Origin of the sequence: Brachybacterium tyrofermentans (assembly GCF_039526165.1) — a bacterium.
In the GTDB taxonomy this organism is placed as follows: Bacteria; Actinomycetota; Actinomycetes; order Actinomycetales; family Dermabacteraceae; genus Brachybacterium; species Brachybacterium tyrofermentans.
In genome coordinates, this window is sequence record NZ_BAAAIR010000043.1 from 1 (window position 1) to 115343 (window position 115343).

At 70.4% G+C, this 115343-nt stretch carries 91 protein-coding genes and 1 pseudogene (1 of these 92 running past the window's edge); 30 read left to right on the plus strand and 62 right to left on the minus strand.

All coding sequences use genetic code 11. The annotated features are described in order from the left end of the window. Positions 1-146: 146 nt before the first annotated feature. The 6 genes from ABD093_RS12090 to chvE form a co-directional block, all read right to left on the minus strand. Complete coding sequence (locus ABD093_RS12090; protein ID WP_193117008.1) at positions 147-1064, minus strand: carbohydrate ABC transporter permease; 918 nt, start codon at positions 1062-1064, stop codon at positions 147-149. Further along, positions 1061-2011, minus strand: coding sequence for a carbohydrate ABC transporter permease (locus tag ABD093_RS12095; protein ID WP_193117007.1), 951 nt, complete (start codon positions 2009-2011; stop codon positions 1061-1063). The genes ABD093_RS12090 and ABD093_RS12095 overlap by 4 nt, the downstream gene beginning before the upstream one ends. 139 nt (positions 2012-2150) lie before the next feature. Further along, on the minus strand, positions 2151-3434 hold the full coding sequence (locus ABD093_RS12100; protein ID WP_193117006.1) for an extracellular solute-binding protein: 1284 nt from the start codon (positions 3432-3434) through the stop codon (positions 2151-2153). 545 nt (positions 3435-3979) lie between these two features. Beyond that, complete coding sequence (mmsB, locus tag ABD093_RS12105; protein ID WP_343924734.1) at positions 3980-5161, minus strand: multiple monosaccharide ABC transporter permease; 1182 nt, start codon at positions 5159-5161, stop codon at positions 3980-3982. A gap of 9 nt (positions 5162-5170) precedes the next feature. Then, positions 5171-6712 carry a multiple monosaccharide ABC transporter ATP-binding protein gene (mmsA, locus tag ABD093_RS12110; protein WP_343924736.1) on the minus strand — a complete coding sequence of 514 codons (1542 nt, stop codon included), beginning with the start codon at positions 6710-6712 and terminating at the stop codon, positions 5171-5173. A gap of 85 nt (positions 6713-6797) precedes the next feature. Continuing rightward, positions 6798-7949, minus strand: coding sequence for a multiple monosaccharide ABC transporter substrate-binding protein (chvE, locus tag ABD093_RS12115; RefSeq protein WP_343924738.1), 1152 nt, complete (start codon positions 7947-7949; stop codon positions 6798-6800). A 468-nt stretch (positions 7950-8417) separates the two neighbouring features. On the opposite strand from chvE, the gene ABD093_RS12120 reads away from it, so the two are divergent. The 6 genes from ABD093_RS12120 (at position 8418) to ABD093_RS12145 (ending at position 16861) form a co-directional block, all read left to right on the plus strand. Further along, a complete protein-coding gene (locus ABD093_RS12120) occupies positions 8418-9440 on the plus strand; it encodes a LacI family DNA-binding transcriptional regulator (protein ID WP_193117002.1) in 1023 nt (340 codons plus the stop codon). A gap of 87 nt (positions 9441-9527) precedes the next feature. Then, positions 9528-11168 carry a xylulokinase gene (locus ABD093_RS12125; RefSeq protein WP_193117001.1) on the plus strand — a complete coding sequence of 547 codons (1641 nt, stop codon included), beginning with the start codon at positions 9528-9530 and terminating at the stop codon, positions 11166-11168. Positions 11169-11342: 174 nt separating this feature from the next. Next, positions 11343-12062 (plus strand): L-ribulose-5-phosphate 4-epimerase, encoded by a 720-nt coding sequence (locus ABD093_RS12130; protein ID WP_343924741.1) that lies wholly within the window; start codon positions 11343-11345, stop codon positions 12060-12062. Positions 12063-12134: 72 nt separating this feature from the next. Beyond that, positions 12135-13643 (plus strand): L-arabinose isomerase, encoded by a 1509-nt coding sequence (gene araA / locus ABD093_RS12135; protein WP_343924743.1) that lies wholly within the window; start codon positions 12135-12137, stop codon positions 13641-13643. A gap of 520 nt (positions 13644-14163) precedes the next feature. Continuing rightward, positions 14164-15471 carry a D-arabinono-1,4-lactone oxidase gene (locus ABD093_RS12140; protein ID WP_193116998.1) on the plus strand — a complete coding sequence of 436 codons (1308 nt, stop codon included), beginning with the start codon at positions 14164-14166 and terminating at the stop codon, positions 15469-15471. A gap of 4 nt (positions 15472-15475) precedes the next feature. Continuing rightward, complete coding sequence (locus ABD093_RS12145; RefSeq protein ID WP_417281577.1) at positions 15476-16861, plus strand: alpha-galactosidase; 1386 nt, start codon at positions 15476-15478, stop codon at positions 16859-16861. Positions 16862-16902: 41 nt separating this feature from the next. Here ABD093_RS12145 and ABD093_RS12150 read toward each other — a convergent pair whose 3' ends face one another. Next, the gene (locus tag ABD093_RS12150; RefSeq protein ID WP_343924746.1) at positions 16903-17823 is read right to left on the minus strand and encodes a DUF1206 domain-containing protein; all 921 of its coding nucleotides are present in this window, start codon (positions 17821-17823) and stop codon (positions 16903-16905) included. Positions 17824-18322: 499 nt separating this feature from the next. Between ABD093_RS12150 and ABD093_RS12155 the strand changes: the two genes are divergently transcribed. Genes ABD093_RS12155 through ABD093_RS12170 form a run of 4 tightly spaced genes read left to right on the plus strand, consistent with a single transcriptional unit; the run spans position 18323 to position 22238 of the window. Beyond that, positions 18323-19615 carry an extracellular solute-binding protein gene (locus tag ABD093_RS12155; protein WP_343924748.1) on the plus strand — a complete coding sequence of 431 codons (1293 nt, stop codon included), beginning with the start codon at positions 18323-18325 and terminating at the stop codon, positions 19613-19615. A gap of 4 nt (positions 19616-19619) precedes the next feature. Beyond that, the gene (locus tag ABD093_RS12160) at positions 19620-20555 is read left to right on the plus strand and encodes a carbohydrate ABC transporter permease (protein ID WP_343924750.1); all 936 of its coding nucleotides are present in this window, start codon (positions 19620-19622) and stop codon (positions 20553-20555) included. Then, positions 20545-21513: a carbohydrate ABC transporter permease gene (locus ABD093_RS12165; RefSeq protein WP_343924752.1), complete on the plus strand. Its 969-nt coding sequence runs from the start codon at positions 20545-20547 to the stop codon at positions 21511-21513. Before ABD093_RS12160 ends, ABD093_RS12165 begins: the two co-directional genes overlap by 11 nt. After that, the gene (locus ABD093_RS12170) at positions 21510-22238 is read left to right on the plus strand and encodes a hypothetical protein (RefSeq protein ID WP_343924754.1); all 729 of its coding nucleotides are present in this window, start codon (positions 21510-21512) and stop codon (positions 22236-22238) included. The genes ABD093_RS12165 and ABD093_RS12170 overlap by 4 nt, the downstream gene beginning before the upstream one ends. A gap of 417 nt (positions 22239-22655) precedes the next feature. Here the strand turns inward: ABD093_RS12170 and ABD093_RS12175 are convergent, their stop codons facing one another. The 4 genes from ABD093_RS12175 to ABD093_RS12190 all read right to left on the minus strand — a co-directional run bounded on the left by ABD093_RS12175 (position 22656) and on the right by ABD093_RS12190 (position 26285). After that, positions 22656-23444, minus strand: a complete 789-nt coding sequence (locus ABD093_RS12175; protein ID WP_343924756.1) for a sugar phosphate isomerase/epimerase family protein — start codon at positions 23442-23444, stop codon at positions 22656-22658. 70 nt (positions 23445-23514) lie between these two features. Further along, positions 23515-24567, minus strand: a complete 1053-nt coding sequence (locus tag ABD093_RS12180) for an alpha/beta hydrolase (protein WP_343924758.1) — start codon at positions 24565-24567, stop codon at positions 23515-23517. A 34-nt stretch (positions 24568-24601) separates the two neighbouring features. Beyond that, on the minus strand, positions 24602-25957 hold the full coding sequence (locus tag ABD093_RS12185) for a BNR-4 repeat-containing protein (protein WP_343924760.1): 1356 nt from the start codon (positions 25955-25957) through the stop codon (positions 24602-24604). 46 nt (positions 25958-26003) lie between these two features. After that, positions 26004-26285, minus strand: a complete 282-nt coding sequence (locus tag ABD093_RS12190) for an L-rhamnose mutarotase (RefSeq protein WP_343924762.1) — start codon at positions 26283-26285, stop codon at positions 26004-26006. Positions 26286-26420: 135 nt separating this feature from the next. On the opposite strand from ABD093_RS12190, the gene rhaI reads away from it, so the two are divergent. From rhaI to ABD093_RS12205, 3 genes are read left to right on the plus strand one after another with little or no spacing between them, the layout of a single operon-like run. Further along, positions 26421-27599: an L-rhamnose isomerase gene (gene rhaI / locus ABD093_RS12195; RefSeq protein WP_343924764.1), complete on the plus strand. Its 1179-nt coding sequence runs from the start codon at positions 26421-26423 to the stop codon at positions 27597-27599. Between the two features lie 2 nt (positions 27600-27601). Further along, positions 27602-29665, plus strand: coding sequence for a bifunctional aldolase/short-chain dehydrogenase (locus tag ABD093_RS12200; RefSeq protein ID WP_343924766.1), 2064 nt, complete (start codon positions 27602-27604; stop codon positions 29663-29665). Continuing rightward, positions 29662-31206 (plus strand): rhamnulokinase, encoded by a 1545-nt coding sequence (locus tag ABD093_RS12205; protein ID WP_343924768.1) that lies wholly within the window; start codon positions 29662-29664, stop codon positions 31204-31206. The genes ABD093_RS12200 and ABD093_RS12205 overlap by 4 nt, the downstream gene beginning before the upstream one ends. Here the strand turns inward: ABD093_RS12205 and ABD093_RS12210 are convergent. The 4 genes from ABD093_RS12210 to ABD093_RS12225 all read right to left on the minus strand — a co-directional run bounded on the left by ABD093_RS12210 (position 31166) and on the right by ABD093_RS12225 (position 35438). Continuing rightward, positions 31166-32155, minus strand: a complete 990-nt coding sequence (locus tag ABD093_RS12210) for a LacI family DNA-binding transcriptional regulator (protein ID WP_343924996.1) — start codon at positions 32153-32155, stop codon at positions 31166-31168. The genes ABD093_RS12205 and ABD093_RS12210 overlap by 41 nt on opposite strands. A gap of 123 nt (positions 32156-32278) precedes the next feature. Further along, on the minus strand, positions 32279-33109 hold the full coding sequence (locus ABD093_RS12215; RefSeq protein WP_343924998.1) for a carbohydrate ABC transporter permease: 831 nt from the start codon (positions 33107-33109) through the stop codon (positions 32279-32281). Between the two features lie 83 nt (positions 33110-33192). Continuing rightward, the gene (locus ABD093_RS12220; RefSeq protein ID WP_377802411.1) at positions 33193-34131 is read right to left on the minus strand and encodes a carbohydrate ABC transporter permease; all 939 of its coding nucleotides are present in this window, start codon (positions 34129-34131) and stop codon (positions 33193-33195) included. A gap of 5 nt (positions 34132-34136) precedes the next feature. Beyond that, positions 34137-35438: an ABC transporter substrate-binding protein gene (locus tag ABD093_RS12225; RefSeq protein ID WP_343924772.1), complete on the minus strand. Its 1302-nt coding sequence runs from the start codon at positions 35436-35438 to the stop codon at positions 34137-34139. Between the two features lie 532 nt (positions 35439-35970). On the opposite strand from ABD093_RS12225, the gene ABD093_RS12230 reads away from it, so the two are divergent. Continuing rightward, a complete protein-coding gene (locus tag ABD093_RS12230) occupies positions 35971-38277 on the plus strand; it encodes a family 78 glycoside hydrolase catalytic domain (protein ID WP_343924774.1) in 2307 nt (768 codons plus the stop codon). Between the two features lie 183 nt (positions 38278-38460). Beyond that, positions 38461-39759 (plus strand): ABC transporter substrate-binding protein, encoded by a 1299-nt coding sequence (locus ABD093_RS12235; protein ID WP_343924776.1) that lies wholly within the window; start codon positions 38461-38463, stop codon positions 39757-39759. A gap of 135 nt (positions 39760-39894) precedes the next feature. Here the strand turns inward: ABD093_RS12235 and ABD093_RS12240 are convergent, their stop codons facing one another. From ABD093_RS12240 to ABD093_RS12270, 7 genes are all read right to left on the minus strand, one after another. Then, positions 39895-41715, minus strand: coding sequence for an ABC transporter substrate-binding protein (locus ABD093_RS12240; protein ID WP_343924778.1), 1821 nt, complete (start codon positions 41713-41715; stop codon positions 39895-39897). After that, positions 41712-41963 (minus strand): hypothetical protein, encoded by a 252-nt coding sequence (locus ABD093_RS12245; RefSeq protein ID WP_343924780.1) that lies wholly within the window; start codon positions 41961-41963, stop codon positions 41712-41714. Before ABD093_RS12245 ends, ABD093_RS12240 begins: the two co-directional genes overlap by 4 nt. Beyond that, entirely contained in the window at positions 41960-43087 is a 1128-nt protein-coding gene (locus ABD093_RS12250) for an ABC transporter ATP-binding protein (protein WP_343924782.1), read from the minus strand. Before ABD093_RS12250 ends, ABD093_RS12245 begins: the two co-directional genes overlap by 4 nt. Then, positions 43080-44249, minus strand: a complete 1170-nt coding sequence (locus ABD093_RS12255; protein WP_343924784.1) for an ABC transporter ATP-binding protein — start codon at positions 44247-44249, stop codon at positions 43080-43082. The genes ABD093_RS12250 and ABD093_RS12255 overlap by 8 nt, the downstream gene beginning before the upstream one ends. Beyond that, complete coding sequence (locus ABD093_RS12260) at positions 44249-45166, minus strand: ABC transporter permease (RefSeq protein WP_343924786.1); 918 nt, start codon at positions 45164-45166, stop codon at positions 44249-44251. Before ABD093_RS12260 ends, ABD093_RS12255 begins: the two co-directional genes overlap by 1 nt. After that, positions 45163-46263: an ABC transporter permease gene (locus tag ABD093_RS12265; protein WP_343924788.1), complete on the minus strand. Its 1101-nt coding sequence runs from the start codon at positions 46261-46263 to the stop codon at positions 45163-45165. The genes ABD093_RS12260 and ABD093_RS12265 overlap by 4 nt, the downstream gene beginning before the upstream one ends. Positions 46264-46466: 203 nt before the next feature. Next, positions 46467-49133, minus strand: a complete 2667-nt coding sequence (locus ABD093_RS12270) for a glycosyl hydrolase (protein WP_343924790.1) — start codon at positions 49131-49133, stop codon at positions 46467-46469. Between the two features lie 151 nt (positions 49134-49284). Between ABD093_RS12270 and ABD093_RS12275 the strand changes: the two genes are divergently transcribed. Continuing rightward, on the plus strand, positions 49285-50304 hold the full coding sequence (locus ABD093_RS12275; protein ID WP_343924792.1) for a hypothetical protein: 1020 nt from the start codon (positions 49285-49287) through the stop codon (positions 50302-50304). On the opposite strand, the gene ABD093_RS12280 is transcribed toward ABD093_RS12275, so the two are convergent. From ABD093_RS12280 to ABD093_RS12300, 5 genes and pseudogenes are all read right to left on the minus strand, one after another. Next, entirely contained in the window at positions 50237-51436 is a 1200-nt protein-coding gene (locus tag ABD093_RS12280; protein WP_343924793.1) for a Gfo/Idh/MocA family protein, read from the minus strand. The genes ABD093_RS12275 and ABD093_RS12280 overlap by 68 nt on opposite strands. Then, the gene (locus tag ABD093_RS12285) at positions 51433-52782 is read right to left on the minus strand and encodes a Gfo/Idh/MocA family protein (RefSeq protein WP_343924795.1); all 1350 of its coding nucleotides are present in this window, start codon (positions 52780-52782) and stop codon (positions 51433-51435) included. Before ABD093_RS12285 ends, ABD093_RS12280 begins: the two co-directional genes overlap by 4 nt. A gap of 64 nt (positions 52783-52846) precedes the next feature. Further along, positions 52847-53754 (minus strand): annotated as a pseudogene (locus ABD093_RS12290) (carbohydrate ABC transporter permease). Further along, entirely contained in the window at positions 53747-54685 is a 939-nt protein-coding gene (locus ABD093_RS12295; protein ID WP_193116971.1) for a carbohydrate ABC transporter permease, read from the minus strand. Before ABD093_RS12295 ends, ABD093_RS12290 begins: the two are co-directional and overlap by 8 nt. Positions 54686-54847: 162 nt before the next feature. Beyond that, positions 54848-56152, minus strand: a complete 1305-nt coding sequence (locus ABD093_RS12300) for an ABC transporter substrate-binding protein (protein WP_343924797.1) — start codon at positions 56150-56152, stop codon at positions 54848-54850. A gap of 631 nt (positions 56153-56783) precedes the next feature. Here ABD093_RS12300 and ABD093_RS12305 point away from each other — a divergent pair. The 4 genes from ABD093_RS12305 (at position 56784) to ABD093_RS12320 (ending at position 62052) form a co-directional block, all read left to right on the plus strand. Continuing rightward, complete coding sequence (locus ABD093_RS12305; RefSeq protein WP_343924799.1) at positions 56784-58106, plus strand: ABC transporter substrate-binding protein; 1323 nt, start codon at positions 56784-56786, stop codon at positions 58104-58106. A gap of 248 nt (positions 58107-58354) precedes the next feature. Then, the gene (locus tag ABD093_RS12310; RefSeq protein ID WP_193116968.1) at positions 58355-60055 is read left to right on the plus strand and encodes an HNH endonuclease; all 1701 of its coding nucleotides are present in this window, start codon (positions 58355-58357) and stop codon (positions 60053-60055) included. Between the two features lie 120 nt (positions 60056-60175). Then, a complete protein-coding gene (locus ABD093_RS12315) occupies positions 60176-60823 on the plus strand; it encodes a DedA family protein (RefSeq protein ID WP_193116967.1) in 648 nt (215 codons plus the stop codon). After that, complete coding sequence (locus ABD093_RS12320) at positions 60820-62052, plus strand: NAD-dependent protein deacetylase (RefSeq protein ID WP_226849878.1); 1233 nt, start codon at positions 60820-60822, stop codon at positions 62050-62052. Before ABD093_RS12315 ends, ABD093_RS12320 begins: the two co-directional genes overlap by 4 nt. A gap of 67 nt (positions 62053-62119) precedes the next feature. On the opposite strand, the gene ABD093_RS12325 is transcribed toward ABD093_RS12320, so the two are convergent. Then, on the minus strand, positions 62120-63031 hold the full coding sequence (locus ABD093_RS12325; RefSeq protein ID WP_193116966.1) for a hypothetical protein: 912 nt from the start codon (positions 63029-63031) through the stop codon (positions 62120-62122). Positions 63032-63221: 190 nt separating this feature from the next. On the opposite strand from ABD093_RS12325, the gene ABD093_RS12330 reads away from it, so the two are divergent. From ABD093_RS12330 to ABD093_RS12345, 4 genes are all read left to right on the plus strand, one after another. Further along, on the plus strand, positions 63222-63992 hold the full coding sequence (locus tag ABD093_RS12330; protein ID WP_193116965.1) for a LamB/YcsF family protein: 771 nt from the start codon (positions 63222-63224) through the stop codon (positions 63990-63992). Next, positions 63989-66010 carry a 5-oxoprolinase subunit B/C family protein gene (locus tag ABD093_RS12335; protein ID WP_343924805.1) on the plus strand — a complete coding sequence of 674 codons (2022 nt, stop codon included), beginning with the start codon at positions 63989-63991 and terminating at the stop codon, positions 66008-66010. Before ABD093_RS12330 ends, ABD093_RS12335 begins: the two co-directional genes overlap by 4 nt. 46 nt (positions 66011-66056) lie before the next feature. Then, the gene (locus ABD093_RS12340; RefSeq protein WP_193116964.1) at positions 66057-66548 is read left to right on the plus strand and encodes an NUDIX domain-containing protein; all 492 of its coding nucleotides are present in this window, start codon (positions 66057-66059) and stop codon (positions 66546-66548) included. A 222-nt stretch (positions 66549-66770) separates the two neighbouring features. Beyond that, positions 66771-68261 (plus strand): MFS transporter, encoded by a 1491-nt coding sequence (locus ABD093_RS12345; RefSeq protein ID WP_343924807.1) that lies wholly within the window; start codon positions 66771-66773, stop codon positions 68259-68261. 245 nt (positions 68262-68506) lie between these two features. Here ABD093_RS12345 and ABD093_RS12350 read toward each other — a convergent pair whose 3' ends face one another. From ABD093_RS12350 to ABD093_RS12390, 9 genes are all read right to left on the minus strand, one after another. Continuing rightward, positions 68507-68977 (minus strand): ribose-5-phosphate isomerase, encoded by a 471-nt coding sequence (locus ABD093_RS12350; RefSeq protein WP_343924809.1) that lies wholly within the window; start codon positions 68975-68977, stop codon positions 68507-68509. A 145-nt stretch (positions 68978-69122) separates the two neighbouring features. Then, entirely contained in the window at positions 69123-70826 is a 1704-nt protein-coding gene (locus ABD093_RS12355; protein WP_343924811.1) for a dihydroxyacetone kinase family protein, read from the minus strand. A gap of 79 nt (positions 70827-70905) precedes the next feature. Then, positions 70906-72285, minus strand: a complete 1380-nt coding sequence (locus tag ABD093_RS12360) for an RbtT/DalT/CsbX family MFS transporter (protein ID WP_343924813.1) — start codon at positions 72283-72285, stop codon at positions 70906-70908. Between the two features lie 211 nt (positions 72286-72496). After that, positions 72497-73516 carry a D-ribose ABC transporter substrate-binding protein gene (locus ABD093_RS12365; protein ID WP_193116959.1) on the minus strand — a complete coding sequence of 340 codons (1020 nt, stop codon included), beginning with the start codon at positions 73514-73516 and terminating at the stop codon, positions 72497-72499. Positions 73517-73698: 182 nt separating this feature from the next. Next, positions 73699-75018, minus strand: coding sequence for an ABC transporter permease subunit (locus ABD093_RS12370; protein ID WP_343924816.1), 1320 nt, complete (start codon positions 75016-75018; stop codon positions 73699-73701). A gap of 26 nt (positions 75019-75044) precedes the next feature. Next, the gene (locus tag ABD093_RS12375; RefSeq protein WP_193116958.1) at positions 75045-76598 is read right to left on the minus strand and encodes a sugar ABC transporter ATP-binding protein; all 1554 of its coding nucleotides are present in this window, start codon (positions 76596-76598) and stop codon (positions 75045-75047) included. Beyond that, positions 76595-77326: a DUF2291 family protein gene (locus tag ABD093_RS12380; protein WP_425546258.1), complete on the minus strand. Its 732-nt coding sequence runs from the start codon at positions 77324-77326 to the stop codon at positions 76595-76597. Before ABD093_RS12380 ends, ABD093_RS12375 begins: the two co-directional genes overlap by 4 nt. Positions 77327-77637: 311 nt before the next feature. Next, a complete protein-coding gene (locus ABD093_RS12385) occupies positions 77638-78726 on the minus strand; it encodes a zinc-binding dehydrogenase (protein ID WP_193116956.1) in 1089 nt (362 codons plus the stop codon). Positions 78727-79062: 336 nt separating this feature from the next. After that, positions 79063-80013: a sugar-binding transcriptional regulator gene (locus ABD093_RS12390; protein ID WP_343924820.1), complete on the minus strand. Its 951-nt coding sequence runs from the start codon at positions 80011-80013 to the stop codon at positions 79063-79065. 318 nt (positions 80014-80331) lie between these two features. On the opposite strand from ABD093_RS12390, the gene ABD093_RS12395 reads away from it, so the two are divergent. The 3 genes from ABD093_RS12395 to ABD093_RS12405 all read left to right on the plus strand — a co-directional run bounded on the left by ABD093_RS12395 (position 80332) and on the right by ABD093_RS12405 (position 85007). Continuing rightward, the gene (locus tag ABD093_RS12395; RefSeq protein ID WP_343924822.1) at positions 80332-81822 is read left to right on the plus strand and encodes an FGGY-family carbohydrate kinase; all 1491 of its coding nucleotides are present in this window, start codon (positions 80332-80334) and stop codon (positions 81820-81822) included. A 36-nt stretch (positions 81823-81858) separates the two neighbouring features. Beyond that, a complete protein-coding gene (locus ABD093_RS12400) occupies positions 81859-84036 on the plus strand; it encodes a glycogen debranching N-terminal domain-containing protein (protein ID WP_226849874.1) in 2178 nt (725 codons plus the stop codon). Between the two features lie 119 nt (positions 84037-84155). Then, a complete protein-coding gene (locus tag ABD093_RS12405) occupies positions 84156-85007 on the plus strand; it encodes an SMP-30/gluconolactonase/LRE family protein (protein WP_193116953.1) in 852 nt (283 codons plus the stop codon). A gap of 99 nt (positions 85008-85106) precedes the next feature. Here the strand turns inward: ABD093_RS12405 and putP are convergent, their stop codons facing one another. The 4 genes from putP to ABD093_RS12425 form a co-directional block, all read right to left on the minus strand. Next, positions 85107-86681, minus strand: coding sequence for a sodium/proline symporter PutP (gene putP / locus ABD093_RS12410; RefSeq protein ID WP_193116952.1), 1575 nt, complete (start codon positions 86679-86681; stop codon positions 85107-85109). A 431-nt stretch (positions 86682-87112) separates the two neighbouring features. Then, a complete protein-coding gene (glpK, locus tag ABD093_RS12415) occupies positions 87113-88657 on the minus strand; it encodes a glycerol kinase GlpK (protein WP_193116951.1) in 1545 nt (514 codons plus the stop codon). Positions 88658-88757: 100 nt separating this feature from the next. Next, positions 88758-89480 carry an MIP/aquaporin family protein gene (locus ABD093_RS12420; RefSeq protein WP_193117016.1) on the minus strand — a complete coding sequence of 241 codons (723 nt, stop codon included), beginning with the start codon at positions 89478-89480 and terminating at the stop codon, positions 88758-88760. A 263-nt stretch (positions 89481-89743) separates the two neighbouring features. Then, positions 89744-91486 (minus strand): glycerol-3-phosphate dehydrogenase/oxidase, encoded by a 1743-nt coding sequence (locus tag ABD093_RS12425; protein ID WP_319021538.1) that lies wholly within the window; start codon positions 91484-91486, stop codon positions 89744-89746. Positions 91487-91716: 230 nt separating this feature from the next. Between ABD093_RS12425 and ABD093_RS12430 the strand changes: the two genes are divergently transcribed. Next, on the plus strand, positions 91717-92676 hold the full coding sequence (locus ABD093_RS12430) for a sugar-binding transcriptional regulator (RefSeq protein WP_343924826.1): 960 nt from the start codon (positions 91717-91719) through the stop codon (positions 92674-92676). Positions 92677-93025: 349 nt separating this feature from the next. On the opposite strand, the gene ABD093_RS12435 is transcribed toward ABD093_RS12430, so the two are convergent. The 18 genes from ABD093_RS12435 to ABD093_RS12520 form a co-directional block, all read right to left on the minus strand. Next, positions 93026-93493, minus strand: a complete 468-nt coding sequence (locus ABD093_RS12435) for an ASCH domain-containing protein (RefSeq protein WP_193116950.1) — start codon at positions 93491-93493, stop codon at positions 93026-93028. Positions 93494-93718: 225 nt separating this feature from the next. Next, complete coding sequence (gene fdhD, locus ABD093_RS12440; RefSeq protein WP_343924828.1) at positions 93719-94591, minus strand: formate dehydrogenase accessory sulfurtransferase FdhD; 873 nt, start codon at positions 94589-94591, stop codon at positions 93719-93721. 18 nt (positions 94592-94609) lie between these two features. Further along, a complete protein-coding gene (locus ABD093_RS12445) occupies positions 94610-95038 on the minus strand; it encodes an ArsR/SmtB family transcription factor (protein WP_343924830.1) in 429 nt (142 codons plus the stop codon). After that, entirely contained in the window at positions 95035-95529 is a 495-nt protein-coding gene (locus tag ABD093_RS12450) for an SRPBCC family protein (RefSeq protein WP_343924832.1), read from the minus strand. The genes ABD093_RS12445 and ABD093_RS12450 overlap by 4 nt, the downstream gene beginning before the upstream one ends. 130 nt (positions 95530-95659) lie before the next feature. Continuing rightward, a complete protein-coding gene (locus tag ABD093_RS12455) occupies positions 95660-96160 on the minus strand; it encodes an SRPBCC family protein (RefSeq protein ID WP_343924834.1) in 501 nt (166 codons plus the stop codon). Between the two features lie 142 nt (positions 96161-96302). Continuing rightward, positions 96303-96791: an SRPBCC family protein gene (locus tag ABD093_RS12460; protein ID WP_193116945.1), complete on the minus strand. Its 489-nt coding sequence runs from the start codon at positions 96789-96791 to the stop codon at positions 96303-96305. Between the two features lie 87 nt (positions 96792-96878). After that, positions 96879-97724, minus strand: coding sequence for an SDR family oxidoreductase (locus ABD093_RS12465; RefSeq protein ID WP_193116944.1), 846 nt, complete (start codon positions 97722-97724; stop codon positions 96879-96881). Beyond that, positions 97724-98671, minus strand: coding sequence for an ABC transporter substrate-binding protein (locus ABD093_RS12470; RefSeq protein ID WP_343924837.1), 948 nt, complete (start codon positions 98669-98671; stop codon positions 97724-97726). The genes ABD093_RS12465 and ABD093_RS12470 overlap by 1 nt, the downstream gene beginning before the upstream one ends. Before the next feature lie 84 nt (positions 98672-98755). Next, positions 98756-99427, minus strand: coding sequence for an ABC transporter permease (locus tag ABD093_RS12475; RefSeq protein ID WP_193116942.1), 672 nt, complete (start codon positions 99425-99427; stop codon positions 98756-98758). Further along, complete coding sequence (locus ABD093_RS12480; RefSeq protein ID WP_343924839.1) at positions 99424-100176, minus strand: ABC transporter permease; 753 nt, start codon at positions 100174-100176, stop codon at positions 99424-99426. Before ABD093_RS12480 ends, ABD093_RS12475 begins: the two co-directional genes overlap by 4 nt. Further along, a complete protein-coding gene (locus tag ABD093_RS12485) occupies positions 100173-101087 on the minus strand; it encodes an ABC transporter ATP-binding protein (protein ID WP_343924841.1) in 915 nt (304 codons plus the stop codon). Before ABD093_RS12485 ends, ABD093_RS12480 begins: the two co-directional genes overlap by 4 nt. Positions 101088-101254: 167 nt before the next feature. Then, positions 101255-102889 carry an OmpA family protein gene (locus tag ABD093_RS12490; protein WP_343924843.1) on the minus strand — a complete coding sequence of 545 codons (1635 nt, stop codon included), beginning with the start codon at positions 102887-102889 and terminating at the stop codon, positions 101255-101257. A gap of 128 nt (positions 102890-103017) precedes the next feature. Continuing rightward, complete coding sequence (locus ABD093_RS12495; protein WP_343924845.1) at positions 103018-103842, minus strand: class II glutamine amidotransferase; 825 nt, start codon at positions 103840-103842, stop codon at positions 103018-103020. Positions 103843-103932: 90 nt separating this feature from the next. Next, positions 103933-104751: an amino acid ABC transporter permease gene (locus ABD093_RS12500; protein ID WP_343924847.1), complete on the minus strand. Its 819-nt coding sequence runs from the start codon at positions 104749-104751 to the stop codon at positions 103933-103935. Further along, on the minus strand, positions 104748-105449 hold the full coding sequence (locus ABD093_RS12505; protein ID WP_343924849.1) for an amino acid ABC transporter permease: 702 nt from the start codon (positions 105447-105449) through the stop codon (positions 104748-104750). The genes ABD093_RS12500 and ABD093_RS12505 overlap by 4 nt, the downstream gene beginning before the upstream one ends. Positions 105450-105586: 137 nt before the next feature. Beyond that, positions 105587-106567 (minus strand): glutamate ABC transporter substrate-binding protein, encoded by a 981-nt coding sequence (locus tag ABD093_RS12510; protein ID WP_343924851.1) that lies wholly within the window; start codon positions 106565-106567, stop codon positions 105587-105589. Positions 106568-106610: 43 nt separating this feature from the next. Next, on the minus strand, positions 106611-107555 hold the full coding sequence (locus ABD093_RS12515; RefSeq protein WP_343924853.1) for an amino acid ABC transporter ATP-binding protein: 945 nt from the start codon (positions 107553-107555) through the stop codon (positions 106611-106613). 276 nt (positions 107556-107831) lie between these two features. Continuing rightward, a complete protein-coding gene (locus ABD093_RS12520) occupies positions 107832-108632 on the minus strand; it encodes a hydroxymethylpyrimidine/phosphomethylpyrimidine kinase (protein WP_343924855.1) in 801 nt (266 codons plus the stop codon). 277 nt (positions 108633-108909) lie between these two features. On the opposite strand from ABD093_RS12520, the gene ABD093_RS12525 reads away from it, so the two are divergent. Both ABD093_RS12525 and ABD093_RS12530 read left to right on the plus strand, forming a co-directional pair. Then, positions 108910-109722: a GtrA family protein gene (locus tag ABD093_RS12525; protein ID WP_343924857.1), complete on the plus strand. Its 813-nt coding sequence runs from the start codon at positions 108910-108912 to the stop codon at positions 109720-109722. A 109-nt stretch (positions 109723-109831) separates the two neighbouring features. Beyond that, positions 109832-111055 (plus strand): aminotransferase class I/II-fold pyridoxal phosphate-dependent enzyme, encoded by a 1224-nt coding sequence (locus tag ABD093_RS12530; protein WP_193116935.1) that lies wholly within the window; start codon positions 109832-109834, stop codon positions 111053-111055. A 113-nt stretch (positions 111056-111168) separates the two neighbouring features. On the opposite strand, the gene ABD093_RS12535 is transcribed toward ABD093_RS12530, so the two are convergent. The 3 genes from ABD093_RS12535 to ABD093_RS12545 all read right to left on the minus strand — a co-directional run. Continuing rightward, positions 111169-112236: a hypothetical protein gene (locus ABD093_RS12535; RefSeq protein WP_193116934.1), complete on the minus strand. Its 1068-nt coding sequence runs from the start codon at positions 112234-112236 to the stop codon at positions 111169-111171. A 159-nt stretch (positions 112237-112395) separates the two neighbouring features. Then, positions 112396-114624: a 3-hydroxyacyl-CoA dehydrogenase NAD-binding domain-containing protein gene (locus ABD093_RS12540; RefSeq protein ID WP_343924860.1), complete on the minus strand. Its 2229-nt coding sequence runs from the start codon at positions 114622-114624 to the stop codon at positions 112396-112398. Between the two features lie 132 nt (positions 114625-114756). Beyond that, a protein-coding gene (locus tag ABD093_RS12545) for a hypothetical protein (RefSeq protein WP_343924862.1) crosses the window boundary here: on the minus strand, positions 114757-115343 show its 3' portion. The gene runs 106 nt beyond the window's last position; 587 of the gene's 693 nt are visible here — the last part of the coding sequence; its start codon lies off the right edge, out of view — the gene reads right to left on this strand; it ends in the stop codon at positions 114757-114759.

The window sequence follows — 115343 nt, forward strand, 5'->3', positions numbered from 1 at the left end:
GGAGACCTACCATCACAACCACCCCGCACCGGCACCCGCCGACGCGGCACTTGCGAGCCTCTAACAAACCCGGGGCGATTCAGAAGTTCGCAGGTCGCATCGTGACGCTCGATGCTGGATCGACTGGGTCGGCCAGGCCAGCCCGTTCAGGTGCCAGCGATGCCTGTGGTGGCGACTCCCTTGATGATCTGGCGCTGGAAGAACATGAACACCACGATCAGCGGCAGCGCGGCGAGCACAGCCTGGGCCATGTTCTGCGCGTACTGGATGCCGTAGGCGCTGATCACGGTCTGCAGACCGGTGGGCAGCGTCATCAGACTGGCGTCGTTGACCACGATGAACGGCCACAGGAAGTTGTTCCATGCGCCGATGAATACGAAGATCGCGACGGCACCCAGGATCGGGCGGGACAGCGGCAGCACGATGGACCAGAAGATCCGCAGTCTGCTCGCCCCATCCATCAGAGCAGCCTCCTCGAGCTCAAAGGGGATCTGGTCGAAGAACTTCTTGAGGATGAACACCATAGGTGCCGCGACCACCTGCGGCAGGATGATGCCCCAGTAGGTGTCCACCAGGTTCAGTGACAGCATCAGGTTGAACAACGGCACGATGAGGATCTGGCCGGGGATCATGATCGAGGCGACGATCAGGGTGATGATCATCTGCCGACCGGCGAACTTCAGCCGCGACAGCGCATACCCGGCGAGCGCCGAGATCGCCACGGTGATCACCGTGACCAGCGTCGAGGTGAGCAGGCTGTTCCACGCCCACCGCGGCACCAGACCCTCGGTGAGCACATTGAGGTAGGCCTTCAGAGTGAACCCGCTGTCGGGGATGATCGAGACCGGCATCGCGGCCGCCTCGGCCTCCGTCTTGAAGGAGGTCAGCACCGCCCAGAGCACCGGGATGAGCCAGGCCAGAGCGAGAACGGCGAGGATCACGAAGGCGACGATCCGGGCGGGGGTGGTCTTGCGTCGACGACGCCCGGCCGTGCTGAGGGCTGGGGACTTCACACTCGGGACCGCCGGGCTCAGGGTGGTGGCTGTGGGGGTCGCGGCGCTCATGCCTTCACGCTCCGTCGGGAAGAGATCACCATGTAGGCGATCGAGACGATGATGATGAGGAAGAAGAAGATATAGGAGATCGCCGAGGCGTAGCCCAGGCGGTATCCGGTGAAGCCGACCTCGTAGATGTACAGCAGCACCGGACGGGTCTCCCCGCCGGGTCCGCCGCCGGTCATCTGGTAGATCTGGTCGAAGACCTTCAGCGAGGCCAGCATCTGCAGCACGAGCACCAGCACGGTCGTGGGCAGCAGCTGCGGCAGGGTGATCGCGCGGAACTTCCGCCAGCTGCCGGCACCGTCGAGCGAGGCGGCCTCATAGAGCTGGTCGGGGATGTTCTGGAGCGCGGCGAGGTAGAGCAGGAAGTTGAAGCCGATGGTCCACCACACGGTGGTGACGACCACGGCGATCATGGCCGTGCTCGGGTCCTGCAGCCAGGCCGGGCCGGTAATGCCGAACCAGCCCAGGAAGGTGTTGATCAGCCCCAGCTGCGGGTTGTACATCCAGTTCCAGAACTGCGAGACCACAGTCGAGGCGAGCAGGAACGGCATGAAGAAGGAGAGCCGCCAGAACCACTGTCCCGGCAGGCCGATGTTGACCAGCACGGCGAGGACCATCGCGACCACCACCAACGGGATCGTCGACAGGACGGTGAACCAGGCGGTGTTGGCCAGCGAAGTCCATACCTGCGGATCCCCCAGGGCCTCCCTCCAGTTCGCCAGGCCCACGAACTCCGTGTTCGTGCCGGCGAGACTCGTCCCGGTGAAGCTCATCCAGAGGCCGTAGATGGTGGGCCAGATGAGGAATATCCCGAAGGCGAGGAGGAACGGGGCACAGTACAGCCAGCCACGAAGGTTGTCGGAGCGGCGGCGACGGGCCCGGCCGAGGGCGAGGCTGTCGCCCTGCTGAGCACCCCGGGGTGGGGCGGCGAGGGCATCGGCGGTGGTCATCGGTCGTCTCCTTCGACGGACGGACAGGTCAGCACTGCTGGGATCGGACGCGAACGGCGCACCGGGAACGGCGAGGGCGCGGGGACCGCCGGGGGCGCGAGGTGCCCGGCGAGCGAGGTCTCGAAAAGTCGCACGGCGATCACATCGGGGTGGGCTTGAGCAACAGGGCGTTGATCCGCGCGACGAACGCGTTCCAACCCTCGAGCGGTTCGGTGCGACGCGCCCAGACGTTCTGCATGTCGTTGCCGAAATAGGTGTGGAAGTCGCTGCCGGATCCGCTGAACCAGGCCGGCGGGTCATAGACGAGGTGGTCGACCGCATCGGCATAGTGCGACTGCGGAACGAGGTCTGCGTAGGCCGGATCCTCGATCACCGGGGAATAAGCCGGGATGTGGCCAGCCCCTGCCCATGTGATCGAGTTCTTCAGGAGGTAGGCGACGACCTCGTGCACGTTGCGACGCCGCTCCGGATCCGGATCCATCTGATGGGGCAGCACGAAGGAGTGCGAGTCGGCGTAGGCGACAGGCTCTCCGAAGACGCCCGGGATCATCGTCATGTCGAAGGGGACGCCCTGGTTGCGGTAGTTCCCCGATTCCCAGACACCGCCGTAGAAGGCGCCGGAGCCGCCGGTGGCGAACTCGGAGATCGCGGTACCCCCGTCGTGCCCGGGGTTACCGACCTCGTCATCGATGAGCGAGAGGATCCACTCGGCGGCCTCGATGACCAGCTCCTCCTGGTACACCATCTTCTTGCCCACGGGCAGCTCGATCGTGCCGCCGAGCTGGGTGTAGTAGGTGGAGAACATGCGCCACTGGTTGGAGCCGTCCCCCAGATACCCGAAGGAGAGCCCGTAGCCGCTGGGAGCCTTGGCCCCGAGCTCGAGCGCCATCGCCCGGAAGTCCTCGGGGTTGTCGGTGGGCATCAGCAGCCCATCACTGCCCAGCACACCTGCCGCCTCGGCGATCTCGGTGTTGTAGTAGAGGACGAATGGGTGGGAGTCCAGCGCGATGTCGGTGAGCTTCCCGTCCACAACCATCTTGTCCCAGATCAGTTCCGGGAAGTCCTCCTGGAGGATGCCGAACTCCCCGAGCAGGTCGATGTCCCATTCGTCGAGCAGGCCGCCGGGCGCGTAGCCGGGAACGCGCGCCGCGTGCATCACGGCGAGGTCGGGGGCACGACCTCCGGCGGACGCCATCGCGAGCTTCGTGTAGTACGGGGCGCCCCAGGCGAGCACGGTCTGCTTGACGGAGGCCGCCCCCTCGGTGGCCATGTAGCCATCGAGCATCTCGCCCATTGTCACGCCGTCCGGCCCGGAGAGCAGGTGCCAGAAGGCGATGTCATCGGCCGCCCGCGCCGCGGTGCCGGCGCAGCCGGACAGCGCACCCAGCCCGCCGAGAGCGCCCAGGGCGCCGGCACCTTGCATCAGGGCGCGACGGCCGACGGCGGGGCCGCTGTCGCGAGCACGCCCGGGAAGACCTCCGGGGGAAGTCGGCCGGGGCCCTGCGGCGCCGGCGCGAGAAGAACCAAGCATCATTCCATCCACCTCTTCGTGGTGGGGCGCGGCCGCCGCGGCAGATGCCGTGCGCGGCCGTCAACCCGACAGTCTTCGTACGCTGGTTTCGAATTTACATCGTTGCAATGCGGCCGTCAACACTCCGCGCAGAAGTGCTTCTTGTGGGGCCCACCGGCCGATTCGCTCCATCCGGGCAGGTCAGCGCTTATCACGAAAGGGTCGGACTTCAGAAGCACAGTTCGTCATCGCTCGAGGCGGACAGAACGGCGCCCCGTCATCGCCCGCATCGCGGGCGCCAGGACGCCGTCGGACCTCTCTCGGCCCTTCAGACCCGAACCGGTCACCCCTTCATCGACTCGGCGCACGGAACCCCGCCGCCGTCCTCGACCATGGGGATCGAGGATGGCGGCGGGGTTCCGGTCGCAGGCGACAGAGCCAGGCCCTGTCGTCGCCTCTCAGGCTCCGCTGGTGGAGCGCTTCTTGTTCCAGACGTCGAAGGCCACGGCCACCAGCAGCACCACGCCGCGGACGACGGACTGGGTGGACTGGTCGATGCCCATGATCTGCATGCCGTTGGACATGACCGCCATGATGAGACCGCCGATGATCGCGCCGTGGACCTTGCCCACGCCGCCGGTGACCGCCGCGCCGCCGATGAAGGCGGCCGCGATGGCGTCCAGCTCGAACATGTTGCCGGCGCCCGGCTGGGCGCTGTTCGAGCGCGCGGAGTAGACGATGCCGGCGACCGCGGAGAGCAGGCCCATGTTGACGAACAGGAGCATGTTCACGCGGCGGGTCTTCACGCCCGAGAGCTGCGCGGCCTGGAGGTTTCCGCCCATGGCGTAGATGTGGCGACCGAAGATCGTGTTCTGGCTGATGAAGCCGTAGACGAGCACGAGGGCGGCCAGCAGGATCAGCACCACCGGCAGGCCGCGAGAGTGCGCGAGCTGCCAGGCGAAGGCCATGACGACCACGGCGATCGCGGCGGTCTTCAGCCAGAACAGCGGCTGGGCCTCGACCTGCTGCTTGTACTTCAGCTTCGCCAGGTGCCCGCGGTACTGCTGGACTGCGAAGACCACGATCAGCGCAGCGGCGAGGAACAGCGTGAAGGCGTCGTAGCCGTTGCCGCCGAAGATCCCGTTGAGGAACCCGCCAGAGATGTACTGGTACTCCTTGGGGAACGGCGAGAGCGAGACGTTGCCCAGGACCTGCATGGTCAGCCCACGGAAGATGAGCATGCCCGCCAGGGTGACGATGAAGGCCGGGATGCCCACATAGGCCACCCAGAATCCCTGCCACAGACCCACCAGCACACCGGTGCCCAGCGCCGCGAGGACGCCGAGCCACCAGGGCATGCCGTGGCCGATCACCACGACGGCCGCGACGCCGCCGGTCAGCGCGACCACCGAGCCGACGGACAGATCGATGTGCCCGGCCACGATGATCAGCACCATGCCGATCGCGAGGATCAGGATGTAGGAGTACTGGAGCACCAGGTTGGTCAGGTTGCCCGGGCTGAGCAGTGCTCCGCCGGTGAGGATCGTGAACAGCACGATGATGAACACGAACGCGATGTAGATGCCGCTCTGACGCAGATTTCGCGTCAGGAGCTGCTTGATGTCAGAAGTTCCCGCCATGAGGCGCGCTCACTCCCTTTCCCTGGTCATGAGCTCCATGAGGCGCTCCTGCGTGGCGTCCTGGGCGGCGACCTCGCCGGTGATGCGGCCCGTGGACAATGTGTAGATGCGGTCGGAGAGGCCCATGACCTCGGGCAGCTCCGAGGAGATGACGATGATCGCCTTGCCGGCCTCGGCGAGCTCGTTGATGATCGAGTAGATCTCGAACTTCGCGCCGACGTCGACGCCGCGGGTGGGCTCGTCGAGGATCAGCAGCTCGGGTTCGGTGTACAGCCACTTGCTGAGCACGACCTTCTGCTGGTTGCCGCCGGAGAGCTTGCCGACGGGCGCCATCACGGTCGGGGTCTTGATGTTCAGCGAGGAGCGGTAGCGCTCGGCGACCGAGATCTCCTCGTTGCCGTTGATCCACCCTCCGGTGGTGATCTTCTTCAGGCCTGCCGAGGTGACGTTCGTGCGGATGTCCTGGATCAGGTTCAGCCCGTACTGCTTGCGGTCCTCGGAGACGTAGGCGATCCCGGCGTCGATGGCGTCGGAGACCGAGTGCAGCCGCACCGGCCTGCCGTGCATGTAGGCGGTGCCGGAGATGTCGCGCCCGTACGAGCGCCCGAAGACGCTCATCGCGAGCTCGGTGCGACCGGCACCCATGAGCCCGGCGATGCCGACGACCTCGCCGGCGCGCACGGTCAGCGACGCGCCGTCGACGACGACGCGGCCCTGCTGGGTGGGGTGGCCGACATGCCAGTCCTCGACCCGGAAGATCTCCTCGCCGATCTCGGCGTTGCGCTCCGGGTAGAGGTTGTCGATGTCGCGCCCGACCATGCCCTTGATGATGCGGGGGATGAGGGTGCGCTTCTGGTCCGCGGGGACGCCCATATCGATGGTCTCGATGGTGGAGCCGTCGCGGATGATCGTCGTGGCGTCGGCGACGGCGGCGATCTCCCCGAGCTTGTGGCTGATGATGATGCTGGTGACGCCCTCGTCGCGCAGGCCGCGGATGAGGGTGAGCAGGTGCTCGGAGTCGTCGTCGTTCAGCGCCGCGGTGGGCTCGTCGAGGATCAGCAGGCTCACGTTCTTGGTGAGCGCCTTGGCGATCTCCACCAGCTGCTGCTTGCCCACGCCGAGCTGCCCGACGGGGGTCACGGGCTTCTCGCGCAGTCCGACGCGCTCGAGCAGCTCGGCGGCCCGGGCGTTGGTCTCGTGCCAGCTGATCACGCCGCCCTTGGTCTGCTCGTTCCCCAGGAAGATGTTCTCGGCTATCGACAGGTGGGGCACCAGGGCGAGCTCCTGGTGGATGATCACGATGCCCTCGGCCTCGGAGTCGTTGATGGTGGCGAAGCTGACGGGGCGGCCGCGGTAATGGATCTCGCCCTCGTAGCTGCCGGCCGGCTCGACGCCGGAGAGCACCTTCATGAGCGTGGACTTGCCGGCGCCGTTCTCGCCGCAGATCGCGTGGATCTCGCCCTCGTCGACGGTCAGGGACACGTCCTTGAGGGCGACGACGCCGGGGTATCTCTTGGTGATGGACCGCATCTCGAGGATGTGTTCGGTCAAGGGGCCCTCCTTCGGGCAGGAGGGTCCCAGCGCCGCGATCTCGCGGGCGCCGGGACCCCACCGGATTACTGCTGCAGAGGCAGGCTCAGAGCTGGCCGGACTCGACCTGCTCAGGCGTGTAATACCCGGAATCGACCATGATCTCCTGGTAGTTGCTCTCCAGGACCATCTGGATCGGGAGCAGGTACGACGGCACGACCTTCACGCCGTTGTCGTACGTCTCGGTGTCGTTCGCCTCGGGCTCTTCGCCCTTGAGGATGGACTCCGCGCTCAGGATGGCCTGGTCGGCCAGGGTGCGGGTGTCCTTGAAGATGGTCGAGGACTGCACGCCGTCCGCGATCAGCTTGATCGAGGCGATCTCGGCGTCCTGACCGGTGACGACCGGCAGGCCCTCCTCGATCGTCGGCCCGAGGCCGGCGTTCTGCAGGGCGTTGATGATGCCGCGCGACAGCGGATCGGCCGGAGACAGCACGCCGGCCAGCTCCTCCCCACCGTTGTAGTGCGTGGTCAGCAGGTTCTCCATGCGCTTCTGGGCAGTCTCCTGCTCCCAGCGCTGGGTGGCGGCCTGCTCGATGTCGATCTGCTTGGACAGCACCACGAGGGTGCCGTCGTCGAAGTACGGCTGGAGGGTGTCGATGGCGCCCTGCCAGAACAGGTGGGCGTTGTTGTCGTCCAGGGAGCCGGCGAAGAGCTCGACGTTCAGCGGGCCCTTCGGGGCATCGCCGGCGGGCTTGAACTCCTCGTCCAGCAGGCCCAGGCCGAACATCAGCGCGTTCGCCTGGTTCACGCCCACCTTGTAGTTGTCGAAGGTGACGTAGAAGTCGACGTTCTCGTTGTCGGTGAGCAGGCGGTCGTACGCGATCACGGGGATGTTCGCCGCGGCGGCCGCATCGAGCTGCGAGGAGAGCGAGGCGCCGTCGATCGAGGCGATCAGCAGCACGCTCACGCCCGAGTTGACCATCTGATCGATCTGCTGCTGCTGCGTCGGGATGTCATCCTCGGCGTACTGCATGTCGACCTTGAAGCCCTTGTCCTCCAGGCCCTTCTTGATGTTGTTGCCGTCCGCGACCCACCGCTCGTAGGTCTGGGTGGGCATCGCGACGCCGACGGTCTGCTCGCTGGGTGCGGCGTCCGTGTCGGGGCCACCGGATCCTGCGCCTTCGCCGCCACAGGCGGCCAGTCCGAGCGCGGCCGCCGTGGCCGTCGCTCCCAGCATGAAGATTCTCCGGTTGTACATGGGTATTTCCTCCTCGAAATCGCCGACTGCTCCCTGCAGCAGGGGACGTCCCGCGTGGGCTCTGTGCGCGTGCGGTGCCGGGCTGCTTCGCCCATCACCGTGTCAACATCGCCTCGGCGGTCACTGCTGGACCCTGGGGCGGGTCCGTGTCCATGGTTCGCACGCCATCGATGGCGAGGAACGCCCCGAATGGTAACGTTCACATTGAAGCAGATGTCAAGAAGAGTCGACCCCCTGGGGGTCACGAATCAGCAACGACTTACCACTGGTAAGTTCCGTGTAACGCGGTGACCTGCTGTAAAGCGTTTTCACGCGTTGATGCAGGTCACGGACGACGCAGCGGCTCCCTCACCGGAGACCGGCGCGGAATCCTCGGATCGGGCACGTGAGCCGATCGCCCATCTCGACCACCTGCACCGACCACCTGCACCGACCACCCGGATCGACAGCCCCCTCAGGAAGGAGCCCATGGACCCCGCACCCCGCCGCCCCTCCATGGCCGACGTCGCCTCCCGCGCCGGCGTCTCCTACCAGACCGTCTCCCGCGTGCTCAACGAGCCCGGGATCGTGCGGCCCGACACCCGTACCCGCGTGCAGCAGGCGATCACCGAGCTCGGCTACACCCGCAACCGGGCCGCCCGCGCCCTGAAGACCACTCGGTCCTCGCTGATCGGCATGCTCACCGACGGCTCCGCGCTGTTCGGACCGGCGGAGACCACCACCGCCATCGAGTCCGCCGCCCGCGAGGCCGGCTACTCGGTGCTCCTGACCACCGTCGGCGCGCACGACGACTGCGAGCGCGAGATCGGTGCCGAGCTCCTGGGCTCCGGGGCCGACGGCGTCCTCGTGGTCGCCGCCCACGAGGGCATGGTGCCCGCCGTCGCCGCGGTCGCCCGCTCCACCCCGGTCGTCGCGGTCTCCGCACAGGCCCCCCGAGCACCCGGGGTCGAGGTGGTCGGCGTGGACCAGCAGCTCGGAGCACTGCAGGTCATCGAGCACCTGGCGCGCACCGGCGCCCGCTCCGTGGTCCACGCCGCCGGCCCCCAGGACTGGTTCGACGCCCGCGCCCGCCTCGAGGGCTTCGAGCACGCCGTCGAGCTGCACGGCCTCGACGGAACCGTCGTGGGCCCGGGCGACTGGACCCCCCGAGCCGGCTACGACCTCGCGAACGACCTGGTCCGCGAGGGCCTGCCCGATGCAATCTTCGCCGCGAACGACATGATGGCGATCGGTGTGCTCCACGCCCTGCACGAGCACCGGCTGCGCATCCCCGAGGACGTCGCCGTGGTCGGTTTCGACAACACGCTCGGCGCCGAGTTCCAGGTCCCCTCCCTGACCACCGTCTCGCAGCCCTTCGCGGACCTGGGTCGACTGGCCCTGCAGCGCCTGCTGTGCCTGCTCGAGGGGCACGAGCTCCCACCCGGGACCCCCAGCACGCTGCCGCCGCGCCTGGTGGTGCGCCGCTCCACGCGCCCCGAGCGCACGCACTGACCACGAGCTGCCAGGTGCCACCGCCCAGACTCCGAGACAAAAATGTGAACGTTGACATTCGGCGGTGCCACCTGGTGGGATGACCCCATGACGCACGACGCCGTGTCCTCGCCGGACCTCTCCCGCCCCGATGCCGCCGCCCTCCTCGAGGCCGGCAGCGCCCACCTCGGCCTCGAGCTGGGCTCGACCCGGATCAAGGCCGCGCTGGTCGACGACTCCGGCCTCGTGCTCGGCACCGGGTCCCACGCCTGGGAGAACGAGTTCGCCGACGACAGCTGGACCTACTCGCTCGACGACGCCTGGTCAGGGATCCAGTCCTGCTACGCCGACCTCGTGCGCGATGTGCGCGAGCGCCACGGGGTCGAGCTCACCCAGCTCGCGAGCATCGGCATCTCCGCGATGATGCACGGCTACCTCGCCCTGGACCACGACGGGGAGCAGCTGGTCCCCTTCCGCACCTGGCGCAACACCTACACGGCCGACGCCGCCTCGCTGCTCAGCAGCACCTTCGACCTCAACATCCCTCTGCGCTGGAGCGTCTCGCATCTGCTGCATGCGATCCTCGGCGACGAGGAGCACGTGCCGCGCCTGGGCCAGCTCACCACCCTGGCCGGGTACGTGCACTCGAAGCTCACCGGGCGCTCCGTGCTCGGCGTGGGGGACGCCAGCGGCGTGTTCCCGATCGCCGTCTCGGGCGATGCCTTCGATCCCGAGCTGCTCGAGCGCTTCGCGGGCCTGGACGCCGTCACCGACCTCCCCTGGTCCCTGCCGGAGATCCTCCCCGAGGTGCTCGTGGCCGGGCAGGACGCCGGCACGCTGACCTCCGGAGGCGCCGCTCTGCTGGATCCGACGGGCGCCCTGCAGCCCGGCGCCGTGGCCGCTCCCCCGGAGGGTGACGCCGGCACCGGCATGGTCGCCACCCAGGCCGTGGACCCCCGCACCGGCAACGTCTCCGCGGGCACCAGCGCCTTCGCGATGGTGGTCCTGGAGAAGCCGCTGTCCGGGCCCCGCGAGGAGATCGACCTGGTCACCACGCCGTCCGGCGATCCCGTCGCGATGATCCACACCAACAACTGCGCGGGCGACCTCGACGCCTGGCTGGGCCTCTTCGGCCGCTTCGCCGAGCTGCTGGGACACCCCGTGGGCCCCGAGGAGCTGTACTCCACGCTCTTCGGCGCGGGTGCCGAGGGCGACGCCGACGCCGGCGGGGTGCTGAGCTACAACTACATCTCCGGCGAGCACCAGACGGCCGTGCCCTCTGGCCGACCCCTGCTGGTGCGCGAGCAGGAGGCCCGCTTCACGCTCGAGAACTTCATGCGCTCCCAGCTCTACGGCGCCTTCGGGGCGCTCGCGGTGGGCATGGAGGCGCTGCTGAAGGATGAGGGTGTGCACCTCGACGTCATGTACGCCCACGGCGGGATCTTCCGCACGAAGGGCATCGCCCAGCAGATCCTGGCCGACGCCCTCGCCACCCCGGTCGCCCTGGGCGAATCCGCCGGGGAGGGCGGAGCCTGGGGCATGGCGCTGCTGGCCGCGTACACCGCGTCGACCCGCCACGGATCGGCCGCCACCTCGCTCAGTAGCTTCCTGGCCGAGCAGATCTTCGCCTCCCAGGAGCTCTCCACCGTGCAGACCGACGAGGCCGGGATGGCCGGGCACGCGTCCTGGCTGGCCGGCTACCGCACCGGCCTCGAGGTCGAGCGGAGGGCCGGCGAGGTGCTCGCCTGAGCCTCTGACCGCTTCCTGTGATCGCCACCTGACGGCATCCCTCGCGCGGCACCGCGCACGTGCACCGGCCAGGCTCTGCCCCGCAGCACGTCCGACCTTCCGACCTCCGCCCCGTCGTCCTTCCGCCCGTCGACCGCCCAGCCCCAGCCCCAGCCCCGATCCAGGAGCCGCCCCATGACCCTCGTCCTCACCGACCTCCCCCAGGCCACCCAGGAGGCCGTCGCCGCGACCCGCGAGCGCGTCGCCGCCCTGCACGCCGAGCTCCCCCGCAACGGCCTCGTCGTCTGGACCGCCGGCAACGTCTCCGAGCGTGTGCCCGCCACCGATCCCGAGGTGCCCGGCCTGCTGGTCATCAAGCCCTCCGGCGTCTCCTACGACGAGCTCACCGCGGAGTCCATGGTGGTGTGCACCCTGGACGGCACGAAGATCGTGGACGGAACCCCCGATTCCCTCACCCCCTCCTCGGACACCGCGGCGCACGCCTACGTCTACGAGCACATGGACGAGGTGGGCGGCGTGGTCCACACCCACTCGACCTATGCGACAGCCTGGGCCGCCCGCGGCCAGGAGATCCCCTGCGTGCTGACGATGATGGGCGACGAGTTCGGCGGCCCGGTCCCCGTCGGCCCCTTCGCGATCATCGGCGACGACTCCATCGGCCGCGGCATCGTGGAGACCCTCGCCGGGCATCGCAGCCCGGCCGTGCTCATGCAGAACCACGGCCCGTTCACGATCGGCACGGACGCCCGCGCCGCCGTGAAGGCCGCCGTGATGGTCGAGGAGGTCGCGCGCACCGTGCACATCTCCCGCCAGCTCGGCGAGCCGCTGCCCATCGCGCAGGAGCACATCGACTCGCTCTACGACCGCTACCAGAACGTCTACGGCCAGCACTGACGCTGGTCACTGCCGCCCCGTCGGCCCCCTCGGCCCCGTCGACTCACTACCCCTGAACACTGGAGAACCCCCATGCAGAACCCCTTCGAAGCCCGCGAGATCTGGTTCCTGACCGGCAGCCAGGGCCTGTACGGCCCCGAGACGCTCGACCAGGTCGCCGAGCAGTCCCGCGTGATCGCCGAGACCCTCGACGACGGCAGCTCGATCCCCGTGAAGATCGTCTGGAAGCCCGTGCTCACCGACCGCGACGCGATCCGCGAGACCGCCCTGGCCGCGAACGCCGACCCCGCCTGCGTGGGCGTCATCGCCTGGATGCACACCTTCTCACCGGCGAAGATGTGGATCCAGGGCCTCGACGCCCTGCGCACCCCGCTGCTGCACCTGCACACTCAGGCCAACGTCGAGCTGCCCTGGTCCACGATCGACATGGACTTCATGAACCTCAACCAGGCCGCGCACGGCGACCGCGAGTTCGGCTACATCGCCACCCGCCTCGGCGTGAACCGCAAGACCGTCGTGGGCCACGCGAGCGATGCCGGCGTGCAGGAGAAGGTGGGCCGCTGGGCCCGCGCCGCCACCGGCTGGGCCGAGATGCACTCCCTGAAGCTGGCCCGCTTCGGCGACAACATGCGCGGCGTCGCCGTCACCGAGGGCGACAAGACCGAGGCCGAGCTGCGCCTGGGCGTCTCCGTGAACACCTGGGGCGTGAACGACCTGGTCGCGGTCGTCGACGCCGTGGAGGACAGCGCGATCGATGCGCTGGTCGCCGAGTACGAGGCGCAGTACGAGGTGGTCCCCGAGCTGCGGAAGGGCGGGGAGCGCCACGAGGCGCTGCGCTACGGCGCCCGCCAGGAGCTGGGCCTGCGCACCTTCCTCGAAGAGGGCGGCTTCGGCGCGTTCACCACGAACTTCGAGGACCTCGGCGGCCTGCGTCAGCTGCCGGGCCTGGCCGTGCAGCGGCTGATGGCGGACGGCTACGGCTTCGGCGCCGAGGGCGATTGGAAGACCGCGATCCTGGTGCGGGTCGCCGCGGTGATGGGCCACGGCCTGCCCGGCGGCGCCTCCCTCATGGAGGACTACACCTACGAGCTCACCCCCGGCAGCGAGAAGATCCTGGGCGCGCACATGCTCGAGGTCTCCCCCTCGCTGACCACCGCGAAGCCGTCGCTGGAGATCCACCCGCTGGGGATCGGCGACCGGGAGGACCCGGTGCGCCTGAAGTTCACGGCCGACGCCGGCCCCGCTGTCGTGGTCGCCCTCTCGGACATGCGCGAGCGCTTCCGCCTGGTCGCCAACGTGGTCGAGGTCGTCGAGCCCGAGCACGATCTGCCGAAGCTGCCGGTGGCCTGCGCCGTCTGGGAGCCCGCCCCCGATTTCGCGACCTCCGCCGAGTGCTGGCTGACCGCCGGCGCCGCTCACCACACGGTGATGAGCAACGCCCTGGATCTCGAGGTGTGGCGGGATCTCGCCCAGATCGGCGATATCGAGCTCGCCGTGATCGACGAGGACACCACGGTGCGCTCCTTCGCCCAGGAGCTGCGCACCAACCAGGTGTTCTACCGCCTCGGCCAGGGTTTCTGAGCCAGGCCCGGCTCGCCGCAGCCCGCTCCAGGGTCGCTCAGCCCGCTCAGCTCGCCGCAGCCCGTTCCAGGGTCGCTCAGTGAGGCAAAGGTGGGGGAATGAGAGCAGCATTCCCCCACCTTTGCCTCGCTGAGGGCGCCGATCCCCGCTGAGGGTGCCGATCTGCGGCGAGGGCGACGACCCGCGGCGAGGCAGCGGAGCCCCGGACACCGTGACCTTCCCGCCCTGTCCGGGTGAGTTCTGCGGCGTCACGACCGATAGTGGGCGCGGCATCGGTCCTGGGGCGACAATTCTGGTGCGGTGCACTCGGCGGGCGTGCCCGGTCTGCGCACCCGGCGGACGTGCCCGGCCTGCGCACTCGGCGCGCGTGCCCGGTCTGCGCACCCGGCCGACGTGCCCGGCTGACGTCGCCGATCAGCGCACCCGGCCACGCCGAACCCACGCCCGCGCCCACGCCGGCTTCACACCGCACTCCGACCACGACCACGACCACGACCACGACCACGACGAGGTGGACCGCATGACCTCCCAGAACGCGACGTCCGCCGGCAGCGCCTCCGGCCCGGAGCTCGCCCGGCCCGGCCTCAGCTGGTCCGGCACCGTCGACTACGGCCCCGGGCCTCTGCACGCCCCCACGTCCGTGGACCAGCTGCGCGCGCTCGTCGGCCGCAGCGGCCGGATCCGTGCGCTCGGCACGCGCCACTCGTTCTCCGCGGTCGCGGCGAGCGACGCGGACCTGGTCACCCTCGCGATGATGCCGTCGGACCTCGAGTTCGACACCGCCGCGCGCACCGTACGGGTCGCGGCCGGGGTGCGCTACGGCGAGCTCGCGGTCGCGGCCGCCGAGGTCGGTCTGGCGCTGGCGAACACCGGCTCGCTCCCCCACATCTCGGTGGGCGGGGCGAGCGCGACCGGCACCCATGGCTCGGGCGACGCCAACCGCTCGCTCGCCTCCGCCGTGCGCGCGGTCGAGCTGGTCACGGCGGGCGGGGACCTGCTGACGCTCTCCCGCGAGGGGGATCCCGAGATCTTCGACGGGGTGGTGCTCTCCCTCGGCATGCTCGGCGTGGTCACCCACCTGACACTCGACCTCGTGCCCGCCTTCTCGATGCGCCAGAGCGTGCATCTGGACCTGTCGCCGCAGGCCATGACCCAGGAGGCGCTCTCGGACCAGCTCGGTGCGGGCTACAGCGTGAGCCTGTTCCACCGCTGGGACGGCCGCATCGCGCAGGCCTGGGTGAAGCAGGTGGTGGACGTCGACGCGCCCCTGCCCGACCAGTGGCACGGCGGGCACCGCGCCACCCATCCCGTGCACCCCCTGCCCGACCTGCCCGCGGATCCCTGCACCGACCAGTCCGGGCAGCCGGGGCCGTCGCACGAGCGCCTGCCGCACTTCCGCCTCGAGTTCACCCCGAGCAATGGCGAGGAGATCCAGTCGGAGTACTTCGTGACCCGAGAGCAGGTGGCCGACGCGCTGGCCGCGGTGACGGACCTCGGCGAGCGGATCCGTCCGCTGCTGCACGCCTCCGAGGTGCGCACCGTTGCGGCCGACGACCTCTGGCTCTCCCCCGCCCACCAGCGCGACAGCGCCTGCGTGCACTTCACGTGGAAGCAGCTGCCGGCCGAAGTGGAGGCCCTGCTGCCGGAGATCGAGGAACGGCTGGCACCCTTCGCCCCGCGCCCCCACTGGGGCAAGGTCTTCACCACCGATCCGGAGACGGTGCGCGCACAGTACGCCCGCCTCGAAGACTTCCAGGCTCTGCGCAACCGGATGGACCCGGACCGGGTGTTCCGCAACGCCTACGTCGACCGCCTGCTCGGAGAGTGATCTGATGAAGAACCCCCGCTCGACCTCGACACCAGAACCAGCCTCTGCACGAGCACCAGCACCAGCACCAGCACCAGCCGACCCCTCCCGCCCGCCGATGGGCTGGAACAGCTGGGACTGCTACGGCACCACCGTCACCGAGGAGGAGGTGCTGGCCAACGCCAGCTTCCTCGCCGAGCACCTCGCCCCGTACGGCTGGGACACGGTGGTGATCGACATCGACTGGTCGGACCCGTCGGCCCGTTCCCACGGCTACAACGCGGACGCCCCGCTGGTCATGGACGAGCAGGGACGGCTGCTGCCGGACCCCGGACGCTTCCCGAGCTCCGCGGACGGGGCCGGCTTCGGGCCGCTCGCCGCGCAGCTCCACGGCCTGGGCCTGCGCCTGGGCATCCACGTGATGCGCGGGGTCCCCCGCCGCGCCGTGGCCGCGAACACCCCGATCGTGGGCAGCACGCTGCGCGCCTCGGACATCGCAGATCCCACCAACTCCTGCGAGTGGAACCCGGACATGGTGGGCATCGACCACACCGTGCCGGGCGCGCACGCCTACTACGACTCGGTGCTCGCGCTCTATGCCTCCTGGGGCGTGGACTTCCTCAAGGTCGACGACATGCTGTGGCCCTACCAGGCCGCCGAGATCGAGGCGTTCTCCGCCGCGATCGAGGGCTGCGGCCGGCCGATGCAGCTGAGCCTGTCACCGGGCCGCGACCTGTCGCTGACCCGCCTGCCGCATCTGCGCGAGCACGCGACCATGTGGCGGATCTGCGATGACCTCTGGGATCGCTGGGAGGACGTCGAGGCGAACTTCGCGCGCTTCGCCCGCTGGGCCCCGTACTCGGGCCCGGACGGCTGGGCCGACGGAGACATGCTCCCGCTGGGGCGCATCGGGATCCGCGCCGAACGGGGCGAGCCGCGCCATGATCGGCTCACCCCCGAGGAACGTCGCACCCTGATGACGCTGTGGGTGATCGCCCGCTCCCCGCTGATGATCGGCGGCGACCTGCAGAGCTCCGACCCGGAGACCGTCGCTCTGCTGCGCAACGATGCCGTGCTCGAGGTGCTCCGCGCCTCCTCCGGCAACCGCGAGGTGTTCCGTGAAGGGCCGCTGGTCCTGTGGACGGCCGACGGGGACGGCGACACCCGCTACGTCGCCGCCTTCAACCTCGGCGCGGACGAGCTTCCCGTCGCGCTCGACAGCCAGGACGTGGACCTGCCCTCGCACCTCGAGGGCCAGGTCACCGAGCTGTGGAGCGGCGGCGAGGTGCCCACCCGTCCGGTCACCGAGCAGTCGGACGCCGCCCGGGGCGTCGCCCCCGGCTCCACGGCGCTCGACGTGGTGATCGCCCCGCATGGAGCACTGCTGCTGAGGTACGCCCCGGCACGCTGAGGCGACGAGGCTCCGGGCTCTCGCTCACACCTCCAGCCCGCTCACATCTCCTGGTAGCGGGACCGCAGCGCGCAGTAGACGCCGAAGAGGATCAAGCCCACCCCGACGAGCAGCAGCATTGCCACTCCCGCCGGCAGCCCCGCCATGGTTTTCAGCGCCCCGTCGAGCCCGGTCGCCTTCTCCGGGTCTGCGGAGATTGCGGCCCACCCCAGCAGTGCTCCGACCGCCGCCAGCGCGAGCCCCTTCGCGACATAGCCGACGATCCCGGTGATCCGCAGCGCGGCTCCGACGCTCCGGGCTCCGCCGCGCTCCAGCTGCCGGAGGAAGCGACGGGTGACCCCGAGGACCACGAAGCCGATCCCGATACCGATTACGACCGCGCCGGCGAGGAGCACCAGCGCCCGCCCCGGCCCCGAGCCCAGCAGGCCTGCCGTGGCGGACTGCGTCTGCGCCTCCGAGGACGACCCGCCGCCTGCGGCGAACCGCAGGACCATCACCGACAGGGCCGCGTAGACCACCGCAGGCCCCAGCCAACGCAGCGCGTCGACCACCGTGGCCCTCAACCCCTGGGCGCTGCGCGCGGCGAACCAGGTGCGCAGCAGGAGCCACAGCGCCAGGATGCCCATGACCAGCCCGCCGGCCCACAGCAGGATCTGCCCGCCGGGCGCCTGCGCGATCATCGCCATCGCCCCGCTCTGATCCGCACTGCCCCCGGAGTCCCCGAGCGCGAGCCGCACGGCGATCCATCCGATGAGCACGTGCACCAGCCCGCCCATGAGGAAACCGCCCCGGGCGACGGCCTGGAACGCCGGCTGCTCCTCGACGGTCTCCGCAGCGTCCTCGACGGTTTCCGCCGCGTCGCCGACGGACTCCGCGGCGTCACCGACCGCCCCGGTTGCCGCTGATTCCTCGGAAGCTGCTGCGTGTTCGTCACCGCGCTCGGCGCTCTCGTGCGATCCCATGGCTGAACTGTAGGAGCCCGTGCGTCGGCGCTCGAACAGGCTCGGAGCGGATGTCGTCAGATGGGCCCCGGCGAGACCCGTGCGAGCGCCGTCCCGACGTCGGTGGCGGATGTCCTCACCGGGCCCCGTTCCCCGTGCGCGCCCGCCCTCGAGCGCCGCCCAACATTCCATTCGGGTAACGGCACTCGGGGCGGGAGCAACGTTTGCACATCGTTTCGCAACGTTGCACCGAGCCACTACCTGGAAGTACGTCCGGCGAGCTCTCGCCGCCACCGCCGGAAAGCGCGTGCCGACAACACGCGGCAACTTCCCGACAGAACGTGCAGAACAGCGGACATTCGTGTCTCACCAGTGCGCGACCCAGGTCACATCGAGCGGATGCTCCGGTCCACCTCGTTCGTCGTGCTGGCGCAGGGACGCCGCCGGCCGATGAGGTCCGATGCGCATCCGCCGAACTGCCCAGAGCCCGTCACTCCCCCTCCCCGAAGGGACCGCAAAGATGCTGTCACGACGTTCCATGATCTCCGCCGCCGGTGCCACGGGCATCGGTCTCACCGCCGCCGCCTGCGGATCCACCGAGGACACCAGCACGGACGGCCCGGTGAACATCGACGCCGAGGCCACCGACCTGTCCGGCGACGTCACCCTGCTCACCCCGGACTTCACGGGGGATGCGGCCGCCGAGCTCAAGGACATGATCAAGGCCTTCACGGACGAGAACTCCGGAGTGAAGGTCAAGGTCGATCAGGTCGCCTGGGACAAGCTCAACGAGAAGCTCTCGACCTCGATCGCGGGCGGCCTGGTGGCCGATGTGATCATGTCCGGCGTGGGCTGGACCCCGCCGTTCGCGCACAAGGAGATCTTCGCGGAGCTGCCCTCCGACTACGTCGACGGGCTCGGTCTCGACGAGGCGCTGCTCGGCTCGTGCCGCTACGAGGACAAGTACTACTCGCTGCCGATCGGCATGGACCTCCGCTTCGTGGTCTACAACAAGGAGATGTTCGCGGCGAAGGGCATCACCGAGGCGCCCACGACGATGGATGAGCTCGCCGAGGTCGCGAACGAGCTGACCGGCGACGGCGTGGTCGGCTTCGACCTGCTCACCAAGAACATCCGTCAGGCTTGGATCCATCTGCTCTACGCCTTCGGGGGCACTCTCTTCAGCGAGGACGGGCTCACGCCCACGCTCCAGGAGGAGCCCGGCGCGAAGGCCACCCAGTGGATCCTCGACCTGATGGACAAGGGGGCGGTCGACTACGACCTGCAGGCAGCCGAGGGGCAGCCCACCCCGTTCATGCAGGGGGCCGCGGCGATGCAGCTGGTCAGCACGGCGGACTGGATCACCTGGGCTGACATGACCCCCGAGCTCGCGAAGAAGGACGCCGTGGGGATGTTCCTCCTCCCCGGCGCGGACGGCAACGACCCGGTGATGTTCCAGGGCGGCACGATGATCTCCGTCGGCCAGCGCTCGAAGAACCAGGACGCCGCGGCCGCACTGGTCAAGCACCTCATGACCCCGGAGATGCTCGCCGCCGGCAACGCCGCCACCGGCAAGGTGCCGCCGACCCCGGACATCCCCGACACCCCGGAGATCACCGAGAACTACCTGACCACGTTCGCCCTCGAGCACCTGGACAAGGCCGGCGCGGCCGAAGGCGGCTCCGCGGCGTGGATGGAGATCCGCGGCAACCTCCAGCCTCTCATCGAGGCGTGCCTGACCGGGCAGTCGGACGTCCAGAAGATGCTGGACGATATGAAGGCCCTGTGCGACGACGCGATCTCCCGGCTCTGAGCCGATGACAGCGACCGCCACCCGGGCCACCCCACGAGCAGCGTCGGCTCCTCGCCGCCGACGCGGTGGCCCGCGCGCCGCAGAATCGCGCTGGGGACTGATCCTCGCCGCGCCCGCCGCACTGCACACCCTGATCTGGATCGGTATCCCGATCATCGTCGCGTTCATCCTCAGCATGACGGCGTACGACGTGGTCACCCGACCCGAGTTCAACGGATTCGCGAACTACGCGACCATCTTCCAGGACGTGATCTTCTGGAAGGCCGTCCTCAACAACGTCATCATCGCCGGCGTCGGGATCCCGATCTCGATGTTCCTGGCGCTCGTGTTCGCGACGATGCTGAACCGGGCGATCCCCGGCCGTGGCATCTTCCGCGTCATGGTGTTCCTGCCGCACATCACCGCGACCGTCGCCGTGGCGATGATCTGGCTGTGGATCTACTCGCCGTCCACGAGCGGCCTGATGAACACCGCCCTCGGCGTGGTCGGTATCGGGCCGCTCCCCTACCTGACCAGCCCGAAGCTCGCGCTGGCCTCCGTCATCCTGGTGACGATCTGGCAGGGCATCGGCCTGAAGATGCTCATCTACCTGGCCGCCCTCCAGGGAGTCGATGAGCAGCTGTACGAGGCCTCGTCGATCGACGGGGCGAATTTCATCCAGAAGTTCCGCCACATCACCATCCCGATGCTCCGGCCGGCGACCTTCTTCATCCTTGTCACGTCGCTCATCGCCAACTTCCAGACCTTCGACCTGATCTACATCCTCACCGAAGGCGGGCCCGCGAACGCCACCAACGTGGTCACCTACCGGATCTACCAGACCGCGTTCCAGGAGTTCCGGTTCGGCCTGGCCAGCGCCCAATCGGTGATCCTGCTGCTGATGCTGATCGTGCTGACCTTCTTCTCCCGTCGCATCGTCGGAGGCACTGATGGTGACTGAATCCTCGACCCTCGCCCCCGACGCCCCGGGAGCCCCCACGGACCGGACCGGGAAGGACGCCGGATCACCCCGTCGGACGCGTCAGCACAGCCTGAAGCGGCAGAAGCTGGTCGGCAACACCGCGATGATGGTGTTCCTCGTGGTCGCCTCGCTGATCATGGCCGCCCCGTTCCTGTGGATGGCACTGTCGGCGATGCGCGATCCCACCGAGATGGCCGAGGTGCCGATGCCGCTGATCCCCCAGAACTGGCGGCTGGAGAACTTCTCCGAGACCCTCGAGCGGGCGCCCTTCGGCATCTACGCGCGCAACAGCCTGATCCTGGCCAGCGCCTCTGCGATCCTCAACGTCGTGTTCGCGTCGGCGTGCGGGTATTCGCTCGCGAAGCTGCGCTTCCGGGGATCCAAGGTCGTGTTCGGCTGGATCGTCGCCTGCATCATGATCCCGTTCTACGCGACCGTGATCCCGGTGTTCCTCATGGTGCGGCACATGCCGCTGTTCGGCGGGAACTCGATCCTCGGCCAGGGCGGCATCGGCTGGATCGACTCCTGGTGGGCGCTGATCGTGCCCGGGGCGGTCTCCCCGTTCATGGTGTTCCTGTTCCGGCAGTTCTACGTGGGCACGCCCACCGAGCTGATCGAGGCGGCGCGGCTGGACGGGGTGAGCGAGTTCGGGATCTACTCGCGGATCATCACCCCGCTGGTGAAGCCCGGGCTGCTGACCGTGGCACTGCTCAGCTTCGAGGCGGGCTGGAACAACTTCCTGTGGCCGCTGCTGGTGACGACCTCGGAGAACCTCCGGGTGATCCAGGTCGGGATCTCGTCGTTCCGTCAGGAGGCGACCACGGATTGGCACCTGCTCATGGCAGGCACCACGATGGCCGCGGTCCCGATGATCGTCCTGTTCCTGATCTTCCAGCGCTACTTCGTGCAGGGCTTCGCGGCCTCGGGGATCAAGTGACCCCGCGCGCTCCTGCCGCCCCCGCGGGTCCGTCGGTGCTGCCGACGGACCCGCGGGGCCCTGGCGTCCTCGAGCTCACGGCGCCGCAGGACGTCGACGACCTCTCCCGTTTCGAGCGCGGCATCGGCCGACGCGATCCGCTGGAGGCACGCGGGCTGGTCCGCTTCCTCACCAAGCCGGCCGCGTTCCTCGGGGCGAACTGGGCGGCGCTGCTGGGGATCCTCACGGTGATCGGCATCGTCCCGGCGCTGGCCGGGGCCACCCGCACCACCTCCGACCTCGAGCAGTACGAGGACGCGGCCTTCACGACCACGCTCGGCCACGTGCGCCGCACGCTGCGCAGGGACGCTCCGATGTCGATCCTGCTGCTGCTCGTGCTCGGCGGGATCGGGGCGAACGCCCTGGTGCTGCCCAGCATGGCCCCGTCGACCCGCGTCTTCGCGGTCGGGCTGATGCTGCCCGTGGTCTGGGTGATGGTCGCGCTGTTGAGCGCCTATGTGGTCGCCGCGGCGCGGGACCAGCTCGCGGACCGTCCGACGGTCGTGCTGCGGGCGCTCGCACTGGTGGCACGTCGGCCGCTGTCCGCGCTGCTAACCCCCGCGCTCGTCGTGGTGCTCTCGCCCGTGTGGCTGCTCGCGCCCCTCACGATCGCCTGCGGGTTCAGCGTGCCGCCGTGGGTGGTGGGCCGAGTGTGGGGAGACTCGTCAGCGGGCAGCTCGGTCTGACTCCATCCGACTGCGCGCCTCCCGGCCCCGTGCGCTGACCTCCCCCGCCCAGCGCGGCGGGCTGTGCAGCGGGTTGCGCAGTGGTGCACAGCGAACTTGCGCAGCGGGTTGCGCAGTGATGCACAGCGGACTTGCGCAGTGGTGCACAGCGGACTTGCGCAGAGCGGGTTGCGCAGCATCCACTGGCGCCTCACGTGCAGGTTGCGCCCTATACGCGCAGCCTGCTCACCACGCGCCAGTGGATGCTCCGCCCCGGGGCAGTCGGTCGCAGCCCGGGCCAGCCATGCCCAGCCCAGGTCGGAGGAGCCCAGCCCGGGTCAGGCGGTCGTAGCTCGGGTCAGGCTGTCGCAGCCCGGGTCAGGCGGTCGCAGAACGGGGCAGGCGGTCGCAGCCCGGGTCAGCCGTGCCCAGCCCGGGTCAGGCGGTCGCGGCCACCGTGGCGGGGTCTGCAGCACGGAGGGCCGCGAGCGCCGGGCCGGCCTCGGCGGCGAGGTCGGCCCAGGTGCACTCGATCGAGACGCGGCCTCGGTAGCCGCCGTCGCGCAGCGCCCGCAGGAACTCCGCGAGGGGCCAGTCGCCCTGGCCGGGCGGGATGCGGCCGGAATCGGCGATGTGGGCATGGGCCACCCGCCCGGCCAGCTCGCGGACCACGTCGAAGGACTCGTGCTCGAGCATGATGTGGAACAGGTCCGCCACGACGCGGACCTCCCCCATCCCGAACTCGTCGAGGAACTCGACCGCCTCGACCAGGGAGTTGATCTGGTCGGTCTCGCCGCGATGCAGTGGCTCGAGGATCACCTCGAGGTCGTGGACCGCGGCGATCTCCCGGGCGATCGCCACCGATCGCGCGAACTGACGGCGCGCGTCGTCGCGGGACACACCCTCCGGGATCCGTCGGGCGGCGCCGCTGCCGAGCACCACGAAGGCGCCGGGTGCCGCGACCTCCGCGATCGCCGCGAAGGCGACCCGCAGGTAGGCGTGGGTCTGCTCGAGCGGGAACGCCGGGTCGGACAGTCGGTGGTCGGCCGGGCAGAGCACCGCGAACGAGGGCGCGGGCTCGCGCCGCCGCAGCGCCGGATCCGCATGCCAGGTGCCGTCCTCACGCTGCACCAGAAGGTTCCCGACGACGGTCGGCTCGAGATAGTCGGCCCCGGCGGCGAGCGCGGCCTCCGCGTCCCGATCAGGGGTGATGATTCCGTGCTGCATGGATCCTCCTCGATCCGGGCCGGTGCACGCTGCGCCGGCGACAATGCTGGTCATACCCAGCCGGGGCTGCTCACAGATCGCGGACGAGCTGCCCCATCCGGTCCATCGACTGCTGCGCCTCGGCCAGACCCACGCGGTTGAGGTGGCCGTGGCACACGCCGCGGCGAACCGTGTAGTCCACGTCGACCCCGGCCTCCCGCAGCTGCTCCGCATAGCGGCGGCCGCTGACCCGCAGGTCGTCGTACTCGTCGGTCTCGATATAGGTGCGCGGCAGCCCTGCCAGCTGCTCCGGCGCGGCCAGCCCCGGGAAGTCGTAGGGCGTCGCCTCCTCGAGCGGGCGGCCGATGTAGTTGCCCGACATGGCGCGCATCGTCTCGAGGGAGAAGCGCAGCATCGGCGGGGTCCCGGCGAGCGCCTCCGCCTCCTCGGCGTCGGGCTCGCGGCGCAGCGGGTGCGCGACGAGGTACATCAGCAGCGAGGCGGCGAGCGGCGTCCCCTCATCGGCCAGGCGCAGGGAGGCGGCCGCGGCGAGGTTGCCGCCGGCGCTCGCCCCACCGATCGCGACCCGTGCGGGGTCGATGCCGAGGGCCTGCGCGCTGTCCCGGGTCCAGGCCACGGCGGCGCACACATCGTCCAACGGGATCGGGGCCGTGACGTGCTCGGGCCCGCCCGGGAACGTGCGGCCCGGGGAGCCGTCGATCTCGTCGCACAGCCGGTAGTCGACGGAGACCACGACGGCGTCGGCGCGGCCGGCGACACCCCGGGCCACGTGGTCGCCCTCGGGCATGTCGAGGTCGCCGTGCATGAAGCCGCCGCCGTGCAGCCACACCAGGCAGGGGCGGGGCCCGTCGGGCGCTGTCTGCGGGGTGTAGATCCGCACGGGGACGGGGCCGTGGGGGCCGGGGATCTCGCGGTCCTCGATCACCAGCTCCCATTCCTCGGGCGGACCATAGAGCGCATCCCAGGCGCGATGAGCCTCGGGGGCGACATCTTCCCAGGTGCCGGCACCGGCGAGGAGGCTCAGCCGGCGTTCCATCTCGAGCGGGGCGGTGGGCTCGGCGCTCGCCTCGGCCGCGGGGTCGCGCGGGGCGGGGGTGAGGTCCGGGGCGGTCTGCTCGGTCATCGGGCGGTCCTGTCTGGAGGTGGGGAGGAGCGGGTCAGCGAGGGCTGCTGAGCAGCACGATCTCGCAGTCGTAGTCCTGCGAAGAGCGCATCTCGCCGCGGAACCAGAGCAGGTGGGTGGTGGCCGGGTCGCCCGGGGCGACGATCGGGCGGAGGTTGTCGACCGCAGAATCCTCGGTGATCGCGGTCCAGTCCCAGCCTCGCCCCTCGTCGACGGTGTGTCCACGGTAGATCTCATGGTGAGCATGCCGGGTGCCGTCGCGCGGGTCGATCGGCGAGGAGACGTACACCGTGTCGATGTCGTACGGGTCGATCGCGGCGAGGCCCGAGTAGTCCTGCTCATGGGGTAGCAGGCCGGGCCCGGCCTGCGCGAGCTGCGTGAGCGTCCACTGCCCGTCGGCCCCGAGCCGCCCGTAGACCAGGCGCAGGTCGGGGACGGGCACGTTCGTCCCGAGGTCGGAGCCGTCGGGCTCTGCGGCGTGGTCGGCGCGGGCCGTCATCACCGCGGCGAGCCGACCGCCGGCCTCGCGGATGTCTGTGGTCCAGGCGTGGCTGAGCTGCACGCCGTCGACCCCCGCCCCACCGCCGAGCCCCGACCCGCCGTCGAGCCCCACCCCGCTGTCGAGCACGGTGCCCGCAGCGAGGACCGTGGTCAGCTCGGCCTGGTCCGGGGCGGGTTCGGAGAACAGCTCGGACGCCAGGGCCCGGCCGGCGCTGTCGTGCAGGCGACCGGCGGAGATCCTGCCGTGATAGATCGAGTTGTCGTAGTCGCGCGGGTGGTGGTCGGTGACCAGCACGTGCAGTCCGTCGGCCCCGTCGGCGTAGCGGGAGTAGCCGTTGACGTACCCGATCTTGGGGCGGCCGAACAGCCGGCCCGCGTAGGTCCAGGTGTCGCCGTGGTCGTCCGAGACCAGCGCGCAGGGATCGTCGTTCACGGCGCGGGCGAAGCAGTACAGCCGCCCGCCGATCTCGTGGAGGTTGGAGTAGGTGACGCCGCGGCCGCCCGTGTGCTCGGACCAGTCGTAGCTGTGCTCCTCGCCCCAGCGGGTCGGGTCGCCGGGCTCGCTGATCCGCCAGTGGGTGAGGTCGTCGGTCTTGTGTCGGGCGTAGACCGCGAGCCAGCGCCCGTCCGGCCGACGCCACAGCGCGGGGACGTCATGATCGTCGGCCTCGAACCCGGGATGGAGGGTCAGGACCTTCGCGGTGCCGCTGGCGAGATCGACGACAGTGAGGTCGAGATCGCCCGTGCGCTGCGCACCGTCGGTCCCGCCGCCGGAGGCGATCGAACCGACGACGAGCACCCCGGCCTCGGGATCGACGAGGGCGCGCTCGTCCTGGAACCAGCACCAGGCACCGTTGACGTTGATGACCTGTGGTGTCGTCGCGCTCATCGGGTTCTTCCGCTCGGGGTGGGGGTCGCCTCGGGAGTGGGCACGTTCAGGGGAGATGGAAGTACTGCGGCAACACCTGCTTGTCGCCGCCGCCGGGGGCGAAGTACTCCGCCATCGCCGCCTCCCAGCGCGGGCTCACCGCAGCATGCGACATCGCGTCCTGCGCGGCGTCGACGTCGTCGGCCTCGAAATAGCCGACGACCATGCCGTCCTCAGCCTGCAGGAACAAAGAGTAGTTCCTCCACCCTGCGGCGGCAAGCGCTTCCCACATCTCTCCCCAGACGTGCTGGTGCGCCGCGACATCGTCGACCAGCTTCTCGGGCCGCACCAGCTCCTCCTCCGCGGCGCATGCTACGCTTCTATTGAGTCGTTTCAACACTGCGTTCGCAGCGCGGCCCGCGACCGATGTCCGTCCGCCGGGCACCGCCAACCACCAGGCACCGCCGCCGAAGGAGCACCCCTCATGACCACCCCCACCACACTCCCCGCCGACGTCGCCCGCGACCTCGCCGAGTTCTCCATCGAGGTCCCCAGCTGGGGCTACGGCAACTCCGGCACCCGCTTCAAGGTGTTCGGCACGCCCGGCACCCCGCGCGACCCCTTCGAGAAGATCGCCGACGCCGCGCAGACCCATGCCTTCACCGGGTCCGCGCCGCGCGTCTCGCTGCACTACCCCTGGGACAAGGTCGAGGACTTCGGCGCGCTGCGGGAGTACGCCGCCGAACAGGGCATGACGCTGGGCATGATCAACTCCAACACCTTCCAGGACGACGAGTACAAGTTCGGCTCCCTCACCCACGGCGACAAGTCCGTGCGGCGTCGGGCGATCGACCACCATCTCGAGTGCATCGACGTCATGCGCGCCACCGGCTCGAAGGAGATGAAGATCTGGCTGGCCGACGGCACGAACTACGCCGGTCAGGACTCGATCCGGGCCCGTCAGGACCGCCTGGCGGAGTCCCTCCAGGAGATCTACCTGGGCCTCGGGGACGACGAGCGCCTGGTGCTGGAGTACAAGTTCTTCGAGCCGGCGTTCTATCACACCGATGTTCCGGACTGGGGCACGAGCCTGCTGCACTGCCTGGCCCTCGGCGAGAAGGCCCAGGTGGTGCTCGACACCGGCCATCACGCCCCCGGCACCAACATCGAGTTCATCGTCGCCCAGCTGCTGCGCCAGAACCGGCTGGGCGCCTTCGACTTCAACTCCCGCAACTACGCGGACGACGACCTCATCGTGGGCGCCGCGGACCCGTTCCAGCTGTTCCGGATTCTCTTCGAGATCGTGCAGCAGGATGCGCACCGCCCGGCCTCGGGTGTGAACTTCATGCTCGATCAGTGCCACAACCTGGAGTCGAAGATCCAGGGTCAGATCCGCTCCGTGCTCAACGTCCAGGAGACCCTCGCCAAGGCTCTGCTCGTGGACCGCGAGGCCCTGGCCGCTGCGCAGACCAGCAACGACGTGCTGCTCGCGAACGACATCCTCATGGATGCCTTCTGGACCGACGTGCGCCCGGCGCTGGCCGCCTTCCGCGAGGAGCGCGGGCTGCCCGCGAATCCCTTCGAGGCGTTCCGCGCGAGCGGCTACGAGGAGAAGGTCGCCGCGAAGCGCGTGGGCGGGAACCAGATGGGATGGGGAGCCTGAGCATGACCAGCACGAACACCGACACCGCAGCGACCGATCCCACCGTCGCCGCGCTCCTGGCGCGCTCGAACGCGCTCGGCGCCGACCCGCACAACACCAACTACGCCGGCGGCAACACCTCCGCCAAGGGCACCGCCACCGACCCCGTCACCGGCGAGGAGACGGAGCTGCTGTGGGTCAAGGGTTCCGGCGGCGACCTGGGCACGCTCACGGAGAAGGGCCTCGCCGTGCTGCGGCTGGACCGAGTGCGCGCGCTGCGCGAGGTGTACCCGGGCGTGGAGCGCGAGGACGAGATGGTCGCCGCCTTCGACCACTGCCTGCACGGCACGGGCGGCGCGGCACCGAGCATCGACACCGCCATGCACGCCCTGGTGGACGCCCCGCATGTGGACCACCTGCACCCCGACGCCGGGATCGCGCTCGCGACCGCGGCCGACGGGGAGCGCCTGACCCGTGAGTGTTTCGGCGACGCCGTGGTGTGGGTGCCGTGGCGCCGGCCCGGCTTCCAGCTGGGCCTGGACATCGCCGCGATCAAGGAGGAGAACCCTGACGCGATCGGCTGCATCCTCGGCGGGCACGGCATCACCGCCTGGGGAGAGACCTCCGACGAGGCGCAGGGGAACTCCCTGCGGATCATCGCCGAGGCGACCGCGTTCCTCGAGCGCACCGGAGCGGCCGAGCCCTTCGGGGCGCACAAGGCGAACCGCGAGGCCCTGCCCGAGGCCGAGCGTCGGGCGAAGGCATCGGCCCTGTTCCCGGTGATCCGCGGACTCGCCTCGACCGATGCCCCGATGATCGGGCACTGGACGGACACCGAAGCGGTCCACGAGTTCCTCGCCTCCGAGAAGCTCGCACCGCTCGCCGAGCTCGGCACGTCGTGCCCGGACCACTTCCTGCGCACCAAGGTGAAGCCCCTGGTGCTGGATCTTCCGTCGGGCGCTTCCGTCGAGGAGTCGATCGCGCGGCTCACAGAGCTGCACGAGGCCTACCGGGCGGACTACTCCGCCTACTACGAGCGCCACGCCGACGCGGACTCCCCCGCGATGCGTGGCGCGGATCCGGCGATCGTGCTGGTCCCGGGCGTGGGCATGTTCAGCTTCGGGGCCGACGCGCAGACTGCGCGCGTGGCCGGCGAGTTCTACGTCAACGCGATCGCCGTGATGCGTGGCGCCGAATCGGTCTCGACCTATGCCCCCATCGAGGAGTCCGAGAAGTTCCGCATCGAGTACTGGGCCCTGGAGGAGGCGAAGCTGCAGCGCAAGCCGGCACCCAAGCCGCTCGCGACCCGGGTGGCGCTCGTGACCGGTGGCGGCTCCGGCATCGGCAAGGCCACCGCGACCCGCCTGGTCGCCGAGGGTGCCTGTGTGGTCATCGCCGATCTGAATCTCGAGAATGCTCAGGCTGTCGCCGAGGACCTCGGCGGGCCGGACAAGGCCGTGGCGCTGAGGGCCGACGTCTCCGACGAGCAGGCCGTGGTGCAGGCCGTGGCGGACGCCGTCCTCGCCTTCGGCGGGCTCGACCTCATCGTCAACAACGCCGGGCTCTCGCTGTCCAAGCCGCTGCTGGAGACCACCGCGAAGGACTGGGACCTGCAGCACGACGTCATGGCGCGCGGCAGCTTCCTGGTCTCCCGGGAGACGGCGCGGGTGATGATCGCCCAGGCCATGGGCGGGGACATCATCTACATCTCCTCGAAGAACTCCGTCTTCGCCGGCCCCAACAACATCGCCTATTCCGCCACCAAGGCGGATCAGGCGCATCAGGTGCGGCTGCTCGCGGCGGAGCTCGGCGGGCACCAGATCCGCGTCAACGGGATCAATCCTGACGGGGTGGTGCGCGGCTCGGGCATCTTCGCCGGCGGCTGGGGTGCCTCGCGTGCCAAGGTGTACGGCGTGCAGGAGGAGGATCTCGGGGAGTTCTACGCCCAGCGCACCCTGCTCAAGCGCGAGGTGCTGCCGGAGAACGTGGCCAATGCCGTGTTCGCGCTGACCGCCGGGGACCTCTCGCACACCACCGGGCTGCACGTCCCGGTCGACGCCGGCGTCGCGGCCGCCTTCCTGCGATGAGCGCGCGCCACCCCGGCCCCGCAACCGCCCCAGCCGCGCTCGCGGTGGCGGCGGTCGACCTGGGCGCCACGTCGGGCCGCGTGATGCTCGGAGTGATCGAGGGGGGCCGGATCGAGCTGGTCCCGGCGCACCGCTTCGAGAACCACCTCCGCGACGTGGATGGCCACCTGAGCTGGGACATCGATGCCCTCTGGGCCGAGGTGCAGCAAGGGCTGCGGGCCGCGCATGCGGGCGCGGTGGAACGTGGCCTCGCCGGCCTGTCCTCGATCGGCATCGACTCCTGGGCCGTGGACTACGGCGTCGTGGGGCCCGATGCTCCCGGGGAGAGCGACTCCCCCGAACCCGGCAGCGGCGAGATCCTGGGCGAGGTGATCGCCTACCGCGACCACCGCACCGACGGGGTCGCCGACTCCTTCGCCGAGCAGCTCTCCCGGGAGCGGCAGTACGAGCTCACCGGCATCGCCCAGCAGCCCTTCAACACGCTCTACCAGCTGCTGGCCGACGACCGCACGCCCAGCCTCCCCGTCGGTTCGACCCTGCTGATGGTCCCTGACCTGCTCGGGTACCTGCTCACGGGGCAGCGTCGCACCGAGGTCACCAACGCCTCCAGCACCGGGATGCTCTCGGTGGCCGAGCATGACTGGTCCGAGGAGATCCTGACCGCCGCCGGGGTGGACCGGAACCTCCTGGCACCGCTGATCGAGCCCGGCGAGCGCCTGGGGACGGTGCGTCCGCAGCTGGCCCGTGAGCTCGGGATCGGCGAGGTCCCGGTGGTGGCCGTCGGCTCCCATGACACGGCGTCGGCGGTGCTCGCGGTGCCGGCCCCGCAGGATGCCTTCCCGATCGCCTACATCTCCTCGGGGACCTGGTCCCTCATCGGCCTCGAGCTGCCGTCGGCGGTCCCCTCGTCGGCCGCCCTCGAGGCGGGCTTCACCAGTGAGGGGGGCATCGACGGAACGTTCCGGTTCCTCAAGAACGTGGCCGGGATGTGGCTGGTCAGCGAGTCGATCCGGCAGTGGGAGGAGGGCGGCGCGCGCGTCGACCTCGGTGATCTGCTGGCCGCCGCGGCGCTCATGCCCGCGAACCGCTTCCGGATCGACCCGACCGATCCGGCCTTCCTCGCCCCCGGCCGGATGGCGGACCGGGTGACGCTCGCGGCCCGTCCGCTGGAAGGAGAGGACGAACGCCCCCGCACCCCGGCCCAGCTCGTGCGGTGCATCCTGGAGTCCCTCGCCGAGACCTACCGCGACGAGCTCCACACCGCCTGCCGTCTCGCCCGGCTCCCCCTGCCCGAGCGCCTGCACGTGGTGGGCGGCGGCAGCCAGAACGCCCTGCTCAACCAGCTCACCGCGGACGCGCTCGGCCTCGAGGTCGTGGCCGGGCCGGTGGAGGCGACCGCACTGGGGAACGTGGCGCTGCAGGCGCGGTCGCTGGGCGCCGCCCCGCCGCAGGAGGGGTCCCTGCGCGACCTCGTGCGCACGAGCGTGCAGCTCGAGACGTTCAGCCCGTCGTCGACTCCCGCTCCACCAGCGTCGGCGTGAAGCTCACGTGCCGGGGCGCGGCGTCCGGGGTGGCGATCTCCTCCTCGAGCAGGGCGAGGGCGGTGCGGCCCATGAGGTCCGCCGGCTGGGCCACAGAGGTCAGCGGCACCACGGTGGAGCTCGCGAACGCGATGTCGTCGTAGCCGACCAGGGCGATCTCCTCGGGCACGGCGATCTGGTGGCGGAACGCGAAGGCCTGCAGGACGCCGACGGCGAGCAGGTCGTTGACGCAGAACACGGCATCCGGCCGCTCCGTCGCCGTCCGCTCCACGATCCGCATCCCGGCGGCGCGACCGGCGAGCACGGTGAGGTCCTCCGCCTCGAGCACCTCGAGCTCGATGCCGGCGGCCTGCGCAGCGCGACGGGCGCCCGTCAACCGATCCGCGACCTGCCGGAGGTCCTGCCGGGCCGCGACCACGCCGATGCGGCGTCGGCCCAGCTCGGCGAGATGACGCACGGCGATCTCCCCGCCGGCGATGTCGTCGACCCCCACGGAGGATCCGCCGACGTTCTCGCGGCCGCTCTCCACGAGCACGACGGGGGTTCCCCGACGCCGGATCCCGTCGACCAGCTCCTGGGCGCCGCCGGTCGAGGCGAGCAGGATGCCGCGCACCCGCTGCTCCTCGAACAGCGAGAGGTACAGCCGCTCGCGCTGCTCCCGGTTGCCCGTGCTGCCGGCGATGACCGCGAGGGACGAGTCCTCGGCGGCCGCCTCGATGCCGCCGACGAGCTGGCCGTAGAAGGGGTTCCCGGAGTCCAGCACGATGGCGCCGACGGTGCGGGACTGGCCGAGCTTGAGCTGCCGCGCGGCGTCGTTGCGCACGTACCCGAGCTCGGCGATGGCCGCCTCGACCCGCTCCCGACGATCCGTGGAGACGATGTCCGGACGGTTCAGGACGTTGGAGACGGTGCCCACCGAGACGGCCGCGTGCCGCGCGACGTCCTTCATGCTCACCAGATGGGCTCCCGCCACTCCCCCACGCTCCTCAGATCGAACTTGCCGGTCCCGGAGCCGAGGGCTCCGGGACCGTGATTCCGTGACTGTATCGCGGCGGGAACGACCCGGTGTCGCTCAGCCCTTCACTGCGCCCGACGTCATTCCCGCGACGATCTGCCGGTTGAAGAACAGGAACACGATCAGCGGCGGGATGGTGATGAGCAGGATGTTCATGAACAGCAGGTTCCACTGCGTGGAGTACTGGCTCATGAAGTTGTACAGCGTGAGCTGGACGGTCGCGTTCTCGTCCCCGGGCAGGAAGTAGAGCGGGGAGACGAAGTCGTTGAACACCGCGACGGACTGGACCACGATCACGGTGACGACGGTGGGTTTGAGCAGCGGCAGGATGACCCTGAAGAACAGTCGAAGGGGTCCGCAGCCATCGATGATCGCGGCTTCGTCGAGCTCCTTGGGAACGGTCGCCATGAAGGCTCGGAACAGCAGCACGCAGAATGCCAGGCCATACGTGATCTCCACCAGGATCAGGCCGGGGAGCGTCTTGAAGAGGCCCGTGGACTGCAGCACCCAGATCGTGGGGACCACGGCCGGCGGCACGATGAGGCCCATCAGCACCATGGCGTTGACCAGCGGATTGATCCGGCTGCGCCGCCGTTGCAGCACGAATCCCACCATGGCGGCGACGACGACCATCACCGTCACCGAGACCACTGTGAGCACCGTGCTGTTGATCATCGCCGTGACCAGCATGTAGTCGCGAGCCGCGAAGACCTCCTGGAGGTTCTCCAGCAGGTGGAACGAGGTGGGCAGCGCCAGGTCGAGCTTCGCGGACTCCTGCCTGTCCTTCACGGCGTTGAGGACCACGAGGACGAAGGGCACGACGAACACCACGAGGAACAGCACCAGCGTGATCGCGCTGACCACGTTGATGCGGATCCGGCGGGCCAGCGGCACTGTGCGCTGGTGAGGTCGCGTGCTCCCGACGGGTGCTGTGTCTTCCGCATCCGGAGCATGGTGAACGGTCTGACTGCTCATCGGTCCACCTCCGCCTTGCTCATGAAGTAGTTCAGCGGGACCACGATCACCATGACCACGAGGAAGAGGATGACGTTGCCCGCGGTCGAGAGTCCGTAGAACCCTGCCTGGTACTGCTTGTAGATGACCGACGCGATGACGTCGGAGGCGAATCCTGGACCGCCCTTCGTCATCGCCCATATCAGATCGAAGGACCGCAGCCCGCCGATCAGCGACAGGGTGATCACGGTGAAGGTCGCCGGCCGCGCGAGGGGCATGGTGATGTGTCGGAAGGAGTTCCAGGAGCTCGAACCGTCGACCTTCGCCGCTTCGTAGTACTCCACCGGGATCGCGGTGATGCCGCCCATGTAGATGACTGTCGCGATCCCGACGCCCTTCCAGACGTCGACGAGTGCGACGGAGAGGAGGGCGAGGTGCGGGTTGGCGAGCCATTTGGGTCCTTCGATACCGACGATCGCCAGCGCACCGTTGAGCAGCCCGTCCGTCGGATGCATCATCGTGGTGAACATGATCCCGACCCCGATCGTGGAGACGAGCACGGGGAAGAACACCAGCGAGCGCAGCAGGCCGCGCGCGCGGATCTGTGAGGTAAGGAGCAGTCCCAGCCCCATGCCGAGAACGACCTTGGCACCGCTGGTCAGCGCGGCATAGACCACGGTGTTGGAGAGCGATCCGATCAACTGCGGCTCTGCGAAGAACTGCCGGTAGTTCGCGAAGCCGATGAACTCCCAGTCGAACAGGGTCCATCGCGTGAGGCTGAAGAAGAACGACGCGAAGGTGGGAACGACGAAGAAGACCAGGAACAGCACTGCGGCCGGGATGTAGTACCAGAGCGGGTAGGTGCGGGCCATGTAGTTCGAGCGTCGCGGCCCGGGCGTGCGGTCGCCCCTGGTCCCCGCACGCCCTGCCGGCGCCTCGAGGGTGGTGGCGACCATTCCGCTCACCACCCTTCGAGGCCGAGCTGCTGCGCCTGCTTCTCGACGTCCTGGTCGTAGCGCTCCGCGGCAGTCTTCGCATCGATCGCGCCGGTGCCCAGCTCGATGAGGATGTTCTCGAGGTTCGGGCCCTTGATCGGTGAGGAGAACTCCAGAGCAGGCGTCGTGCGCCCCTCCTCGTCGAAGTAGATCTGCAGGTCCTGTACAGCGGCGGGCACGTCCTCCGGCAGCGGGATGCCCTTGACCATCGACGGTCCGGTGGGCGGGGCGAGCGAGTTCAGCGCGTCGAGGCCCTCGGCGGAGACCGCGAAGGCGAGGAACGCCTTGGCGGCGTCCGTGTTCTCGGCGTAGGTGGGGATGTACAGACCGCTCGGCAGCCAGACGGTCAGTCCGTTCGTGGCGGCGTCGTCGCCGGGGAGGGCGAAGTAGCCGACATCGTCGACCTGATCCGGATAGGTCGCGACGATCTCGGCGAGCGAGCCGCTCAGGCAGGGGTAGTGCGCTCCCTCTCCGGTCGCCACGTATTCCACGCCCTGCTGGTAGGTGGTCGAGACGTAGTCCTCGTTGACGAGGCCGTCCACGACGATCTGCTCGGTCTTCTCGAAACCTCGAAGCGCCGCCGGATCGTCGGCGAAGCCGATCTCGTGGGCGGTGTACTTGTCGGCGAAGTCGGGCGTCGCCGCTGCGACGTTGTGGAAGTCCGCGAGCATGATGATCTGGGAGGTGGAGGTCTCCCCGTAGCTCTGGATCACCGGGGCAGCTTTGCCCTCGGTCTTGATCGCCTGGCAGTTCTTGATGAATTCGTCCCAGGTCAGCGGCACCTCGAGACCGAGCCGCTCATAGATGGGCTTGTGATACATGATTCCGCCGCCGCCTGCTGCGCCGATCGGAGCACCGTAGACCGCCCCGTCGACGGTGACGCCGGGCAGGAAGCTCTCGACGATGCTGTCGACCCACGGCTCCTCGGACAGGTCCGTGAGGAACTGTGCCGGCCGAATGGCCTGGAACAGGGATCCCGAGTTGTAGAGGAAGACGTCCGGCATGTCCTGGGTGCCGAGGCGGGTCTTGACCAGGTTGTCGCCTTCAGTGCCGCCGGGACGCGAGTCCACCGAGAAGGTCGGCCCGTCGGACCGGGAGGCGTTGAAGGCCTTCACCAGTGCCTCCGCATTCGCCACACCCTGCGGATTGTTGTCGACGAGGAACTTCACCTCGTCGCCGCTGCCCGAGCCCGAGCCGCAGCCGGTCATGCCGAGCACGGAAGCCGCAGCAGCAGAGGTCGCCAAAAAGTCGCGTCGTGAAAGAGCCATGGGAGTCATACCTACTTCGTCGTATGGGATGAGTCGGGCCGACGTCCTCGACGACCCCAAATATTGAAACGCTCCAACCAGTGGTGAGAGTAGGCGTCACCCAGGAGCCTGTCAACCGCTCAGCACGAGAAGAACCTGCACGTCAGAACAGGAATGCGCTTGCCGCGGACCTCTGTGCGCTTCCGGCTTTGGAAGGTTTCATTCCCTGACCTGGGAGTCCCCTTCCAGCGCGATGTCCGTGACATTCCGTCGATCCGATGTCGCCCGGAATGGCGAATCGCCGCCGCATGCCGGCAACCCGTCGCGAATTCGCCGATCACCCTTGTGAGTCGTTTCAAGAAGTGTTAGCTTTCCCGGTGCCCATCGCCTGACGTCGACTCGAGGTTCAGAGGTGAGCACTCGCCCGGCACTGCGACTTCGGGCGCCCCGCACCGTTCGACGGCGAACCCACGCCTCGCACTCGGCGACGGGAACCGCCCTCGAAGGACGAACCCTTCTCCCTCACCATCCGCACCCTTCCCAGAGGTGACCCATGACCAGCACCCACGCCCCCACCCCGGGCCCCGCCCCCGCCCGCGCCCCGCTGACGCTCCTCGCCGACGCGCTCCCGATCACCGCCGACCCGACCGACGGCCGTGCCCCGATCCTGTCCACCCGGGCGGAGCTCACGCAGCCCGCCTCGGCGGTCACGAGCGCCGAGCTCCTCGCCACCGCGCACGGCATCTACGAGCCGACCCTGAACGGCTCCCCCGCCACCGACACGGTGCTCAACCCGGGGTGGACCGTCTACGAGTCCCGCCTCCAGGTGCAGCGTTTCGATGTCACCGAGCAGGTGCGCGCCGGCGACGGGGCGCTCGAGGTCTCCGTTCCCCTTGGCCGTGGCTGGTGGAACGGCGATTTCGGCTTCGGCGACGCCGCGTCGAACTACGGGGACGAGAACGCCTTCCTCGCCGCCCTGGTCATCACCTACGCCGACGGCTCCACACAGCAGGTCCTCACCGATGAGAGCTGGACCGCAACCGACTCCCCGATCACCTTCGCGACGATCTACGACGGCCAGCACGAGGACCGTCGGCTGCCCGCCGGCGATCCCCGCCCGGTGCGCGCCGCCGAGATCGACCGCGGAACCCTCATCGAGCAGTCCTCGCCGCTGATCACCCGCCACGAGAGCCGCCGGCCGGAGGCGATCTGGACCTCCCCGTCGGGGAAGACGCTGCTGGACTTCGGGCAGAACCTCGTGGGCTGGCTGCGGTTCACCGTCGCCGGTCCCGAGGGCACCGAGATCACCCTGCGCCACGCCGAGGTGCTCGAGCACGAGGAGCTGGGCACCCGCCCGCTGCGCTCGGCGAAGGCCACCGACCATCTGGTGCTGTCCGGGGATCCCGCGGGCGACGCCTTCGAGCCCACCTTCACCTTCCATGGTTTCCGCTATGCGGAGGTCGTCGGCTGGCCGGGCGAGCTCACGGCCGACGACATCGAGGCGGTCGTCGTCCACTCCGACATCCGTCGCACCGGCTGGTTCGAGTCCTCGCACGACGGGGTGAACCAGCTGATCAGCAACTCGGTCTGGAGCCAGCGCGGCAACTTCCTCGCCGTGCCCACCGACTGCCCGCAGCGTGATGAGCGACTGGGCTGGACGGGGGACATCGCCGCCTTCGCCGCGACCGCCGCCTACCAGTTCGACGTCTCCGACTTCCTCCACAACTGGCTGCTCGACGTGCGGGCCGAGGCGAGCCTGCCCCCGCTGAGCTTCGTCCCCTTCGTCGTGCCCGACAGCCTCAAGCTCCGCTCGCAGGGCAGCGACCCGATCGCCGATCGCCCGGAGGAGACCCCGACCGCCATCTGGGGCGACGCCGCGGTGTGGGTCGCCGAGGCCCTCTGGACCGCCTACGGCGACCTCGACCGCCTGCGCGCGGAGTACCCGGGGATGGTGATCCACCTCGAATCCGTCGAGCGGGCCCTCTCCCCCAGCGGCCTGTGGGACACCGGCTTCCAGTTCGGTGACTGGCTGGATCCCGACGCCCCGCCGGAGGATGCGGCCGCCGCGAAGGCCGACAAGGGCGTGGTCGCGACCGCCTGCCTGGTCCGCTCGGCCCGCTTCGCCGCCGAGACCGCAGCCCTGCTCGGCGAGGAGGCCGACGCGCAGCGCTGGCAGGACCTGGCCGACCGCACGCTCGCGGCCTTCACCGAGGCCTACGTGCAGGCCGACGGGCGGATCCTCTCGGACTGCGGCACCGTCTACGCGCTCGCGATCGCCTTCGACCTGCTCGACGAGGCCACCCGGCCGAAGTCTGCCGAGCGCCTGGCCGAGCTCGTGCGCGAGGCCGGCTATCAGGTCTCCACCGGCTTCGCCGGCACCCCGTTCATCACCTGGGCGCTCTCGGAGACGGGCCACATCGAGGATGCCTACAGGCTGCTGCTCGAGGACTCGAACCCCTCGTGGCTCTACCCCGTCTCGATGGGCGCGACCACGATCTGGGAGCGCTGGGACTCGATGCTGCCGGACGGCTCCATCAACCCCGGCGAGATGACGAGCTTCAACCACTATGCCCTCGGCGCGGTGGCGGACTGGATCTACCAGGTCGTGCTCGGCATCCGCGCCGCCGAGCCCGGCTACCGTCGGATCCTGATCCAGCCCACGCCCGGCCCGGGCATCGACTGGGCGAAGGGCGCGTACGACTCCGCGGCCGGTCGCATCGAGGTCGAGTGGTCCGTCCCGGCCGACGGCGGCTTCACGCTCGCGGCGACGATCCCCGCGGGCGTCGACGCCCTGGTGGTCCTGCCCGACGGCACGCAGCAGGAGGTCACCGGCACCGGGGAGCAGATCACCCTCGCCTGAGACGGACCGCCACCGGATGGTAAGCGCTTGACGCGCGAGGTCGGCGCCGGGGAGACTGATCCCCCGGCGCCGATCCGGCTGCAGTTCTCCAGGCTGATTTTCCCGTCTACAGTTCCCACGTGAGCAGCGATGCTCGCCGCCGTCGGCCCGCCTGCCACCATCTCTCTCCCTGCAGGAGTTCGCATGCTCTCTCGTCGCCACGCCCTCACGCTCCTGGCCGCCGCCGGTGCGGCCCCCGCGCTCGCCTCCTGCGGCCCCAACTCGGCCTCCTCCGACGACGGGCTGCGCGTGTACTGGTGGGGCGGTGACCTGCGCGCGGGCATCACCCAGGAGGTCCTGGACATGTACGCCGCGGACCATGGGGACCTCACGATCAAGCCGGAGTACAGCGAGTGGTCGGGCTACTGGGACAAGCTCGCCACCCAGACCGCGGGCGGCGCCAGCCCGGACGTGATCCAGATGGACGAGGCCTATATCGACTCGTACGGCTCCAAGGGCTCGCTGCTCGACCTCGAGTCCGTCTCGGACTCCCTGGACCTCTCGGCGATGGACGAGGCGATCCTCGAGACCGGCCGGCTCTCCGACGGCACCCTCGTGGGCGCTCCGAACGGCTTCAACCTCTACGCCACCGGCATGAACCCCACCGTGCTCGAGGCCGCCGGGATCGAGCTGCCCGACGACACCACCTGGACCTGGGAGGACTTCCAGGCCCTGTGCCAGGAGCTCTCCGAGTGGGGGAAGTCCTCCGGGGAGGGCGTGTTCGGGACCAGCGGCTTCGGCCTCGGCTCCGGGGACCTGGCCGCCTGGGCGCGACAGACGAACAACGAGCAGCTCTTCCCCCGGGAGGACGAGGAGCTGGTCTCCAAGGACACGATCGTGTCGCTGCTGGAGTACAGCCTCGGGCTCAGCACCTCCGGAGCGGCTCTCGAGTCGGGAGCACAGATCGAGAACTCCTCGGCCAGCCTCGAGCAGAGCCTGTTCGCGACCGGCAAGTGCGCCTTCCAGCAGGTCCCGAGCTCGCAGATCCTCACCTTCCAGGACTCCTCCGGCGATCCCCTGCAGCTGCTGCGCATGCCCGCACGCACCAGCGGCGAGGCGAACATGGTGAACAAGGCGTCGATGTACTGGTCGATCGGGGCCAAGGCCGCCGATTCGGCCGCCGCGGCGGATCTCACGAGCTTCCTGCTCACGGACAAGGGCGCGGCCGAGGTGCTGAAGATCGAGCGCGGCATCCCCGCCTTCCCCGAGATCCAGGAGGCCGTGCGTCCTCTGCTCAGCGAGAACGAGCTGGTCTCGCTGGACTTCGCGCAGATGATGCAGGAGGAGGTCGTGAAGCCGCCCGTGGTCACCCCGGCCAGCGGCGTCGGCTTCGGCGACGAGTACACCCGGCTCGCCGAAGAGGCGCTGTTTCAGAAGCGCTCCGCCTCCGACGTGGCCGACGAGATGCTCGAGATCCTCACCGGCATGCAGCCCGAGAGCTGAGCGTCAGCGACCGGTGCCGGTCATCCCGCCCCGAGCAGACCCGCCGGCCCTCGCCGCTCACCCCTCGCGGGAGAGCACCGCGGAACAGAGAGGCGGGGCGCCGACCGGTCCGGTCGACGCCCCGCCTCCAGAGGATCAGCCCTCGACGGGGGTGATCTCGCCGCGGAACATCTTCAGCACCACGAAGTTGTCCGCGTACGGGGCGTTCTCCAGGATCGGGTCGTCCTCCGCCGGGAAGCCCTGCACCCGCACACCCTCGAGCGCGGGGTTGTTCCCGTAGCGCTCGAAGATCGGGATGATCGGCAGCAGCTCGTTGAACGCCAGCGCCGCCACGGACACGTTCTTCTTCTGCTCCTCGATGTCGAGACCCTCGCCGGATTCGGCGACGATCTTCTCGAGGTCGACCGTGCCCGCGGAGGTCTTCACATCCTGCAGCGGGAAACCGTAGCCCTTGCCACCCTGGTTCTTCGCGATCGGGATGTTGTGCACGAACAGGTCCTGCACGAAGGAGAAGTGCGGGTGCGGATGGGTGGACGAGCCCCAGGCCTGCATCGCCATCTCGAAGTCGCCCTTGTCGATATCGATCGGGGCCTGCTTGTCATCCAGACCGCGCGCCGTCACCGAGATGCCGAAGGCCACGAACTGCTCGGCGAGGTTCTTGCCCGAGGCCGACCAGTCGGCAAAGGTCTGCGGGAACTGGATCTCGTACTCCGCGACCTTCCCCTCGGGGGTCTTCCAGGCGTCGCCGTCCTTCGTCCAGCCCGCCTCCTCGAGGAGCGAGGTGGCCTTGTCGAGATCCTGCTCGTAGGTGTCGATCTTGCCCTTGACGTCATCGGTCAGCCACTCGTCGACGAAGTTATCCGAGAAGCCGACCATGTTGACCACGGCCTTGCCGGACTCCGCGAGCGAGATCTGCCCGTTGGTGGCCCGGTCGATCATGTACGCGAAGGCCTTGCGCGTGCGCACATCGGCGAACTCCGGGAACTTGTCCTGGTTGAGGTACAGGGCAGGGCCCGAATACACCGGCGGGCGTAGGATCGTGTAGCCGGCCGACTCGAAGGGCTTCTCCGAGGCGGGGGCGAAGCCATGCGTCGCATAGTCGACGTCCGCGGACTGCACGAGCGAGGTGACCTCGGTGGTCTCACCGTTGTACATGACGAGGTTGTCGAAGGTGACCTTGTCCGCTCCGTAGCCGGTCTTGTTGCGCACCAGCGTGAGCTGCGTGTTGGTGATCGTGTCGTAGTCGAAGTCGTACGGGCCGGAGACCACCACGTTCTCCGGCTTGAAGGCCTGGAAGTCGGTGCCGAGCGTCGCGCCGTCCCCCTCGTCCATCGTGCCGCCGGCGTCGACGATCGCCTTGGCACGGTCGGCGAACTCGCCGTACTGGGCGGTGGAGAGGATGTTGCTCTTGAGCACGTAGCGCTCGAGCACCGCGGGCGGGTTCTCGAAGCTCACCACGACGGTCGAGTCGTCCGGAGCCTCCAGTCCGGTGATGAAGTCCCACGAGGTCGCACGCTGGATGAACTGCAGGTAGAAGGAGGTGAGGTAGTCCTGGGAGGTCAGGGCGGAGCCGTCGCTCCAGGTCAGGTCGGGCTTGACCTTCAGGGTGAGGGTGCCTGCATCGGCATCGAGCTCGTGGGACTCCGCGATGAGGTACTCCCACTTCTTGTCCGCCCACAGCCACAGGGCCGACGGCGGGAGCAGCAGGTCGCGGTACGGGCCATCGCCGAGGATGACGGTCGGCACCCCGGCATAGGGCTGCGCGGCGAAGTTGAAGTGACCCTCCGGCGGCGCGAGGTAGGGCCAGGCGCCATGGAACGCCGTGGCAGCTCCGCCCTCGCCTCCACCTCCGCCGCCCTCGGGTTCCGCGGGGGCGCAGGCGACCATGCCCGCGCCGGCCACGCTGGTCAGTCCGACCGCCTTGAGCAGGTCGCGTCGACTCCAGTTCATGCTCATGAGTTCTCCTTGGTTGTGACGACAACGTCGTCGTTGAGGTCGGACATCGCTTCGTCGCGATGCCGTCGTCGGTCTGTGAGGAGTCGTGCGGCCACGGAGCCCACGACGATGCCGAGGCCGAGCACGAGCGCGAGGAGGCTGACGACTCTCTCGCCGGTGCCCGGGGCGGTCAGAGGGATCATGAGGGCCGAGCCGACCCCCACGAAGCAGCCGAGGGACAGCAGGGCGCGGGTCGCCGTATCGATCACGGGACGCCACCCCCTCCGGTCGCGCTCCCCGCTGCGCTCCCGCTCGCCGCTGCATTCCCGCTCGTCGGCGCGTTCCCGCTCGCCGCCCCGGCCGGGGACTCCGGCCGGGGGTCCGTCACCACCATGCAGGCGACGTCCTGGACGGTCGCCCCGGGGACGGGCTCCAGCACGGGGACGTTCTCGCGGCAGCGATCCTGGGCGAGGGGGCAGCGCGGATGGAAGGTGCATCCGCTGGGCAGGTCGGACAGGCTCGGGATCTCCGCGCTGACCAGGCCGCCACCGGATTTCTTCTGCGCCGCCAGCTCCGGATCGGGCTCCGGGACCGCCTCGAGCAGCGCCTTGGTGTACGGGTGCTGCGGGTTGTTGATGACCTGCTGGGTGGGGCCCACCTCGACGATCTTGCCCAGGTACATCACCGCGGTCCGGCCTTCCCATGCGAAGTACTTCGCGAGCGCCAGGTCGTGGGTGATATAGATGAAGCCGACGCCCTCCTCCTTGCGGAGCTTGGTGAGCATGTTCAGCAGGCTCACGCGGATCGAGACGTCGAGCATCGAGGTGGACTCGTCCGCGATCAGCAGCCGCGGCGAGAGGGTCAGCCCTCGGGCGACGGCCACGCGCTGGCGCTGCCCGCCGGACATCTGGTGGGGGAACTTCGCGCTGTAGCTGTCCGGCGGGGTGAGGTCCACGGTGGTCAGCAGCTCGTCCACCCGCTCATCGATCTCGGCGGCGCCGCGGGCCAGACCGTGCCGCTTCAGCGGGATCGCCAGGGTGCTGCGCACGGACCGGATCGGGTTCAACGAGGCGTAGGGGTCCTGGTGGATGTACTGCACGGCACGGCGGTACTCGCGGCGCTCCGCCCGGGTCATCGCCGAGAGGTCCTTCCCCTCGTAACGGACCGTCCCGGAAGTCGGGGACGCCAGACCCGCGGCGAGCCGCGCCGTGGTCGTCTTCCCGCTGCCGGACTCGCCGACCAGGCACAGCACCTCGCCCGGGCCGACACTCAGGGACACGTCGGAGACGGCGGGCAGATCCCTGCCCTTGACGTGGAACACCTGCGAGGCACCGTCGAGCTCGATGAGCGGGACAGCAGGCTGGGCCGAGGAATCGGGGGTGGTCTCAGGCACGCGCGATCACCTTCCGTTCGTGGTGGACCTGGTCGTGGTGGATGCAGGCCGCGGCGTGGGTCATGTCCTGCGGCCGCTCGGTCAGGGTGATCAGCTCGGGCTCCACGGCCCGGCACTCGTCGGTCGCGAGCTCGCACCGCGGGGCGAAGGCGCAGCCGGGAGGCAGGGTCGCGAGCGACGGCGGGGAGCCGGGGATGGAGGCCAGCTCCGGCAGGTCGCCGGTCACGGGCGGCACCGCGTTGATCAGCTTGGACGTGTACGGATGCTTGGGCGCGGTGAAGATGTCCTGCGTGGAGCCGGTCTCGATGACCTTCCCGGCGTACATCGTCACCACCCGGTCGGCGAGCTCGGCGGCGAGCGCGAGGTCGTGCGAGATGAAGATCATCGCGAACTTGAACTCCTCGCGCAGCTCCGCGAGCAGGTCGATCACGGTGCGCTGGGTGAGGATGTCCAGCGCCGTGGTCGGCTCGTCCAGCACCAGCAGGCGCGGGTGCAGGAGCAGCCCGGTGGCGATCAGCGCGCGCTGCTTCATGCCGCCGGAGAGCTCGTGCGGGTAGCTGCCCAGCACGCGTCGGGGTTCGAGCCGCACGGAGCGGAGGGCCTCGGCAGATCGCTCGAGGATCTCCCGTCGGCCGATCCGCCCGGGGGCGTGGTCCCTGAGCGTGTCCGCCATCTGCTGGCCGATGGTGAGCACCGGGTTGAAGGCGTTCTGCGCGCCCTGGAACACCATGGCCGCCTCGGACCAGCGCCACTTCCGCAGCTGCGCGGCGCTCATCGCGGTGACATCCCGCTGCCGGCCGTCCTCGCCGGTGAACCGGACGGATCCGCTGGTGATCTCGCCCAGGGTGGGCAGCAGGCGCAGCAGGGCGAGGCCGAGCGTGGTCTTCCCGGAGCCGGATTCGCCCACCAGGGCGAGGGAGCTCTCGGGGTACAGGTCGAAGCTGACCCCGCGCAGGGCCCGCACCCGGCTGGTCTTGCCGGTGCGATAGGCGACCTCGAGGTCGCGCACCGCGAGCACGGGCTCCGGGGCGACGGCCGCGGGCGCGGTTGCCCGGGACGCATCGGAACGAGAATCAGCGGGCTGGGTGTTCGCGGGCTGCGAGCCCGCGGGCTGAATGTTTGCGGCATGGGAGCCGGTCGGGGGCGTCGTGGAGTCGGTCATCAGCGGTCCCTCAGTCGGGGGTTGAGGATCTCTTCGAGGGTGCGGGTCAGGAGGATCAGGCCCAGCTGGAGCAGCACGATCATCGTCACCGGGGCGATGATGTACGGCATCGCGTCGGGGTTGAACATCGCGCCCTTGGTCCACGCGTCGTTGATCATGATTCCCCAGTTGCTGCCCTTCTGCGGGGCCAGACCCAGCAGGTAGAGGCCCACCATCGCGTAGATCGCGTTGGTGACCGCGATGATGAAGTTGATGAGGATGTAGCTGGCCATGTTGGGGACGATCTCCCCGAACACGATGCGCACCCAGCCCACGTCGAGCAGCTGCGCGGCCTCGACGAACTCGCGCTCCTTGAGCGAGAGCACCTGGGCACGGATCGAGCGCATCAGCACCGGCCAGCTCAGGATGCCGATGATCACGGCGAGCAGCGCGGGCGAATCGAGCTTGTAGAACGCGCCGACCACGGCCAGCAGCACGATCTGCGGCACGGTCATCACGACGTCGGTCAGCTGGAGCATCAGGGCGTCGAAGCGACCGCCGAAGTAGCCGGCCAGCGAGCCGACCGCCACCGCGATCACGGTGGTGATCGTCGCCGCGAGGAAGCCGACCATCAGCACGGTGGTGCCACCGGTGACGAGCAGGTGGAGGGTGTCCTTGCCGCTGCCCTCGAGGCCCAGCCAGTGGCTGCCGCTCGGGGCCTCCCAGGCGCGGAGCGGATCGCCCGTGATCTGGGTGCCGACGATCAGCGGACCCACCAGGGAGACCAGCAGGATCGCGACGACCAGGCACAGTCCGATGAAGCCGGACGTGCTTCGGGTGAGCTCGTTGAACAGGCGGCGCAGGGGGCTGACCCCGGCGGCCTTGCCGGGGACCGGAACCCCCGGCTCGGTGGTGACGGGTGGTGCCGAGGCGCTCATGCCGCACCTCCTTCGCCGAGTCGGATCCGCGGGTCGAGCGCGGCGTTGATGAGGTCCGCGGCGAGGTTCGCTAGCACGACGGTGATGGTCACGACCAGCAGCACCCCCTGGATGGTCGGGTAGTCACGGGTGTTGATCGACTCGAACAGCAGCAGGCCGACGCCCCGGTAGGAGAACGTCTGCTCGACGAAGATCGCGCCGCCGACGATGAAGCCGGCCTGGGTGGCGATCTGGGCGATCAGCGGCAGGAGGGCGTTGCGGCCGACGTAGTTGGTCTGGATGCGGGACTCCTTCAGACCGCGCGCCTTCGCGACGGTCACGTAGTCCTCCCCCAGCACCTGGGTGGTCGAGGCCTTCATGATCAGCGCCCAGGTCCCCACCGTGGTGAGGATGTACGTGATCATCGGCAGCGTCGCGTGATAGCCGATGTCGGACAGGAACCGGAAGGAGAGCTCCGGGTCCACACCCGGGGAGACGTTGCCGCGCATCCGCGTGTAGTCGATGACTCCGAGCTGGACCGCGCCCACCACCACGATGAGGATCGCGAGGAGGTAGTTGGGGATCGCGTGGAAGCCGCTGCCGATGATGGAGACGGCGTGGTCGATGATGCCGCCGCGGCGGTACGCCATGATCATGCCGAGGACCAGACCGACCGTGATGGAGATCAGCAGGGCCAGGCCCACGCTGTAGAGGGTCCACGGGAGGTACTGGGCGATCTTCTCGGTGACTGTGATCCCGGGGGTCGAGATCGACGTGCCCATGTCGCCCTGCAGCAGGCCGCCCAGATAGTCGAGGTACTGGCGCCACAGCGGGGTCGCCGGGTCGAAGCGGAAGTAGTTCTGCGCCTCGGCCGCGGCCTGCTCGTAGCTCTTGCCGTACAGGGCGATCTGCTGGTTGACATAGACGTCCACGGGGTTGCCCGGGAGCAGACGCACCATGAGGAACACCCCGGAGGCGACCACCCAGATCACGAAGACCGAGCGCACCAGGCGGCGCAGCACGAACGAGTGATAGATCCGGTGCGCCAGCGGTGCTTTGGGACGACCTGCGGGACGGAGCCCCGGCGGGGCCCCCGGCGTCGATACGTCAGCGGTCATTGCTCTCCTCGGTCAAGCGACTGTGCTCAATGCGAAACTCTAACCACATTGTGACTGCTCCCACAGGGGGACACGGTCACAATCTGGTATTTCTGCAGGGGGCATTCATAATTCCGCCGCGCAGCCCCTCCTGGGCTCGGCGAGGCGGCTGTGCGCACCCGAGCTCAGCCCGGTCGGTCAGCCCAGTTGCTCAGCCTGGCGGGTCAGCGACGCGCACCGCGCGGCAGACGATGCAGCACGGGAACCGCGTGCAGCCCCGGATCGACCTGGTCCAGCACGCGGTCGAGATCCTGCTGGTCGAACCGCCTGCCGTACACGCGGCGGCTCTCGGCGACGATCCCCGCGGCCTGCGGATCGACGGCCACGCACGGCGCGGCCGTGCCGTGCACCTCCAGCCGCAGGATGTTCTCCCCGGCGTGCAGGACGTCGGTGAGGTCGAGCCGATGGGGAGCATCCCAGATGACCCCGACCTCCCTCCCGTCGACCGAGACCACCGCGATCTCGCGCACGGGCGGGGCCAGGAGCACGCGATAGCTCGCCGCCTGCCGGGTCGAGTCCTCCAGGATCCGGCTCGGTCCGAGGTCGAGCACCAGCCGGGACCCATCCCCGTGCCAGTCAGGCGCGACACTCACCGTGGTCTCGTACGTCCCGGACACCAGGGGCGGCTCGGTTCCCCAGTGGTGCGGGAGCCGGACCTCGATGGACCCGCCGTCGGCACCGTCCTCCCGGCGGACGCCCGTCTCCCGGCCGACGCCCGCCGTGAACCGCCAGGGCCCGTCGAGGCGGAGGGCGTCCGGGCGAGCACCCTCGCGCCCCGCATCCGACGAGCCGCAGTCGGCCTCCGACGCCACAGCCTCGGAGCTCACCGCGTCGGAGACAGCCGCCCGTGACCCCGCCGCCCCGGACGCCGCCGCCTCGGAGACAACTGCCCCGTAGGTCACGAGCACGGTCGCCTCATACGGATGCAGCGTCACCGTGAGCAACTCTCCCTCGAGCATCGCGGGCCGGGCCCCGGGCTCCCGGGGGTCCCACTGCTCACAGCGGGCCCGGCGGGTGCGCGGGGTCAGGCGGACCGTGCGCACCTGCGGCCCGGTGTTGGCCACGAAGTAGACGTCCCCGTCGGCCAGTCGCCGGTGGACGACCCCGATCTCGCCTCCGTCGCCCTCCAGGGCCACGTCGGGGGCCAGACTCCTCGCGAGCACGTCGGGGAGGCTCGCTGCGTCGGCGGTGATCCCGTCGGGGTAGGCGGGCGAGTCGACGGCGATGACGGTGCCCCCGGACTCGCGGACGGCGTCGAGCCACGCGCGTGCGGGCTGCGGGAGCCGCGTGACGCGCGGCAGCACGACGACAGGGGCGCTGCGCGCCTCGAGCACGTCGAGTGCCTGGTCGTCGACCAGATCGAGGTCGTAGCCGGCACGTCGGATCGCGGCCGGGATCTCCGGTCCGATGTGGTCGCGGCAGGCTCGCCAGAGGTCGAAGCCCTCGCCGTGGGCGGCGTACAGCTCGCTCGCGGGCAGGTAGACCTTCACGTCGGCCACCGGCTCCCCCTGCCGCAGGAGCCAGGAGAGGCGGGTCAGATAGCGGGTCAGCTCGGGCATCGCGGGCCACCAGGGGTTGCGGTCGTCCAGCGCCCCGGCGGCGTAGAACATCCAACCCATCCCGGGCGCCTCGGGCGGGGAGTACGGCCAGCCGTGGCCCACGAACTGGTTGATGCCCAGCAGGAGGTGCTCATGCGCCTCGCCCTTGAGATCCAGGGGTGTCGCGCGGAACGAGGGGGAATGCACCCAGGTCCAGATCTCGCTGGAGACCACGCCGTGACCATGCAGATGCGCGGCCGAGGACGCCCAGCGGGACTGCGGCAGGCCGGTCCATCCCCAGCCCTCGCCCTCGGGAAGATCGACGTAGCGGTACGAGCTGAGCGTCACGGGCGGCTCGCCGTAGGCCTGGATCCGCAGCGGCAGCCCGTGACCGCGCGCCCAGTCCAGGCACACGGCCAGGAAGTTCTCCTCGACGAGCTCGGTCAGGGTGAGCCCCATGTCGATCCGGAACTCGGCGGAGCCCGGTTCGTCGATCTGCAGACGGTGCAGCAGCGGGAGCGGGTCGTAGCCGCGGCGGCGCGTGAACTCCTCGGGGAGCCGCGGGGTCCAGCCCGCCTGGTACACCTCAAGGCTGTCGCAGAACACGGAGCCGAGCAGCTCGGCAGGGACCGCCGCGAGCAGCGCCTCTCCCACCACGGCCAGATGGTGCCGGGTGGCGTCGGCCGACAGATGATCCAGCACCGGTCCCTCGGCGCCGGCGGCGGAGCGTTTGACCTGCTGGCCGGTGACCTGCGACCAGGCCAGCAGCACGGTGCGAGGGCCCCTGCCCGCGGGGACCCGCAGCACGCCGTCGGCTAGTGGCAGCGGCTCCCACGACTCCGGTGGGACGCCGTCACCGAGGAACGCGGCCACCAGCTCGTCCCCCGGCCAGGGCGTGACCAGCGGGACGTCGAACGGGGCGGGCGAGATGTCCCGGCGCTCCCAGCGCAGGGACCGGGAGGCATGCTCGGGGCCGATGTGCGGACCGCCGTAGGACCAGCCGCTGCCCAGGGTCACGTCCAGTCGGAGCCCCAGGTCGCGGGCGGTCTCGGCCGCGTGGCGCAGGTGGCTGAGAGCGGCCTCGGAGAGGTAGGTGTCCGACCCCTCGCGCAGCGGGTAGACGACGCTGACCTCCGCCCCGCCCAGGCCTGCATCGGCCATCGCGCACAGCTCCCGATCGATCTCCGCCGCCTCGACGTCGGGGCCGAACCACCACCAGCGCATCATGGGGCGCGCCGCCGGATCAGGGGCCACGAACCCCGCCCTGACCTCGTCGACTGTCTCTCCGGTCATCGGGGTCCTCCAGGGTGGGATGGTGCTGGGTGGGAGCGCGCGGGATGAGGGCATGCCCGGTCGCCGCCTATAGTCACGGCAGGAACCGCATCGGCGCGACCGGGCTCGCGCGGGCCAGGGTCCGCGCGGACGACGACACCAGGAGGTCACCGTGAGCCCCGACCCACAACCGTTCGACGACACCGCAGGTGCCCCTCGGGATCACCCCGCCGGCCCGCAGGTGGGCGCCGGGCCCGCACGGGCCGGTTCGAGCTTCGCCACCAGGCTCCTCACGACCCTGTACGCGCTGGCCATCACGCCGCTCGCGACGGGCCTGCTCGCCTACGGCGGCTCCGGATGGCTGCGGATCTACTCCACCCGCGGGTACCTCGGCGACTCGACGACGGATCTGCTGCTCGGGCCGGCGGGGCTGCAGATCCTCGGCGGCGCGGGCCTGGGGATCCTGCTGCTCGCGAGCGTCGTGGCGACGGGCATCGTGAGCTCCGCCGGTCTGCTCGTGGCCGGGGCGCTGGGCCTGCTCAGCCTGGTGCTCTCCGCCGTACCCAGCCTGTTGATCGCGGTCTACCAGGGTCTGCCCTCGTTCGTCCCCCTGGAGTCCGTCGACGGCTTCGCCTACGGGCTCCCGCTGGTGCTCCATACCCTCATGGGCGGCCTCGGGGCTGCTCTCGTGATCACCCGTCGCCGACCGGACCCGCACCTGGCCGCCTCCCTCGTCGGCCTGCTCGTCGTCCCCGCCCTCCTGCTCCTGGGCGCGAGCCTGCAGCTCGGCGGGATCGGGAACGGCGTGCTCCGCGCCATGCGGACCTTCGACACCCGGATCTCGGTCGTGACCATCGCGCTGATCGCCGGCGGCTGTCTGCTGCTGTGGCTGGGAGCGGCTGCATCCCGCTGGTCGCCGTACGCCCTGCTGGTCCCCGCTCTCGTGCTCCTCGCGGCGGTCGTGCCGTTCCTCGTCCCCGCTGCGCCGCTGCCGCCGGGGATCTGGTCCAGTCCCACAGCGGCGAGCGCGGCCTCGTTCCTGCTCATCGGTGGCGGGGTCGCCGCAGCAGTGATCCTGCTGGTCCAGACGGCGGTCCAAGCCGTGGTGCGGCGACGGGCGCGGCTCAGCGGGTCGGCGGCTTCCAGACATGCACGGCGTCCTCCCGCGCCCAGGGCGCCCCGAGCTCGCTGAAGGGACGTCCCTCGGTGAGCGCGGCGTGCAGCGTCTGCTCGATGTCCTCGACCACCGGGTGCGCGGCATCGCCCTCGCCCTGCCAGTCGACCGAGTCGGCGGCGATCGGAGTGGGATCCGGGGCGGACTGGATCGCTTCGAGCACAGCGCTGAACGCACCGGTCGAGCTGAGCGGCGAGATCAGCTCGACGCTGCGCTCGCGGACGTGCGCGATGAGGTTCTCCAGCAGGTCGAGGCGCTGGTGGGAGAGCTCCTCGCCAGGGGTGCGCACGGAGGTGTCATCGGTGTACCGCAGCCGATGGCTGCCCTCGGTCCCGACGATCTCGACCCACGGCGCGCTCTGGCCGGGAGCCGTGGTGGTCAGGGCGCAGAGCACCGAGGGGCCGTCTCCCGTGGGGTCGATGCGCAGGAAGGTCGTGTCGTCGGCCTCGATGTCGTGGGCCCGGCGCAGCTCGGTCGTCACCCGCGCGATGTCGGAGACCTCCTGGATCCCGGCGATGACCAGGGCCGCGTGCACGGCGTGGGCGAGCGGGTTCGTCGCGACCCCGTCGGCCACCCGTCGGCCGTTCAGGCGGCGCCTGCCGGCCCAGGCCGAGCGGTTGTAGTACGCGCGATCGCGCTGCCAGGCCCCGTACGCCCGCACGGTGTCCACGTGCCCGAGGGCGCCGGTCGCGACCTCCTCGCGCAGCACGTCCACGCCCGCGCCGCCGCGGGCCTGGAAGCCCACCTGCACGGAGCGCCCGGCCGAGTCCGCCGCGGCGAGAAGGGCCCAGTGGTCCTCGAGCGCGGGCGCCGGGGGCTTCTCCAGATAGACGTCCAGCCCGACGGCGAGCGCCTCGGTCGCGAACGGCACGTGGGTGTCGATCGGGGTGGCGATGATGGCGATCTCGGGCTGGTCCTCCGCGCTCACGGCGTCCAGCAGCTCGGCGAGGGAGCGGTGGTGGATCGCGCGCAGCTCCTCGGGCGGCTCGGCCACATCGACGACGCCCACCAGGCGGGCGGTCCCTGCCGCCTCGAGCCGGGCGAGGGCGCGCAGGTGCACGGCGCCGAAGCCGCGGGTGCCGATCAGCGCGATCCGGGCCGGGTCGGAAGGAGCTGCGGGGCTCGTGGGACCTGTGGGGCTCGTGGTCATCGGGCGGCCTCCATCGCATCGCTGCGCGAGAGGTCCAGACCCAGGAACTCCGCGACGTCGATCGGCAGCCCGGTGGCGAGGGACTCGTTGCCGCAGATGCCCACGCTGATCGCGCGCAGGCCGTCACGGTGGTCGGAGGGCCGGCCCAGCTCGTCCTGCGCGGGGCCCACGAAGACGTCGCGCAGCAGCAGGGCGTCGCCGCCGCCGTGGCCGCCCACACCCTCGGGGATCTCGACCTCTCGGGCGGGCTCGAAGTGCTTCTGCACCACGAGGCGCTCCCCGCGCTCGCGCACTCCGGCATCGGGCGCGGTCACCGCGACGGCACTGGGGTCGACGTGGGCATGACCGTCCTCCCCCTTCGCGATCACCTCGGCGCGCTCGATGACCTCGAGCTCGGCGCGGCCGGCGGTGCCGTTGATCGACACCCGGTACCCCTCCCACGGGCTGTGGGCGTTCAGGGCGTAGGTGAGCACAGGACCACCGGCAAAGTCGACGATCGCGGTGAGGTTGTCCTCGGCGGTGATCCCGGCGTCGAACACGGAGCGGTCGCGCTGGTACCCGTCGTGCTTCTCGGCCTCCAGGTAGAGGGCCTCGAGGCGCTCGTCGGAGCGCAGGTCCAGCTCGAAGGGGTCGTGCGCGCCGTCATGGGTGCCGCGCTCGGGCAGAGGTGCCTGACCGCGGGCGGCGGCGTTGTCCTGCCCGTAGAAGCGCAGGCCGCCGCGGGCGTAGACCCGCGCCGGGGTGTCGGCGATCCACCAGTTCACGAGGTCGAAGTGGTGCGCGGCCTTGTGGATGAACAGGCCGCCGCTGTTGGTCTTGTCGCGGTGCCAGCGGCGGAAGTAGTCCGCGCCGTGCTGGGTGTCCAGCACCCACTCGAAGTTCACCGAGACCACCTCGCCGATCTCCCCGGAGGCGATGACCTGCTTGAGCGCGGTGTTGCGGGGGCTGTAGCGGTAGTTGAAGGTCACCACCACGCTGCGCCCGGTGCGGTCGATCGCGTCCTGGATGGCGCGGGCCGACGGGGCGTCGATCGTCAGGGGCTTCTCGACGATCACGTCGGCCCCCGCCTCGAGAGAGCGCACCACGTGCTCGGCGTGGAGGCGGTCCACGCTGGTGACGATCACGCGGTCCACCTTCTGCTCGCGGATGACGTCCTCGAGCTGCTCGGGCCCGGCGAGGACCACATCGGCGAAGGCCGGAACCCGGTCGCGGTGGAACTCGCGACGGGCCGGGTTCACATCCAGCAGGGCCACGAGCTCGGCGACGTCGGCATGGGGGCCGGCGATCGCGTCGAGGTACATCTGGGCGCGGTGTCCGGAACCGATCAGGGCATAGCGGGTGGGCATGACTCTCCTGGCTGGGGGTGGTCGAGCGGATGGAGCGGGGTGCGGGTGGAGCAGGGTGCGGTGCCTACTTGATGCCGGTGGTCGCGAAGCCCTTGACGAGGAATCGCTGACCGAACAGGAATACGAGGAACAGCGGGATCAGGGAGACGACCGACATGGCGAACATGGCGCCCCAGTCGGAGGACCCCTGGGTGTCCAGAACGACTTGAGCGCGAGCGGCACGGTGAAGTTGTCCGGCGTGGTCAGGTAGATGAGGGAGCCGAAGAAGTCGTTCCACATCCACATGAAGGTGAAGATCGTCGTGGTCGCGAGCGCCGGCAGCATGAGCGGCAGGATCACCTGGAAGAAGATCCGGAAGTGGCCGCAGCCGTCGATGCGAGCGGCCTCGTCGAGCTCCCGGGGGATGCCGCGGATGAACTGGACCATGAGGAACACGAAGAAGGCGTCGGTGGCCAGGAACTTCGGCAGGATCAACGGGAGCATCGTGTTCACCCAGCCCGTCTGGCTGAACATGATGTACTGCGGCACGATCACCACGTGGATCGGCAGCATCAGCGTCATGAGCATGACCGCGAAGGCGATGTTGCGGCCCCAGAACTTCAGCCGCGCGAACGCATAGGCCGTCAGCGAGCAGGCGATGAGGTTGCCGATCACGCAGCCCAGCACCAGCAGCGTCGAGTTGATCAGGTAGTGCGAGAACGGCTGTGCGAGGGATTCCCAGCCGCGCACGTAGTTCGAGAAGTCCAGACTGATCGGGAAGATGCCGGGGTTGCGGAAGATCTCGTCGTTGGGTCGCAACGAGGAGACCACCATCCACAGCAGCGGATAGATCATCACGATCGACGCGACGATCATGATCGCGTGGCGCACCCCGCGGCGCACGAGGTGATTGCGGCGGGGGCGGGGCGTCGGCGCCGCGGTGTCGGTGCCCGGGGCCTCGGCGGAGGTCGGTCGGCTCTGCAGATCAGTCATCGTAGAACACCCAGAACTTGGAGACGAAGAAGTTGATGGCGGTGAAGATCGCGACGATGATCAGCAGCAGCCACGCCATCGCGGAGGCGTAACCCATGTCGAACTGGGTGAAGCCCTTCTGATAGAGGTACAGCGTGTAGAACATCGTGGAGTCCGACGGCCCGCCGGTGCCGCCCGAGACCACGAATGCCTGCGTGAACGACTGGAACGCGTTGATGACCTGCAGCACCACGTTGAAGAAGATGATCGGCGTGAGCAGCGGGATCGTGATCTTGAAGAACTGCGCGACCTTCGAGGCACCGTCCACGGACGCCGCCTCGTAGTACATCTCGGGGATCTGTCGCAGACCCGCGAGGAAGATGATCATCGGCGAGCCGAAGGTCCACACGTGCAGGAGGATGATCGTGCCCAGCGCAGTGTCGGGGTTCGAGACCCAGCCCGGCAGGTCCGTGAGACCGAACATCCCGGCGACCTGGTTGATCAGGCCGTTGGCGCCGAACATCTGGCGCCACAGGATGGCGATGGCCACCGAGCCGCCCAGCAGCGAGGGCAGGTAGAAGATCGAGCGGTAGAACGCCAGGCCCTTGATGCCCTGGTTCAGCACCACCGCGAGCAGCAGCGCCATGACCAGCTGCAGCGGGGTCCCCACGAACACATAGATGAAGGTGACCACCAGCGAGTTGTGCAGGCGGGTGTCGCCGATCATCTCCTTGATGTTCGCCAGGCCGACGAACTCCGGCGGAGCCAGCAGGCTGTAGTCGGTGAACGCGAGCACGAACGACGCGACCATCGGGATCAGCGTGATGCCCAGCAGCCCCACCAGCCAGGGCAGCATGAACACCAGCGCCGGTTTGTTGTCGGGATGCTTCTCCTTCGCACCCCCCTTCTTGCGGTTGGACACCATCTGTGTCAGTTCGCCGACAGCGCTCATCGGTCACGTCCCTTCATCGTTCCGCCGGAGGTTCCTGCCAGGAGGGGACTGTTCCCCTCCTGGCAGGGCGCTGCGGCACGGGTTGTCTCAGCGTCGGGTGTCTCTGCGTCGGGAGTCTCTGCGCCGGCTGTTCCTGCGCCGGGCTTCTCTGCGCCGGGCGCCTCAGCCAAGAGCGGAGGTGAGGTCGTCGAGCAGACGCTGGCCTGCCTCTTCGGGCGTCAGGTTGCCGAAGAGCATGTCCTCTCCGGCACGGGTGAGGATGTCCTCGAACTGCCCGCCGCCCTGCGGGGTGATCTCCGGGGCATCGCCGAGCTCGCTCTCGATGGACTCCAGGAAGTCCACGGCCTTCTTGTTGGCCTCGTCGAGGTCGGGCACGATCGCCTCGCGCACCGTCATGTTGCCCGGCACGCCGCGCTCGACGGAGAGGATCGTGCCGGCGTCCGGCGAGTTCACGAGGAAGTCCACGAAAGCGACCGCGGCCTCAGGGTCCGACGCCTTCGCGGAGACGGCCCAGTACATAGACGCCTTGTACCAGAGCTGGGCCGCGGAGGCGGAGCCCTCCATGGACGGCGGGCGCAGCACGAGCACGCCCTCGGGGACGAGTCCGTCATGCGCGACGACCTGGTTGGACCAGGCGACCGTCATGGCGACCTTGCCGGTGGCGAACAGCGACTGGTCCATCGCCTGCGCCGCGTCCTCGACCGAGACGCTGGCGTCGGGCCCGGCGCCGCTGTCCTGGATCTTCTTGGACCACTCGAACCAGCTCGTGGCGGTCTTCGCGTCGAAGCCGGCGGCACCGTCCTTGTACTGGTCCTGCCCGGCCTGCCGCACGTACACCTGGAACAGGCCCTGGATGGAGCCCATCTGGGTCATGCCGTAGGTGCCCTTGTCGGTGTTCTCGGAGATCTTCACCGCGGTGTCGATGAGGTCATCCCAGGTCCACGTGGTGTCGTCGGGGATGTCGACCCCGGCCTCCTCGAAGAGGATCGGGTTGATGAGGAACGCGAAGGCGTTCAGCCCGGCGTTGATCGCCGCGAGGCCGACGTCGGGCAGCTCGCCCACCTCGACCGAACCGGGCACGAAGTCGTCGGTGTTCAGGCCGGCGCCGGCCAGATCGAGCAGCGCGCCGCGCCCTCCGTACTCGGCCAGGTACTTCTCGTCCATCTGGACGATGTCGGGGAAGTCGCCGCCGGCGGTCTGGGTGGCGAGCTTGTCCCAGTAGCCGCTCCACTCGCCCGGCTCGAGTTTGAGGGTGACGGCGTCGTCGACCTGCTTGTAGGCCTCGACCACCTTCTGCGTGTTCTCGTCACGGGTGGGGTTGCCCCACCAGGCGAGGCGGAGCGTCGAGGCGCCGTCCTCGCCGCCGCCTCCGCCGGAGCCGCCGGAGGAGTTGGGGCCGCAGGCCGCGAGGCCCGCGAGGCCGGGGACGGCGAGGCCGAGGGCAAGTGCAGAACGTCGAGTGACCATGAGATCTCCTGTGATCTTCGAATGCGCATCCAGGGCGCCGTAGCGAGGTCCTCGGGTCGACCACCATGGTCGGCCCGGATCGGGGGCGAAGCTCGGGCGGGCCCCGTCGGCCCGAGACCCGGACCGCTGGAATCCTGCCCACTGCGACCCAGCACGCACGACGGCGCGCACCAGGGCACTGCGGCGGTGAAAGGTTTCATCCCTTCCTCCTGGCCACCTGCTCTCCGCCGTCCCGCTCAGGGGGCGGCGGCCGCCAGGCGGCTCACCTCAGGAAAGCGCTTGACGACCCGTCTTGTCAACCCGTCGGCGTTACGGCTGAGTCACGGCCCGCTCGCGACCCTCTCGCTGCCGCCGCGTGGACCGGTCGCCATCCTGGCGCAGAATCTACAACGTTGCATGTCGTCACCGGCGAACTCGCCCGGCGACCCATCCGGTGACCCGCCCGGGAACCACGATGCCGGCCCGGCGCCACCGTGAACACCCTCCGTGCCGCCTCCGGTGCGGAACCCCTTGTCCGCGCTGCGAACGGCCGGTTACTGTGACCGCACAGCTCGCCCTGAAACGACTCAGCGGGTCGAGGTCCCCCATGGACGTGGGCCCGACCGCCGGAGCCCTGCCGGAAGGATCGACGATGATCACCCGCCGACGCACCCTCGGACTGCTCGCCGCCGGAACCCTGCCCGTCCTCGCCGCCTGCGGCCCCAACGCCGCCGGCGGCTCAGGAGGCTCCGGCGGTTCGGGCGGGGACGGCAGCGCCGTCCGGATCTACTGGTGGGGAGGCGATCTGCGCAACGGGCTCACCCGCGACGCCCTGGACCTGTTCACGCAGGCCCACGCCGACATCTCCGTCAGCCCGGAGTACAGCGAGTGGACGGGGTACTGGGACAAGCTCGCCACCCAGTTCGCCGGCGGCGACGCCCCGGACGTGCTGCAGATGGACGAGGCCTACATCGACTCCTACGGCACCCGGGACTCGCTGCTCGACCTCGAGGCCGTCTCCGATCTGCTGGACCTCAGCGCGATGGACGAGGCCGTGCTGGACACCGGGCGCCTGGCCGACGGCACGCTCGTCGGCGCACCGCTGGGCGTCGGGATCTTCTCTGTCGGCGTGAACCCGGAGATCCTCGAGCAGGCCGGCCTCGACATGCCGGACGACACCTCATGGACCTGGGACGACTTCGCCGAGATCACCGGCGCGGTCAGCGACTGGGCGAAGGAGGCCGACGAGGACATCATCGGCTTCGACTTCTTCGGCACCAGCGCCGCCGAGCTCGGCGCCTGGGCGCGCCAGAGCGGCGAGCAGCTGTTCCCCCGTGAGGACGAGACGCTGGTCAGCAAGGACACCATCGTCGCCTACCTCGAGTACGCCCTGGCTCTCGTCGAGTCCGGGGCTGTCGTCGGCCCCTCGGAGCAGATCGAGGACTTCGCCGCCGGTGTGGAGCAGGGCCGGTTCGGGACCAGCCGTGCCGCCTTCCACCTCCAGTTCCACACCCAGGTGCAGACCTTCCAGAAGTCCACCGGAGCGCCCCTGCAGCTGCTGCGCCTGCCCGCCCGCACCAGCGGTGATCCGCAGATGGTCAACAAGGCCTCGATGTACTGGTCGATCGCCGCGGGCTCGAAGGCCGTGGACTCCGCCGCCACGCTCGTGAACTTCCTGCTGCGCGATCCGGAGGCCGCGAAGATCCTCAAGATCGAACGCGGCGTGACCTCGTTCCCCGAGCTGCAGGACGAGATCGCGACGGTTCTCGACGACGACGAGATGGTCTCGCTCGACTTCGCACGCGATATGCAGGCCGAGGTGGTGCGGCCGCCGCTGGTCACCCCCGCTTCCGGCGTCGGATTCGGCGACGAGCTCTCCCGGCTCGGCGAGGAGTCCCTGTTCGGGAACCGGCCCCCGGCCGATGTCGCCGGCGAGATCCTGAGCGTCCTGGAGGGCATGCAGCCCGAGGGTTGAGCACACGTGCCCCGCGCTTCGACGGAGGTCGCGACATGAGTGCGGTCGAGACGTGAGTCGTGCCGCCACGTGGGTGCGGCGACCGCGCCGTGAGTCGTGCCGCCACGCTGGTGCGACCGCGCCGTGAACGAGGTGCAGGCCTGCTGCCGGGCTCGGCTCCATGCCGACCTTTCCTCCACAGCGGGTGGTTTTCCACCATCGTGACTCGCCGGTTCCCTCGGCCGCGGGTCCCGCGAATCATGGTGGGCATGAACGATTACGCGGAGAACACCGAGGCAGCGGAGGGCGATCCCGCCCAGCAGCTGCTCGATGCGCTTCGCGCGGAGGGGCCGACGGCGCTCGCCGAGCTCCTGGGGGACCAAGGATTCCTCCTGGTCGAGCTGGCCACCGAGCCCGGTGGCCTCTTCTCGCCGGCGCCCGGCTCCTCGGGGCAGTACTCCGCCGTGATCCGACGCCTGCAGGAGCAGCGCTCCGCGATGGACGCCCTGGAGACGCGGTGCATGGTCGCCCTGGCGGATGCGCTGCGGGACGAGGACCGTGCCGCCGCGCAGGCCGATGCCGCGTACGAGCTGGAGGCCGTCGAGCCGGAGGAGGACACGGACCGGCGTGCGGACCGCGCTGCAGCGCGCGACGTCTCGATGAGCACCCGTCGCTCCCCGGACCTGGCCAGCAGGACGCTCGCCTCTGCGCGACGCCTCGTGGAGTCGATGCCGACGATGCTTCGAGCCCTGGCCACGGGCCTGCTCAGCGAGAGCGCCGTCCGGGCCATGGCCGCCTCGGTCGCGCCGCTGGCACCTGCCCAGCGCGAACAGGTCGATGCCCTGCTCGGGACCCGCCTCGCCGCACTCGACGGGTGCGGAACCGAGGAGTGGAAGGGCGCGGTGGCTGCAGCGATCGCAGCGTCCGATGCGGAGGGCGAAAGCCGTCGGCACGAGCATGCCCGGGGAACTCGCAGCGTGACCGTGCGCCGTGGCGAGCACGGGATGGCGGTGGTCTCGGCGCGCCTGCCCGCCCTGGACGCGATGAAGATCCGCAAGCGCCTCTCCCTGGAGGCCGAGCGGCTCCGGGCGAGCGGCGACCGGCGCGGCCATCAGCAGATCCAGGCGGATTCGTTCATCGCGTCCCTCCTCGGCGCAGAGGACGGCATGGACCGCACCGACCTCGATATCGGCGTGATCATCACGGACCGGGCGCTGCTGCATCCGGGACAGGGCGAGCTCGCCCACGTCGAGGGGTACGGCCCCGTGCCCGTCGAAGCACTGCGTCACGAGCTCTCCGGGCCCTTGCGCGAGCTCGCTCAGGATCGTGCGCCGGCCGTCCCGACCGGCGGCCCGGGAACGCAGAATGCTGCCGCGGGACCCACCGACCTCGACCCTGTAGCGGTGGAGACCCGCGGGCTGGACGACGCGTTCGGGGCCGACGCCCCCGCGGTCAGGCTCGCCCTCCGCAGGCTCTACACGCATCCCACCACCGGTGAGCTCGTCGCGGTCGACTCCGTGGCGCGTGAGTTCCCCCGCGCGTTGGCCAGATTCATCCGCTGGCGCGACGTGACGTGCCGGGGCCCGTTCTGCAACGCCCCGATCCGGCACAGCGACCACATCCGGCCCTACGCGGCCGGCGGCCACACCTGCTTGGACAACGGGCAGGGGCTCTGCGCCTTCTGCAACGACAAGGAACAGCAGACCACCTCCGTCGAGCTCTCCACCGAGAGCCCCGGCCATCAGGTGACCTGGACCAGCCGGGGAGGCACCGTGAGGACTACCGGGCCCACAGCCCTCACGGGGCCTCGGATCGAGCCACCACCTGAGCTCACGAGTTCATCGGACACACCACCTCCGCAGGAGGAGCAGGCTCAGCGTGACGTCGAAGGGAACCTCGGCGAGGGAAGCGGGCCGAGCAGCACCGACGGCACCGATTACACCGACGGCACCGTCGACCGTCCCGACTGATCTCGCGCTGTCCAGCTGCCCGCGCAGCACCCACCTCATGCGACCCATCGCCATGCACTGTTCACCATCCCGCCATTCCTGGCGGTTAGCGTCGCGCTCATCCGGCGGAAGGAGGCGGCCGTGGACATCACCGCGTGGGCCATCGGCCTCATGGAGCTCCTCGGCGGGCCGGGCACGGCACTGGTCATCGCCGCCGAGGCCATCTTCCCGCCGATCCCCGGGGAGATCCTGCTGCCCTTCGCCGGAGTCGCCGCGGCGTCGGACGGACAGAACGTGCTGGTCCCGCTGACGTGGACGACCGCCGGGTCGGTGATCGGTGGCCTCGGGGTGTATGCCGTCGGCCGAGGACTCGGACTTCGCCGCACCAGGGCGGTCATCGCCCGCCTCCCGCTGCTGGAGCAGGGCGACGTCGACGCGGCTCTGCGATTCTTCGACCGCTGGGGATTCCCTGCCGTCGTGATCGCCCGCTTCGTGCCGATGGTGCGCACCTTCATCTCGATCCCAGCGGGCATCGAGAGGATGCACGTCGGCCTGTTCGCCCTGGCCACAGGGCTCGGGTCGGGAATCTGGAATGCCGTCTTCGTGATCGCCGGATATGCCTTCGGCCAGGCCGGCGGGGACACCCTGGAAAGCTTCGTGCGGGTCTACTCCGTCGCCGTTGCCGGGGCAGGACTGCTTGCTGCGGTAGGCCTCATCGCCCGCCGACGCCGGGCCCGACGCGGGTCTCCCGACACGGACCCCCACCCAGCACCTACGCTCGAGGGATGAACAGCGATTCGGTCACCGGGGAACCGCCGGGCCGGTCCGATCACGGTGAGCCGACGGGAACATCCGGTACCCGGGGCCCGACCGACCCTGCACGTGCGCTGGGCACCCGAGGCCGCACCGGCCGGGCGGCAGACACCGGCCCGACGGCAGAGATCGACCCGGCGGAGGACGCCGGTGCAGCTGCGGACGCCGGTGTAGCTGCGGACATCGGCCCAGCGGCGGACGTCGGCCGCTGGTTCTCGACCGCAGCCCCTGTCGCGGGATCCACCGGTCGGCGACGAGGACCGCGCCTGCCCGCCTGGGGTCCCATGGAGAGCAGCGAATACGGCCTGCAGAGCCCGTCCGACGAGGTCGACGCCGCCCGCGACCTGCTGCGCGGACGCCCGGTCGCGGTGCTGACCGGCGCGGGGATGTCCACCGGCTCCGGGCTGCCCGACTACCGAGGCCGCGACGCCGTGCCCCGCTCCCCCATGACCTACCAGGAATTCATGGGGCATGACCTGGCCAGACGCCGCTATTGGGCACGCTCCACCGTCGGCTGGGAGCAGTTCAACCGTGCCCGCCCGGGCCACGCCCATCTGCTGCTCGCCCGACTCGGCCACACCCTGTTCTCCACCCCCGCGGTGATCACCCAGAACGTCGACGGACTGCACCAGGCCGCCGGCTCCTCCCCGGTGCTCGACCTCCACGGTCGACTGGACCGGGTGCGCTGTCAGAGCTGCGACGCCCTCTCCTCCCGCGCGGCGCTGCACTCGCGGATGCTCTCGATGAACCCTGAGCTCGCGGCACGGCTGCCCGATCTCGCGGCCGACGCCGCCCAGGCGCCCGACGGGGACGCCGAGGTGGATCGCACCAGCTCTTTCCGCTATCCGCCGTGCCCGCTGTGCGGAGGGATCCTCAAACCCGACGTGGTGTTCTTCGGGGAATCGGCACGCCCCGAAGTGGTGGCCGCCGCTTTCACCGCTCTCGACCAGGCGGAGGCGCTGCTGGTGCTCGGCTCGAGCCTCACCGTGCAGTCCGGACTGCGGTTCGTGCGCGCCGCCGGCAAGCAGGGCACACCGGTCGTGATCCTCAACGACGGACCCACGCGCGCCGACCCCGACGCGACCATGCGCCTGCACGGCCGGCTCGAGGACGTGCTCGAACGCTGGAATGCTGGAACGCCCAGCGCCGAACGACCCCGCACGAACGTCCCGGGCAGGCGGCGGCATGCAAGATATCCCGACTGACCTGCACTGGTCCGCTGCGCTGCGCTGACGTGCACTGCTCCGCTGCACTCCACTGGTCCGCCGAGCGTCAGCCCGCGGCACCCACCAGCACGGTGGCCAGCGCGTGCAGCTCCGCGGAGTCGACGCTGCGGAACTCCAGCACAGGATCGTCCGCTCCCGGATCGAGGGCCTCCATGACGAGCACCTCGTCGCCGGTCGCATACACGCTCGCCTGGCTCACTCCGCCGTCCGCCGTGGTGACGATCGTGAACACGGTCAGCGCGCGCGTGGCGGCGAGCCGCTGCGCGAGCGGGCTCGCCGCGAGCTCGGAGGCACGAACCTGGATCGGCTCCCCGCCGTCGGCGGCGACCCCGGCAGGGTCCACGACAGCCAGCAGACGGGCATTGACCTGCGCTGCACGCAAGGACGTGAAGCGGTGGATGCCGAGCGGGGTGACCTCCTCCTCGAGCACTCCACCCTGATGCACGTAATAGTGGAGCCGCTGCACCTCGGGACCCTGCGCGGTCTGCACGGTGCGCTCGGCGGTGGTGAACAGGGTCGCGGTGCGCCGCAGCACCAGACAGCCGGCGATCATCGGCTCCGCTGTCCACTGCTGGCGTCCGATGCTCGGCTCGATCCCCCCGCTCACCTGACCGGCGGCGATCAGCGACCGCAGCCCCACCCCGGCGGCGAATCGGCGCTGATCAGCGTGCTCGTCGAGCCACGGGGTCGCCGTGAACTGCGCTCGCGCGTAGCCGTCCAGCGCCGCGAGCTGCTCATCGCTCAGGGCGACCAGCATCTCCGGATCGCTCTCTCCCGCACGGTCCAGCACGTCCGCGGCAGCGGCGGCGTCGGCCGCGGAATAGGCGATGGGGGCCTCGGGGTCGCTCGAGCCGAGGCCGGCAGGGAGGTCAGGGACCGCCCCGGGCCCCGCGGGATCGGATGCTCCCGACGGGCCTGCTCGGGAAGGTTCGGGCTGGTCGGCGGGGGTCTGGCTCATACCTCGACACTATCGGCCAGGCACCCGCTTCCGGTGTGGGCCGAGGGACCGCACGACCTGGCGGACTGACGTCGGCTGTCGCCCCGCGGCCGCAGGGCCGACAATGGAAGGGCCGACAATGGAAAGGCCAGCCAGAGAGAGGCCGGCAAGGGAAGTGCACCTCCGCCCCGTGTGAAGGAGACGATCACCGATGACCGCTGACCCCGTGCTGCTCGACCTCAACGCCGATCTCGGGGAGGGCTTCGGTGACTGGTCGATGGGGGATGACGCCGCCATGCTCGACGTCGTGACCACGGCGAACATCGCCTGCGGCGGGCATGCCGGGGACCCCGGCACGATGCGTTCGGCCCTGCGCGGCGCGGCCGCCCGGGGCGTCGCGGTCACGGCGCACGTCGCCTATCCGGACCTGCAGGGCTTCGGCCGACGCTTCCTCGACATCTCCCCGACCGAGCTCACGGATCTCGTGATCGTGCAGGTGGGCGGCTTGCAGGCGATGGCGCGGGCCGAGGGGACCACGGTGCGCGGGGTGAAGCCGCACGGGGCGCTGTACAACGCCCTGGCCCACCACGACGCGCAGGCCGCCGCCGTGGTGCAGGCCCTGCGGGAGCTCGGCGGGGAGCTGTCGCTGCTCGCCGCTCCCGGGGCGGCCGTCCTCGCGCCGGCACGCACGGCCGGGATCAACGTGGTGCTCGAAGGATTCGCCGACCGGGCGTACCTCTCCGACGGGACGCTCCTGCCGCGCAGTCGCCCGGGCTCCGTGCTCACCGACACGAACGCCGTCGTCGACCAGGCGCTGGAGATCGCGACCGGGCGCCGCGTGCGCGCTGACGACGGGACGTGGGTCGATCTCCCCGTCCGCTCCCTGTGTCTGCACGGGGACACCCCCGGCGCGGTGACGCTCGCCCGCGCGGTCCGCGACCGTCTCGAGGACGTCGGCGTGCGGCTCGAGGCGGCTCTGTGACCAGGGATTCTGTGGGCAGAGATTCTGTGGGCAGCGGTTCTGTGGGCAGCGGTTCTGACGGAGCCGGAGCGCCTGAGCTGCTGGGGCCGCCCTCGGCGGTGCACCAGGCCGGGGAGGTCTCGATCCTGGCCGAGTATCCGGACACGGGCGCCGTGCTCGCCGCGGCCGCCGCTCTGCGAGCTCTTGCCCCCTCGCATCTGGTGGACCTCGTCCCCGCGGAACGCACGCTGCTGCTGGTCGGTGCGGCGCCGCGCGATCGCCACGAGCTCGCCGACCTGCTGAGCACCCTGCCCGCAGCGGCCGAGGAGCAGGCCGACGCTGCGGAGCACACCCTTGCCGTGGTCTACGACGGGGCGGACCTCGCCGAGGTGGCAGACCTGCTCTCGATGAGCACCGATGCCCTGATCGCCGCGCACACCGGAGCACTGTGGACCGTGGCGTTCGGCGGATTCGCCCCGGGGTTCCCGTACCTGGTCGCCGAGGAGCCGAGAACCGCGGAGCCGGTCGCTGAAGAGTCGGGCGCCGACGGACGCCCTGCCGGCGGCCCGCCCTGGGACGTTCCGCGCCGAGGAGAGCCGCGCACCTCCGTTCCCGCGGGCGCCGTCGGCCTGGCTGCCCGGTACTGCGGCATCTATCCCCGGCCCTCCCCGGGCGGGTGGCAGCTGATCGGGCGTACCGACGCCGAGCTGTTCGACCCGGAACGCACGCCGCCCGCGCTGCTCCTCCCCGGATCACGGGTGCGCTTCGTCGCCCGTCGACCGTCCGTGCGGGCCGCCGCCACGGCTCCCACACCAACCACGTCCTCTACGACGTCCACGTCCTCCACGTCCTCCACGACGACCAGAGCATCTGTCCTGGCCAGGGCGAGGTCAGGGGTCGCAGCGGCACCTCGTCGGCTGGGCCGTCGTCGTGATGCCGCAGCGACGCTCCCGCCGCCCGGCGACCCGGCGCTCGAGGTGCTCTCTCCCGGACCGCAGCTGCTGCTGCAGGATGCCGGACGGCCCGGCCACGGGGCGATCGGGGTGAGCCCGTCGGGGGCTTTCGATCGGGGAGCGCTGGCCCGGGCCGACGCCGCGGTCGGCAATCGGACCCATGCGACCGCCCTGGAGGCGCTGCTGGGGCCGGTGCGGCTGCGCGCCCTCGCCCCGACCGTCCTGGCGGTCGCCGGCGGAGCGGGAGAGATCACCGTGCGCCGGGCGGATCCCGAGGGCACAGCGCTCGAGCTCGACGCCGGCCAGGGTCTGGATCGGGCGATCGCCCTGGATCCCGGCGACGTCCTGACGCTGGGCGTTCCGCTGCAGGGTCTGCGCCGCCTGGTCGCGGTGCGCGGAGGGATCTGCGGCGTGAAACGGGCGTCCGACGCGGCGGTGCACCCTGCCGGAACTGATCACGCTGCCGGAACCGCCGACCACGAGCAGCAGACCTCGGACTCCCTGTTCCTCGGCTCCCTCTCGCACGACACGCTCTCGGGGCTCGGACCGGCGCCGCTGCGCACGGGCGACGTGCTGACCGTCGGCCGCGAGCAGGGGCTCGATGCCGTACCGGATGCCGTTCCCCGGACCGATGAGGACGGCCCGGTCGACGATGCAGCCGACGCTGCGGCCGACGACGCGACCACCCGTGCGGACGATGGCGGGGCAGGATCTCCCAGCCGCCACCTGCTCGAGATCCCGATGCACACCGGACCTCGCGACGATCTCCTGGGCCGCGGCGTGCTCGACGCCCTGCTCCGAGCTGAGTGGACGGTGCGCTCGGACTCGGACCGGGTGGGCGTGCGGTTGGACGGTCCGCCGCTGCCGGTCCCCGAGGGAACGGGGTCGCTGCCCAGCGAGGCGATGGTGCCCGGCGCGATCCAGGTCCCCCCGTCGGGCCTGCCGGTCGTGTTCGGCCCGGACCACCCCACCACGGGCGGGTATCCCGTGGTCGCCGTCGTGACCCGTGCGGGGTTGGACCGACTGGCCCAGGCGGCACCCGGCACCTCGGTGCGCTTCACGCCGGCAGCAGGATCCGCCCGCTGACGGACTGCCCCTGCCCCGAAGGCGCCGATGGTGCCACGATGGGGTCATGCCCCGACTGCTCCCGGACCCCGCCTACTTCGCCTCCCTGCCCACGGTGATCAGCTCCGGCGCGGTGATCCTGCGCGACGAGGACGGCCGCTTCGTGGTCGAGAAGCCGAACTACCGCGACCACTGGCTGCTGCCCGGCGGCGGCGTCGACCCCGGCGAAGATCCCCGACTCTGCGCGCAGCGCGAGGTCGCCGAGGAGCTCGGCCTGGACGTCGAGGTGGGCCGTGTGCTCGCGATCGACTGGATGCCCTCGAGCGCCGTGCGGAGCGCCCCGATGGGCGTGCACTTCGTGTTCGACGCCGGAATGATCCCGCGCGCCCAGCTCGAAGCGACGGTGATCCCGCAGGTCGAGGAGCTCGACGACTGGGCCCTGATCGACGAGGCCGACGCGGACATCCTCTCCCCCTGGGGCGGCGCCCGTGCCCGACGCGCGCTCGCCGTGCTGCGCGGCGAGGCGCTGCCCGACCTCACCGCGCACGCCCACCGCTGACGCCCCGCCGGGAGCACCCGGCACCGACTCCGGCCAGGCTCCTGCGCCTGCTGCGGCTTCGGCTTCGGCTTCGGCTTCGGCTTCGGCTTCGGCTTCGGCTTCGGCTTCGGCTTCGGCTTCGGCTTCGGCGCAGACTCGCATTTGCGTCCGGCCCGGCCCCCGTCGGGCGCGACCGTGCGTCATGATGTCCCCCGGACCTTCCTGCCCCTCCCGGAGATGACGATGACCCCTGCCCCCGCTTCACCCGACGAGTCCCCCTCGGACCAGGGCAGCACTCTGACCAGGTCGCAGCGCCTGGATCGGCTGCCCTTCACCCGCAAGCACGGGAAGCTGCTGGGCGCCTCCGGCATCGGCTGGGCGCTGGACGCGATGGACGTCGGCCTGATCTCCTTCGTGATCGCCGCGCTCAGCGTCCACTGGGGGATCTCCAAGGGCGACGGCTCCCTGATCGCCTCGGCAGGCTTCGCCGGTATGGCGATCGGCGCGAGCGTGGGCGGTCTGCTCGCCGACCGGATCGGCCGACGCAGCGTCTTCGCCCTCACCCTGCTGGTCTACGGCCTGGCCACGGGCGCCTCGGCGCTCGCCATGGGCGTCGGAGCCCTCATCGCGCTGCGCTTCGTGGTGGGCCTGGGGCTCGGCGCGGAGCTGCCGGTCGCCTCGACCCTGATGAGCGAGTTCGCCCCCGCCCGGATCCGCGGCCGCGTGATCGTGTGGCTCGAGGCGTTCTGGGCGCTGGGCTGGATCCTCGCCGCCGTGATCGGCACCTTCGTGGCCGCTTCGGGGCCGACGGGATGGCGCTGGGCACTCGCCGTGGGTCTCGTCCCCGCGGCGTATTCCCTGGTGGTGCGGTGGGGCATGCCCGAGTCGGTGCGATTCCTGGAGCAGAAGGGGCGTCACGACGAGGCCGAGAGCGTGGTGCGCAGCTTCGAGGAGTCGGCCGGGCTGGATGCCGGGGCAGCGTCCGCCGACAGCTCGGCGCACACTGCCTGCGAGTCAGCGCACGCGGCCGGCGGGTCGGGGCACGCGGCCGGAGGGTCGGAGGCTCCCGCGGCCCGCGCAGCCGCCACGGTCAGCGCTGCTGCGCCGTCCGCCGTGGGCGAGGTCCCGGCGGCGGACACGGTGCGCACCGGAGGAATCTGGTCGACGGCTCTGCGTGCCCGCACCGCCGGGCTGTGGGCGGTGTGGTTCTGCATCAACCTGGCGTACTACGGCGCCTTCATCTGGATCCCGACGCTGCTCGTGGAGCGCGGATTCTCCCTCACCCAGTCGTTCACCTTCACGCTGATCATCACGCTGGCCCAGATCCCCGGCTATGCGATGGCCGCGTGGCTGATCGAGGTGCTCGGCAGGCGATGGACGCTCACCGTGTTCCTCGCCGGCTCCGCCGTGGCCGCTACCTGCTACGGCCTGGCCGATTCGGAGGCGACGATCATCGCCGCCGGCTGCGCGCTGAGCTTCTTCAACCTCGGAGCCTGGGGTGCGTTGTACGCGATCGGGCCGGAGCTGTACCCGACGGCGGTGCGCGGCACCGGTACCGGCGCGGCGGCGGCCTTCGGCCGGATCGCCTCGATGCTCGCGCCTTTCCTGGTGCCTGTGCTGGTCGTGGCCGGCGGGCAGGTGCTGGCCTTCGTCGCCTTCGCGATCGCCTTCGCCCTCGCCGCGGCGGCCGCGTTCACCCTGCCCGAGCAGCGCGGACGCGCCCTCGCGGAGTAGCGAAACAGCGGAACAGCGGAACAGCGGAACAGCGGAACAGCGGAACAGCGTGACCTAACCCCGCCCGGGACGTGCCGAGGAGCGCGCCCCGCAGAGCGACAGAGCGTCGTGTCGAGAAAGGTGCCAGTCGGCTGGCACCTTTCTCGACGTGACGTCGGCGGGCCGTCGGCGCCGGGCCGTCGGCGCCGGGCCGTCGGCGCTGGGCCGGCGGCGCGGGGCCGGCGGACCCGCCGCTACGACGCCGGTCAGGCCGGGTCGAGGGACCCGTCGTAGGCGCAGATCGCGTCGACCTTCGCGGCGGAGGAGGACTCCGGGTCGAACTCGAGGTCCAGCCACACCTTGACCAGCTCCTTCGCGAGCTCCAGCCCGATCACGCGCTCGCCCATGCACAGCACCTGCGCATTGTTCGAGAGCACCGAGCGCTGGACCGAGTACAGATCGTGCGCGGTCACGGCGCGGACGCCCGAGACCTTGTTGGCCGCGATCGCGACGCCGAGGCCCGTGCCGCAGATCAGCAGGGCGCGGTCGGCCACGCCGGCGGCGACCTTCTCCGCGGCCTCGACGGCGACATTCGGGTAGTAGGTGCCGTCCTCACGACCGGTGACGCCGACGTCGAGGACCGAGTCGACACGGGGGTCGCTCTCCAGCAGCTCCTTCAGCGCGCTCTTGTGGCCGTACCCGGCGTTGTCGGATCCGGTGATGATCTTCCAGCCCATGACTGCTCCTTCGTGGTGGTCGTGGTCGTGTGGTCGTGAGGTCGTCTGGATGTGCAGCCGACTGCCCGTATTAGCGCGGCGGGGTCTGTGCTGGCGGTCAGCTGCTCAGCTGCTCAGCTCTTCAGCTCTTCAGCTCTTCAACTGCTCAGCTGCTCAACTGCTCCCCGAGGAGGGTCACGATCTTCGAGAAGGAGATCGCGCCCGGGTCCGGGGTGCCCACCGACTTGTCGCCGTGGTTGCGGGCCCGGCCCATGGTGGCGGCGATGTCCGCCGTGGCCTCGGCGGCGGCGGTGGCCTTCGCGGCCGCCGCGACGACCGCGTCGGCCGCGGATCCCGAGGCGTCGGCGAGGGCTTCCCGGAAGGGCACCGCGGCGTCGACCATCGTCTTGTCGCCGGGCTTCGCACGGCCCAGCCGCTCGACGGCCTCGACGGCCTGCACGAGACCGGTGAGGAGCTGCTCGTCGCTCACGGGCTCCTCGTCGGCGAAGGCGCTGCCGAGGCTGGTCAGGGCCGCGCCCCACAGCGCACCGGACGTGCCGCCGGCCTCGGCGGACCAGGACGCCCCGGCCTGCACGAGCACGGTGCGTGCCCCGGCGCCGGACTCGGTGACGCGCTGCGCGGTGGCCTGCGCGGCGCGGATGCCGAGCACCATGCCCTGGCCGTGGTCGCCATCGCCGGCGACCGCGTCCATCCGGCCCAGCTCCGGCTCGAGCTCACCCAGCAGGGCCTCGACCTCGCCGAGGATCGCGGTGATCCGCTCGGCGCTGCCGCGGGACCCCTCGGAGGCCTCGGGGATCGGGTCCTCGCCGGGGGTGTACAGCTCCCCGCGCTCCTCCCCCAGGTCGCCGCCCACCGTGCCGCCGCGACGGAAGGCGGGGGTGTCGGCCGGGGCCAGCCAGTGCTGCTCGAGCTCCTCGTCCAGGCGCATCACGGTGAGCGAGAGCCCGGCCATGTCGAGGCTGGTCACGTGCTCGCCGACTTCCGGTCGCACCAGCGTGAGGCCGGCGTCGGCGAGGAGCGCCGAGGCATGCTTCCACACCACGAACATCTCCTCGTACTTCACGGTGCCCAAGCCGTTGAGGACCACGGCGACACGGTCGGAGTCCAACTCGGGGGTCTCCTTCAGCACGCCGTCCACGAGCACCTTCGCGAGCTCCGCGGCCGACGGCATGTCCACCTCGTCGATCCCGGGCTCGCCGTGGATGCCCAGGCCGATGGCCATCTTCCCCTCGGGGACGTGGAACAGCGCATCGTCGGCGCCGGGCAGCGTACAGCCGTCGAACGCGACCCCGAGGGACCGCGTGGCGTCGTTCGCCTTCCAGGCCAGGCGCTCGGCCTCCTCGAGGTCCGCGCCGCCCTGGATCGCGGCGCCGGCGATCTTGAACACGGTGAGGTCTCCGGCGATGCCACGGCGATCGCGATGGTTCCCCTTCGCCCCGGAGGCCACGTCATCGCTGACCGCGACGATGCGCACGTCGATGCCCTCGGCGCGCAGCTTCTCCGCGGCGACGCCGAAATGGAGCACGTCGCCCGCGTAGTGGCCGAAGCCGAGGATCACGCCGCCGCCGTTCTCGGCGTTCTTGGCGACGGAGTAGACCTGGTCGGAGGACGGCGAGGAGAAGATGTTGCCGCACGGTGCGCCGTGGGCGAAGCCCGGGCCCACCCAGCCGGCGAAGGCCGGGTAGTGGCCGGAGCCGCCGCCGACCACGAGCGCCGGCTGGCCCTGCGGGGTGGCGTTCTTGCGGACCACGCCGCCGTGGACCTGCAGCAGCTCCTCGGGATGGGCGGCCACGAGGCCCTCGACGGCGTCGGCGGGGAAGGACTTCGGATCATCGAAGAGGTAGGTCATCGGTGTCTCTTTCGGTGGGGTGCGGGACGGACCGGACGGGGGTCCGTGCGGGACAGGGTCCGTGCGGGACAGGGTCCGTTCAGGACGCCGCGGTGCTCGCGTCGGCCTCGTCCTCGACGATGGCCGGTCCGTGCAGGCGGGGCTGATGGACCTTGAAGAAGAAGGTCATCGTGAAGGCGCAGGCGTACAGCAGGATGAAGGCCCAGACCACGCCGACGTTCCCGGCGAGCGGGCGCACGATCGCCACCACGGCGGACCCGAGGAAGGTCGCGCCGCCCGCGGCGGTCGTGTACATGGCCATCGCGGCGCCGGTGTGCTTCGGGGCGATCGCGGGCATGATCGCGCCCAGCGGCACGAAGCCGGCGAGCAGGATGCCGAAGACGGTGCCCGCGGCGACGGAGACCACGAAGCCCCAGTCGGAGCCGGCCGGGACCATGTGCGGCACGTACCACCACAGCAGCAGGCCGATGGCGGAGCCGACGATGCCGAACCAGCGCACCGTCTTCGTCCAGCCCCACTTGTCGCCTAGCGTGCCGAAGGCGGCATTGAACAGGATGTTCCCGGCGTAGACGATCGCGGTCATGACCAGCCACTGCGACTGGCTCCACCCCAGGCCGCCGTCGTCGATCGACCCGGCGATGACGTTGGGCAGGATGATGAACATGCCGAACTCGGGGGCGGTGTTGATCAGGCGGGTCAGGAAGCCCATCGCGATGCGCTTGTTCGTGAAGGTCAGGCGCAGACCGGAGAGGATCACGGCTCCGGAGGACTCGCCCTCGGGGGCCAGACGCATGGTGCCGTGCCTCTCGCGCACCCCGAACCAGGCGATGAGGAAGCCGGCCACGACCACTGCCGTGGAGGCAGCCATCGCCCCGGTCTGCCCGGTGTGGCCGCCGCCGAAGCCGCCGATCAGGAAGACGGCGACGATCGAGCCCAGGGTTGGGAAGCCGCCGGTGAACATGACGTAGAACCAGCCGACGCCGGCGCCGTTGCGCTCCTTGTCGATCACGGCGTTGATCCATACCAGGAACGCGAAGGCGAACAGGGGGAACCCGAAGCCGCGCAGGAAGTAGGAGATCGCGATGAGCGGCACCGACTCGAGCTGGAGGGAGCCGAGGAAGGCGAGCTGGAACACGACCCACACAGCCACGCCCAGGGCCATCACGCGGCGCGGGCCGATGAGGTCGGAGAGGGCCCCGGCGAGGTAGGAGCCGATGAGCACTGCGAGGCTGTAGGCGGTGATGATCTTCGCCGCGAGGTCGATCTTGTCGTCGCCGCCGCCGAAGGCCTGCGCGATGTGCGGGGAGACGAAGTTCGACTCGATGCCGTTGCCGGTCATGAACACGAGCACGCCGAGGAAGCCCCAGCGCAGCACGTGGGGGATGCCGAGGCGGTCCAGGAAGGTCTCCCGACCGCCTGTTCCACCGATCGGACCGGCTGCCTGCGTCGCCGAACTCATACAGGACACTCCTTCGTGTGGGCGCGGCCGGATCCCCGACCTTCGAACGCGACCCCGGGCTCGGCGAAGCGGGCCGAGGATCGGCACGACCATAGGCCGAATCCAGAACATACGTCAAGCACAAATGTGCCACTGGGAACCGACGTGCATCATCGGTGGGGCGATGACGATCAGGCGCCGCACGCGCCTCGCGGCGCGGCGGCGCCCGGCCTCACTCGGTGTAGGTGAACGGCGCGGTCATCTTGTCCACGTTGTCCTCGGTCACGAGGATGCAGTCCAGCGCCTGCTTCTCGGTCTCCGGCTCGGTGCCGTTGCGCAGCAGGTCATCGGCCATCTCGATGACCAGCTCCGCGAACGTCGCGACCGGCTGCAGCACCGTGTAGGCGAGCTCGCCGTTCTTGATCGCCTCGATGGCGTCCGGCGAGCCGTCGAAGCCGCCGACGATGATCCCCTCGAGCGCCCCGGCCTCCTTGAAGGCCGCGATCGCTCCCAGCGCCATCTCGTCGTTGCCCGAGATCAGGCCGGTGATATCGGGGTTGGCCTGGAGCAGCGACTGGGCCTTGTCATGCCCCTTGGTGCGGTCCCAGTCCGCAACCTCCTCGCCGACCTTCTCCAGATCCGGGTACTGGCTGATCGTGGTGGTGAAGCCGTTGGAACGGGTCTGGGCGTTGTTGTCCGAGGGCAGTCCGAACAGCTCGACGTACTGACCCTTCTCCCCCATCTGCTTCACCCACTCCTGGGCGCCGAGGGCGGCACCCTGGGCGTTGTTGGAGACCAGCTGCGCCTTGACGAGGCCGGCCTCGTTGATCTCCGCGTTGATGAGGAAGACGGGGATCTCGGCCTGGATGGCCTTCTTGATGGTGCCGATCGAGCCGTCGGCGTTCGCGGGGTCCATGATCAGGGCCACGGACTTGTTGGAGATCGCGGTGTCGACCAGGGTGTTCTCGGTGTTGGTGTCGCCCTTGTGGGCGCCGATGGTGGTCGTGTAGCCGAGCTCCTCGGCCTTCGCCGCGGCGACGTCGCCCTCGATCTTCCAGTACGGGTTCGAGGGGTCGTTGACGATGATCGTGATCAGACCGCCGTCCGTGCCCCCGCCGCCTCCATCGCTGCCGCCGTCGGACGACCCGCCGCCGGAGCCTCCTCCGGCGTCGTCAGAGCTTCCGGAGCACGCTGCGAGACCGGCCGCTGCGGCCCCGATGCCGAGTGCGGAGAGGAAATGCCTGCGTTCCATGATGTGTTCCTTTCAGGGCGACGTCTCCCGATCGGGAGGCGTCGGAGCTCGTGCGCGAGATGCGGCGAGCCGGATGGATGGAGAGGAGTGAGCGGGTGGAGAGAAGCGAGCGGGTGGAGAGGACTGAGTGGATGGAGAAGACTGGGTGGATGGAGAGCTGGGTCGAGGGGTCGGAGGTTGGATCAGTCGGTCGGTGGTGACCCCCGGCGCGGAGGCTCGGTCGACGAGGGTTCGGTCGACGAGGGTTCGGTCGACGGGGTTTCAGTCGACGAGGGCTCAGCCAGCGGGGGATCGGACGGGGAGCGCTGGGGCGAGGAGTTCTGCGCCGACGGGGATTCCGGCGAGGCGCCCGTGTCCGTCCCGGGCTTCCGTCGGGCCCTGCGCTTCGAGCCGCCGGGGCGGCCGTACTGCAGGGTGTTCAGCAGCACCGCGACCACGATGACCGCACCCACGAAGACCGTCTGCCAGTAGGCGGAGACGCCGATCAGCACGAGCCCGTCGGAGAGGAAGCCGATCACGAAGGCGCCGAGCAGGGTGCCGCGCACCGTGCCGCGGCCGCCCGAGAGCGCGGCGCCGCCGATCACCACGCCGGCGATCGCGGTCAGCTCGTAGGTGTTGCCGGCGGTGGGGCTCGCGCTGGTCAGGGTCGAGGCGAGGATGATGCCCGCGACCGCCGAGCACAGCCCGGAGATGACGTACACCCACACGGTCACCGTGCGCACGGGCACCCCGGACAGCTGCGCGGCGCGCTCGTTGCCGCCGGTCGCGTACAACCACCGACCGAAGGTGGTGCGACCCAGCACCACCGCGATGACCAGGGCGATCACCGCCATGATGAGCACGCCGGCAGGGATGCCGAGGATGCGGTTGAACCCGAGCCATTCGAAGCCCGTGTTGCCCAGCGCCTCCTCGCCCGAGAGGTCGTTGATCGTGCGTCCGTTGGTCATCAGCAGGGCGAAGCCGCGCACCACGTAGAGCATGCCCAGGGTCGCCACGAAGGGCGCGACCTTGAACTTCGCCACGAGCACGCCGTTGATCAGACCCAGCGCCCCGCCGAGCACGATCGCGATGAGCACGGCCGCCGGGACGCTGGGGTACAGCGTCACCCCGAACATGCTGATCGGTACGCCGCGCAGCAGGAAGCCGCCGATCACGGCGGTGAACCCGAGGATCGAGCCGACGGACAGGTCGATGCCGCCGGTGAGCACCACGAGCAGCTGCCCCAGGGAGAGCAGCGCGAAGATCGCCACGTGCGAGGACATGATCAGCAGGTTGTTGACCGTGAGGAAGTTCGGGGACAGCAGCGAGAAGATGACGATGATCAGCGCGAGGGCCAGGAAGGCCCGGCTCTCGATGAGGACCTTGGAGATGTCGAGCGAGGAGCGCTCCCGCGTCGAGGAGCCAGATGTCGACGAGCCCCGCTTCGAGCTGTCGGGCGTCGGACTGTCGGGGGTCGGGCTGTCGGGCATCCGGGGCGCGTCGCCTGCGGCGGTGGAGGTCATGAGGCGTATCCGTTCAGGGAGCAGGGTCAGGAGGAGACGACTTCGCCGGAGGCGGCCATGACGTCGGCCTTCTCGGCGTCGGGCCCGAACTCGGCGGAGATGCGGCCGCGGTGCAGCACGACGATGCGATGGGCGATGCCGAAGCACTCCTCGATCTCGGAGGTGGAGAACACGACGGCCAGCCCTTCGCGGGCACGGTCCGCGAGCAGGCCGAAGACTTCGGACTTGGCGCCGATGTCGATGCCGCGGCTGGGCTCGTCCAGCAGCATCACGCCGGGCCGGGTCGCGAGGATCTTGCCGATGACGACCTTCTGCTGGTTGCCGCCGGAGAGCGACCCGATGCTGACGTCGGGCCCGGGCGCCTTCACGGTGACGTCGTGGATCAACCCTGTGGCCAGGGACGTCTCCGCACGACGCGAGGTCAAGCCGCGACGCAGGAACTGCGTGATGCTCGCCAGGGTGAGGTTCTGGCCGACGGTCATCGTCGGCACCAATCCGTCGCGCTGACGGTCCTCGGGGACCAGGCCGATGCCCATCGCGAGGCGATCGCGGATCGATTCGGTGCCGAGCTCCTCGCCGCGGAACAGGATCCGGCCCCCGGCGATCTCCCCGCGACCGGCGACGGCCTCGAGCAGCTCCGTGCGACCGGCCCCCATGAGGCCGTAGACGCAGACGATCTCACCCTCGCGGACCTCGAGGGACAGCTGATCCACGACCGCGCGCTCAGGATTCTCGGGGTCCAGCACCGTGAGCTCCTGGATCTCCAGCACCGGTTCCCCGAAGTCGTAGCCCTGCGGGGCGGTGCCGAGGTCGAAGTTCTCGCCGACCATGTGCCGCACGATCCAGTCCAGGTCGATCTCCTCGCGTCGGCCGCGGGCGGTCATGGAGCCGTCCCGCAGCACCACCGCATGGTCGGTGACCCGCAGAGCCTCTTCGAGGTGGTGCGAGATGTAGACCAGGGAGACGCCACGGGAGGTGAGGTCCTCGATGATCTCGAACAGGATCTCGACCTCGCGGGCGGCGAGGGCCGACGTCGGCTCGTCCATGATGAGGATGCGGGCGTCGATCGACAGGGCGCGCGCGATCTCGATGATCTGCTGCTGGCCCACCCGCAGGTCCCCGACCATCGTGGAGGGGTCCACGTCCAGGTGCATCTCCGCCAGGAGCGCGGCGGTCTGCCGGGTCTCCTCGGCGAAGTCCACTCCCCCGTTTCTGGTGATCTCGCGGCCCAGGAAGATGTTGTCGCGCACCGAGAGGTTCGGGGCGAGGCTCAGCTCCTGATGGATGATCGCGATGCCGTGGTCGCGCGCGTCGTTCGTGGTGGCGAAGGTGACCGGCTCGCCCTCGAGGACGATCTGCCCCGAGGTGGGCTGCTCCACGCCGGAGAGGATCTTCATGAGCGTCGATTTCCCGGCGCCGTTCTCCCCGAACAAGGTGGTGACCTCGCCGCGATGGATCTCGAAGTTCACGCCCTTCAGCGCCCGGGTGCCGCCGTAGGTCTTCACGATGTCACGGGCCTCCAGCACCCTGTCGCCACGGGTACTGTCCTCCGGTGCGACGGACCCGGTCGCGGTGCTCATGCCACCTCCAGGGAGACGGGGGTGACGAGCCAGCCCTCGGGGTTGATGGCGGTGAAGGCACCGGTCACGGTGACCGTCTTCCCGCTCAGCGTGCTCGGATCGACCGGATCCAGGACCTGCTTCTTCATCTCCTCGTTGAGGGCGGCGCCGGCGTCCTGGAACTCGATCTGGTTCGTGAACTGGCCGAAGCCGTAGTTCCCGGTGGCGTCGCGGAGCTCGGTGCCGTTGATGGCCGGGCCGGTCTGGATCCGCACGGTGACGTTCTTCGGCATGCCCTCGATGGCGACGTCGTAGATACCGGCCTGCCCCTCCCCGACCGTGCCGGTGAAGGTGGTGCTGTACACGGTGTTGCCGGCCGCCTCGACGCCATGGTCCGCGGCGGCAGCCTTCGGGTCCGCGGCGATCGCCGCGGCCAGCTCCGTCGNTCCGAAGGTGGCCTTGTCGAACGCGGCGGGCCCGGCGACCTCCTCCTGCCCGTCGGGCACCACCTTGGTGCCCAGGACCACGACGAGAAGGGCGAGCACCGTGAGCGCGGCGGCGATCCACCGGCCCAGGTGCCTCTTCGGCGGGCGCGCCGGGCGGGGGCGGCTCCCGTGCTCGGCGACTGCTGCTGTGCTCATGGAGAGCCTTCCTCTGGAGGGGCCCGGCGGGCCGTCTGCTGCGGGCGGCGACGGGACCGGGGGCAGACCACGCGGTGGCCTGGATGGGAGGCGCGGGCCCGCCCTCATCGGCGGGCCGTGTGCGGCGGGATGGCGAGCTCGGCGTCGAGCTCACCGGACGTCCGTGGTGCTGATCGACAGCTGGTGATCCGGAGCGGCTGCGGTCCGGAACGCCCAGCGGGGTGAAGTGATCCGGAACGGCTGCGATCCGGAACGACTAGGCGTGAGGTGGTCCGGAACGACTGCGATCCGGAAGGCTCGTAGGTGGGGTGGGCAACGGCTGGTGGCCGGGACCCCGTGGCCGGAGCGTCAGGCGGGACGCTCCGACCACGACGTCGGCGTCGGCGGCCGCGGAGCCGTCGGCACCGCGGCCGGACGGGTCAGGTTCCGGGGAGGATCGAGACCTTGATCGAGGCGCCGGCGGAGTCGGCGACGGTGTCGAGGGCCTTCTGGACGTCCTTCAGGCCGAACTGGTGGGTGCAGATCTCGTCGAGCGGCAGCACGCCGGACTCGATGATCTTGATGGCGGCGGGCCAGCAGTGCGGGCCGAGGTGGGCGCCGAGCACGTCGAGCTCCTTGTCGTCGGAGATGATCGACCAGTCCACCGACACGTTCTCCTTGAACACCGAGTACTCGACGTAGCGGCCCAGCTTGCGCAGCAGGTTCAGTCCCTGCGAGACCGCACTGGGGTGGCCGGTGCACTCGATGTACACGTCCGCCCCATAACCGCCGGTCAGGGCGCGGATTTCCTCGTAGACATCGACCTTCGAGGGGTTCAGGGTGAGGTCCGCTCCGCACTTCTTCGCGAGCTCGAGCTTGTGCTCGTCGAAGTCGAGGGCGATGACCATCTTGGGGGTCTTGTGCGAGGCCCCGATGATCGCGCCGAGGCCGATCGGGCCGGCGCCGGCGACGACCACGACGTCGTCGAAGGTGAGCTGAGCGCGCTCGACGGCGTGCAGCGAGCAGCTCAGGGGCTCGGCGAACGCGGCGTGGTGCGGCGGGATCTCGGGGGAGATCGTGTGGGCGCGGGCGAGCGAGGGCACGATCATGTACTCGGCCATGCCGCCGTCGTAGTGCTTGAAGCCGAACATGTCGTGCGGGCCGCACATCCAGTACCAGCCGCGCTTGCAGTACATGCACTCCTCGCAGGGCACGATCTGCTCGACGACGATCCTGTCCCCGAGCTTCACGCCATGCAGCGCGAGCGCCTCGTCGGACCCGGTGACGACCAGGCCGGTGATCTCGTGGCCGGGGGTGATGCCGGGCTCGACCCAGCGCTCACGGTTCTCGTCGCCCCAGAACTTGGCGGCACCGGCGTATGCCTTCAGGTCGCTCGCGCAGACGCCGACGGCCTCGACCCGGATCAGCAGCTCATCGGCGGCGGGGGTGGGCACGTCCTTGTCCTCGAGGCGGTAGTCCTCGGGCGCGTGCATCACCACGGCCTGCATGGTCTTCGGGACATCGGTCATCTCGACACTTCTCCTTCACTACGTTCAGGCTCACTGCGCGGCACCGGCGGCCGCCGTCCACGGATCCGCTCGGAGGGCCTGGCCACCCCGGGCCGCAGAAGCCGGTCACCTGTGAGCCTAGGCACAGGACGCACATTCGTCAAGCACAAATGTTCGACCGTGATGTCGGCACGTGGCGTGCGCAGAGGCGGGGGCAGAGGCAGAGGCAGAGGCAGGCACTGTGGCAGGCATAGGAGCGGACACCAGGACAGACCCAAGGGCGGGCGACGATCCGCCCAGACCTGCTCAGTCCCGTTCCGTCCTACTCAGCCCCCGTTCCGTCCCGCCCTGTCCCGATCAGCCCTGTTCGGACTCCGTGTCGGCGAGAACGGCTTCTGCCGTCGGCGCGTCCGTGATCAGCGTGGTGAACAGCGCGGCCTTCGCCCCGGCCCGGATCGACAGGGCCTTGCCGCGCCCGGCGGCGAGCGCGATCGAGGTGGGGATGGCGCGCAGGACCTCCGCCGAGGGGCGCACCAGACGGTCCGAGCCGGGGTAGACCAGGGTGTTCCCGTCGGCGTCGTAGAAGTGCAGGCACACGTCCCCGACCGCGTCGCGCAGGGACGGGTCATCGCGCGGGACCACGGACGTCAGGGACTCACGGCTCGAATACGGCGCGCCGATGCCGGAGACCAGCACGGAGGCCCGAGCCCACAGGTCGGTGATCCCCACGAAGCTCGGATCGGCCTGCAACGAGCGCCACAGACTGGGACTGGGCAGGGCCGGGGCGAAGATGAAACGCGGGTCGCCGCCGGTGCGGTCGGCGAGGTTCCGCACGATCTCGTTGGTCTGGAAGACCGGATCGGACTCCTGCTGGCCGCCGACGGTGGGAGCGATGATCACGCCGCGCAGCTCGGGCATGCCGGGCATCCGGCTCACGGCGCGCGTGGTCGTCCCCGAGGAGATGAGCAGCACGTCACCGCGGCGCAGCTCGAGCCGGCGCAGCTCCTCCCCCAGCAGGTCGCCGATGCCGCGGAACTCCCGCTCGCGCTGGTCACCGGGGGCGATGCGCACCCGATCGATGCCCAGCAGGTCTCGCAGCCGCTGCTCCAGATCGGTGACATCGGGGCCGGAGACGTCGAGGACCTCGAAGCGCACCATCCCGATGCGTCGGGCCTCGGTGAGCAGCTTGCTGACCGTGGGACGGGAGACTCCGAGCCGATCGGCGACCTCCGCCTGGCGCAGATTGTCGAGGTAGTACGCGGACGCCGCGCGGTGCAGGAGCTGCGGGTCCATGGTCGAGTCGAGCATGCCCGCTCCTTTCGTCGTCAGTCCGGTGTCGTCGTCGTTCCGGTGTCGTCGTCAGTTCGTCCCCGACCCCTGCGCCGAGGCACGGATGTGCCCGGATCACATATGTTCTGTCCGCCGATCCTATCGACGTCTGAGCCAGGTGCGCCGACGCCGAGCGGATCGGACTCCGCGCCGGGACGCGATCCGGGCGCGGGCACGACCCTGGGCCGCGGTGCCGGAGCGACGCATATCGGGGCGCGGTCAGTGGCAGTATGGAGCAGGCCCATCGGCGGATCCGACCGGGCCATCACGCCGAGGCGGCGACGAAAGGGCTGGTCGATGACGAAGTACGAGGAGGCTGTGCTCGGCGTCGACATCGGCACGTCCAGCGCCAAGGGGGTGCTGGTCGCGCTCGACGGGACGATCCTGCGCACGGCGACCCGGGAGCACACCGTGGAGCGCCCGGCGCCCGGCCACGTCGAGATGGACGCCCGCGTGTGGTGGGAGGAGTTCGTCGGGATCTCGGCAGAGCTCACCGCCGGCACAGATGTTCGCGTCACCGGGATCGGCGTGTCGGGGATGGGTCCGTGCGTGGTGCTGGCCGACGACGCCGGGGAGCCCGTGCGCCCCGCGATCCTCTACGGGGTCGACACCCGCGCCGAGCGGCAGATCCAGGAGCTCACCGACCGCTTCGGCGAGGACGAGATCCTCTCCCGCAGCGGGTGCGTGCTCTCCTCCCAGGCCGCCGGCCCGAAGATCCGCTGGGTCGCCGATCATGAGCCCGACGTCTTCTCCCGGGCGACGCACCTGTTCATGCCGTCGTCCTATCTCGCGTTCCGTCTCACCGGCGACTACGTGCTCGATCACGCGAGCGCCAGCATGGTCACCCCGCTCTACGACACGAGCAGCCTGGACTGGCATCGCCCCTGGGCCGAGCAGGTCGCGCCGGGGCTGGAGCTGCCGCCGCTGGCCTGGTCCGGCGACATCGCCGGCACCGTGACGGCCGCCGCCGCTCAGCAGCTCAGCGGCATCGAGGCGGGCACGCCCGTGGTCGCCGGCAGCACCGACGCCTGGGCGGAGGCGATCAGCGTGGGCGCCACCTCGCCCGGCGACGTCATGCTCATGTACGGCACCACGACGTTCCTGGTCGCGATCACGGCCGAGCCGGCCCCGAGCCGTGCGATGTGGGTGACCGCCGGGACCACGCCGGGCACCTTCACCCTGTCCGGCGGGATGGCGAGCTCCGGGGCGATCACCGGATGGATGCGCGATCTGACCGGAGGGGCCGACTTCGAGGACCTGGTCCTGGAGGCGGCAGCGAGCGGCGTCGGCGCGAACGGCCTGCTCATGCTCCCCTACTTCGCCGGGGAGCGCTCCCCGATGCACGACCCGTCGGCCCGCGGCGTGATCGCCGGGCTGACCCTCTCGCACACGCGCGGCGATCTCTACCGGGCCACCCTCGAGGCCGCCGCCTACGGCGTGCGCCATCACCTCGAGGAGCTGCGCGCAGCGGGTGTGCGCGTCGAGCGGGTGGTCGCCGTGGGCGGCGGCACCCAGAACGAGCTGTGGCCGCAGATCGTCTCCGACGTCACGGGCCTCGCCCAGGAGATCCCGCGCCGCACCGTCGGTGCCTCCTACGGCACGTCCATGCTCGCCGCGCGCGCGGTCCACGGCCAGGACACCGACGCCTGGAACTCGATCGATCGCGTCTGCGTGCCGGACCCCGCCGCCACGGCGCGCTACGACGAGCTCTACCGGATGTACCGCGAGCTCTACCCCGCGACCCGCGACATCGCCCACTCCCTCGCGAGCATGCAGAGCGAGGGCTGACCGTCAGGCACCGGCCTGCCGTCGATCGGAGGATCCATGCACGAGAGCACCTCGCCCGGCCTGCACTCCGAGGACGCGGGCAGACCGACAGATGGGGCAGCCTCGACCGCCCTGCCGCCCCTGGACGCCCAGCGCCCGATCCCGCGGCACCAGCCGTTCGTCCACGATCTCGTCGGCGTGCTCCGCGCGCCGGTCCAGGCCTGGTCGCGGCCCGACGGCGCCATGCTCGGCGCAGGCGCCGAGGGCATCTACCTCGGGGACACCCGGGTGGTCTCCGACCTGCGCTGCGATGCCCGGGCCGCGGACCTCTCCCCACTGGGCGTGCAGGTGCGGGCCGCCGACGAGATCGTCCATCGTGATGTCGTCTCCACGGCGGACAGAGCGGGCGATCCGCTGCTGACCCTCGAACGCACCCGCACGGCGCACGCCGACGGGTTCCGGGAGCAGCTGCGCCTGGTCTCCGACGACGACCGTCCCCGCCGCGTGGTGCTCCGCCTCGCGCTGATCGCCGACGGGATGTCGATGTCCGCGGTGAAGGACCATCGCCTCGCGCTCGCCGAGGGCGAGGCCCGCCCGGCTGTCACCCTCGAGCCGGGCACGGCCCGGTGGCCGATCGGGACTGAGGGCGGTCGCGCACGGCTGACCGTGGGTGCCGGAACAGTCTCGCGCGGTCCCGACGAGGTCCTCTCGGCCGACGGGCCCATCGTGACCTGGACCGTTGCGCTCGAGGCGCCGGCCCGCGGGGAGGCGCTCGCCTCCTGGCGCCTCGACCTGGACGATCCGTCGGTCCCCTTCGAGGCAGCGAGCGAGCCGTGGGCCGGCGCCATCGCGCCGTCGGCCGCGGTGACCGATCCCGTCGCCTCGACCGATCCCGCCGCCTCGATCGAGCCCGGCACCGCAACGGCCCCCACCCCGGAGTCCCGCGCCGTCGACCGCCTGCTGCGCAGCTCCCTGTCGGACCTCGACGCACTGCGTCTGCAGGTGCCGGGCGAGCCCGCCCAGACCTTCTTCGCCGCCGGCGCCCCGTGGTTCTTCACCCTCTTCGGGCGTGATGCGCTGATCGCCGCCTCTCTCGCGCTGCCGGTGGACCGCTCGATCGCCGAGGGCACCCTGCGCACCCTGGCCCGTCACCAGGGGACGATCGTCGACGTGGAGACCGCGCAGCAGCCCGGGAAGATCCTCCACGAGGTGCGCGCCCAGGGCATGGACATGGTGGAGACGCGTCTGCCGCCGGTCTACTACGGGACGATCGACGCCACCCCGCTGTGGATCGAGCTGCTCCACGACGCCCGGCGCGCGGGGCTGGATGACGCGGTCCTCGCCGAGCTGCGGCCCGCGCTGGAGGCGGCGTCGCTCTGGCTGCTCGAGCACGCCGACGCCGACGGGGACGCTCTGCTGGAGTACCTCGACGACTCCGGGCACGGCCTGGCGAATCAGGGCTGGAAGGACTCCGGGGACTCGATCCGCTTCGCCGACGGCTCCGTCGCCACCGGGGCGATCGCCCCGGCCGAGGTGCAGGGATACGCCTATGCCGCAGCCCGGCACGCCGCGGATCTGCTGGAGGAGTCGGATCTGCTGGAGGAGCCGGATCTGCTCGAGGAGTCGGGCCCGGTCGAGAAGTCGACACTGCTCGAGGGGTCCAGGGACGGTTCCAGCACCAGCCTCCCCGGCCGCCTCCGCGCCTGGGCCGAGCGCCTGCACGCACGCTTCCACGAGACGTTCTGGTGCGAGGACGAGCTGGGGCCCTTCGTGGCGCTCGCCCTCGACGGCGAGAAGCACCCGGTCACCGGGGTCGCCTCGAACATGGGCCACCTGCTCGGCACCGGGATCCTCGATGCGGCGCAGGAGCGCCAGGTGGTGGACCGTCTGCTGCATCTGAGCCTGTTCTCCGGCTTCGGGATCCGCACCCTGTCCACGACCAACGGCGCCTACGGGCCGCTGCGGTACCACGGAGGCAGCGTGTGGACCCATGACACCGGGTACATCCTGCGCGGTCTGCTCCGCGCGGGGTTCGACGCGGAGGCGCAGGTCGTGGCCCGGGGACTGCTCCGCGCGGCCGACGGCTTCGACCAGCGCCTGCCCGAGCTGTTCGGGGGCACGAGCGGCGACGATGTCGATCCGCCGCTCCCCTATCCCGCCGCGTGCCGGCCCCAGGCCTGGGCCGCGGCGAGCGCCGTCCCGGTCGCGCAGGCCCTCGGAGCGCTGCCGCGCTGAGTAGCGGCGGCCCGCCGCCCAGCCCTCGCCAGCCCGTTGCTCCTCCCTCCGCGGGTACCCGTCACCAGCTGCACCCCGTACGGTGGGCCGCACCGCAGTTCCGAGCGAATGGAGCCCTCATGCACGCCGACCGCCTCACCGACTCGATCTGCTATCACGCCGAGGGCCCGTACTGGTCCGACACCTGGGGCGGGCTGCGCTGGGTCGACATGCTCGCCGGCGACCTCATGCACCTCGCCGCCGACGGCACGGTGCAACGGCTCTCCACCCCCAGCCCGGTGGTGGCCTGCGTGCGCCCCGCCTCGAGCGGGGGCGCGGTGCTCGCCCTCGAGAAGGGCTTCGGCCTCGAGGATCCCGACGGCTCGATGAGCCTGCTCCCGCCCCTGTGGGACGAGGATGTGCGGATGAACGAGGGGGCGATCGCGCCCGACGGCTCGTTCCTGTGCGGCTCGATGGCCTATGACGGCCGCCCCGGCGGCGCCTCCATGTGGCGCCTGCTGCCCGACGGCACCACCCGCCGCGAGGTCGGCGACCTCACCATCTCCAACGGGCTCGCCTTCTCCGCCGACGGCACTCTCGCGTACTACGTCGACACCCCGACGAACCGGGTCGACCTGTTCGACTGGTCCGACGCGGACGGTCTGACCCATCGCCGGCCCTTCGCCGATCTCACCGACCAGGACGGCTCCCCCGACGGGCTCACGCTCGACGCGGCGGGCAACGTATGGGTCGCGATGCACGGCGGCAGCCAGGTGCTGGGCCTCGACGGGCGCGGAGCGGTCGCCGCCCGGATCGAGGTCCCGGCGCGGCAGGTCACGGCCTGCACCTTCGGCGGCGAGGACCGCGGCACCCTGTTCATCACCACCAGCCGGGAGAACCTCCCCGAGGGTGAGGATCCGCAGGCCGGGTCCCTGTTCTCGGTGCGGCCCGGCGTGGCGGGCCCTGTCGACGAGCGGCTGTTCGCCGCCTGATCCGCAGGAACCGATCCAGCAGCGCGCACACAGGACGGCGCCCGCCCGACGGTCCTTCGTCGGGCGGGCGCCGGGTGTCGATCAGGCGTTCTGGGCGGGTCAGACCGCCGAGCCGGAACCGGTCGCGCCGGAGCCGGCAGGCTCCGCGTCGGCCGAATGATCGATGAATTCTCCGGTCTTGAGGGAGCCGAGCATCTCGTCGAACTCCTCCATCGCCTTCGCCGGCGGCTGAGGAGTGATCATGCTGATCACGATCGCCAGCACGAGGCAGACCAGGAAGCCGGGGACGATCTCGTAGAGATGCTGATCGCCGAACAGGCCCCAGGCGACGTCGGGCGTGAACTGGCCCCAGATGAAGACCACCGCAGCGCCGGCGACCATGCCCACGGCCGCACCGGCCATGGTGAGCCGGCGCCAGAACAGCGACAGCAGCACGATCGGTCCGAAGGCGGCGCCGAAACCGGCCCAGGCGAAGCCGACCAGGCCCAGCACGGAGCTGTCCGGGTTCATGGCCAGGATCAGCGCGATCACCGCGACGGCGAGCACGCCGATGCGGCCGCCCCACAGGGCACCCTTGGCGCTGAGCTTGATGCCCACGCCGCCCAGGAGGTCCTCGATCAGCGCGGAGCTGGAGACGATCAGCTGCGAGGAGATCGTGGACATGATCGCCGCCAGCACCGCGGCCAGCAGCAAGCCGGCGATCAGCGGGTGGAACAGGAGCTGCGAGAGGTCCAGGAACACCGACTCGCCGTTGGTGGCGTCGGTGAGGACCGCATCGGCGTTCTGCTGGAAGTAGGCCAGGCCGGCGAGCGCGGTGAACACGGCGCCGAGGACGCAGATGATCATCCAGCTCATGCCCACGACCAGGCCGTACTTCGCGTCGCGCGAGGAGCGCAGCGCCATGAAGCGCACGATGATGTGCGGCTGGCCGAAGTAGCCCAGGCCCCATGCGGCCGAGGAGACGATGCCGATGAAGGTGCCGCCGGCGGTCAGGGAGCCGAAGGTGGAGTTGACCTCGCGCACGGACTCGAACATCGCCACCGGTCCGCCGACGACGATCATCGCGGTGATGGGGACCGCGATCAGGGAGATCATCATGATGATGCCCTGGACGACGTCGGTGTAGCTGGCCCCGAGGAACCCGCCGAACAGCGTGTACAAGATGGTGACGCCCGCGACCAGCAGCATGCCCATGAGGTAGGAGCCGCCGAACGTCGACTCGAAGAACACGCCGCCGGCGACCATGCCGGAGGAGACGTAGAAGGTGAAGAACACCAGGATGATCACGCCCGCCGCGACGCGCAGGATGTTCGTGCGGTCATGCAGACGGTTGCCGAAGAAGCTCGGCACGGTGATCGAGTTGCCGGCGATCTGCGTGTACTGACGCAGGCGCGGCGCGACGAACGCCCAGTTCAAGCCGGCACCGAGCGTGAGGCCGATGGCCATCCACCCCTCGACCAGACCGTTCATGTACAGCGCGCCGGGCAGGCCCATCAGCAGCCAGCCGGACATGTCGGACGCGCCGGCGGAGAGCGCCGCGGTGAAGGGGTGCAGCTGGCGCCCGCCGAGCATGTAGTCCTCGCCGTCCGAGGTCTTGCGGAAGGCGTACAGGCCGATGGCGATCATGGCGGCGAAATACACCGTCAGGGCGATGATCTTGAAGACGAGATCCATGAGAGGACTCCGATCTCTGGGGTGGGGAAGGTGGTCGGGATGGGGGTCGAGGGGCGGACGGTCGGACGGAGCGCGCTCGGGACGAACGCTGCGGATCGGGGCACGGGGCCCCGTCATAACCCGGCGGCGGCGCGGGGCCGGCTCGGGGACATGGTGACGGGACGCCGTGCGGGCGTCGGTGCTGAAGGGTGACGCCGAGGATACGCCCCGTCCCGGCCGAAGACGCCCTCCGTTGCCAGACGGTGACATGCCCCGCGATCACCCGCCCCGCCCATGACAGTGCGCGCTGGGCTTCCCTCGATGGGAGCCCAGCGCGCACTGGCGTGGTCACAGTCGGCTGGTTCAGCTGTGTGGAACTGCTGATCCCCTCCCGCGAACACTGCACGGCTGGCTCGTACCTCGCCGACTGCTCCGCGTTCGCAGTTCGTCGATCAGCTGTACAGCGCCTCGGTGTCGTCGTCGACCCAGTCCAGGGTGCGCTCGACGGCCTTCTTCCACAGGCGCAGGTAGCGGTCGCGGGTCTCGTCGTCCATCGCGGGCTCCCAGCGCTTGTCCTCGGCCCAGTTGTCGATGACGTCCTGCTCGCCGTCCCAGAAGCCCACGGCGATGCCGGCCGCGTAGGCGGCACCGAGCGCCGTGGTCTCGATGACCTTCGGGCGCACGACGGGCACGCCGAGGATGTCGGCCTGGAACTGCATGAGGGTCTCGTTCATGACCATGCCGCCGTCGACCTTGAGCTCGGAGAGCTCGACGCCCTCGCTCTCGGCGTCGGCGACCATCGCGTCCAGCACCTCACGGGACTGGAAGGCCGTGGCCTCCAGGGTGGCCCGGGCGATGTGGTTCTTGTTGTGGAAGCGGGTCATGCCCACCATCGCGCCGCGGGCGTCGGAGCGCCAGTGCGGGGCGAAGAGGCCCGAGAAGGCCGGGACGATGAACAGGCCGCCGTTGTCGTCGACCTTCTTGGCGAGGTCCTCGATCTCGGGGGCGTCCTTGATCAGGCCCAGGTTGTCGCGCACCCACTGCACGAGCGAGCCGGTCACGGCGATCGATCCCTCGAGGGCGTAGACCGGCTTGTTGTCGCCGATCTTGTAGGCGACGGTGGTGAGCAGCCCGTTCTCGGAGCGCACCAGGTCCTCGCCGGTGTTGATCAGCATGAAGTTGCCGGTGCCGTAGGTGTTCTTGGCCTGGCCCACCTCGAAGCAGGCCTGGCCGAAGGTGGCCGCCTGCTGGTCGCCGAGGATGCCCGCGATCGGGGTGTCGATGAGCAGGTCGTTCTTGCGACCCTTCCCGTACACCTCGGAGGAGGACCTGATCTCCGGGAGCATGGACAGCGGGATGCCCATGTCCTTCGCGATGTCCTCGTTCCAGTCCAGGGTGTCGATGTTCATGAGCATCGTGCGCGAGGCGTTGGTGACGTCGGTGACGTGCACGCCGCCGCTGGTGCCGCCGGTGAGATTCCACAGCAGCCAGGCGTCGGTGTTGCCGAACAGCAGGTCGCCGGCCTCGGCCTTCTCCCGGGCGCCGTCGACGTTGTCGAGGATCCACTTCACCTTGGGGCCGGAGAAGTAGGTGGCCAGGGGCAGGCCCACGCGCTCCTTGTACTTGTCGGCGCCCTCGTCGCCCGCGAGCTCGTTGCAGATCTTCTGGGTGCGGGTGTCCTGCCAGACGATCGCGTTGTAGACCGGCTCGCCGGTGTTCTTGTCCCACACCACCGCGGTCTCGCGCTGGTTGGTGATGCCCACGGCCGCCAGCTGGTGGCGGTTGATGTCGGCCTCCACGAGCGCCTTGCCGACCACGTCGCGGGTGTTCTTCCAGATCTCCTTGGGATCGTGCTCGACCCAGCCCGACTTCGGGAAGATCTGCTCGTGCTCCTTCTGGCCGCTGGCGACGATCTGGCCGCCGTGGTCGAAGACGATCGCGCGGGTGGAGGTGGTGCCCTGGTCGATGGACATGATGTACATGGTGTCGTCGTTCATCGGAACTCCTTCGTCATGGATGAGTCGTCATGGATGAGCTGTCATGAGGTCGCAGCGCCACGTTCCGTCGCGAGGCCGCTGAGTCGGTCGGATCGGATGATCAGAAGTAGACGATCGAGGCTACGCCCGCGAGCGCGCCGCCGATCAGGGGCCCGGCGACCGGTACCCACGAGTATCCCCAGTCCGAGCCGCCCTTGTTCCTGATCGGCAGGATTGCATGCGCCAGGCGCGGGCCGAGGTCTCGGGCCGGGTTGATGGCGTACCCCGTCGGACCGCCGAGGGAGGCGCCGATCGCGAGCACCAGCAGCGCGACCGAGAGCGGGCCGAGCTCGTTCGGGGTGTTGCCGAACATGATGATCACGAACACGAGCACGAAGGTCGCGATGATCTCGGTGACCAGGTTCCAGCCCTTGGAGCGGATCTCCGGGCCGGTGGAGAAGGTGCCCAGGATAGTGCCGGGGTCCGTCTCCTGGTCGTAGTGGGTCTTGTAGGCGAGCCAGGCCAGCACGGCGCCGAGGAACGCGCCGATCAGCTCGGCGAGGAAGTACGTGAGGGTGGTGCCGACCGTCATCGGGATGCCCGGCGCGTACTCCGTGGCCTCGCTGAAGAGCAGGCCGAGGGTGACGGCGGGGTTGAGGTGGGCGCCGGTCTTGAAGGCGACCCACACACCGGCAAAGACCGCGAGGCCCCAGCCGAAGTTGATCATCAGCCAGCCGCCGCCGTTGCCCTTGGTCTTGCCGAGGATGGCATTGGCGACCACGCCACCACCCATCAGCGTCAGCATCGCGGTGCCCGCGATCTCCGACAGCAGGATCGTTCCGATCGTTTCCATCAGGTGTTCTCCTTAGCGATCCGCGTCGGTGCGGATCGGGATCCGGTCGAGCCCGGGTCCCTGGGAGGGGCGCCGCGGCGTCGATGGACGCGGCATGCCCCTCGGGTGGCGCAGCCCTGCCGCTCGTCGTGGAGCGGGGGCGCGTCGGGCGGAACCCTGATCGACCGGTCGCGGAGCCCCGAGGGAGCTCCGCTGGGGCGCGCACGGTGCGCGCCCCGCACGGTGCCCGGCTCTTGTCGCCGGGCACCGGAACGTCATCGTCGGGAGGGCACCTCCGGGGCGTCGGCGAGGCGAGCCGCGGCCTGCTCATCGCTGGTGGTGTGTTCGCCGTCCAGACGGGCGGCGATGAAGTCCCGGTAGGTCTCGACCTCGCGGTCGCGCGTGGCGTCGTCCCAGCCCAGCTCAGGGCCGACGAGCGCGGCGACCTCGGGCGCCGCGTGGACGCCGCGGTCGCGAGTCTCGTAGTCCAGGCGCGTGCGGCGCTGGAGCACGTCGATGAGGTGGCGGGCGCCCTCGGCGCGCACGGCGTAGAGGACCTCGGCGCGCAGGTAGCGGGGCGCGTGCTCGAGCGGGGTGCCGAGCGAGGGGTCCTCGTCGATCAGCGCGAGCACGTCCGAGAGCAGGGCGCCGTAGCGGAAGAGCAGACGATCCACCCGGATCTCGTCGAGGCCGTAGCGTCGGCCGATCTCCTGCTTGTCTCGCACGAGGGACTCGTAGCCCTGGGCGCCGATCACGGGCACCGAACGGGTCAGGCTCGGGCGGCCGGGCTGGGTGTCCTTGATCGCGAAGTCGACGACGTCCTCGGCCATCACCCGGTAGGTGGTGTACTTGCCGCCGGCGATCGCGGACAGGCCCGGCTCGATCTCCATCACGGTGTGCTCGCGAGAGACCTTGGTGGACCCGCCCTCGGAGTTCTTGCGCACCGGCTGCAGCAGCGGGCGCAGGCCGGAGTAGACGCCGATGACGTCCTCACGGGTGAGATCGTCGGCGAGCACGGCGTTGGCGTGCTCGAGCACGTACTCGATGTCCTCGGCGGTCGCGCCCACGTCGCGGGGGTCCTGGGTCCACGGGGTGTCGGTGGTGCCGATGACCCAGTACTCGTCCCACGGGATGATGAACAGGACGGACTTCTCGGTCTGGGTGATGATGCCGGTGTCCGGGACGGCGGGGATGCGGTCGCGGGCGATCGTGATGTGGATGCCCTTGGACGCGAGCACCTCGAGGCCGGCGTCGGCCCCGGCGAGGTCCTGCTGGTCCTGGGTCCAGACGCCGCCGGCCAGGATGGTGTCGCGGGCGTGGACCTCGAACTCCTCGCCGGTCTCCTCGTCGCGCACCCGGGCGCCGATCACGCGGGTGCCCTCGTGGAGGTAGTCGACGACGCTCGTGTAGTTGGCGACCGAGGCGTCGTGCTGCGCGGCGGAGCGCACCAGCATCATCACGAAGCGGGCGTCGTCCACCTGCGCGTCGTAGTACTCCAGCGCGCCCACGGCCTTCTCGCCGTCCAGGGCCGGGAAGACGTCGAGCATCTTGTCGTGCAGGAGGTGGCGGTGCATCGGCACGGCGCGCTTGCGGCCCACGGACTGCATCGCGTCGTAGAGCATCACGCCGGAGCCGATGAACGCCCGGTCCACGACCTTCTTGAAGAAGGGGAAGACGAACTTGATGGGCTTCACCAGGTGCGGAGCCGTGTGCTGGATGAGCAGGTCGCGCTCGCGCAGAGCCTCGGCGACCAGCTTGAAGTCGAGCATCTGGAGGTAGCGCAGGCCGCCGTGCATGAGCTTCGAGGAGCGCGAGGAGGTGCCGCTGGCCCAGTCGCGGGTCTCCACCAGGCCCACGCTGAGCCCTCGCGTCGCGGCGTCGAAGGCCGCGCCGGCGCCGTTGACGCCGCCGCCGACGACGAGCACGTCGAGCGGGTTCTGGGGGGTCGCGGCGCGAAGACGCGAGAGATGCTCCGCCCGGTTCCCCGGGGTGAGTTCTGACCGATGCTGATCGGACACGTGGGTGCTCCTTTGCCGTGACGTCTGCGCCGCGACGGCTGATTCCTCAGGTCCGGTCCTCGACGTCGGACCTCGGGATCGATCCTCAGAGATCGGGCCGTCGGGGCCGAGCATCCTGGTGCCGGAGCCGTCGCAGTGGGGGCCGCCGTTGGCTGCGGCACCCGGAGCCATCGTGGAACCTCCGTGCACCATCACGCAAGCCGCGTGCACGAACGTGCAACACTGAGGGCATGACCCCCGACGACCGCCTCGAAACGGCCTTCACGGCTGCACGGATGTACTACGGCGAGAGCCAGACGATGGAAGCCATCGCGAGCGCCCTGTCCGTCTCGCGGTCGACCGTCTCGCGGATGCTGCGCGATGCCCGGGAGGCCGGACTGGTGCAGATCTCGCTGCGTCCGCCCGGAGCGCACCGGGTCGAGGAGCTGCGCCGGCGGATCTCCCAGCTGTACGGCGTCCAGGCGCACGTGATCGCCGCCGGCGCCACCGAGGACGAGCGCGAGCGCCTGCAGGCGGTGGCCGACGCCGGCGCCACGATGCTCGACGAGATGCTCGAGCCGGGGATGACGGTGGGGATGGCCTGGGGCACCACCATCGCCGCCCTGGTGGGGTCGCTGCGGCCGCGCCCTGTGCCGGGGCTGCGGATCGTGCAGCTCAACGGGGCGATCAACACAGAAGGCTCCGGTCTCACCTACGTCTCCACGGTGCTCTCCCGCGCCGCCGCGCTCTGGGACGCGACCGTGCACCACTTCCCCGTGCCCGCCTTCTTCGACTATGCCGCGACCCGGGACGCCATGTGGCACGAGCGCTCCGTGCACCGGGTGCTGGAGACCCAGCAGCAGTGCACCCTGGCCGTGTTCGGCGTGGGCGCCTTCGACGCGGCCGTTCCCAGCCACGTCTACACCAACAACTACCTGACCGAGGAGGATCTGCGGTCTCTGCGGGCCGACGGGGCGGTCGGGGACGTGTGCACCGTCTTCCTGCGGGCCGACGGCACCTACCGGGACATCGCGATGAACGCCCGCTGCTCCGGCCCGGACCCGTCCCAGCTGGCACGGATCCCCCGTCGCCTGCTGCTCGCGGCCGGCACCCGCAAGGCCCTGCCCCTGCGGGCCGCGCTGCGGGCCGGCGTCGCCACCGACCTGGTCATCGACGAGGTCACCGCGATGAGTCTGCTCGCGCTGCGCTGATCCACCCGCGGCGGCGGCCGCCCGTGCCCGCCCGCATCCACCGGCAGTCGCGGCCGCAGCCGCGGCCGCCCGCATCTACCGGCACCAGATGTGCAGGCACCGCTATATCCGGCCACCCCGCACACCTCACGCCACCGGATACCACCCCGCTCGGCCCGGCCAAGCCCAGCCGGGCCCGACCCGGCCCGACCCGACCCGACCCGACCCGACCCGACCCGACCCGACCCGGAAGCACGGTGCCGAGTCGGCGCCGGGCCTCTGGTGATGAGCCGTGGCGATATCTCCACGTCACATCACCATCGGCCTGCCCAGTGCAGCGACCGCCGACCCTCCTCGGCGCAGTGCGGCATCAGGAACGTCGCGGGGATGCCGCGTGCAGCACTCGGAAGCTCTCGCAGACCACCGGCATGTCCGAGGCGAAGCCGTGGGCTGAGTGCTCCCGCCAGAACTGCTCGTGGAGACGGCGCCAGCTGGCCAGGGTCCGGTCCTCCTCCCCTTCGGCGCGGGCATGCTCCTCGGTGACCTTGTCGAAGGGCGTCACCTCGACCGCGACCACCTCGAGCACGGCGCTCGGCGCCCCGGCTCCGTCGAGCACGATCGACAGGTCCCCGACCGCGGGCAGCGGCTCACCGTCATCGGCGTAGTCCTGCAGCGAGGAGGCCGTGGCGGTCTTGATGCCCGCGAGCACCAGAGCCAGCAGCTCGTCGGCCTGCTCAGCCGTGGCGCCGAAGGCCCAGGCCTCCGGAGGCTCAGGCGGGAGGTCCGGATGGGCGGTGCGGGCCTGTGCCCAGAAGTCGTAATGCTCAGTGGTGTTCACCCTGAGACGCTATCGGTAGATTTCCAGCGTGACCAGTGAAGTGATCGTCTCGGCGGCACCTTCCTGTCTCGCTGGCCTTGCTGATCTCGCCGGTCCTGCTGGCCCTACTGGCCCTACTGGCCCTACTGGCCCTACTGGCCCTACTGGCCACGGTGCCCCGTTGCGCCGTTCCCCGTTGCGCCGTTGCCCGTTGTCCCCGCCGGTCCCGCAGCCCCGCAGCCCCGATTAGCCTTCGACGGCGGAGAGGTCGAGGCGATCGGGGTGGGTATAGACGTTCATGCGGCCGTCGCCGTCCTCGGCCGCGCGGGTGAAGCCGACGAGCGTCATCCCGAACTCCTCGGCGGTCTCCACGGCGAGCGAAGTCGCTGCGGAGACGCAGGCCAGCATCGGGATACCGGCCATATACGCCTTCTGGGCGATCTCGAAGCTGGCTCGGGAGGAGACCAGCAGGAAGCAGTCACGCAGAGGCAGCCGGTCCTCGAGCAGGGCCCAGCCGATCACCTTGTCCACGGCGTTGTGACGGCCCACGTCCTCACGCACCACGAGGAGGTTCCCCTCGAGGTCGACGAGTGCAGCGGCGTGCACACCGCCGGTGCGGGCGAAGACGGGCTGGTGATCGGTGAGCTCGCGGGCGGCGGAGAGGATCGCGCGGGGATCGATGGCCCAGCTGCGCAGCAGCGTGTAGCGGCTCTTCTGCCGGACCGCGTCGATGCTCTCGGAGCCACAGACCCCGCACGCGGAGGTGGTGGTGAAGTTCTTCGTGACCAGGGGCAGCAGCTGCGGCCGGGAGGTCGTGAAGTCCATGACGTTGTACGTGTTGCGCGCGAAGCCGCTGCCGTCGTCCACCACGGCGCCGTCGCAGTAGCGGGCCTCGACGATGTCCTCGCGGTCGCGGATCACGGCCTCACCGTGCAGGAAGCCGTGGATGAGCTCGATGTCGTGGCCGGGTGTGCGCATGGTCAGCGACAGCTGCTGGCCGTTCACTCGGATGTCCAAGGGCTCTTCGACGGCGACGTGGTCGCCCTTGCGACCGGCGTACAGCGTGCCCTCACGCACCCGGACGGTGCGGATCCGCGTGGTGTCGGTGACCCTGCCCATCCTCCGAGGATAGACCGCTCACCTGCGCGGTGGTTCCTCGCCGCGGTCGGGCCCCTCCCCCGCTTCGGCCAGCTCCTTGATCCGTGCGAGCCGGCGATCCCAACCGCCGCCCACGGTCCCGAGCAGATCGGAGACCGCGAGGATCCGCGACGGCTCGACCGAGTGCACCCTTCTCGCCGATACCCGCTGAGCGTCGACCATCCCGGCGGTCTCCAGGATCCGCAGCTGCTTCGCGACGGCCTGCCGGGACAGACCCAGATCGCGAGCCACTGCGCCCGCGTCATCAGGCGTCTCCGCCAGGCGCACCAGGATCTGCCGACGGGTGCGGTCCGCGAGCGCTGTGAAGACGGCGTCGGCGCTTGGACCGAGCAGGCCCTCCGAGGGATCAGGCGCCCCCGCTGGGTCCGTCGGGGACAGCCGGCGGTCCGGTTCGGGGCGCGGGCTCACCTCGCGGCTTCCGCCACCGTGCGCGCGACCTCGAGCTCCTCGATCCATCCCCGGGAGTTCTCCTCGAAGGTCGTGCGACGCACCGCTGCGTCGGCGCTCATCGTCGAGAAACCGTGCTCGCGCACGGTGAGCTGCACACCGTCTGCCGCGGTCGGACCGTCGGGGCGGATCGTGAACTCGACGACTGTGGACGAGGCATCGGCGTCGTCCGCGGCTCCGGCCGACGCACCGCTGAGCCAGCGGAACACCGCACGACGGGGCGGCTCGAGCGCCTCGGTCACGATCGAGAACGTGCCGTGCACGGGGTCGACGACAGTGGACACGGCACCGTCGGTGGTCACCTCGTGCTCGCGGTACTCCCCGTCGTTGATGTACCACCCCGGCTCGCAGACGATCGCGAAGAAGGTCTCGGCTGTGGCGTCGATATGGATGCTGCGCTCGATCTCGTCCGGGACGTCGTCCGTGGTGAGACGGGGGTCGTGGTCGGTCATGACCTGCTCCTCGGCGTGGGGGCGCGGCCGCGACGACCGCTTCCCCACAGCGTGCCAGACGACGGACCGGGGTGCAACCCTATGGTTGCACCCGCGTTGGACGGCACGCCGAGGACGGTCCGGTCAGCCGTCAGTCGCGCCCGCGAGGATCCGAACGCCTCTCGGCCAGGTCGCGTGCCAGTTCGAGCTGCTGGTCCCAGCCGAGGGCGTTCTCCTCATAGTTCTTCCGACGCACCGCGACGTCCTCTCCGAGCCGGGCGAATCCGCTCTCCTGGACGGTCAGCCGCACCTCGTCGGACCGCGAAGAGCCGACAGGATCGATGGTGAACACGACGCTGTTGGAGGCGTCGGAGATCGCCCCGATGCCTCCTCCCAGCCAGCGGAAGCCGACCTTGTTCGGCGGCTCGTGCACCGTGGCCGACAGACTGCAGATTCCGTACACGGAGTCCTTGATCCGGGAGATCCCGCCGGCGGTCCGCACCTCGTGCTTGCGGTACTCGCCGTCGTTGATGAACCAGCCAGGCTCGCGCACGATCGCGAAGACGGTCTCGGCGGTCGCTCTGATGCGGATGCTGCGCTTGATCTCATCAGGGACGTCATTCGAGGTGGCGTGGGTGCCGTCAACACGCATGATGGAGCTCCTCGTGCTCGGTGGGCGGCCACGGTGCCGCCTGCACCCCAGAGTGACAGAGTCCGGGCCGCAGTCAAGGCCGTCCCTCGCGGCGTGTCCGGGCGCCCTCTGCTGACCCCGCCAGGCCGTTGCCCGGGCGCGATCAGGGGTTGGTGACCGCCGCGGCGAGCAGGTTGAGCGACTGCTCGAGGTCTTCCTCGGGGATGGCCGGGAAGCCGACCTGCTTCAGGAGCTTCTCGTCGGTGACCTTGGACCAGTCGTAGGTCAGGCTCACCTCGGTGGAGTCCGCGCCCTGGGACTTGAGCTCGTAGAGCCACTCCCAGCCGAGGGGCTCGGTGGGGGCGGTGCCATCGTCCGCCTCGGGTGCGGGCTGCCAGCCGACCATCTTGTTCTCGTCGTACGCGGTGACGAAGTTGTGGGTGCGGTAGTCGCCGCCCATCGCGTCGCGGTGCATGTTCATCACGAACTTCTCGCCGGACTTGTCGATGCGCTCGGTGTCGTCCGAGTTCCGGACGGTGCCCGAGCCGTCGAACTCGTGGTGCCGCGCAGGCAGCGTCAGCAGGCTGAACAGGTCCTTCGCGGGGGCGTCGATGGTGCGGGTCACGGTCACATGGGTCTCGTTGCTCGTCATGCCTTCACTGTGCCGCGTCGACGGGGCGATGTCATCCGCGAGCCGACCGCCCGGTCATCGCCGCTGGTCATAGCAGATCCGGGGCGATCACAGCGGATCCGCGACGGTCTCCTCGAGCGTGCGGGGAGCCCGGCCCAGCACGAGCTCGACGTCCCCGCTGACCACGTCGAGCTCGCCCGACCCGATCGCGGTGTACGTGCTGATCCAGGCGTCGACCTGCCAGTCGGGGGCTCCGTACGGGGCCCGGGAGGCACGCGCCTCCTCGAGCGTCTCGTCGACGTACTCGTACTCGGCACCGCGCGCCCGGGTCATCAGCAGCGCGGCCTCCCCGAGGGTGACGGCGACCGGACCGGTGAGGTCCAGGGCCCGCCCAGCCCACGGGGCAGGGTCGCGCAGGATCCTCGCAGCGACCTCGGCGACGTCCGCGCGGGCCACGTACGCGCAGCGGCCCACCCCGGCCGGGCCACGGATCAGGCGTTCCTCGCCGGCGAAGTCGAGCAGCACGTCGGCGTAGAAGCTGTCGCGCAGGAACGTCCAGGCCACGCCCGAGTCCCGGAGCAGCTGCTCGGTGGCGCCATGATCACGGGCGAGCGTGAACTCGGCGCTCGGCGACGCCCCGAGGAACGAGGTGTAGACGATATGGCCCACCCCGGCCTCCGCGGCGGCCGTGATCGCGGTGCGATGCTGCTCGATGCGGTCCACGGCCTCCCCGGCCGAGACCAGCAGGAGGGCGTCGACGTCCGCGAACGCGGCGCGACAGGCTGCGGCGTCGGAGAAGTCCGCGACCGCGATCTCCGCGCCGGGCTCCCGCGGGGCCCGTGCCGCGTCCCGGACGATCAGGCGCAGCCGGCCCTCTCCGTCGGCCTCGATCGTGAGCAGGCGCGCGACCTCCCCGCCGACCTTCCCGGTGGCTCCCGTGACCGCGATACGCATCAGACCAGGCCCTTCTCCCCCAGCCAGCCCTTCGCGATGTCCGCGGAGCTCGCCTGCTCCTCGACGCTGCGCCGGTTCAGCTCGACGAGGTCGTCGGCGCTGAGCGCCTCGATCACCGTGGTGATCGCCGCCGCGGCATCATCGTCGACCTTCTTCGAGACGACCGGCACCACGTTCTGCGGGAGGATCAGCGATTCGGGATCCTCGAGCGGCACCAGATCGTTCGCGATGATCGCGGGGTCGGAGGTGTAGAGGTCCGCGAGCTGCACGTCCCCGTCGGTCAGGGCCTGGACGGTCAGCGGCCCGCCGCCGTCCTCGACGGGGACCACGGTGACGTCCACGCCGTAGACCGTCTTGACGCCCTCGGGACCATAGGGGCGCACCTCGAACTCGCTGTTGGCGGCGATCTTCAGGTCCTTGAGGCCGGCGAGGTCCGCGATCGTGGTCAGGGAGTTCGAGCTCGCGAAGTCGGAGGTCGTGGTGTACGAATCCTGGTCGGTGGCCTGCGCGAAGGGCAGCAGGCGCAGCCCGTCCGGGAGCACCTCGGACAGCGCCGAGTGGATCTCCTCGGGGCTCGCGGACTCCGCGTCGGGCTCGTAGTTCTGCAGCAGGTTGCCCGTGTACTCGGGCATCACATCGAGCGCGCCGCTCTCGAGCTCGGGGAGGTACACCTCGCGCTGGCCGATCTGGTACTGGCGGTCGACGGTGAGGCCGGCCTTCTCGAGCACCTGGGCGAACAGCTCGGCGATGATCTCGTTGGAGTAGTACGCCTGCGAGCCGACGACGATCGTGCCGGCATCGGCCGAACCGCCGCCGTCCGATGAGCCGCCGCCGGCGCCGTCCTCCTCCGCGAAGGGATCCGAGGAGCTGCAGGCGGCCGCGCCGAGTGCGACGCCGCCGAGACAGAGCGCGCCGAGCAGGTGACGACGGGTGCTGTGGATGGACATGATTCTCCTTGAGACAGGCGGGGCTTTGCGATCGTGGTGGGCAATCGAGTGGGCGGGCGATCAGGCAGTCAGGCGGGCGGGCGGTCAGGCGGGACGGGTGCCGCGGGGCAGGGTCAGTCGCTGGGTCAGCAGCAGGGCGAGGTCGAGCACGAGGGCGAGGGCGATCACCAGCACGGACCCGGCGATCATCTGCGGGTAGTCCTGGGAGCCGAGCCCCAGGAAGATGTAGCGGCCCAAGCCCCCGTTCCCGACGTAGGCGGCGAGCATCGCCGTGGCCACGACCTGCACGGTCGCCCCGCGGAAACCGCCGACGATCAGCGGCATCCCCAGCGGCACCTCGACCCGCGTGAGGATCTGCCATTCGGTCATCCCCTGCGCGCGGGCGGCATCGACAGTGGCCGGATCCGCGGATTCGACGGCCGAGGAGGCCCCGGCCAGCAGGGACGGGATCGCGAGGATCACGAAGGCGAGCATCGGCGCGGTGAGCCCGATCCCCACCATCAGGGCGAACAGGGTGACCAGGCCCAGGGTGGGCAGGGCTCGGGCGGCACCGGCGGCGGTCACCGCGATCCCCTTGCCGATCCCCGTGTGGCCCACGAACAGGCCCAGCGGGATGGCGATCAGGGCGGCGACGGCCACGCCCAGCACGGTGTAGCCGAGGTGCTCGAGGGTGCGCATCGGGATCCCGGAGGGCCCGGACCAGTGCGTGGGATCCCCGAGCCAGGCGAAGGCTTCGAGGTACGGGTTGCCGTTCATGACTGCCTCCCCGCATTGCTCTGCGCCGGCGACGGGGACCCGGCCTGCGTCTGGGGCCCGGTCTGGGGCTGGGTCTGCGCCTGCGTACGGGGTCGGGCCCTGGTGCGGGGTCGGGTGCTGGTCCGTGACCACGGCATGAGCGCCCTTCCCAGCAGCACCAGCAGGGCGTCGGTGAGCAGCGCGAGCACTGCGGTGAGCACCACGCCGGCCCCGATCTCGGCGAGGATGCCGCGGCGGAACCCATCCACGAAGAGCATGCCGAGACTGGGAACGCCGAGCACACCGCCGACGGTGACCAGCGAGATCGTGCTGACCGCGACGACGCGCACCCCGGCCAGCAGCACGGGGCCCGCCAGCGGCAGCTCGACCTGCAGGAAGCGAGCCGACGGCGCATACCCCTGGGCCGTCGCCGAGCCGAGCACGTCCCGGCTCACGGACCGGAAGGCGTCCGACGCCGCCGGCACCATGAGCGCGAGCCCGTACAGCGACAGGGCGATCGAGATGTTCAGCGGACTGCGCACACCGGTGCCGAGGAGGCCGGGCAGCAGCACGAACAGCGGCAGCGAGGGGATCGCGTACATCAGTCCGGAGGTGGTGGTGACGCCGGTGCGCAGCCAGCCGCGGGAGTTGGCCAGCTTCGCCAGCGGCAGCGACAGCACGAACGCGACCAGGATCGGCGGGATGGCCTGCAGCAGATGAGAGCCGGTGTAGCCCGCGATCACGTCGAGGTTCTCGAGCACCCAGCTCACGGCGAGGTCGCCCCCGTCGGCTGGTCTCCGGAGGGCAGGTCACCCGAGGAGCTCTCGCCCGTCGACCCGTCGCCCGCGGACCCACGCCCTGCGGCGGCGCGAGTCTCCAGCACGCCGGCGGCGCGCCCGTCGGCGTCGACCACGACGTCGCGCCCGTCGACCCGTTCGACGTGCAGAGTGCGGACCCCGCGGTCCGCGCCCACGAAGCTCGCCACGAAGTCGTCGGCCGGCTCCGCGAGGATCTCCTGCGGGGTGCCGATCTGGGCGATGACGCCACCGGGCTTGAGGAGCACCACGCGATCGCCGATGAGGAAGGCCTCGTCGATGTCGTGGGTGACGAACACGATCGTCTTCTTGAGATCGCGCTGCAGGTGCATCAGCTCCTGCTGCAGCTCGCGGCGCACGATGGGGTCCACGGCCCCGAAGGGCTCGTCCATGAGCAGGATGTTCGGGTCGGCCGCGAGACCGCGGGCCACGCCCACCCGCTGCTGCTGGCCGCCGGAGAGCTGCCCGGGGTAGCGGGTGGCGAGCGCGGGGTCCAGGCCGACGGTGTCCATGAGCTCGCGGGCACGCTCGCGCGCCGCGCCCTTCGCGGTGCCGCGCAGCACGGGGACGGTGGTGATGTTGTCGAGCACGGTGCGATGGGGCAGCAGTCCCGAGGCCTGCATGACGTAGCCGACGGAGCGGCGCAGGCGCACCGGGTCCATCGCGGCGACGTCCTCGCCGTCGATCGTGACGCGCCCGGAGGTCGGGTCGACCATCCGGTTGATCATGCGCATGAGGGTGGTCTTGCCGGAGCCGGAGGTGCCCACGAGCGCGACGGCCTCGTGAGAGGCGATCTCGAGGGTGAAGTCCTCGACGGCGAGGGTGCCGCCGGGGTACTCCTTGCGGACGTTCTCGAAACCGATCACGTGGCCTCCTGACGGGGCGTCGTGGGGTGAGGGGCGGGGTCGACCGCGATCAGGGGATCCGGGGACCGACCTGTCCGAGCCGCAGAGCGCCGAGGGTTCCCACAGTATCGCCCCTGGGTGACGGCGGGCGAAGAGCGGCGCGCCCCTCCGTCCCGGGCGCGGCGGCCTCACGCCCCGATCGGCACCTCGGTCATCCGCCAGGTCGACTCGTTGGCGAAGGCCAGCGGCCCGGTTGTCCCGTACTGCAGCGCGACCTCCGCACCGGCCTCGACGCCCGCGATGTCGCGGGGGAAGACGAGCTCGATGATCCGCGGCACCCCGCCGTCGGCCGCCGTGTTCAGGGAGAGATCGGTGAGCGGGCGGGTGGTCTCCGCGGGCCCGCCGGCCCGATGGAAGGCAGGGTAGGTGAGCACACTGCCCACGAGCACCCCGACCGCGCCGCTGCTGGCGAGCAGGGTGTACGTGCTGACGCCGTCGGGCTCGGTGGGCATTCCGATGCCGTCGTCGAACTGCCCGATCCCCGTCACGCCGCTGCGGTCCTCATCCCTCGGCGTGACCTCGAGAGTGACGACGAGGTGGTCCTCGAGCATCCGGGCGGCGCCGAGCTGGAGGTCGAAGGGGCGCAGCACCCACTGCTCGCTGCCGTCGAACCGCACGCCCTCGGCAGCGGTGCCGGCCCTCCCCTCGAACTCGGGCATCTCGCGGGTCACCTCCTCCTCGCGCAGCGGGGTCTCGAGCACGATCTCGACGCGGCGGTTCAGCGCCTTGCCGTCCTCGGTGTCGTTGGAGGCGATGGGCTCGGCCTCGCCTTTGCCGTCGGTGGACAGCTCGTAGTCGGAGGTGTCCAGCCGCTTCTCGAGCGCCGTCGCGACGGCGGCGGCCCGCTCCTTCGAGAGGGTGAGGTTCGAGGCGTCGGAGTCGACGGAGTCGGTGTGGCCGATGACCGTCACGGGACCGGGCTCGTGGGACTCGATCCGCCGCGCGGCCTCGTCCAGGGCGCTCTTCGCTGCCTCGTCGAGCTCGGACGAGCTCGAGTCGAACAGCACGTCGGAGCTGATCGCGACGGTCGTGGTCCCCACCTCCCGCGTCTCCCGGAGCGGCTCGGCGAGGTCCTGAGACAGCAGGAGCATCGGCTCGAGCGGCGCGTCCTCGATCGCGGCGAGGTCCAGCTGCTCCTCGGCACCCTCGACCCCGGGGACCTCGGCCTCGATGACGGGCACGTCGGTGACCAGGGGGAGTTTCGGGAGGTAGACGGCGAGGGCGTCCGTGCCGGGATCCGCGAAGGCGATCTGCACGGTGCCGGCGAGGGCCTGCGTGCCGGAGTCGGCGGTCTCTCCGTTGTCGGCCCGGACGCCGACCGTCTTCCCCTCGGCGTCCACGGCCGTGGAGGCGACCTGATCGCCGGCGAGATCCACCAGGCGCACGCCGAGAAAGTCCCTCGTGTCCCCTCCGCTCGCAGAACCCCAGCCGTCGGACCAGGCAGAGGTCACCTCCCCCGTGAGGGTCCCACCGACGACGTACTGATCCTCGAACTCGGCGGCGTCGCCCTCGGCCGTCAGGTCGACGGTGAGCACCAGGTGCTCACCGCTGCGCACGATGGGGTGGACACGGACGGCGACCTCGGTGTGCCGCAGGAAGAACGAACCCTCAGCGACGACGGCGCCCGGGTCGGCCGCCTCGCCGCCGCCGTCGCTCGCGCCACCGGTGCCGTCCGTCGCGGAGTCGTCCTGCTCCGTGCAGGCGGTCACCGTGCCTCCGGCGAGGACGACGGCGAGCAGTGTGCGGCGGCGCAGTGCGGTCATCGCTCCAGACTAATAGCGCTGGACAGTCGTCCCAAATGTCGCGGTCAGGAGCCTGATCGGTCGCGCCTCCGCTCGCTCCTGTCGGCATGCTCCACCGATGTCGTCCGTTCTCCGCGGTGTCCTGACCCTCAGCTCGCCGCCGGCAGCGGCGGGTGCTCCTGGACCCGCAGCGTGCCGCGGTGCACGGTCAGCGCCGCACCCTGGTCGAGGGTCGTGAAGCCGGGCTGCGGGTAGCCGGTCGAGGAGACGAGCACCCGGTCGTGGTCGGCGCGCCAGCGCAGGTCGTACACCTCCGTCGGCTGATCGGCCGGGGCCTGGGGCGGATCGTGCTGGGCGAAGGCGACGAGCGTGCCGGGCGTGGTGAGCAGGCAGTTCAGCGACTCGGGCGGGCGGCCGAAGAGGTCCAGGGACAGCGCGGTGAGATCGGCGGCCGCGTGCTGGATCGCGAGCGCCCAGTCCGCCTGCCCCTCCCGCGGCGGGAGCTCGCCCGCCCAGGCGGTGATCAGCGAGAGGAACAGCTCGGAGTCGGTGGTGCCGAGCGGGGCGCGGCCGCCGCGAGCGAGGATCCGTTCGCGCAGCTGGTCGGAGAGGTCGAACTGGCCGTTGTGGCTGAAGGTCATCTCCCCCTCGACGAAGGGGTGGGTGTTCTCCGGGGTCAGCGCCAGGCCCACGCTCGCCCGGCGCAGGTGCACCACGATCACCTCGCCGCGCGCCTCCGCGACCGCGTCCCCGTAGGCGTTCGAGGCGCGGGCGGTGTCGGTGCCTCGGCGCAGGTGCGGGACGAGCGGCGCCGGGTCATCCCTGCCGTCGGCCCCCGTCCCCGAGGGATACCAGGCCACGCCCCAGCCGTCCTTGTGCCGTTCGGAGAGGGCGGTGAACAGCGGCAGCTCCTCCGGGAGGATCTCGGGCAGCGGGCGCTCGCCGCGGGAGACGACGCCGAGCAGACGGCACATGAGAGCTCTCCTTCCCCTGCTGCGGCGGGCTCGTCGGCCGCGGACCGACGGACGAGACCGGTCGCCGACGAGGCGTCGCGACGGCCTGGTTCAGGACGCGGCGGCCCGGGCCTTCATCCGCGCGTCGAGCGCGAGCGCCACGCGGGTGAGCAGGAAGTTGATGACGATGTAGATGACGGAGACGACGAGATAGGTCTGCACCAGGTAGCGGGTGATCGACACGAGCGTCTTGCCCTGGAACTGCAGCTCGTTGTAGCTGACCACGTAGCCGAGGGTCGAGTCCTTGAGCAGCGTGACCAGGGCCAGGATCAGGCTCGGCAGCACGAGGCGCACCGCCTGCGGCAGCACCACCGAGGCCATGGCGTCGCGCCGCGAGAGCCCGATCGCGGCCGCGGCCTCGTGCTGGCCGCGGTCCACCGCGTTGATGCCCGCGCGGAACACCTCGGCGGTGGTCGCGGAGGAGACCAGGATCATCGGGATCACCAGCATCCAGAACCGTGGGAAGGTCACGCCGAAGGCGGGCAGCGCCAGCAGGAAGGCGTACACGACCAGCAGCATCGGGATGCCGCGGTAGAACTCGATCCACACCGCCGCGAGCGCGCTGAGCACCCGGAGGCGGGAGAGCCGCGCGAGGGCCAGCAGCAGCCCGAGCGGGAACGCGACCACGGCGGCGAGCGCGGTGACCTTGAGCGTCCCCCACAGCCCCTGCCAGAGGAACGCGAGGTAGTCCACGCGCAGGTAGACGATCCACTTGCCCGGGTCGAGCTGCCCGTTGGACTGGAACTGCCACAGCGCCGCCGCGAGCAGCGCGAGGATCACCACGACGCTCAGGACGGACAGCAGCAGGATGCGCCGACGCCCCTTCGGGCCGGGCGCGTCGAAGAGGACCTGGGTCGCAGTGAAAGTCATGCCTGCGCTCCTGCCGTCACGTCGAGCGCGGAGCCGGCCCGCGAGCGGTCACGCCCGCTGCCCGGGGAGACGGCCCGCTCGATCACGCCGCCGAGCGCCGCCCCGCCGAGCGAGAGCACCAGATAGGCGGCGCCGGCGATGAGGAACATCAGCACCGCCTGTGCGTAGCGGATGTTCAGCGTCTGCGTCACCCAGGTGACCTCCTGCACCGCGATCGCCGAGCACAGGGCTGAGCCGATCACGGTGCCGATGAACACGTTCACCAGCGGCTGCACCATCGAGCGGAACGCCTGCGGCAGCACCACGAAGCGCAGCGTCCCGAAGAAGCCCAGCCCGATCGAGCGCGCCGCCTCCGCATGGCCGACGGGCACCGTGTTGATCCCCGAGCGCACGTTCTCGCACACGAACGCCGCCGAGGACAGGGTCAGCCCCAGCACCCCGCACCAGAAGTACGGCAGGCGCAGCCCCACGTCCGGCAGGCCGAAGGCGATGAGGATCAGCAGGCTCAGCAGCGGGATGTTGCGGAAGATCTCCACGTACACGGTCGCCGCCCAGCGCAGCGGCGGGATCGGGCTGACCCGCGCCACCGCCATCGCGGTGCCGACGACCAGTGCGAACACGTAGCCGAGCACGGTCAGCGCGACCGTGGTCCCGATGCCCTGCAGCAGCAGCGGGATGTTCTCGCGGATGGCGTCCATCAGATGCCTCTCGGTGCGATCGGGGGAAGGGGGTCAGGGACCGGCCGTCGGCAGGGCGCCGACCGTCGGCCGGGCGACTGCGGCCGACAGGGCGGCGGCCCGTCGGACGACGTGCGTCCGACGGGCGCCGACGACCGTCAGGAGGGCAGGTCGCCGGGGGTGGGCGGCTCCGGCGCTTCCCCGTCGACGACCTCGCCGATCGTCGCCGTCCACAGCGCCTCCCAGGTGCCGGAGTCGATCAGCTCCTGCAGGAAGGTGTTGACGAAGTCGACCGCTCCCTCGCTCTCCTTCGACAGGCCGATGCCATAGGGGTCGTCGACGAAGGGCTCGCCCACCACGGCGACCTCCGGGTCCGCGGCGGAGTTGCCGAGCAGCACGCCCTGGTCCAGCACGTACGCGTCGGCGCGGCCCTGCTTGAGCGCGGCGACGCAGGACTCGTTGTCCGGGAGGGTCTGGACGAGGGAGGCGTCGTAGTCCGGGATGAACTCCTCCGCGGCCTGGACGCCGGTGGAGTTCGACTGGGTGACGATCTTCAGGCCGGTGAGATCGTCGGGACCGGAGATCTTCTCCGCGTCCTCGGCGCGGACCTGCACCGCGGTGCCCGAGAGGTAGTAGGGGCCGGCGAAGTCGATGACCTCGAGCCGCTCGGGGGTGATCGAGTAGGTCGCGATCACGCAGTCCACGGTCCCGTTCTCGACCAGGGTCTCGCGGGTCTCGACGGTGGTGTCGATGTACTCGACCTTCTCCTCGCCGCCCTCGCCGAGGATGTACTTGGCCAGCAGCTGGGTGATCCCGGCGTCGAAGCCGGTGGGCTGGCCTCCGGTGGTGGAGGCGAGGGAGAAGACCTGGTTGGCGACGGTGCCGCCGCGGATCAGCTGGTCCTTCTCCTTGATGGCCGCGGCCCAGGCGCTACCGGAGATCGCGTCATCGTCGGCGACGGGGCCCGAGGCGATCACGTCGGCGAAGGGCGAGCCCTCCTCGTCACCGCCAGCGGCGCCGCCGCCGAGGTCGGGGCCGTCTCCCGTGTCGGAGCCGCAGGCGGCGAGGCCCACGAGGGGCAGGGCGGCCGCGGCGGCGACGATCGCGCGGCGGCGGGGACGGAAGCTCGTGCTGGTCATGGGTCTCTCCGGTCTCTCGGTGGGGGTCGGTGCGTGGCGGGCGTCAGTGCGCGAGGATCTTGGACAGGAAAGCCTTGGCGCGGTCGCTGCGCGGGGCGGTGAAGAACTCCTCGGGCTCGCCCTGCTCGACGATCTCGCCCTGGTCCATGTAGACGACGCGGTCGCACACATGGCGGGCGAAACCCATCTCGTGGGTCACGACGAGCATCGTCATGCCCTGCTCCGCGAGCTCGCCCATCACGTCGAGCACCTCGTTGATGACCTCGGGGTCCAGGGCGGAGGTGGGCTCGTCGAAGAGCAGCGCCTTGGGCCTCATCGCCAGGGCACGGGCGATGGCCACGCGCTGCTGCTGGCCGCCGGAGAGCGCGGTGGGCAGGGAGTTCGCCTTGTCCGCGAGGCCCACGCGCTCGAGGAGCTCCCGGGCCTGCTGCTCGGCCTCCGCCTTGCTCGCGCCGCGCACCTTGCGCGGGCCGAGGGTCACGTTGTCGATCGCCTTGAGGTGCGGGAAGAGGTTGAAGCTCTGGAACACCATGCCCACGTCGCTGCGCAGCCGGGTGAGGTCCTTGCCCTCCTCGGGCAGACGCTCGCCGTCGATGGTGATCTCACCGTCGGTGATGGTCTCGAGGCGGTTGATGCAGCGGCACAGGGTGGACTTGCCGGAGCCGGACGCCCCGATCAGCGCGACCACCTCACCGCGGTGGATGTCGAGGTCGATGGTCTTCAGCGCCTGGAAGTCGCCGAAGAACTTGTCGACCCCGCGCAGCGAGATCAGCGCCTCGCCGATCTCCTTCGGGGCGCCGCCGGAACGGGAGGCGCGGGGCGTCCGGGCGGTGCCGGAACCGTCCGTGGGCCCGACCGTCCCGGCGGTGCCGGAACTGTCCGTCCCGGGGTCGGACCGCCCAGCGTCGTGCGCTGCCGGAGTCTCCGCGCGGTGCGCTCCCGGAATCTCCGCGCGGTGCGCTCCCGTGGGCATGCTGCTGTCACTCATGGTCCGAGAATGCGCGGAATCGGGGCATCTGTCCAGATCAGGCCTCGATCGATCGCATGTCGGAACGATTTCGTGACCAGGGGCGTCACCCTGCGCACCCACGGGCGCCAGGTGCCCAGGATCCGCCATATAGCGGCTCCCTGCACACTGCCCGCCAGTGGATGCGATGCGCCCAGACGGCCCCGCCCAATCAGCCCGGCCGAGTCAGCAACTCGGCGATCCAGCAGCCCTGCAGACCGGCAGACCAGCCGACCAGCCGACCGGCCGACCGGCAGATCAGGCCCGGTAGTTGCCCTGGTAGACGGCCTCGAAGGGCGCATGGCCGCCCTGACGGTTCTCGATGGAGCTGACCACGACGTCCTTCGCCACGCGAGCGGCCTCGAGCGGGGTGGCGCCCTTGGCCAGCTCGGCGGTGACGGCGGCGGCGAGCGTGCAGCCGGCGCCGGAGACCCGCTCCTGGCCGATCTTGGGGCTGCGCAGCTCGACGGTCTGGTCTCCGTCGTAGAACACGTCCACCGCGTCCTCGCCCTCGAGCACCACGCCGCCCTTGGCCAGCACGATCACGTCGTAGGTGTCGTGGATGCGCTTCGCGGCCTCGGTGAGCTCCGCGACGCTCTCGATGGATTCCATCCCCGACAGGGCGAGGGCCTCGAAGTGGTTCGGCGTGACGAAGGTGGCCAGGGGCAGCATCTTCTCCTTGAGCGCATTGTCGGTGTCCAGGGCGGCACCGGGCTCCTGGCCCTTGCAGATCAGCACCGGGTCCAGGACCACGTTGGTGAAGCTGCGCTCGGCGAGCGAAGCGGCGACGGCGTCGATCGTGGCGGGCGTGCCGAGCATGCCGATCTTCACGGTGTCGATGTCGTGCACCGCGGTGGTGGCCTCGATCTGATCCGCGATGACCTGCGGCTCCACGGGCACGAAGCGATGCCCCCAGTCGTTCTTCGGATCGAAGGACACGATGCAGGTCAGGGCCGCGGTCCCGAAGGTCCCCAGCTGGTGGAAGGTCTTCAGGTCGGTCTGCGCCCCGGCGCCTCCGGTGGTCTCGGAGCCGGCGATGGTGAGGGCGATGTGAGTCATGGCGTTCTCTTCCTGCGAGGTGGTGATCGTGTGCGCCGCACGGCGATCGGCCCGACGAGGCCGTCCGACGGGGTCGCCCGGCGGGGCGAGCGTCCGGACGGGCGACGGGGCCGATGCTGCGGCCGTGACCGCGCGCTCCCAGGGCGCCGGGCGGTGCCGGACCCGTCGCAACGGTCGTGCCGCGCGCTCCCAGGGTTCGGAGGCCTCGATGTGAGGTGCCTCCGACCCGTCGCTGCGACAGGAGGCCGATCCTAACGCCTCGGGTACAGTGCCGGGCGTGCTGACCCCCGAGACCCCGGCGGATATCGCGGACCCGGCCCGGTCCGCGCGCTCCCTGACGTCCGGGTCTGGCGCGCCGAGCACCCCCGGGACCGACACCTCCCCGCAACCGGACGACGGGCAGGCGTCGACCGACGGGACGACGGATGTCCGGCCGACGGACGGTCGAGCGGCTGGAGCGCACGCATCGGGCGATCATCCGTCGACACCCTTCCCCGGCTGGGACTCCTGCTCGTCCCTCGAGCTCGCCGGGACGGACGAGCGGCAGGCTCCCGGGCGGCGACCACGTCCGTCGACCCAGCGCCCGCCGCGCACCCCACGCACCCCACGCACCCCACGCACCCCACGCACCCAGCGTCCTCCCCTTCGCGGCCTGATCGATGATCACCTGGCCTCGACGCTGAAGTTCCTGGTGGTCGGCGGGCTGGTGTTCCTCCTGGACGCCGCGATGTACAACCTGCTGGTGTTCTGGCACCCCACCCAGGGCTGGGGCGAAGGCCTCATGCACGCCAACCCGCTCACGGCGAAGGTGCTCACGATCGCCGCCGCGTCGTGCCTGACGTACCTCGGCAACCGCCTGTGGACCTTCGGCGACCGCCCGCGCCCGGACACCACCCGGTCGATCATGCTGTTCGTCCTGATCAACGTGATCGCCTCCGGGCTGCAGCTGTCCTGCCTGGGCTTCTCCCGGTACGCGCTGGGGCTGGACTCGCTGCTGGCCGACAACATCTCCGGCACGCTGATCGGACAGATCGTCTCGACGTCGTTCCGCTACGTCACCTATGGACGCTTCGTGTTCCCCCGCCGTTGAATCCCCCGTTGTTGAATCCCCTGCCGTTGCTCCCCCAACGCTGCGGAGATCGTCGGGCGCGCCCCGGACCACCTGGGCGGACCGCGCCCCTCTCTGACAGACTCGGGTCATGGAGACCACCGGCCCTTGGACCCGCGCCGCTGCTGCGGCCGGCCTGCTCATCGACGGCGAGGCCCGCCCCACCGTCTTCGCCCGCATGTCTGCGAAGGCGGCCGAGACCGGCGCGCTGAACCTGGGGCAGGGCTTCCCCGACGACGCCCCGCCCGCCGTGGTGGCCGATGCCGCGGTCGCCGCGATCCGGGCCGGTCAGAACCAGTACCCGCCGGGTCTCGGCGAGAGTGTGCTGCGTGAGGCGATCGCCGAGCACCAGTCCCAGTGGTACGGGCTGCGCTGGGACCCCGCCAGCGAGGTGCTGGTGACCACCGGGGCCACCGAGGCGTTGGCCGCGACGATCCTGGCGCTCGTGGAGCCCGGCGACGAGGTGGTGACTCTCGAGCCGTTCTACGACCAGTACGCGGCGATCATCGCCCTCGCGGGCGGCGTGCACCGCACGGTCCCGATCACCTCGCGCACGGGCGATGACGGCGACCTGGTGCTCGACGTCGCGGAGGCGGACCTCCGCGCCGCGTTCTCCGACCGCACGCGTCTGGTGCTGGTGAACACGCCGCACAATCCCACCGGCCTGATGCTGTGGGTGGGGGCGCTGCAGGCGATCGTCGACGAGGCCGCCGCGCACGACGCGATCATCGTGACCGACGAGGTCTACGAGCACCTGACCTTCGGTCCCGCGCATCTGCCGATCGCGACGCTGCCCGGCGCGAAGGACCGCACCGTGTCGATCTCCTCGGCGGGCAAGACCTTCTCCGTGACCGGCTGGAAGATCGGCTGGATCACCGCCCGGCCCGAGCTGATCACCGCGATCATGAGCCTCAAGCAGTGGCTCACGTACTCCTCGGGCGCACCCTTCCAGCCTGCTGTCGCCGCCGGCCTCACGATGCCCACCTCGGCCTTCCACGACCTCGCCCAGGACCTCCGTGAGCGGCGCGACCTGCTCACCGACGGACTGCGCTCGATCGGGTTCCGCGTGAGCGTCCCGGAGGCCGGGTACTTCGCGGTGGCCGACGCCGCGCCGTTCGGCGAGACCGATGCCGCTGACCTGTGTGAGCGCCTGCCCGGGGAGGCCGGCGTGGTGGGGATCCCGCTGTCCGCGTTCTACCGGGATGGGCAGGCCGGCGAGGCGAGCTCGTACCTGCGGCTCGCGTTCTGCAAGTCCCGGGCCACGATCGAGCAGTCCCTCGAGCGGCTCGAGACCTGGGCCGCCCCGCGGCGCTGAGCAGCCCCGAGGTTCCCCGGCGCAGAAAGAAGCAGCCTGGCACGCGTTGAGCGTGCCAGGCTGCTTTCTTCGAACCGTGCGTGCACGGGACTCCGGTCAGTCTCGCGGCTGACTCACGACGCGGCGACCCAGGTGGGTTCCGTCGTGAAGTCCAGGAGCGCCTCGACGGTGAAGGAGCCGTCCTTGATCTGATCCTTGGGGACGATCATGGCGGTGTCCCACTCGCCGGTGCCCCCGTCGTGGAGGGTGCCGACGTCGAGCCAGTCGTTGGGCGTCATCGCGTACTCGTCGGAGTAGGTGTTCCCGGCGCTCGACACGTACTCGACCATCAGCGCGAAGCCCGGCTCGGCCGTGCCGTCACCGTGGTACGTCATCTTCACGGGCACGAGGATGTACGTCGAGTCGTCCCCGGGAGCGGTGTTGGAGCTGCTGACCTCCATGACCGCGTCGGTCGCGTCCCAGTTCACCTCACCGATGGTGACGTCGAGCTTGCCGCCGTCCCCGTCCTCGATCGTGAAGGTCTCCCCGAGTGCGTAGGGGGCGTCCTCGGTGCCCTTGCCGTCGCCCGCCGGGGCGGACTCCTCGGTGGTGGCCTCTTCCGAGGTCGCCTCCTCCTCGGTGGTGGCCTCTTCGGTGGGAGTCTCCTCCTCCGTGGTCTCCTCCTCGGTGGTGGTCTCCTCCTCCGTGGTCTCCTCCTCGGTGGTGGTCTCGCCGCCACCGCCGCCGGTGGGCTCGCCGCCGCGCGAGAAGAGGAAGATCCCTCCACCGACGACGATCAGCGCCAGCACGAGCAGCACGCAGCAGCCGCCGATGATGAACGGCAGCTTGCCGGGGCCCTTCTTCACGGGCAGCTGTTCTGTCTGCCCCGGGCCGCCGCCTCCGAAGGTCGGCGCGAAGGCCGGAGCATCCCCGAAGCCGCCGGGCTGGTCCTGCTGCGTCGGCTGGTTGTAGTCGCCGTTCGCGGACTGCTGGCCGTACCCGCCGTTCGCGGACTCCTGGCCGTAGCCCTGCTGACCCTGGCCAAAGCCCTGCTGGTCCTGCCCGAACCCTTGCTGGTCCTGCTGACCCTGGCCGTATCCACCGTTCGGTGACGGCTGGCCGTAGCCGCCCTGCGGATCCTGGCCGAATGGGTCACCGGACTGGGGCTGCTGGCCCCATCCGTTCTGCGGTGGCTGCGACATAGTCTCCTCCGGCGCCGTACCCGGCACCGTCCCCTCTCTCCCGACACGTCTGTGTGAGGCCGAACCCCCCTGGGCCCGATCGCCACATCGTACGTGGACGACCGGGCGGGGAGACGCCCTCCAGATCGCTATCCGGTCACGATGGGACGGCGATCGAGCTCACCCCCGGGTGAACATCTCCCCGTGGAAGCTGCGCCCGGCCACCCGCTGGGACGTGCCGGTGGCGTCGAGGTACGGGGTGATCCCGCCGCGATGCCGCGGGAAGCCCGCGCCGAGGATGAGCGCCAGGTCGATCTGCTCGGGCCGCTCGACGACGCCGTCGTCCAGCATGATCGCGATCTCCTCCGCGAGCCCGTCGCGGACCCGCTCCAGCAGGGCGTCGCCGACGAGGGCCGACGCCTCGGAGCCGGCCGCGCCCGCCCCGTCGGCTGTGCCCGCGCCGTCGGCCCCGAAGACCTCTGCGACCGTCGGGGAGACGGGCGGATGCACGGCGTCCCGGCCGCGCTCGGTGAAGTGTGCGGACTTCTCCGCCATCACGGAGAGGCCCGGCGAGGCGTGGAAGCGGTCGCCGAGCTCCCCCTGGAGCACGGTGCCGACGTGGTCGGCGACGCCGAGGCCCACGAGATCCAGCAGGGCGAACGGTCGCATCGGCAGGCCGAGGGCGTCCAGGGAGGCATCGACCTCGGCCGGATCCGCCCCGGCGTCGAGCGGTGCGAGCACCCCGCCGAGCACCCGGAACAGCAGGCGGTTGACGATGAACCCGGGAGCATCGGCGCTGCGCACCGCGAACTTCCGCAGCCGGCGCACCACCTCGAGGCCGGTCGCGAGCGTCGCCTCGTCGGTGGCCTCGGTGTGGATCACCTCGACCAGGGGCATCTTCGCGACCGGGTTGAAGAAGTGCAGGCCCACGACCCGCTCGGGGTGGGCGAGCCCCTCGGACATCGCGGTGACCGACAGCGAGGAGGTGTTCGTGACCAGCAGCGCGTCGTCGGCCAGGACGCCTTCGAGCTCAGCGAACACGGACTTCTTGATCGTCAGGACCTCGGGGACCGCCTCGAGCACGAGGTCGCAGTCGGCGAGCTGCTGCAGGTCGGTGGTGGCGTCGAGCGCGGCGGCGATCGTCGTGGCCGTCTCCTCGTCGATCCGGCCGCGGGCCGCGGTCTGGGCGATGACCTCGCGGGCGGCGGCAAGCCCCTTCGCGGCCGTGGCCTCGTCGAGGTCGCGCATGATCACGGGGACCTGCAGCCCGAGGGCGAGCTGCGCGGCGATCTGGGCGGCCATGAGCCCGGCGCCGGCCACGCCGACGCGCTGGATCTCGCGCGCTCCGTCGACGGGCCGACGGCCGGGCTTGCCGCGGCGCAGCAGCTCGGCGCTGTACATCGAGGCCGCGGCGGCGTCGGTGCGGACGAGCTCGGCGAGCGCGTCGGCCTCCCGGGCGAGGGCGTCCTCCAGGGTGGAGCCGGGCAGCTTCTGGAGCAGGTCGAGGGCGCGGGCGACGGCCGGCGCACCCTGGTTCTCGAGCCGGGCGGCCCAGGTGCGACGGGTCTCGGCGCTGCCGTGCGCGGCGTCGAGGGCGTCGAGCAGCGCCTCGGCCTCGGGGGTGTCGACGCCGGGCAGGGGGGCCTCTCGGCCTGCCCAGGCACCGGGGATCGGGGAGGCCGCGGCGACGGCCTCGACGACGCTCGGGTCGACGATGTCGGTATCGGATTCGTCGACGTCGACGTGGGCGGCGATCAGCGCGGCGAACTCGTCGAGCGCCTCGTCGAGGTCCTCGGCGATCTCATCGATCAGCCCGATCTCGAGCGCTTCGTCGGCGCCGACCTGCTTGTCGCGGGCGGGGTCCTCGAGGATCATCCGCACGGCGGTCTCGGGGCCGACGACGGACTGCAGGAGCGTGGTGCCGCCCCAGCCGGGGAGGATCCCGAGGCTGGTCTCGGGCACGCCGAGCCCCTTCAGACCGGCGGGGGCGGTGCGGACGTCGGCCATCAGCGCGACCTCGAGGCCGCCGCCGAGCGCGACGCCGTTGAGGTGCGCGAGGACCGGGACGGAGCTGGTGCGCACGCGGATCTGCAGCGCATGGGCGGCGCGGGTCATGGCCTCGACGTTCGAGACGGCGGTGGGATCGGCGAACATCGACAGATCAGCGCCGGCGAGGAAGACGCGCCCGGTGCCGGTCAGGGCGATCGCCTGGACCTCCCCGGCCTCGGCGCGGTCGAGCGCTGCGTCGATCGCACCGGTGACGGCGTCGATGGAGCGGGGGCCGAGGGTCGCGGGCCGCTTCTCCTCGCCCTCGGGCGGGGCGAAGGTCAGCACGGCCACGGTGCCGACGCCTGGGTGCTCGTGATCCTCCGTGAGGACTCGGGTGATGTGCTCGGTGTAGCTGCTCATCGGTGACCTTTCGCGATCTCTTCGTCGAGGGGTGGCGGATCCCCGCACGGTTGTCTGATACCGCGGGTTTCAGATAGATCATGCCTCAGGGCGCGGGCCGGTGTCCACCGCGGTCACTGCGATCCGGCGAGGTCAGGCCGCAGTCACCCAGGTGCCCGTGGCGAGATCCACGCCGGAGGTCGGGGTGAGCACGATGTGTCCGCCCTCGGGGGCGTCCTGCGGGATCAGGAAGGCGGTCTGCTGGGAGAAGGATGTCCCGTCGGAGACCTCCCAGGGCAGCTGGGAGGCGAGCGGGGTGATGGCATAGCTGTTCCCGTACTCCGCGCCGTCCTCGGCCACATAGGTGACGCTCACCCAGAACGTGGTCGAGAGGGTTCCCTCGCCGTGGAAGGCCGCCTCCATGGTGGCCAGGACGTACTTCTCGCCGGAGCCCGGGGGATCGTTGTACTCGTTGGCCTCTGCGACCTCCGCGGTCGCGTCCCAGTCCATCTCGGTGACGGCCACCTGCACCTCACCGGTGAACTCGTCGGGCGAGACGACGGGGAAGGAGGTGCCGAGCGGCACCGCCGCCTCCTTGCCCTCCGGCGCGACCTCCAGGGACTCTCCGGTCCCGGCGGGATCCGTGGTGGCGGTCTGCGTCGGGTCGCCGCCGGTCACAGCACGCACCCCGAAGAAACCGCCGACGCCGAGCACCAGCCCCAGGATCACGGCGACGCATC

Bases quoted from the DNA above. Each gene is read 5' to 3' on its own strand.
- ABD093_RS12090 (WP_193117008.1), bottom strand. From the start codon at position 1,064: ATGAGCGCCGCGACCCCCACAGCCACCACCCTGAGCCCGGCGGTCCCG.
- ABD093_RS12095 (WP_193117007.1), bottom strand. From the start codon at position 2,011: ATGACCACCGCCGATGCCCTCGCCGCCCCACCCCGGGGTGCTCAGCAG.
- ABD093_RS12100 (WP_193117006.1), bottom strand. From the start codon at position 3,434: ATGCAAGGTGCCGGCGCCCTGGGCGCTCTCGGCGGGCTGGGTGCGCTG.
- mmsB (WP_343924734.1), bottom strand. From the start codon at position 5,161: ATGGCGGGAACTTCTGACATCAAGCAGCTCCTGACGCGAAATCTGCGT.
- chvE (WP_343924738.1), bottom strand. From the start codon at position 7,949: ATGTACAACCGGAGAATCTTCATGCTGGGAGCGACGGCCACGGCGGCC.
- ABD093_RS12120 (WP_193117002.1), top strand. From the start codon at position 8,418: ATGGACCCCGCACCCCGCCGCCCCTCCATGGCCGACGTCGCCTCCCGC.
- ABD093_RS12125 (WP_193117001.1), top strand. From the start codon at position 9,528: ATGACGCACGACGCCGTGTCCTCGCCGGACCTCTCCCGCCCCGATGCC.
- ABD093_RS12130 (WP_343924741.1), top strand. From the start codon at position 11,343: ATGACCCTCGTCCTCACCGACCTCCCCCAGGCCACCCAGGAGGCCGTC.
- araA (WP_343924743.1), top strand. From the start codon at position 12,135: ATGCAGAACCCCTTCGAAGCCCGCGAGATCTGGTTCCTGACCGGCAGC.
- ABD093_RS12140 (WP_193116998.1), top strand. From the start codon at position 14,164: ATGACCTCCCAGAACGCGACGTCCGCCGGCAGCGCCTCCGGCCCGGAG.
- ABD093_RS12145 (WP_417281577.1), top strand. From the start codon at position 15,476: ATGAAGAACCCCCGCTCGACCTCGACACCAGAACCAGCCTCTGCACGA.
- ABD093_RS12150 (WP_343924746.1), bottom strand. From the start codon at position 17,823: ATGGGATCGCACGAGAGCGCCGAGCGCGGTGACGAACACGCAGCAGCT.
- ABD093_RS12155 (WP_343924748.1), top strand. From the start codon at position 18,323: ATGCTGTCACGACGTTCCATGATCTCCGCCGCCGGTGCCACGGGCATC.
- ABD093_RS12160 (WP_343924750.1), top strand. From the start codon at position 19,620: ATGACAGCGACCGCCACCCGGGCCACCCCACGAGCAGCGTCGGCTCCT.
- ABD093_RS12165 (WP_343924752.1), top strand. From the start codon at position 20,545: ATGGTGACTGAATCCTCGACCCTCGCCCCCGACGCCCCGGGAGCCCCC.
- ABD093_RS12175 (WP_343924756.1), bottom strand. From the start codon at position 23,444: ATGCAGCACGGAATCATCACCCCTGATCGGGACGCGGAGGCCGCGCTC.
- ABD093_RS12180 (WP_343924758.1), bottom strand. From the start codon at position 24,567: ATGACCGAGCAGACCGCCCCGGACCTCACCCCCGCCCCGCGCGACCCC.
- ABD093_RS12185 (WP_343924760.1), bottom strand. From the start codon at position 25,957: ATGAGCGCGACGACACCACAGGTCATCAACGTCAACGGTGCCTGGTGC.
- rhaI (WP_343924764.1), top strand. From the start codon at position 26,421: ATGACCACCCCCACCACACTCCCCGCCGACGTCGCCCGCGACCTCGCC.
- ABD093_RS12200 (WP_343924766.1), top strand. From the start codon at position 27,602: ATGACCAGCACGAACACCGACACCGCAGCGACCGATCCCACCGTCGCC.
- ABD093_RS12205 (WP_343924768.1), top strand. From the start codon at position 29,662: ATGAGCGCGCGCCACCCCGGCCCCGCAACCGCCCCAGCCGCGCTCGCG.
- ABD093_RS12210 (WP_343924996.1), bottom strand. From the start codon at position 32,155: ATGAAGGACGTCGCGCGGCACGCGGCCGTCTCGGTGGGCACCGTCTCC.
- ABD093_RS12220 (WP_377802411.1), bottom strand. From the start codon at position 34,131: ATGGTCGCCACCACCCTCGAGGCGCCGGCAGGGCGTGCGGGGACCAGG.
- ABD093_RS12225 (WP_343924772.1), bottom strand. From the start codon at position 35,438: ATGGCTCTTTCACGACGCGACTTTTTGGCGACCTCTGCTGCTGCGGCT.
- ABD093_RS12230 (WP_343924774.1), top strand. From the start codon at position 35,971: ATGACCAGCACCCACGCCCCCACCCCGGGCCCCGCCCCCGCCCGCGCC.
- ABD093_RS12235 (WP_343924776.1), top strand. From the start codon at position 38,461: ATGCTCTCTCGTCGCCACGCCCTCACGCTCCTGGCCGCCGCCGGTGCG.
- ABD093_RS12240 (WP_343924778.1), bottom strand. From the start codon at position 41,715: ATGAGCATGAACTGGAGTCGACGCGACCTGCTCAAGGCGGTCGGACTG.
- ABD093_RS12255 (WP_343924784.1), bottom strand. From the start codon at position 44,249: ATGACCGACTCCACGACGCCCCCGACCGGCTCCCATGCCGCAAACATT.
- ABD093_RS12260 (WP_343924786.1), bottom strand. From the start codon at position 45,166: ATGAGCGCCTCGGCACCACCCGTCACCACCGAGCCGGGGGTTCCGGTC.
- ABD093_RS12265 (WP_343924788.1), bottom strand. From the start codon at position 46,263: ATGACCGCTGACGTATCGACGCCGGGGGCCCCGCCGGGGCTCCGTCCC.
- ABD093_RS12270 (WP_343924790.1), bottom strand. From the start codon at position 49,133: ATGACCGGAGAGACAGTCGACGAGGTCAGGGCGGGGTTCGTGGCCCCT.
- ABD093_RS12280 (WP_343924793.1), bottom strand. From the start codon at position 51,436: ATGACCACGAGCCCCACAGGTCCCACGAGCCCCGCAGCTCCTTCCGAC.
- ABD093_RS12285 (WP_343924795.1), bottom strand. From the start codon at position 52,782: ATGCCCACCCGCTATGCCCTGATCGGTTCCGGACACCGCGCCCAGATG.
- ABD093_RS12295 (WP_193116971.1), bottom strand. From the start codon at position 54,685: ATGAGCGCTGTCGGCGAACTGACACAGATGGTGTCCAACCGCAAGAAG.
- ABD093_RS12300 (WP_343924797.1), bottom strand. From the start codon at position 56,152: ATGGTCACTCGACGTTCTGCACTTGCCCTCGGCCTCGCCGTCCCCGGC.
- ABD093_RS12305 (WP_343924799.1), top strand. From the start codon at position 56,784: ATGATCACCCGCCGACGCACCCTCGGACTGCTCGCCGCCGGAACCCTG.
- ABD093_RS12310 (WP_193116968.1), top strand. From the start codon at position 58,355: ATGAACGATTACGCGGAGAACACCGAGGCAGCGGAGGGCGATCCCGCC.
- ABD093_RS12320 (WP_226849878.1), top strand. From the start codon at position 60,820: ATGAACAGCGATTCGGTCACCGGGGAACCGCCGGGCCGGTCCGATCAC.
- ABD093_RS12325 (WP_193116966.1), bottom strand. From the start codon at position 63,031: ATGAGCCAGACCCCCGCCGACCAGCCCGAACCTTCCCGAGCAGGCCCG.
- ABD093_RS12330 (WP_193116965.1), top strand. From the start codon at position 63,222: ATGACCGCTGACCCCGTGCTGCTCGACCTCAACGCCGATCTCGGGGAG.
- ABD093_RS12340 (WP_193116964.1), top strand. From the start codon at position 66,057: ATGCCCCGACTGCTCCCGGACCCCGCCTACTTCGCCTCCCTGCCCACG.
- ABD093_RS12345 (WP_343924807.1), top strand. From the start codon at position 66,771: ATGACCCCTGCCCCCGCTTCACCCGACGAGTCCCCCTCGGACCAGGGC.
- ABD093_RS12350 (WP_343924809.1), bottom strand. From the start codon at position 68,977: ATGGGCTGGAAGATCATCACCGGATCCGACAACGCCGGGTACGGCCAC.
- ABD093_RS12355 (WP_343924811.1), bottom strand. From the start codon at position 70,826: ATGACCTACCTCTTCGATGATCCGAAGTCCTTCCCCGCCGACGCCGTC.
- ABD093_RS12360 (WP_343924813.1), bottom strand. From the start codon at position 72,285: ATGAGTTCGGCGACGCAGGCAGCCGGTCCGATCGGTGGAACAGGCGGT.
- ABD093_RS12365 (WP_193116959.1), bottom strand. From the start codon at position 73,516: ATGGAACGCAGGCATTTCCTCTCCGCACTCGGCATCGGGGCCGCAGCG.
- ABD093_RS12370 (WP_343924816.1), bottom strand. From the start codon at position 75,018: ATGACCTCCACCGCCGCAGGCGACGCGCCCCGGATGCCCGACAGCCCG.
- ABD093_RS12375 (WP_193116958.1), bottom strand. From the start codon at position 76,598: ATGAGCACCGCGACCGGGTCCGTCGCACCGGAGGACAGTACCCGTGGC.
- ABD093_RS12385 (WP_193116956.1), bottom strand. From the start codon at position 78,726: ATGACCGATGTCCCGAAGACCATGCAGGCCGTGGTGATGCACGCGCCC.
- ABD093_RS12390 (WP_343924820.1), bottom strand. From the start codon at position 80,013: ATGCTCGACTCGACCATGGACCCGCAGCTCCTGCACCGCGCGGCGTCC.
- ABD093_RS12395 (WP_343924822.1), top strand. From the start codon at position 80,332: ATGACGAAGTACGAGGAGGCTGTGCTCGGCGTCGACATCGGCACGTCC.
- ABD093_RS12400 (WP_226849874.1), top strand. From the start codon at position 81,859: ATGCACGAGAGCACCTCGCCCGGCCTGCACTCCGAGGACGCGGGCAGA.
- ABD093_RS12405 (WP_193116953.1), top strand. From the start codon at position 84,156: ATGCACGCCGACCGCCTCACCGACTCGATCTGCTATCACGCCGAGGGC.
- putP (WP_193116952.1), bottom strand. From the start codon at position 86,681: ATGGATCTCGTCTTCAAGATCATCGCCCTGACGGTGTATTTCGCCGCC.
- glpK (WP_193116951.1), bottom strand. From the start codon at position 88,657: ATGAACGACGACACCATGTACATCATGTCCATCGACCAGGGCACCACC.
- ABD093_RS12430 (WP_343924826.1), top strand. From the start codon at position 91,717: ATGACCCCCGACGACCGCCTCGAAACGGCCTTCACGGCTGCACGGATG.
- fdhD (WP_343924828.1), bottom strand. From the start codon at position 94,591: ATGGGCAGGGTCACCGACACCACGCGGATCCGCACCGTCCGGGTGCGT.
- ABD093_RS12450 (WP_343924832.1), bottom strand. From the start codon at position 95,529: ATGACCGACCACGACCCCCGTCTCACCACGGACGACGTCCCGGACGAG.
- ABD093_RS12455 (WP_343924834.1), bottom strand. From the start codon at position 96,160: ATGCGTGTTGACGGCACCCACGCCACCTCGAATGACGTCCCTGATGAG.
- ABD093_RS12460 (WP_193116945.1), bottom strand. From the start codon at position 96,791: ATGACGAGCAACGAGACCCATGTGACCGTGACCCGCACCATCGACGCC.
- ABD093_RS12465 (WP_193116944.1), bottom strand. From the start codon at position 97,724: ATGCGTATCGCGGTCACGGGAGCCACCGGGAAGGTCGGCGGGGAGGTC.
- ABD093_RS12470 (WP_343924837.1), bottom strand. From the start codon at position 98,671: ATGTCCATCCACAGCACCCGTCGTCACCTGCTCGGCGCGCTCTGTCTC.
- ABD093_RS12475 (WP_193116942.1), bottom strand. From the start codon at position 99,427: ATGAACGGCAACCCGTACCTCGAAGCCTTCGCCTGGCTCGGGGATCCC.
- ABD093_RS12490 (WP_343924843.1), bottom strand. From the start codon at position 102,889: ATGACCGCACTGCGCCGCCGCACACTGCTCGCCGTCGTCCTCGCCGGA.
- ABD093_RS12495 (WP_343924845.1), bottom strand. From the start codon at position 103,842: ATGTGCCGTCTGCTCGGCGTCGTCTCCCGCGGCGAGCGCCCGCTGCCC.
- ABD093_RS12500 (WP_343924847.1), bottom strand. From the start codon at position 104,751: ATGACTTTCACTGCGACCCAGGTCCTCTTCGACGCGCCCGGCCCGAAG.
- ABD093_RS12505 (WP_343924849.1), bottom strand. From the start codon at position 105,449: ATGGACGCCATCCGCGAGAACATCCCGCTGCTGCTGCAGGGCATCGGG.
- ABD093_RS12510 (WP_343924851.1), bottom strand. From the start codon at position 106,567: ATGACCAGCACGAGCTTCCGTCCCCGCCGCCGCGCGATCGTCGCCGCC.
- ABD093_RS12515 (WP_343924853.1), bottom strand. From the start codon at position 107,555: ATGAGTGACAGCAGCATGCCCACGGGAGCGCACCGCGCGGAGATTCCG.
- ABD093_RS12520 (WP_343924855.1), bottom strand. From the start codon at position 108,632: ATGACTCACATCGCCCTCACCATCGCCGGCTCCGAGACCACCGGAGGC.
- ABD093_RS12530 (WP_193116935.1), top strand. From the start codon at position 109,832: ATGGAGACCACCGGCCCTTGGACCCGCGCCGCTGCTGCGGCCGGCCTG.
- ABD093_RS12535 (WP_193116934.1), bottom strand. From the start codon at position 112,236: ATGTCGCAGCCACCGCAGAACGGATGGGGCCAGCAGCCCCAGTCCGGT.
- ABD093_RS12540 (WP_343924860.1), bottom strand. From the start codon at position 114,624: ATGAGCAGCTACACCGAGCACATCACCCGAGTCCTCACGGAGGATCAC.